The 113896-nt window shown below is 71.1% G+C and carries 98 protein-coding genes and 3 pseudogenes (1 of these 101 cut by a window edge); 39 read left to right on the top strand and 62 right to left on the bottom strand.

All coding sequences use genetic code 11. The features are described from left to right. The 3 genes in view from BFN33_RS14155 to BFN33_RS14145 are tightly spaced (at most 6 nt apart) and all read left to right on the top strand, a layout consistent with a single transcriptional unit that may run on beyond the window. Positions 1-507 carry the 3' portion of a diguanylate cyclase gene (locus BFN33_RS14155; protein WP_069760374.1) on the top strand. Its footprint begins 123 nt before the window's first position, so only the last 507 of its 630 coding nucleotides appear in the window; its start codon lies beyond the left edge, outside the window; its stop codon occupies positions 505-507. Between the two features lie 6 nt (positions 508-513). Next, on the top strand, positions 514-1053 hold the full coding sequence (locus BFN33_RS14150; protein ID WP_069760373.1) for a type 1 glutamine amidotransferase domain-containing protein: 540 nt from the start codon (positions 514-516) through the stop codon (positions 1051-1053). Continuing rightward, positions 1053-3152: a catalase gene (locus BFN33_RS14145; protein WP_069760372.1), complete on the top strand. Its 2100-nt coding sequence runs from the start codon at positions 1053-1055 to the stop codon at positions 3150-3152. The genes BFN33_RS14150 and BFN33_RS14145 overlap by 1 nt, the downstream gene beginning before the upstream one ends. 108 nt (positions 3153-3260) lie before the next feature. Here the strand turns inward: BFN33_RS14145 and BFN33_RS14140 are convergent, their stop codons facing one another. Continuing rightward, positions 3261-3542 carry a DUF6158 family protein gene (locus BFN33_RS14140; protein ID WP_069760371.1) on the bottom strand — a complete coding sequence of 94 codons (282 nt, stop codon included), beginning with the start codon at positions 3540-3542 and terminating at the stop codon, positions 3261-3263. Positions 3543-3608: 66 nt separating this feature from the next. Here BFN33_RS14140 and BFN33_RS14135 point away from each other — a divergent pair, with 66 nt between their 5' ends. Further along, entirely contained in the window at positions 3609-4712 is a 1104-nt protein-coding gene (locus tag BFN33_RS14135; RefSeq protein WP_069760370.1) for a Vms1/Ankzf1 family peptidyl-tRNA hydrolase, read from the top strand. Between the two features lie 30 nt (positions 4713-4742). Here BFN33_RS14135 and BFN33_RS14130 read toward each other — a convergent pair whose 3' ends face one another. Then, positions 4743-6365, bottom strand: coding sequence for an ABC-F family ATP-binding cassette domain-containing protein (locus tag BFN33_RS14130; protein ID WP_069760369.1), 1623 nt, complete (start codon positions 6363-6365; stop codon positions 4743-4745). 170 nt (positions 6366-6535) lie between these two features. Between BFN33_RS14130 and BFN33_RS51305 the strand changes: the two are divergent. From BFN33_RS51305 to BFN33_RS14110, 4 genes and pseudogenes are all read left to right on the top strand, one after another. Then, positions 6536-6946 (top strand): annotated as a pseudogene (locus BFN33_RS51305) (diacylglycerol kinase family protein); the annotation flags it as partial. A 176-nt stretch (positions 6947-7122) separates the two neighbouring features. After that, a pseudogene (locus tag BFN33_RS14120) lies at positions 7123-7524 on the top strand (phosphoesterase); the annotation flags it as partial. Positions 7525-7629: 105 nt separating this feature from the next. Then, positions 7630-8475: a class I SAM-dependent methyltransferase gene (locus BFN33_RS14115; protein ID WP_069760367.1), complete on the top strand. Its 846-nt coding sequence runs from the start codon at positions 7630-7632 to the stop codon at positions 8473-8475. Positions 8476-8515: 40 nt separating this feature from the next. After that, the gene (locus BFN33_RS14110; RefSeq protein ID WP_069760366.1) at positions 8516-8686 is read left to right on the top strand and encodes a hydrophobic protein; all 171 of its coding nucleotides are present in this window, start codon (positions 8516-8518) and stop codon (positions 8684-8686) included. Positions 8687-8699: 13 nt separating this feature from the next. Here the strand turns inward: BFN33_RS14110 and BFN33_RS14105 are convergent, their stop codons facing one another. Genes BFN33_RS14105 through BFN33_RS54270 form a run of 13 tightly spaced genes read right to left on the bottom strand, consistent with a single transcriptional unit; the run spans position 8700 to position 19197 of the window. Beyond that, positions 8700-8984: a gas vesicle protein K gene (locus BFN33_RS14105; RefSeq protein ID WP_057608230.1), complete on the bottom strand. Its 285-nt coding sequence runs from the start codon at positions 8982-8984 to the stop codon at positions 8700-8702. Then, positions 8981-9169, bottom strand: coding sequence for a gas vesicle protein (locus BFN33_RS14100; protein WP_057608231.1), 189 nt, complete (start codon positions 9167-9169; stop codon positions 8981-8983). The genes BFN33_RS14105 and BFN33_RS14100 overlap by 4 nt, the downstream gene beginning before the upstream one ends. Continuing rightward, positions 9166-9936 (bottom strand): GvpL/GvpF family gas vesicle protein, encoded by a 771-nt coding sequence (locus BFN33_RS14095; protein ID WP_069760365.1) that lies wholly within the window; start codon positions 9934-9936, stop codon positions 9166-9168. The genes BFN33_RS14100 and BFN33_RS14095 overlap by 4 nt, the downstream gene beginning before the upstream one ends. Then, positions 9933-10271 carry a gas vesicle protein gene (locus tag BFN33_RS14090; RefSeq protein WP_069760364.1) on the bottom strand — a complete coding sequence of 113 codons (339 nt, stop codon included), beginning with the start codon at positions 10269-10271 and terminating at the stop codon, positions 9933-9935. Before BFN33_RS14090 ends, BFN33_RS14095 begins: the two co-directional genes overlap by 4 nt. After that, positions 10268-11416, bottom strand: coding sequence for an SRPBCC family protein (locus BFN33_RS14085; RefSeq protein ID WP_069760363.1), 1149 nt, complete (start codon positions 11414-11416; stop codon positions 10268-10270). Before BFN33_RS14085 ends, BFN33_RS14090 begins: the two co-directional genes overlap by 4 nt. After that, the gene (locus tag BFN33_RS14080; RefSeq protein WP_069760362.1) at positions 11416-12144 is read right to left on the bottom strand and encodes a DNA primase; all 729 of its coding nucleotides are present in this window, start codon (positions 12142-12144) and stop codon (positions 11416-11418) included. Before BFN33_RS14080 ends, BFN33_RS14085 begins: the two co-directional genes overlap by 1 nt. Further along, the gene (locus tag BFN33_RS14075; RefSeq protein WP_069760361.1) at positions 12141-12404 is read right to left on the bottom strand and encodes a gas vesicle protein GvpG; all 264 of its coding nucleotides are present in this window, start codon (positions 12402-12404) and stop codon (positions 12141-12143) included. Before BFN33_RS14075 ends, BFN33_RS14080 begins: the two co-directional genes overlap by 4 nt. Before the next feature lie 7 nt (positions 12405-12411). After that, positions 12412-13182: a GvpL/GvpF family gas vesicle protein gene (locus tag BFN33_RS14070; RefSeq protein ID WP_069760360.1), complete on the bottom strand. Its 771-nt coding sequence runs from the start codon at positions 13180-13182 to the stop codon at positions 12412-12414. Then, a complete protein-coding gene (locus tag BFN33_RS14065) occupies positions 13179-13604 on the bottom strand; it encodes a gas vesicle structural protein GvpA (protein WP_069760359.1) in 426 nt (141 codons plus the stop codon). Before BFN33_RS14065 ends, BFN33_RS14070 begins: the two co-directional genes overlap by 4 nt. 58 nt (positions 13605-13662) lie before the next feature. Next, a complete protein-coding gene (locus BFN33_RS14060) occupies positions 13663-14031 on the bottom strand; it encodes a gas vesicle protein (RefSeq protein WP_079140824.1) in 369 nt (122 codons plus the stop codon). A gap of 44 nt (positions 14032-14075) precedes the next feature. Beyond that, on the bottom strand, positions 14076-15008 hold the full coding sequence (gene ligD / locus BFN33_RS14055) for a non-homologous end-joining DNA ligase (RefSeq protein WP_069760357.1): 933 nt from the start codon (positions 15006-15008) through the stop codon (positions 14076-14078). After that, positions 15005-16852 (bottom strand): transketolase, encoded by a 1848-nt coding sequence (locus tag BFN33_RS14050; protein WP_069760356.1) that lies wholly within the window; start codon positions 16850-16852, stop codon positions 15005-15007. The genes ligD and BFN33_RS14050 overlap by 4 nt, the downstream gene beginning before the upstream one ends. Further along, a complete protein-coding gene (locus BFN33_RS54270; protein ID WP_370743285.1) occupies positions 16849-19197 on the bottom strand; it encodes an FAD-dependent oxidoreductase in 2349 nt (782 codons plus the stop codon). The genes BFN33_RS14050 and BFN33_RS54270 overlap by 4 nt, the downstream gene beginning before the upstream one ends. Before the next feature lie 152 nt (positions 19198-19349). Between BFN33_RS54270 and BFN33_RS14040 the strand changes: the two genes are divergently transcribed. Together BFN33_RS14040 and BFN33_RS14035 are read left to right on the top strand one after the other, a co-directional pair. Further along, positions 19350-20309, top strand: a complete 960-nt coding sequence (locus BFN33_RS14040) for an LLM class F420-dependent oxidoreductase (protein ID WP_069760355.1) — start codon at positions 19350-19352, stop codon at positions 20307-20309. Positions 20310-20312: 3 nt separating this feature from the next. Further along, a complete protein-coding gene (locus tag BFN33_RS14035) occupies positions 20313-21404 on the top strand; it encodes an enolase C-terminal domain-like protein (RefSeq protein WP_069760354.1) in 1092 nt (363 codons plus the stop codon). A 42-nt stretch (positions 21405-21446) separates the two neighbouring features. Here the strand turns inward: BFN33_RS14035 and BFN33_RS14030 are convergent, their stop codons facing one another. Continuing rightward, positions 21447-22454 (bottom strand): SDR family oxidoreductase, encoded by a 1008-nt coding sequence (locus tag BFN33_RS14030; protein WP_069760353.1) that lies wholly within the window; start codon positions 22452-22454, stop codon positions 21447-21449. A 32-nt stretch (positions 22455-22486) separates the two neighbouring features. Then, positions 22487-22990, bottom strand: a complete 504-nt coding sequence (locus BFN33_RS14025; RefSeq protein ID WP_069760352.1) for a phage holin family protein — start codon at positions 22988-22990, stop codon at positions 22487-22489. 126 nt (positions 22991-23116) lie between these two features. Here BFN33_RS14025 and BFN33_RS14020 point away from each other — a divergent pair, with 126 nt between their 5' ends. Then, positions 23117-23467 (top strand): VOC family protein, encoded by a 351-nt coding sequence (locus BFN33_RS14020; protein ID WP_069760351.1) that lies wholly within the window; start codon positions 23117-23119, stop codon positions 23465-23467. 278 nt (positions 23468-23745) lie between these two features. On the opposite strand, the gene BFN33_RS14015 is transcribed toward BFN33_RS14020, so the two are convergent. After that, entirely contained in the window at positions 23746-24645 is a 900-nt protein-coding gene (locus BFN33_RS14015; protein WP_069760350.1) for an arginase family protein, read from the bottom strand. Between the two features lie 59 nt (positions 24646-24704). On the opposite strand from BFN33_RS14015, the gene BFN33_RS14010 reads away from it, so the two are divergent. Next, a complete protein-coding gene (locus tag BFN33_RS14010) occupies positions 24705-25052 on the top strand; it encodes a DUF6204 family protein (protein WP_059209561.1) in 348 nt (115 codons plus the stop codon). Here BFN33_RS14010 and BFN33_RS14005 read toward each other — a convergent pair. The 7 genes from BFN33_RS14005 to BFN33_RS13975 all read right to left on the bottom strand — a co-directional run bounded on the left by BFN33_RS14005 (position 25024) and on the right by BFN33_RS13975 (position 32829). After that, positions 25024-25587 carry a GNAT family N-acetyltransferase gene (locus BFN33_RS14005; RefSeq protein WP_069760349.1) on the bottom strand — a complete coding sequence of 188 codons (564 nt, stop codon included), beginning with the start codon at positions 25585-25587 and terminating at the stop codon, positions 25024-25026. The genes BFN33_RS14010 and BFN33_RS14005 overlap by 29 nt on opposite strands. 20 nt (positions 25588-25607) lie before the next feature. Further along, positions 25608-25847 carry a LapA family protein gene (locus tag BFN33_RS14000; protein WP_069760348.1) on the bottom strand — a complete coding sequence of 80 codons (240 nt, stop codon included), beginning with the start codon at positions 25845-25847 and terminating at the stop codon, positions 25608-25610. Between the two features lie 59 nt (positions 25848-25906). Then, entirely contained in the window at positions 25907-27661 is a 1755-nt protein-coding gene (locus BFN33_RS13995; RefSeq protein ID WP_069760347.1) for a CocE/NonD family hydrolase, read from the bottom strand. A gap of 109 nt (positions 27662-27770) precedes the next feature. Continuing rightward, positions 27771-28694 carry an LD-carboxypeptidase gene (locus tag BFN33_RS13990; RefSeq protein ID WP_069760346.1) on the bottom strand — a complete coding sequence of 308 codons (924 nt, stop codon included), beginning with the start codon at positions 28692-28694 and terminating at the stop codon, positions 27771-27773. Beyond that, positions 28691-30682: an LpqB family beta-propeller domain-containing protein gene (locus BFN33_RS13985; protein ID WP_176742383.1), complete on the bottom strand. Its 1992-nt coding sequence runs from the start codon at positions 30680-30682 to the stop codon at positions 28691-28693. The genes BFN33_RS13990 and BFN33_RS13985 overlap by 4 nt, the downstream gene beginning before the upstream one ends. A gap of 16 nt (positions 30683-30698) precedes the next feature. After that, complete coding sequence (locus BFN33_RS13980; protein WP_069760344.1) at positions 30699-32003, bottom strand: M20/M25/M40 family metallo-hydrolase; 1305 nt, start codon at positions 32001-32003, stop codon at positions 30699-30701. Beyond that, positions 31996-32829, bottom strand: coding sequence for a M55 family metallopeptidase (locus tag BFN33_RS13975; RefSeq protein ID WP_069760343.1), 834 nt, complete (start codon positions 32827-32829; stop codon positions 31996-31998). Before BFN33_RS13975 ends, BFN33_RS13980 begins: the two co-directional genes overlap by 8 nt. A 147-nt stretch (positions 32830-32976) precedes the next feature. Here BFN33_RS13975 and BFN33_RS13970 point away from each other — a divergent pair, with 147 nt between their 5' ends. Continuing rightward, a complete protein-coding gene (locus BFN33_RS13970; protein WP_069760342.1) occupies positions 32977-34092 on the top strand; it encodes an acyltransferase family protein in 1116 nt (371 codons plus the stop codon). A gap of 33 nt (positions 34093-34125) precedes the next feature. On the opposite strand, the gene BFN33_RS13965 is transcribed toward BFN33_RS13970, so the two are convergent. The 4 genes from BFN33_RS13965 to BFN33_RS13950 all read right to left on the bottom strand — a co-directional run bounded on the left by BFN33_RS13965 (position 34126) and on the right by BFN33_RS13950 (position 40551). Beyond that, positions 34126-34851: a class I SAM-dependent methyltransferase gene (locus BFN33_RS13965; RefSeq protein ID WP_069760341.1), complete on the bottom strand. Its 726-nt coding sequence runs from the start codon at positions 34849-34851 to the stop codon at positions 34126-34128. Between the two features lie 137 nt (positions 34852-34988). Then, complete coding sequence (locus BFN33_RS13960; RefSeq protein WP_069760340.1) at positions 34989-37454, bottom strand: SpoIIE family protein phosphatase; 2466 nt, start codon at positions 37452-37454, stop codon at positions 34989-34991. Positions 37455-37588: 134 nt separating this feature from the next. Beyond that, positions 37589-39961, bottom strand: coding sequence for an MFS transporter (locus BFN33_RS13955; RefSeq protein ID WP_069760339.1), 2373 nt, complete (start codon positions 39959-39961; stop codon positions 37589-37591). A gap of 146 nt (positions 39962-40107) precedes the next feature. Then, the gene (locus BFN33_RS13950; protein WP_069760338.1) at positions 40108-40551 is read right to left on the bottom strand and encodes an SRPBCC family protein; all 444 of its coding nucleotides are present in this window, start codon (positions 40549-40551) and stop codon (positions 40108-40110) included. A 136-nt stretch (positions 40552-40687) separates the two neighbouring features. Between BFN33_RS13950 and BFN33_RS13945 the strand changes: the two genes are divergently transcribed. The 4 genes from BFN33_RS13945 (at position 40688) to BFN33_RS13930 (ending at position 44466) form a co-directional block, all read left to right on the top strand. Next, positions 40688-41725, top strand: a complete 1038-nt coding sequence (locus BFN33_RS13945) for an Rv2578c family radical SAM protein (RefSeq protein WP_069760337.1) — start codon at positions 40688-40690, stop codon at positions 41723-41725. A 135-nt stretch (positions 41726-41860) separates the two neighbouring features. Then, a complete protein-coding gene (locus BFN33_RS13940; protein ID WP_069760336.1) occupies positions 41861-43438 on the top strand; it encodes an alpha/beta hydrolase in 1578 nt (525 codons plus the stop codon). A 57-nt stretch (positions 43439-43495) separates the two neighbouring features. After that, positions 43496-43894 carry a RidA family protein gene (locus tag BFN33_RS13935; protein ID WP_069760335.1) on the top strand — a complete coding sequence of 133 codons (399 nt, stop codon included), beginning with the start codon at positions 43496-43498 and terminating at the stop codon, positions 43892-43894. 41 nt (positions 43895-43935) lie between these two features. Beyond that, entirely contained in the window at positions 43936-44466 is a 531-nt protein-coding gene (locus tag BFN33_RS13930) for a GNAT family N-acetyltransferase (RefSeq protein WP_069760334.1), read from the top strand. 370 nt (positions 44467-44836) lie between these two features. Here BFN33_RS13930 and BFN33_RS13925 read toward each other — a convergent pair whose 3' ends face one another. Further along, positions 44837-45412 (bottom strand): adenylosuccinate lyase, encoded by a 576-nt coding sequence (locus BFN33_RS13925; RefSeq protein WP_069760333.1) that lies wholly within the window; start codon positions 45410-45412, stop codon positions 44837-44839. Between the two features lie 406 nt (positions 45413-45818). On the opposite strand from BFN33_RS13925, the gene BFN33_RS13920 reads away from it, so the two are divergent. The 9 genes from BFN33_RS13920 (at position 45819) to pssA (ending at position 56877) form a co-directional block, all read left to right on the top strand. After that, entirely contained in the window at positions 45819-47624 is a 1806-nt protein-coding gene (locus tag BFN33_RS13920; protein WP_069760332.1) for a 3-hydroxyacyl-CoA dehydrogenase family protein, read from the top strand. A gap of 142 nt (positions 47625-47766) precedes the next feature. Next, positions 47767-48600 carry a TetR family transcriptional regulator gene (locus BFN33_RS13915; protein ID WP_256122753.1) on the top strand — a complete coding sequence of 278 codons (834 nt, stop codon included), beginning with the start codon at positions 47767-47769 and terminating at the stop codon, positions 48598-48600. Positions 48601-49006: 406 nt separating this feature from the next. Further along, positions 49007-50344 (top strand): crotonyl-CoA carboxylase/reductase, encoded by a 1338-nt coding sequence (ccrA, locus tag BFN33_RS13910; protein ID WP_176742398.1) that lies wholly within the window; start codon positions 49007-49009, stop codon positions 50342-50344. A gap of 161 nt (positions 50345-50505) precedes the next feature. After that, positions 50506-52533 (top strand): protein meaA, encoded by a 2028-nt coding sequence (locus BFN33_RS13905; protein ID WP_079140838.1) that lies wholly within the window; start codon positions 50506-50508, stop codon positions 52531-52533. Beyond that, the gene (locus BFN33_RS13900) at positions 52530-53489 is read left to right on the top strand and encodes a CoA ester lyase (RefSeq protein ID WP_069760329.1); all 960 of its coding nucleotides are present in this window, start codon (positions 52530-52532) and stop codon (positions 53487-53489) included. The genes BFN33_RS13905 and BFN33_RS13900 overlap by 4 nt, the downstream gene beginning before the upstream one ends. A gap of 2 nt (positions 53490-53491) precedes the next feature. After that, the gene (locus BFN33_RS13895) at positions 53492-53998 is read left to right on the top strand and encodes a MaoC family dehydratase (RefSeq protein ID WP_059209577.1); all 507 of its coding nucleotides are present in this window, start codon (positions 53492-53494) and stop codon (positions 53996-53998) included. Positions 53999-54003: 5 nt separating this feature from the next. Further along, positions 54004-55209, top strand: a complete 1206-nt coding sequence (locus tag BFN33_RS13890; protein WP_069760328.1) for an acyl-CoA dehydrogenase family protein — start codon at positions 54004-54006, stop codon at positions 55207-55209. 170 nt (positions 55210-55379) lie between these two features. Further along, positions 55380-56036, top strand: coding sequence for a phosphatidylserine decarboxylase (locus tag BFN33_RS13885; RefSeq protein WP_069760327.1), 657 nt, complete (start codon positions 55380-55382; stop codon positions 56034-56036). Positions 56037-56058: 22 nt separating this feature from the next. After that, a complete protein-coding gene (gene pssA / locus BFN33_RS13880; RefSeq protein WP_057608271.1) occupies positions 56059-56877 on the top strand; it encodes a CDP-diacylglycerol--serine O-phosphatidyltransferase in 819 nt (272 codons plus the stop codon). Positions 56878-57126: 249 nt separating this feature from the next. Here pssA and BFN33_RS13875 read toward each other — a convergent pair. The 3 genes and pseudogenes from BFN33_RS13875 to BFN33_RS13865 form a co-directional block, all read right to left on the bottom strand. Then, positions 57127-57504 (bottom strand): annotated as a pseudogene (locus BFN33_RS13875) (ABC transporter substrate-binding protein); the annotation flags it as partial. 101 nt (positions 57505-57605) lie between these two features. Then, positions 57606-58724, bottom strand: a complete 1119-nt coding sequence (locus BFN33_RS13870) for a glycerate kinase (protein WP_069760325.1) — start codon at positions 58722-58724, stop codon at positions 57606-57608. A gap of 143 nt (positions 58725-58867) precedes the next feature. Beyond that, positions 58868-59776, bottom strand: coding sequence for an NAD(P)-dependent oxidoreductase (locus BFN33_RS13865; RefSeq protein WP_069760324.1), 909 nt, complete (start codon positions 59774-59776; stop codon positions 58868-58870). A gap of 84 nt (positions 59777-59860) precedes the next feature. Between BFN33_RS13865 and BFN33_RS13860 the strand changes: the two genes are divergently transcribed. From BFN33_RS13860 to BFN33_RS13840, 5 genes are all read left to right on the top strand, one after another. Next, positions 59861-60238 (top strand): helix-turn-helix domain-containing protein, encoded by a 378-nt coding sequence (locus BFN33_RS13860; protein ID WP_069760323.1) that lies wholly within the window; start codon positions 59861-59863, stop codon positions 60236-60238. 81 nt (positions 60239-60319) lie between these two features. Beyond that, positions 60320-61393 (top strand): ADP-ribosylglycohydrolase family protein, encoded by a 1074-nt coding sequence (locus BFN33_RS13855; RefSeq protein WP_069760322.1) that lies wholly within the window; start codon positions 60320-60322, stop codon positions 61391-61393. 40 nt (positions 61394-61433) lie between these two features. Beyond that, on the top strand, positions 61434-61928 hold the full coding sequence (locus BFN33_RS13850; protein WP_069760321.1) for an NUDIX hydrolase: 495 nt from the start codon (positions 61434-61436) through the stop codon (positions 61926-61928). A gap of 86 nt (positions 61929-62014) precedes the next feature. Next, positions 62015-62743 (top strand): Sir2 family NAD-dependent protein deacetylase, encoded by a 729-nt coding sequence (locus BFN33_RS13845; protein WP_069760320.1) that lies wholly within the window; start codon positions 62015-62017, stop codon positions 62741-62743. A gap of 7 nt (positions 62744-62750) precedes the next feature. Continuing rightward, on the top strand, positions 62751-63245 hold the full coding sequence (locus BFN33_RS13840; RefSeq protein ID WP_069760319.1) for a GNAT family N-acetyltransferase: 495 nt from the start codon (positions 62751-62753) through the stop codon (positions 63243-63245). Positions 63246-63290: 45 nt separating this feature from the next. On the opposite strand, the gene BFN33_RS13835 is transcribed toward BFN33_RS13840, so the two are convergent. The 3 genes from BFN33_RS13835 to BFN33_RS13825 all read right to left on the bottom strand — a co-directional run bounded on the left by BFN33_RS13835 (position 63291) and on the right by BFN33_RS13825 (position 67449). Then, positions 63291-63773: a methylated-DNA--[protein]-cysteine S-methyltransferase gene (locus BFN33_RS13835; protein WP_069760318.1), complete on the bottom strand. Its 483-nt coding sequence runs from the start codon at positions 63771-63773 to the stop codon at positions 63291-63293. A gap of 9 nt (positions 63774-63782) precedes the next feature. Next, the gene (locus BFN33_RS13830; protein ID WP_069760726.1) at positions 63783-65252 is read right to left on the bottom strand and encodes an AlkA N-terminal domain-containing protein; all 1470 of its coding nucleotides are present in this window, start codon (positions 65250-65252) and stop codon (positions 63783-63785) included. A 61-nt stretch (positions 65253-65313) separates the two neighbouring features. Then, a complete protein-coding gene (locus BFN33_RS13825; protein ID WP_176742382.1) occupies positions 65314-67449 on the bottom strand; it encodes a heavy metal translocating P-type ATPase in 2136 nt (711 codons plus the stop codon). 35 nt (positions 67450-67484) lie between these two features. Here BFN33_RS13825 and BFN33_RS13820 point away from each other — a divergent pair, with 35 nt between their 5' ends. Together BFN33_RS13820 and BFN33_RS13815 are read left to right on the top strand one after the other, a co-directional pair. Next, positions 67485-67847 carry a metalloregulator ArsR/SmtB family transcription factor gene (locus BFN33_RS13820; RefSeq protein ID WP_069760725.1) on the top strand — a complete coding sequence of 121 codons (363 nt, stop codon included), beginning with the start codon at positions 67485-67487 and terminating at the stop codon, positions 67845-67847. A gap of 16 nt (positions 67848-67863) precedes the next feature. Then, the gene (locus BFN33_RS13815) at positions 67864-68997 is read left to right on the top strand and encodes an MFS transporter (RefSeq protein WP_069760316.1); all 1134 of its coding nucleotides are present in this window, start codon (positions 67864-67866) and stop codon (positions 68995-68997) included. A 100-nt stretch (positions 68998-69097) separates the two neighbouring features. Here the strand turns inward: BFN33_RS13815 and BFN33_RS13810 are convergent, their stop codons facing one another. The 9 genes from BFN33_RS13810 to BFN33_RS13770 all read right to left on the bottom strand — a co-directional run bounded on the left by BFN33_RS13810 (position 69098) and on the right by BFN33_RS13770 (position 82145). Beyond that, positions 69098-72955, bottom strand: coding sequence for a glycoside hydrolase family 2 TIM barrel-domain containing protein (locus BFN33_RS13810; protein WP_069760315.1), 3858 nt, complete (start codon positions 72953-72955; stop codon positions 69098-69100). A gap of 219 nt (positions 72956-73174) precedes the next feature. After that, on the bottom strand, positions 73175-73735 hold the full coding sequence (locus BFN33_RS13805) for a hypothetical protein (protein ID WP_069760314.1): 561 nt from the start codon (positions 73733-73735) through the stop codon (positions 73175-73177). Positions 73736-73922: 187 nt separating this feature from the next. Next, the gene (locus BFN33_RS13800) at positions 73923-74432 is read right to left on the bottom strand and encodes an O-acetyl-ADP-ribose deacetylase (protein WP_069760724.1); all 510 of its coding nucleotides are present in this window, start codon (positions 74430-74432) and stop codon (positions 73923-73925) included. 191 nt (positions 74433-74623) lie between these two features. Continuing rightward, the gene (locus tag BFN33_RS13795) at positions 74624-76036 is read right to left on the bottom strand and encodes an NAD(P)/FAD-dependent oxidoreductase (RefSeq protein WP_069760313.1); all 1413 of its coding nucleotides are present in this window, start codon (positions 76034-76036) and stop codon (positions 74624-74626) included. A 198-nt stretch (positions 76037-76234) separates the two neighbouring features. Beyond that, positions 76235-77080, bottom strand: a complete 846-nt coding sequence (locus BFN33_RS13790) for an inositol monophosphatase family protein (RefSeq protein WP_069760312.1) — start codon at positions 77078-77080, stop codon at positions 76235-76237. A 166-nt stretch (positions 77081-77246) separates the two neighbouring features. Beyond that, positions 77247-79073 carry a gamma-glutamyltransferase family protein gene (locus BFN33_RS13785; protein ID WP_069760311.1) on the bottom strand — a complete coding sequence of 609 codons (1827 nt, stop codon included), beginning with the start codon at positions 79071-79073 and terminating at the stop codon, positions 77247-77249. Between the two features lie 178 nt (positions 79074-79251). Continuing rightward, positions 79252-80073: a bifunctional 2-polyprenyl-6-hydroxyphenol methylase/3-demethylubiquinol 3-O-methyltransferase UbiG gene (locus tag BFN33_RS13780; protein WP_069760310.1), complete on the bottom strand. Its 822-nt coding sequence runs from the start codon at positions 80071-80073 to the stop codon at positions 79252-79254. A 43-nt stretch (positions 80074-80116) separates the two neighbouring features. Continuing rightward, a complete protein-coding gene (locus tag BFN33_RS13775; protein ID WP_069760309.1) occupies positions 80117-80779 on the bottom strand; it encodes a response regulator transcription factor in 663 nt (220 codons plus the stop codon). A gap of 247 nt (positions 80780-81026) precedes the next feature. Next, positions 81027-82145, bottom strand: coding sequence for a sensor histidine kinase (locus BFN33_RS13770; RefSeq protein WP_069760308.1), 1119 nt, complete (start codon positions 82143-82145; stop codon positions 81027-81029). A 167-nt stretch (positions 82146-82312) separates the two neighbouring features. Between BFN33_RS13770 and BFN33_RS13765 the strand changes: the two genes are divergently transcribed. Further along, positions 82313-83317, top strand: a complete 1005-nt coding sequence (locus BFN33_RS13765; RefSeq protein ID WP_069760307.1) for a carboxymuconolactone decarboxylase family protein — start codon at positions 82313-82315, stop codon at positions 83315-83317. Between the two features lie 151 nt (positions 83318-83468). Beyond that, positions 83469-84134: a hypothetical protein gene (locus BFN33_RS13760; RefSeq protein WP_069760306.1), complete on the top strand. Its 666-nt coding sequence runs from the start codon at positions 83469-83471 to the stop codon at positions 84132-84134. Positions 84135-84188: 54 nt separating this feature from the next. On the opposite strand, the gene BFN33_RS13755 is transcribed toward BFN33_RS13760, so the two are convergent. The 9 genes from BFN33_RS13755 to BFN33_RS13715 all read right to left on the bottom strand — a co-directional run bounded on the left by BFN33_RS13755 (position 84189) and on the right by BFN33_RS13715 (position 95940). Further along, positions 84189-85739 carry an NCS1 family nucleobase:cation symporter-1 gene (locus BFN33_RS13755; protein ID WP_069760305.1) on the bottom strand — a complete coding sequence of 517 codons (1551 nt, stop codon included), beginning with the start codon at positions 85737-85739 and terminating at the stop codon, positions 84189-84191. 128 nt (positions 85740-85867) lie between these two features. Then, the gene (locus BFN33_RS13750; RefSeq protein WP_069760304.1) at positions 85868-86887 is read right to left on the bottom strand and encodes a TIGR03842 family LLM class F420-dependent oxidoreductase; all 1020 of its coding nucleotides are present in this window, start codon (positions 86885-86887) and stop codon (positions 85868-85870) included. 11 nt (positions 86888-86898) lie between these two features. After that, positions 86899-88302 (bottom strand): dihydropyrimidinase, encoded by a 1404-nt coding sequence (gene hydA / locus BFN33_RS13745; protein ID WP_069760303.1) that lies wholly within the window; start codon positions 88300-88302, stop codon positions 86899-86901. A 31-nt stretch (positions 88303-88333) separates the two neighbouring features. Further along, on the bottom strand, positions 88334-89176 hold the full coding sequence (locus tag BFN33_RS13740) for a nitrilase-related carbon-nitrogen hydrolase (RefSeq protein WP_069760302.1): 843 nt from the start codon (positions 89174-89176) through the stop codon (positions 88334-88336). 155 nt (positions 89177-89331) lie between these two features. Further along, complete coding sequence (locus tag BFN33_RS13735; RefSeq protein WP_069760301.1) at positions 89332-90882, bottom strand: PucR family transcriptional regulator; 1551 nt, start codon at positions 90880-90882, stop codon at positions 89332-89334. 23 nt (positions 90883-90905) lie between these two features. Further along, positions 90906-92195, bottom strand: coding sequence for an aspartate aminotransferase family protein (locus tag BFN33_RS13730; protein WP_069760300.1), 1290 nt, complete (start codon positions 92193-92195; stop codon positions 90906-90908). Next, positions 92192-93034 carry a nitrilase-related carbon-nitrogen hydrolase gene (locus BFN33_RS13725; protein ID WP_069760299.1) on the bottom strand — a complete coding sequence of 281 codons (843 nt, stop codon included), beginning with the start codon at positions 93032-93034 and terminating at the stop codon, positions 92192-92194. The genes BFN33_RS13730 and BFN33_RS13725 overlap by 4 nt, the downstream gene beginning before the upstream one ends. A 179-nt stretch (positions 93035-93213) precedes the next feature. Continuing rightward, positions 93214-95553, bottom strand: a complete 2340-nt coding sequence (locus BFN33_RS13720; RefSeq protein ID WP_069760298.1) for a hypothetical protein — start codon at positions 95551-95553, stop codon at positions 93214-93216. 135 nt (positions 95554-95688) lie between these two features. Next, the gene (locus BFN33_RS13715) at positions 95689-95940 is read right to left on the bottom strand and encodes a helix-turn-helix domain-containing protein (RefSeq protein WP_069760723.1); all 252 of its coding nucleotides are present in this window, start codon (positions 95938-95940) and stop codon (positions 95689-95691) included. 33 nt (positions 95941-95973) lie between these two features. Here BFN33_RS13715 and map point away from each other — a divergent pair, with 33 nt between their 5' ends. After that, positions 95974-96741, top strand: coding sequence for a type I methionyl aminopeptidase (gene map, locus BFN33_RS13710; protein ID WP_069760297.1), 768 nt, complete (start codon positions 95974-95976; stop codon positions 96739-96741). A 489-nt stretch (positions 96742-97230) separates the two neighbouring features. Then, complete coding sequence (locus BFN33_RS13700) at positions 97231-99753, top strand: ATP-dependent Clp protease ATP-binding subunit (protein WP_069760295.1); 2523 nt, start codon at positions 97231-97233, stop codon at positions 99751-99753. A 3-nt stretch (positions 99754-99756) separates the two neighbouring features. Here BFN33_RS13700 and ggt read toward each other — a convergent pair whose 3' ends face one another. Further along, entirely contained in the window at positions 99757-101553 is a 1797-nt protein-coding gene (ggt, locus tag BFN33_RS13695) for a gamma-glutamyltransferase (protein ID WP_176742381.1), read from the bottom strand. 144 nt (positions 101554-101697) lie between these two features. Here ggt and BFN33_RS13690 point away from each other — a divergent pair, with 144 nt between their 5' ends. After that, positions 101698-102456: a hypothetical protein gene (locus BFN33_RS13690; protein WP_176742380.1), complete on the top strand. Its 759-nt coding sequence runs from the start codon at positions 101698-101700 to the stop codon at positions 102454-102456. A 116-nt stretch (positions 102457-102572) separates the two neighbouring features. Next, positions 102573-104138 carry a CocE/NonD family hydrolase gene (locus BFN33_RS13685; protein ID WP_069760293.1) on the top strand — a complete coding sequence of 522 codons (1566 nt, stop codon included), beginning with the start codon at positions 102573-102575 and terminating at the stop codon, positions 104136-104138. A 170-nt stretch (positions 104139-104308) separates the two neighbouring features. Here BFN33_RS13685 and BFN33_RS13680 read toward each other — a convergent pair whose 3' ends face one another. The 7 genes from BFN33_RS13680 to BFN33_RS13650 all read right to left on the bottom strand — a co-directional run. Next, positions 104309-105055, bottom strand: coding sequence for an amino acid ABC transporter ATP-binding protein (locus BFN33_RS13680; RefSeq protein ID WP_069760292.1), 747 nt, complete (start codon positions 105053-105055; stop codon positions 104309-104311). Between the two features lie 126 nt (positions 105056-105181). Further along, positions 105182-105589, bottom strand: coding sequence for a DUF6278 family protein (locus tag BFN33_RS13675; protein WP_069760291.1), 408 nt, complete (start codon positions 105587-105589; stop codon positions 105182-105184). A gap of 220 nt (positions 105590-105809) precedes the next feature. Further along, positions 105810-106589, bottom strand: a complete 780-nt coding sequence (locus BFN33_RS13670) for an exodeoxyribonuclease III (protein WP_069760290.1) — start codon at positions 106587-106589, stop codon at positions 105810-105812. Positions 106590-106619: 30 nt separating this feature from the next. After that, a complete protein-coding gene (locus tag BFN33_RS13665; protein ID WP_069760289.1) occupies positions 106620-107255 on the bottom strand; it encodes an MBL fold metallo-hydrolase in 636 nt (211 codons plus the stop codon). Positions 107256-107288: 33 nt separating this feature from the next. Then, a complete protein-coding gene (gene pcaC, locus BFN33_RS13660) occupies positions 107289-108587 on the bottom strand; it encodes a 4-carboxymuconolactone decarboxylase (RefSeq protein ID WP_069760288.1) in 1299 nt (432 codons plus the stop codon). A 274-nt stretch (positions 108588-108861) separates the two neighbouring features. Further along, complete coding sequence (locus tag BFN33_RS13655) at positions 108862-110367, bottom strand: SWIM zinc finger family protein (RefSeq protein WP_370743283.1); 1506 nt, start codon at positions 110365-110367, stop codon at positions 108862-108864. Between the two features lie 1013 nt (positions 110368-111380). Then, positions 111381-113896, bottom strand: a 2516-nt coding sequence (locus BFN33_RS13650; protein ID WP_069760286.1) for a DEAD/DEAH box helicase, incomplete at its 5' end; no start/stop codon positions are given.

Here is a 113896-nt window from a genome sequence, read left to right as displayed (position 1 = left end):
TGGGCGATGCACCGGCGCACCCGCATCGAGGACACCGCGGGGACCAAGGAGTCCCTGATCCACTCCCTGATGATGGCCGAGGTCGGGCTGCCCATCGCGCTCACCCTGCGCTACGAGGTCAACCCCTTGCTCCTCACCGTGCAGTTGGGCGGTGCCGCGGTGCACGAGGCGACCGCGCTGTGGGACGTGAAGACGGCCGTCGACAGCGACCGCGAGGTCAGGCCGGTCGAGCAGCACATCCACAGTTTCCTGGAGTCGCTGCCGTTCGCCGCGCTCGCGTCGCTGATGTGCCTGCACTCCGACCAGGTGAGGTCGCTGCTGCGCGGCGGGCGCGGAGATCCGGACGCCTGGCGGCTGGTGCCGCGCAGGCGGCCGCTGTCACCGGGCTATCTCGCCGGCATCGGCGCCGCGATCACCGCCTGTGTGCTGCTGCCGTACGGCGAGGAGCTGCTGCGCTGTGCGCGCGCTTCCCGAGCAAGGAAAAAGCTGTCCAGGAAAGGACGTTGAACCATCATGCGTATCGCGTTTCTGACCGCACCCGAGGGCGTCGAGCAGGTCGAGCTCACCGATCCGTGGCAGGCGGCGGTGAACGCGGGGCACGAACCCGTGCTCGTGTCGACCGAGCCCGGCAAGATCCAGGCGTTCAACCATCTCGACAAGGGGGACACCTTCCCCGTGCAGGAGGTCGTGGGCGAGACGTCCGCGGACTCCTTCGGCGCGCTGGTGCTGCCCGGCGGGGTGGCCAACCCGGACTTCCTGCGGACGGACGAGAAGGCCGTGGCGTTCGTACGGGACTTCTTCACCCAGGCGCGCCCGGTGGCCGCGATCTGCCATGCGCCGTGGACGCTCGTCGAAGCGGACGTCGTACGGGGCCGGGTGCTCACCTCCTGGCCGAGTCTTCAGACGGACATCCGCAACGCGGGCGCCACCTGGGTGGACGAGCAGGTGAAGGTCTGCGACCACGGGAACAACAAGCTGGTCACCAGCCGTAAGCCGGACGACCTCAAGGCGTTCTGCGAGACGTTCCTCGACGTGTTCCAGGAGGCCGCCTGATGGACCCCGCCGACCGGAAGCAGCGCCAGCGCGAGAGCTTCCACGCCGACGACCCGACCGCCGGGCCGCTCACCACCGACCAGGGAGTCGAGGTCGACCACACCGACGACTCGCTCGCCGCCGGTGAGCGCGGTCCGACGCTCATGGAGGACTTCCACTTCCGGGAGAAGCTCACCCACTTCGACCACGAGCGGATCCCGGAGCGGGTGGTGCACGCGCGGGGCGCGGGCGCGTACGGCTACTTCGAACCGTACGAGTCCTGCGCGGAGTTCACCCGTGCCGCCTTCCTCCAGGACCCGGCGGTCCGCACCCCCGTCTTCGTGCGGTTCTCGACCGTGCAGGGACCCAAGGGCTCCGCGGACACCGTGCGGGACGTGCGGGGCTTCGCCACCAAGTTCTACACGTCGGAAGGGAACTACGACCTCGTCGGGAACAACTTCCCGGTCTTCTTCATCCAGGACGGCATCAAGTTCCCCGACTTCGTGCACGCGGTGAAGCCGGAGCCGCACAACGACATCCCCACCGGCGCCTCGGCGCACGACACCCTGTGGGACTTCGTGTCGCTCCAGCCGGAGACCCTGCACACGATCATGTGGCTGATGTCGGACCGGGCGATCCCGCGCAGCTACCGCATGATGCAGGGCTTCGGTGTGCACACCTTCCGGTTCGTGAACGCGGAGGGCAAGGGCACCTTCGTGAAGTTCCACTGGAAGCCGAGGCTGGGCGCGCACTCGCTGGTGTGGGACGAGGCGCAGGAGTGCCAGGGCCGGGACCCGGACTTCAACCGGCGCGACCTGTGGGACGCCATCGAGGCCGGCGAGTACCCGGAATGGGAACTCGGTGTGCAACTGGTGCCGGAGGAGGACGAGTTCGCGTTCGACTTCGATCTGCTCGACGCCACGAAGCTCATCCCGGAGGAGCAGGTGCCGGTGCGGCCGATCGGCCGGATGGTGCTCGACCGCAACCCGGAGAACTTCTTCGCCGAGACCGAGCAGGTGGCCTTCCACACCGCCAACGTCGTGCCCGGTATCGACTTCACCAACGACCCGCTGCTCCAGGCCCGCAACTTCTCCTACCTGGACACCCAGCTGATCCGGCTGGGCGGGCCGAACTTCTCGCAGCTGCCGGTGAACCGGCCGGTGGCGCCGGTGCGCAACAACCAGCGCGACGGCTACCACCAGAGCGCGATCCACCGGGGCACGAACTACTTCCCGAACTCGCTCGGCGGCGGCTGCCCGGCCCACGCCGGGGTCGACGGGCAGGCGTTCACGCACCTCGCGGAACGCGTGGACGGACACAAGATCCGGCGGCGCAGCCCGAGTTTCCAGGACCACTACAGCCAGCCCGCGCTGTTCTGGAACAGCATGGCCGACTGGGAGAAGCAGCACATCGTCGAGGCGTTCCGCTTCGAGCTGGGCAAGGTGGGCGCGCGGACGGTGCGGGCCCGGACGGTCGAGCACCTCGCGAAGGTGGACGGTGAACTGGCGACGCGGGTGGCGCGCGGTATCGGGGTACCGGAGCCCACCGCGGGCGAGACGGCGTACAAGCTCTCCTCCCCCGCTCTCAGCCTGGAGGCGCTGCGCGGCGACGGCTCCATCCGCACCCGGCAGATCGCGGTCCTGGTCAGCGACGGGATCGACGCCGAGCAGGTGACCTCGGTGCGGGAGCGGCTGGCCGCCGAGGGTGCCGTGGTGGAGGCGCTGGCACCGACGGACGGCGAGCTGCGGGGTGCCGACGGCGAGCTGTACACCGTGGACCGCGCGCTGCCGACCGTCGCGTCCGTGCTGTACGACGCCGTCCTGCTGCCCGGCGGGCCCGTGGGCACCCCGCCGACGGCCGCCGACCAGGACGTCATGCGTTTCGTGCGGGACGCCTACCGGCACGGCAAGCCGATCGGCGCGCTCGGATCGGGCGTCGGGATCCTGTCGTCGCTGGAGCCGGAGGGACTGCGGCTGTCGACGGAGTTCCACCGTGTGGAGTCCGACCAGGGCGTGGTGACGGAGACGTCCCCGGGTCCGGCGGGCGAGGAGTTCCTGGACGCGTTCGTGGCCGCGATCGCGGCACACCGGCACCCGGACCGGCTGCCGACGCGCCACTGAGCCTCAGGGCACGTCATTCGGTGGCCTGCTGATCACGTGATCGGCAGGTCACCGTCGGCTGTCCGGCATCGGCCGTCCGCGCAGGTCCCGTCCGGGCAGGTTGCCCGGTCAGTCCAGCGCCGGTGTGGCCGACTCCCCCGCCCCGCGCTCCCGCGCGCCCTCACGGGTGCGGCCCGCGGACACGGTCCGGCGCGGGTTGCGGCGCAGATACTCGCCCTCGAGCCGGGCCATGCGCTGGTTGTGGGTGCTGAGCGCGTCGTTCGAGCCGTGGAGCAGCGTTTCGTGCCGGGTGCGATGGATCGTCTCCAGCTCTTTCATGAGCTGCTGGTCGTCCAACCTGCTGGGGTCGACTCCGGTCATGGTGATGTCCCGCTCGTCGTGTTCGTTCATGGGCTTCGGGTACCCGCCCGGCAAGCATTACCGCACTGCCCCCGAGCGGCATCCGGGAGGGAACCCATGGATCTCGCCTTTCTGCATCCACTCTACGAACATCCGGGCCCCTGGGCCTCCGTGTACGTCGACGCCCCCCGCCCCACGGAGGACACACTCCACGAACGGCATCTCGCGGCGGTCGCGGTCGCCCGCGAGCTTTCCCAGCAGGGGGCCGACGAGGAGACCTGCGTGGCCGTGCGGGAGGCGATGGAGGAACTGCGGCACTCGTCCGAACCGCACGGCAGGGCCCTCTTCGCGCGGGCCGGCGAGGTCGTCCTGGACCCGGCGCTGACCAGGTCCCCCGACGGCAGCCTGGTCCGCTGGGCCCCGCTGCCGCACACCGCGCCGCTGCTGGAGCTGGCCGGCGAGGACCCGGTGTGCGTGGTGGCGTACGTCGACCGCAAGGGCGCCGACTTCGAGCTGCGCGGACCGCTCGGCCGGCAGGGCGCCGGTTCGGTCACCGGCGAGCAGTGGCCCATCCACAAGGCGAGCAGCTCCGACTGGTCGGAGCGGCACTTCCAGCTGAGGGTGGAGAACACCTGGGAGCACAACGCGGCCGAGATCGCCGACGCGCTCGCCGTCTGCCAGGAGGAGACCGGCGCCGACCTGCTGATCCTGGTCGGTGACGAGCGGGAGAAGCGGTCCGTGCACGAGCGGCTGCCGAAGCGGTTGCAGGGCCGGGTCATCGAGGCGGAGCACGGCGCCGGCAGCCGGCTGCTCGACGAGGACGTGGAGCAGGCCCGTGCCGAGCATGTACGGCAGCGCGCGGAGCGGGAGCTGGAACGGTTCCTCGCGGCCCGTACCCCGGGCGACGACGGGCAGCCCGGAGCCGTGGAGGGCGTGCCCGCGCTGGTCGAGGCAGCGCGCGAGCACCGTATCGACGAACTCCTGGTCCGCCCGGACGGGCCCGACGCGCACCGCGAGGTGTGGGTCGGGGAGGACCCGGACCAGCTGGCGGTCCGCCGCACGGATCTGAAGATCCTCGGCGAACAGAACTCCTGGTCGGCCCGGGCGGACGACGCGCTGATCAGGTCGGCGGTGGCGACGGGGGCTCCGGCGCTCTCGGTGACACCGGCGAGCGACGAGGCCCCGGTGGGCGGCCTGGGTGCACTGCTGCGCTGGGTCTGAGAAGCCTCGGACGGGCCCGGTGACCTGCGGTTACCGGGCCCGTTCCACGCGTCGTTCGTCCCACACCGGCTCCGCCGTCTCGCGCACCCGGCCGTCCGAGCCGAAGACCAGGTACCGGTCGAAGGAGCGCGCGAACCAGCGGTCGTGGGTGACCGCGAGGACTGTGCCCTCGAAGGCCTCCAGGCCCTCCTGGAGGGCCTCCGCGGACTCCAGGTCAAGGTTGTCCGTGGGCTCGTCCAAAAGGAGCGCGGTGACGCCCTGGAGCTCCAGGAGGAGGATCTGGAAGCGGGCCTGCTGGCCGCCGGAGAGCCGGTCGAAGCCCTGCTCGGCCTGGCCGGTCAGCTCGTAGCGGCGCAGCCGGGACATCGCGGCGCCCCGGTCCTGGGCGTGCTCCTTCCACAGGATGTCGAGAAGGGTGCGGCCGAAGAGCTCGGGGTGGGCATGCGTCTGCGCGAAGTGCCCGGGCACGACCCGCGCCCCGAGCTTCCACTGCCCCGTGTGGGCCACGGTGGAGTCGCCCGCGAGCAGCCGCAGGAAGTGCGACTTGCCGGAGCCGTTGGAGCCGAGGACGGCGACGCGCTCGCCGTAGAAGACCTCCAGATCGAAGGGCTTCATCAGTCCGGTCAGTTCAAGTCCCGTGCAGGTGACGGCCCTTATGCCGGTACGGCCGCCCTTGAGCCGCATCTTGATGTCCTGCTCACGCGGCGGCTCGGGCGGCGGGCCGGCCTCCTCGAACTTGCGCAGCCGGGTCTGGGCCGCCTGGTAGCGGGAAGCCAACTCGTGGCTGATGCTGGCCGCCTGACGGAGATTCAGCACCAGCTTCTTGAGCTGCGCGTGCTTCTCGTCCCAGCGTCGACGCAACTCCTCGAAACGGGCGAAGCGTTCGCGCCGCGCCTCGTGATACGTGGCGAAACCGCCGCCGTGCACCCAGGCGTCCGCCCCGGCGGGCGAGGGCTCCACCGACACGATCTTCTCGGCGGCCCGGGAGAGCAGCTCCCGGTCGTGGGAGACGAAGAGAACCGTCTTGCGGGTCTCCTTCAGCCGCTCCTCCAGCCAGCGCTTGCCGGGCACGTCGAGATAGTTGTCCGGCTCGTCCAGCAGCAGCACCTGGTCCGGGCCGCGCAGCAGCGCCTCCAGCACCAGCCGCTTCTGCTCACCGCCGGACAGGGTCCGCACCTGCCGGAACTGCGCCTTGTCGTACGGCACCCCGAGCGCGGCCATGGTGCACATGTCCCAGAGCGTCTCGGACTCGTACCCGCGCACCTCGGCCCAGTCGGAGAGGGCCTGCGCGTACTTCAGCTGGGCCGCCTCGTCGTCGACGGTCATGATCAGGTGCTCGGCGCGGTCCACGGCCTGCGCGGCCTCCCTGATCCGCGGCGGCGCGACCGACACGAGCAGGTCACGTACGGTCGTCTCGTCCCGTACGGACCCCACGAACTGGCGCATCACCCCGAGGCCGCCGCTCACGCCGACCGTCCCGCCGTGCGGTTTCAGTTCGCCGGAGATCAGCCGCAGCAGGGTGGTCTTGCCGGCCCCGTTGGGCCCGACGAGGGCCACGACGGCCCCTTCTCCCACCCGGAAGGACACATCGCCGAGCAGCGCCCTCCCGTCGGGGAGGTAGTACTCGAGGTGCGCGGCTTCCAGATGTCCCATGGGGCGCATTGTCGACGCGAGGACGGGACCAGGGCAAACCCATATTGCTCAGTGCCGGGCAAGGGCTTCAGGGGCGCGGGGCTGTATCAATGTGCGGCTCCGCCGCGTGGGCGCGACAAGCCACGACGAACCCGCACCCGGCACCGAACAAGCACCCCTACGGCGGGTACCTGCGCGCCCTGCACGACGGGCTGCCGCTGGCCGGGATCGTCGAGTGCGAACCGACGGATGTGCGCGACGAGTTGGAGAAGGCGGCGGCCCGGGCCACGGTGCTCGGCGTGTGCGGCGGCGACGGCACGGTCAAGGCGGCCGCCGAGATCGCCCTGCGCCACGGCATGCCGCTCGCGGTCCTGCCCGGCGGCACCCTGAACCACTTCGCCTACGACCTCGGCGTGGAGGGAGCGCGGGATCTGACCCGGGCCGTCCAGCAGGGCGAGGCCGTGCGCGTGGACGCGGGCCGGTACAGCAGCGACGGCCGCGAGGGCGTCTTCGTCAACGCGTGCAGCCTGGGCGTGTATCCGGAGCTGGTGCGCGAGCGGGAGCGCTGGTCGCGCCGGGTCAGCGGCTGGCCTGCCGGGGTGCTAGGCCCTGTCGTCAAATTCCCGTCGTCCGCCCGGAGGGCGGGCCGCGCGGCGTCTGGGACGTGCGATCGCAAGGCGCCGGGGCGCCGTCGTGGCGGAGCCACGTCGGCGGTTCGGCCACGCGGCGAGCGCGCGTGCCAGGCGCCGCGCGGCAGGCGGGAATTTGACGACAGGGCCTAGGGGCGCTGCGGGTGCTGCGGGCCGACCGGCATCCGCTGGAGGCCGAGTTCGGGGGCCGGGCCAGGCCGTTGTGGCTGCTGTTCGTCGGCAACGGCACCTACCACCGGATGGGGCTCACGCCCGGCCGCCGCACCGACCTCGCCGACGGACGGTTGGACGTGCGGGTCGTGCACGGCGGACGCCGGCCCGCGCTGCGCCTGCTCGCCGCCGCCGTCGCGGGTCCCCTGACCCGCTCGCCCGCCCATGCGGCGGTCCAGGTGGGGCGCCTGCGTCTGACGGGCGTCGCGCCGGGCACGCTCCTCGCCTACGACGGTGAGGTGACCGACGTGGCCGGCGAGGTGACGCTGGAGAAGCTGCCCGAGGCCCTCACCGTGTACCGCCCGCTCCCCGGGAACTGAACTGATCATCCGTCAGTCCATATAGCAATACTCGGGTCTCACCATTCGACATCCGGGCGTACGGTTCTGAGTACCGACGGACAGGTCGAGAAGGGGAGCTCAGTCATGCCGGAATCGCAGGACAAGACGCAGGACAGGCCGCGGGAGACCGCCGTCTACACGCACGGCCACCACGAGTCCGTGCTGCGCTCGCACACCTGGCGCACCGCCGCCAACTCGGCTGCCTATCTGCTCGGTTCACTGAAGCCCCACATGAGGATCCTGGACATCGGCTGCGGGCCCGGCACGATCACCGCGGACCTGGCGGCCCTGGTGCCGGACGGGCATGTCACGGGCGTCGACCACGCGCCCGGCATCCTGGAGCAGGCCCGCGCCACGGCCGCCGAGCGGCAGCTGACGAACGTCGACTTCGCGGTCGCGGACGTGCACGCCCTGGACTTCGAGGACGACACCTTCTGCGTGGTCCACGCCCACCAGGTGCTGCAGCACGTCGGGGACCCGGTGCGGGCGCTGCGCGAGATGAAGCGGGTCACCAGGCCCGGCGGATTCATCGCGGTACGCGACTCGGACTACGCGGCCATGACCTGGTATCCGGCCTCCGAGGGGCTGGACGACTGGCTGGACCTGTACCGCCGGGTGGCCCGGGCCAACGGCGGTGAGCCGGACGCCGGGCGGCGGCTGAAGTCATGGGCGCTGCGGGCGGGTCTGACCGACATCACGGCGAGCTCCGGCACCTGGACCTACTCCACCGCCGAGGAGCGGGAGTGGTGGAGCGGGCTGTGGGCGGACCGCACGGTGGCCTCGGCGTACGCCCAGCGGGCTATCGAGGGCGGCCACGCCACTGCGGAACGGCTGCGGGCCGTCTCGGACGCCTGGCGGGACTGGGGCAAGAGGGACGACGGGTGGTTCTGTGTACTGCACGGAGAAATTCTGTGCAGAAAGGAAGTCTGAAACACGGATACCGGGAAACCCGGAATGCAGGAGGTTCATTATGATTGCCATCCTGCTCGTGCTGCTCCTGGTGCTGATTCTTTTCGGTGCCGGATTCGCGGTGAAGATTCTCTGGTGGATCGCACTGGCCGTGCTCGTGCTGTGGTTGCTGGGGTTCCTGATGCGTGGGACGACGTCGGGCGGAAGCAGGGGTCGTTGGTACAGGTGGTGACCTTCCCGGGAATTCATTCCCGGGGAAGCAGCGGTCCCAGCGGCCCGAGGTCCAGGTTCAGGTCCTCGGGCCGCAGTCCGTACCGCTCACGCAGTTCGGTCATGCGGTCGTCGAGGAGCATGAGGGTGAGCCCGATCCGCTCCTCCTGCTCCTCGTTCAGGTCGCCCTCGTCGAACCGGCGCAGCGCCTGGCGCTCCATGAGCTGCCGGAGCAACTCCACGACGGTCAGCACGAGCTTGACCAGGTCGCGCTCGACCGTGTCGGGCTCCAGGTCCAGCCGGTTGCGTCGGGCCGTCACGACAACTCCTCGAACGGTGAGGGAACTTGCGCGTTGACCGAGCTGATCAGCGCGTTCAGGTCGATGCGGACGAGGTCGACGTCCGCGATGCGCAGGGTGATGTCCCCCGTGATGACGACCCCGCCGGCCAGCAGCCGGTCGAGCAGGTCGACGAGGGCCACCTCACGGCGTTCGATGACGGTCACGACTGCTGTTCCTCCCCCGCGAAGGAATAGGCCGCCCAGGGGCCTGTGAGTTCCACACGCATTCCCGGGACGTCATCTTTGGTGCGGTCCACCATTTCCACGAATTCCTCGGACTCACCGCGCGGCACAAGATAGGCGGCATTGAGAACATTCTGCCCTGACGCCCCGGAAAGCGTGGGGTTCTGCGGGGCGTGCAGCCGCGCGTCCTCGGCGTGGGCGGAAAGCTTTTCGTGCAGCCGGGTCGCGAAGGCCTCCGCCTGCTGCCACCTGTCCTCGTTCGAACGCACCCGCTGGCGCCGCTGCCGCAGATAGTCCCGGCCGGAGGCCGGCTTCTCCGGCGCCTCGGTGGCCTCCGCGCCGGCCGGGGCCGCCGTCTCGACGTACACCTTGACGCCCCACTCCACCCGGCCCTGAAGCCGGTCGAGGGTGCGCCGGAAGCCTTCTTCGCGTTCCTCGATCATCACCCGGACACCGCTGTCGTCACGGAAGACGGTGCCGAGCCGGAGCGGCAGCGGGGTGGTGACGACGGTGAGCGCGTCGATCACGCTCTGGTGCGCGCGCACCGTCCCGGTCAGCCACTCCAGGTCCTCCAGATGCCTGCGGAGCGGCTCCTCGGCGAAGTCCCGCTCCGGTACATGACTGACGACGGCCACCAGGTCGTGGTGGTGCAGCAGTCTGGGCGGGTCACCGGCCACCCCGGCCAGCTGGGCCTGCAACGGGGTGCCGAAGGGCCGGCAGACGGCGTACACGTACCGCAGTCCGGTCATGAGCTCTCCTCCTCGGCACGGCGGCTGGGCTCCAGCTCTTCCAGGCGGGCGAGCCGCTCACGCAACTCGCTGTTCTCCCGGGCGAGTTCGTCACGGCGGGCGCGGGAGGACAACGCCGGGTCGTCCTCCCACCAGTCGATACCCATCTCCTTGGCCTTGTCGACCGAGGCGACGATGAGCCGCAGTTTGATGGTGAGCAGCTCGATGTCGAGAAGGTTGATGCGGATGTCTCCCGCGATGACGATGCCTTTGTCCAGCACACGCTCCAGGATGTCGGCCAGGTTGGCTCCGCTCCCCTGACCGTAGGGATCCGGGAGCTGGCTGGGCATGCTCATCGTCGGCTCCCGCCCTCGGCGTGCTCGTACTCCTCTTCCTCTTCCTCGGGCACGTCTTCCTCGGCGGCAGGTGCCTCGCCCTCGGCCTCCTCCTCGGGCTCCTCCTCCTCGTCGTACTCCTCGTACTCGTCCTCGGGCTCGCCCTCTTCCTCGGGCTCCTCCTCGGTCTCGTCCTCGGCGTACGGGCCGTCCTGCTCTTCTTCCTCTTCCTCGGTGTCCTCGGTGTCCGCGCTGTCCTCGGCCCCTTCGGCGCCCTCGGACTCCTCCTCTTCTGCGACGGCGTCCTCGTGGCTCTTGACGACCTCGCCGTCCTCGATCTCGCCGCGCCAGCCGTCCTCCGCCTCTCCCTTGAGGGTGATGAAGCGGGCGAAGTTCTTGAGGTCCAGCCGGGCCCGGCGGCCCTGGGCGCGCCAGATGTTGCCCGTCTTCTCGAACAGGCCCTGGGGGTAGTACTCGATCACCAGCAGGACGCGGGTGAGGTTGTCGGCGAGTTTGTGGAAGGAGACGACGCCCTTGGTCGTGCCCTTGGCCCCCTCCGACGTCCACTGGATCCGGTCGTCGGGGATCTGCTCGGTGGTGGTGGCCTTCCAGTTGCGGTTGGACCAGAAGATCTTCATCTGCCAGTCGCTGTGGGTGTCGTCGGCGCGGTTCGCGCTCTTGACGCCCTTCGCGAAGGTGGAGAAGTCCTGGTACTGCGTCCACTGGTCGTAGGCCGTGCGCAGATCGACGCCGACGTCGATGAACTCGATGATCACCGTGGGCTTCTGACCGGACCCGCGCTTGCGCTTGCCCTTGCCACCGCCGCCGAGGTTCTTGAAGGCGCCGACCACGCTGTCCTTGGCACGGCCCGCTCCGACCTCCAGCGCGCTGCGCAGCGGTCCCTTGCCCTCGGCGAGCTTGCGGCCGCCGTCGAGTGCGAGCTTGCCGAAACCGGGACTGTTGCCCTCGGCGATGTCGTTCAGCTTGCCGGTGGTCTCGCCCAGCTTGCGGCCGACGCCGACCAGCATGCGCTGGGCCTGCGCGGAGACGTACTCCTGCAGCTCGCTCTTGAGCCGGTCGGCGGCCTCGCTGTGGGCCACGTCGGTGAGCGGGTTGTTCTTCGCCTTGTCAGTCGCCTTGCCGGCGGATCCGAGCGTCTCGGTCATCACTCACCGCCTCCCTTCGGCAGCCGGGCCCGGGCGCCTCGGCCGGCCCCGCCGCCCGCGGTCGCCTTCTTGGCGGCCGTCCTCTTCGCCGTGGTCTTCTTGGCCGCGGTCTTCTTGCCGGCCGTACGGCCCTGGCTCTGCGCCGACTTCTTAGCGGCCGGCTTCCCGCCCGGGGCCTTCTTCGCGGCCGTCTTCTTGGCGGGGGCCTTCTTGGCGGTCCTCTTCGCCGCGGCCGGAGCGTCGTCCTGCTCGTCCTCGGCGTCGTCCGCCTCGTCGTCCTCGTGCTCGTCCGAGGGCTCCTCGTCGGCCTCGGCCTCCGAACTCCCAGTCTCCTCCTCCTCGGGCTCCTCGTCCCCTTCGGACCGCTCGTCCTCGTCCTCGTCCTCGGAGAGGCCCGGCGCCTCCGGCACCACGCCCGAGAGCTGGTCGCGGACCTCGGCGGTACGGCCGTGCAGCCGGTCGGCGATCGCGTCGATCTGCCGCTCCACCATGGCACCAGAGGCCGCCTTGCCGACGCCTCGCAGGTCCTCGCGGAGCGTGTCGCCTATCTCCTTGAACTGCGGGTTCTTCAGCAGTTGCTGGGAGACCAGGTCGGCCACCGCCTTGGGGCTCAGATGCATCCGCTTGCCGGCCACGAGCGTGCCGACGGCGAACGCCATTTTCAGTTTCTTCGTACGTCCGAGGAGGTATCCGGCCCCTACGGCGAGGCCCAGTCCCGTTCGGTTCATCGCATCGTCCCGTCGCCAGTCCCCGCGCCGCCGCGCAGGCCGATCTCCAGTCGTTCGAGCAGTTCGTCCTCCTGTCGGTCGAACTCCTCCTCGTCGATCTCGCCCGCGTCGAGTCGTTCCTCGAGCTGGGCCAGTTCGGCCCGGACCGTGGCCGGGTCGTAGTAGAGGCGCTCCGCTTCGTTCAGCACCTGTCTGATCACCCAGCCGCTGCCGCGTACCGGGGCGAACGGCAGCAGCAGCACCTCTCCGATGAGTCCCACCGCCGCCTCACTCCTCCGCGTGGTCGATGCCGACCGTGGTGCCCGCGGGTTCGGCCGGGCCCGGGTCGACGAAGCTGTACGGCGGCAGCGGGCCGTTGACCCGCAGGTCGAGGTGCGGATGGTCCTTGCGCAGCTGGTCCACCGTCTCCAGGAAGGACGCCGCCGCGTCGCGCTCCACGAGGAAGGACACGTTGGCGAGCCAGCCCGAGGACTCCGGGCCCACGCTGATCGCGTCGGCGACCGGTTCCAGGGTGCGCTGCACCTCGCCGGCGTCCTCGGCCTCACGGGCCTTGACCGCGGCCACGACCATCTCGCCGAGCCTGAGGCGATCGTCGTAACTGCCGCCGCCGGCCTTACGGTTGGCCTCGGTCACGGCGCGGATCTCCGGGTTGTCGGACATCACGCGGTGCAGTACGGCCTCTTCGTCGTGCGTGGCCTTGACGTTGTACTCGACCTTGCCTTCGAGGGTCCGCAGGCGCTCCTTGTAGTGCTCGGAGCGGTCCGCGAGCACCCCGGTGACGGTGTCGTCGTCGGGCGCCACGCTGCCGAACCGCATGGGCAGGATGCAGCCGCCCGCGCCCGCCTCGCTCAGGACGTTCTGGTGGGCGAGGAGGTCACGGCGCTTGGGCCGCAGCCCTTCGGGGGCGTCACTGACGATGGCCGCCAGTTCGCCCTCCTGCAGCACCCGCACCGGAAGCGCGGGGTCGCCGACCCCTCCCAGCCCCTCGGGCAGTGCGGGGTGGGAGGCGGCGGTGATGCCGTACACGTACGTGCTCACTCCTCTTCCTCCTTCCGGCGCGAGGACGTCGTCTTACGGGCGCGCGGCCTGGACTCCGGCTGGCCCTCCTCGCGGGCCTGCTTGAAAGCACCGGAGATGGTCTCGGCGGCACCGGAGAGCGCTCCCTTGGACTTGCCGCGGGCGCCGGACTCGGTCATCTCGCCGACCAGGTCGGGCAGGCCGGGGTCCTTGCGCGGCCCGGCCTCCAGGTCCAGCCGGTTGCACGCCTCGGCGAAGCGCAGATAGGTGTCGACGCTGGCCACGACGACTCGGACGTCGATCTTCAGGATTTCGATGCCGACCAGGGAGACCCGTACGAACGCGTCGATGACGAGACCCCTGTCGAGGACCAGTTCCAGAACGTCGTAGAGGCCGCTGGAGCCACCTCCGCCACCGCCCTGTTGTGCCGGGACAACGGTCATATCGGCCGCGCCTCCTCTTCTGTGTGCTGGTGAACGGATGTCTGTGCGGTGCGGCGGCCTAACGGCCGCCCTGCCTGTGTGCGTCCGCGCGTCCGCGTTCGTAACGGCGAACGCGCCGATAGCCGGTGAGCTGTCCTTCCGGGTCGAGTTCGACCTGGTAGCTCGCCATCAGGCTCATCGTGTCGGGCACGCGGGACAGCTCCAGGACCTCGATCTCGAGCGACCAGCCGTCCTCGGTCTGTTCGAAGGACGACACGTTCTCGGCGTCCATTCCGGTCAGCTCGGCCAGCTGGGTGCGCGCGTTGCGCAGCACCTCCATGGGCTTCGGCCGCCGGTTTTCCGCCACGCTCTCTTCGGTGTCCTCTTCTGCCCGCTCAGGGGCATTTCGTGAATTCTGTGATTCCGATGAGTTTTTTGTGTTCGACATGGCACCTCTCACCTCGGGTGGCCGCTCGTTCCTTCGCCAAACCTTCAAGTGGACATGAAGGCGTTCAGCCTGCGCCGGGCGGGGCCGAGGGCGCGTCCCTTGGCCATGACCCCGGCCCAGGGATTGGTGCGGGCCTGTTCGACCGCGTCGGCGATGGTCCAGCGGCGGGCGTCCAGGTCCGGGTCGTCCAGCTGGTCCCAGGCCATCGGGGTGGCCACGGGTGCCCCGGGTTTCGCACGTACGGTGAAGGGGGCGACAGCGGTCTGCGCGTAGGCGTTGCGCTGTATGTCGAGGTAGAGGCGGTCGCCGCGGTCCTTCTTGCGGGCGGCGGTGGTGAGCCGGTCCGGGTGTCCGGCGACCAACGTGTCGGCGACGTCCTTGGCGAACTGACGGACCTCGTCGAAGTCGTGCCGGCCGTTGAGCGGCACGATCACATGCAGCCCGCGCGAGCCGGTGGTCATCAGCGCCGAGGGCAGTTGCAGCTCGTCGAGCAGTTCCCCGAGCAGCCGGGCCGCCTCGTGGACCGGGGTGAAGTCGTCGTCCCCGGCCGGGTCGAGGTCGAAGACCATCCGGTCGGGGCGCTCGACGCTGCCGACCCGGGACAGCCAGCGGTGCAGGGTGAGGGAGGCCTGGTCGGCGAGGTACAGGAGGGTGGCGGTGTCGTCACAGACGGTGTGACAGACGGTGCCGCCCTCCTTCGGCACCTCGACACGGCCGATCCACTCCGGGTAGGAGTCCGGGGTGTTCTTCTGCATGAACCGGGGGCCGGTGACACCGTCCGGATGCCGCTCCAGCATCAGCGGACGGCCCCGCAGGTGCGGCAGGATGAAGGGAGCGACGGACCGGTAGTAGTCGACGAGATCGCCCTTGGTGTACTCCTTGGCGCCGTCGCCGCCGGGGAAGAGCACCTTGTCCGGCCGGTGCACCTCCACAGTGTGCTTCCCCGCCCGTACGGTCCGTACGTCGTCCCCGGTCATGGCACGATCGCCTGCTCCACCAGCAGCCGTCCGGCGGCCGCGATCGACTCGGCGTCGATGCCCGCGGCGTGCAGCTGCTCCTCTGGCGAGGCCGAGCCCGGCATCGTACGGACGGCCAGGCGCACCAGGCGCGGTACCGGCCGGCCGTCGGCGAAGGCGTCGAGGACGGCGTCGCCGAGACCGCCCTCCTCGCGGTGGTCCTCCACGGTCAGCAGACAGCCGGTGTCCTCGGCGGCCTGCCGCAGGGTCTCCCGGTCGACGGGCTTGACCGAATACAGGTCGACGACCCGGACGCGGATGCCCTCCTGGTCCAGCGCCTCGGCGGCCTTCAGGGCCTCGTGGACGGTGACGCCCGCGGCGACGATCGTCAGCCGGTCGCTCTGGGAGAAGCGCAGCACCTTGCTGCCGCCGATCGGGAACTCCTCCTCGGGGCCGTAGATCACCGGGCTCTCACCGCGGCCCGTGCGCAGATAGCGGATGCCGTCCAGGTCGGCCATCGCGGCGACCAGGTGGGCGGTCTGGTTGGCGTCGCACGGGCACAGCACGGTCGAGCCGTGGATCGCCCGCATCATCGCGAGGTCCTCCAGGCCCATCTGGCTGGGCCCGTCCTGTCCGATGGCGACGCCCGCGTGCGAGCCGACCAGGTTGATGCCGGCCCCGCTGATGGAGGCCATGCGCACGAAATCGTAGGCGCGCGTGAGGAAGGCCGCGAAGGTGCCGGCGTACGGCACCCAGCCGCGCGCGGCCAGTCCCACGGCGGCCGCGACCATCTGCTGCTCGGCGATGTAGCACTCGAAGTAGCGGTCGGCGTGTTCCTTGGCGAAGTACTCGGTACGGGTCGAGTCGCCGACCTCGCCGTCCAGGGCGACGACGTCACCGCGTCCGGTGCCGAGCGCGGTGAGGGCCTGTCCGTAGGCGTCGCGGGTGGCCACTTCCTCGCCGGTGTCCCACCGGGGCAGCTCGAGGTGCCCGGCGGGGACGGCGTGCAGCATGCGGGCGGCCGGCGGCTCCTGCACCCGGACCCGGAGGTCGCGTACGCCGCCGAGCTCCTCGATGGCGTCGTCGGCGTTCTTCAGCGGCTTCCCGTGCAGTCCCTCGCGGTCCTCGATGTCGGCGACGCCCTTGCCCTTGAGGGTGCGGGCGAGGATCGCGGTGGGCTGGCCCTTGGTGGACTCGGCCTCGCCGTACGCGCGGTCGATGGCGTCCACGTCGTGTCCGTCGATCTCGACGGTGTGCCAGCCGAAGGCCTGGAAGCGGCGGGCGTAGGCGTCGAGGTCGTGGCCGTGCCGGGTGGGGCCGCGCTGGCCGAGCCGGTTGACGTCGACGATCGCGGTGAGGTTGTCGAGGTGCTCGTGCCCGGCGTGTTCGGCGGCCTCCCACACCGAACCCTCGGCCATCTCACTGTCGCCGCACAGCACCCACACGCGGTAGCCGGTGCGGTCCAGCCGCTTCCCGGACAGCGCGATGCCGACGCCCACGGGGAGCCCCTGGCCGAGGGAACCGGTGGCCGTCTCCACCCACTTGAGCTTGCGCGGGGTGGGGTGTCCTTCGAGCCGGCTGCCGAGCTTGCGGAAGGTCAGCAGCTCCTCGTCGTCGATCGCACCGGCCGCCTTGTAGGCGGAGTACAGCAGCGGCGAGGCGTGTCCCTTGGACAGCACGAAGCGGTCGTTGCCGGGGTGGTCGGGGCGGTCGAAGTCGTAGCGGAAGTGGTTCGCGAGGAGTACGGCCATCAGGTCCGCGGCGGACATCGAGGAGGTCGGGTGCCCGGAGCCGGCGGCACCTGCGGAGCGCACGCTGTCCACGCGCAGCTGCTGGCCGAGTTCGACGAGTTCACCGGTGTTCATGAGTCTCCTTCTGCGGGGTCCGCGTCGGTACGCTTGACGGGGCCGGGCGCTTGACTCGGCTCACCGCCCGGTTGGTTCTTGGCGGGTTCGGGGCCGGGTCGACTCTCCGCGGGCCCAGTAACCGGCTGCTTCTTCGCCGGTTCACCGCCAGGCTGGTTCTTCGCCGACTCGGAAGCCTGCTGGTTCTTGGCAGGCTCGGAGCCGTGTCGACTCTCGGCGGGTTCGGAAGCCGGCTGCTTCTTCGCCGGTTCACCGCCAGGCTGGTTCTTCGCCGACTCGGAAGCCTGCTGGTTCTTGGCAGGCTCGGAGCCGGGTGGACTCTCGGCGGGCCCGGGAACCGGCTGCTTCTTCGCCGGTTCACCGCCAGGCTGGTTCTTCGCCGACTCGGAAGCCTGCTGGTTCTTGGCAGGCTCGGAGCCGGGTGGACTCTCGGCGGGCCCGGGAGCCGGCTGCTTCTTCGCCGGTTCACCGCCAGGCTGGTTCTTCGCCGGCTCGGGCGCCTGCAGCTCAGCGGCCAGCCGCTCGGGCGACCTCCGCCCAGGCGACTCCTGCCCTGACGTGTTCCGCCCGAGCAACTCCTGGCCGGCGGCCCGTCGCTCAGGTGACTCCTGCCCAGAAGCGTTCCGCCCAAGCGACTCCTGGCCGACCGCCCGCCGCCCAGGCGACTCCTCCTCGGCCGCCTCCCGCGCCTTCGCCTCCGCGATGACCGCCTCGCCCGCGCTCGCCATCACAGCCGGCTCCCGCGCGATGGCCTGTTCAGCGACCGTCTCGGCGTCCCCGGCCGCAGGCTTCCCCGACTCTCCCAGCTCGACCTGCTCGACCGCGGGCTCCCCCAACTCGGCCTGCCCGACTGCAGCCTCCCCCGACTCGCCCTGCCCGCCCGCGGGTTTCCCCGGCTCTCCCTTTCCGGCCTGCCCGACCTGCCCAAGCGCAGACTCCCGCGACTCGCCCCGCTGCCCTGCTCGCCACCCCGGCCTCGTCTCCTGCTCCGTCGCGGCGCCGGGGCCGGAGCGTGCGTCGGCCTGCTGGCGGGACTGGGGTCGCCCCGGGACCCGTGCCAGCTCCGGCGAGGCCGTGTCCAGCGGTACCGACCAGGACCGTACGAGGCCCAACTGGACCGCCTGGCGCGGGAGTACCGCGTCCAGCAGCCAGTCCGCGGCGACCCGGACGCGGTTGCCCGGCATCGCGGCGAGATGGTAGCCGCGGGTGACCGCACCGGCCGCGAGGCCGGACAGCGGAACGCCCAGCGGATTGGCGGCGGCCTTCACTCCGCCGAGGTCCACGACGAAGCCGAGGTCCCGGTGCTCGTAGGGGCGACGCACACCGGCCCCCAGGGAGGCGGCGACATTGAGGGCCGCCGTACGTCCCTGCCGCCAGGCGTGCTGCGCCGTCATCGGCGTGAACTGCCCCGGATTCTCCAGATCGGGCACCGCGGCCGCGTCACCGCACGCGAACACCTCGGGCCGCCCCGGCACTTGCAGGTTCGGATCGACGAGCAGCCGGCCGCGCTCCATGGGCAGTCCGAGCGACTCTGCGAGGGGATCGGGCCGTACGCCCACGCACCACACCAGCGACCGTGTCGCGACGAACTCACCGTCGGTCAGCAGCACCCCCTCCGACGTGGCCTCCTTCACGGAGGTGCCCATCCGCACCTCCACACCCCGTTCCCTGAGCGTGCGGTCGGCGGTGCGGGACAGATGCTCGTCGAGCTCGGGCAGGACCCGTTCCGCGACGTCCAGGAGGATCCAGCGCGGCCGCATGCCCTTGCGCAGCGGATGCCTGCGCACCTGCGCGTCGGTGAACAGCTGTCCCTGCGCGGCGACCTCGGTGCCGGTGTAGCCCGCGCCGACCACGACGAAGGTGCACCGGGCGGCGCAGGTCTCGGGATCGTCGGCGGCCGCGGCGAGTTCCACCTGCCGGGTCACGTGGTCACGCAGATACAGCGCCTCGGGCAGACCTCGGAAGCCGTGCGCGTGCTCGGCGACCCCGGGGATGGGCAGCAGCTTGTTGACGCTTCCGGCGGCCAGCACCAGCCGGTCGTAGCCGAGCGTGCCGCCCGCGCCCTCGGGGTCGGTGTAGTGGACGGTGCGTGCGTCCAGGTCGATGCGGTCGGCCTCGCCGAGCACCAGCCGCACCTGGGGCAGGGTGTCGGAGAGGGAGACGGTCACCCGCCGGGGTTCCAGGATCCCGGCGGCGACCTGGGGCAGCAGGGGCAGATACAGGAAGTAGTCGGTCGGGTTGAGCAGGGTGATGTCGGCCTTGCCGCGGGCTTTTCGGGACAGTTCCTTGGCCGTCCGGTACCCGGCGAAGCCGGCACCGACGATCACGATGCGGGGTCGACTCACGGTTCGCCTCCGGGGCTGTCGCGTACCTCGGGAGCCTTCCGCGTCCCCCTGGCCGGAGCGCCCAAACGCCGGTTTCCGTACGGGCCGCCGGGTACTCGGACGAAGCCCGCTGTACGAAGCCCCCTATACACGGAGCCGACGGAGGTACCCCCATGCCCGAATACGGCTATTTCCTGTCGTGCGAGGAGTTCGGTCCTGCGGAACTGGTCGAACAGGCTCGGATGGCGGAACAGGCGGGCTTCCGCTCGCTGTGGATCTCCGACCACTACCACCCGTGGAACGACGCGCAGGGCCAGAGCCCCTTCGTGTGGTCGGTGATCGGCGCGCTCTCGGAGGCGGTGTCCCTTCCGATCGAGACGGCCGTGACCTGCCCGACCGTGCGGATCCACCCGGCGGTCGTGGCGCAGGCCGCGGCGACCTCGGCCGTGATGACGAACGGCCGCTTCCGCCTGGGCGTCGGCTCCGGGGAGGCCCTCAACGAGCACATCCTCGGCCATGTCTGGCCGCCCGCGCACATCCGGCTCGAGATGCTGGAGGAGTCGATCCAGGTGATGCGGCGCCTCTTCACGGGCGAGGAGGTCAACCACCACGGCACGCACTACACCGTCGAGAACGCCCGCCTCTACACGGTCCCCGAGGAGCCCGTCCCCATCGACATCTCCGGCTTCGGCCCGGCGGCCACGGCACTCGCGTCCCGGGTCGGCGACGGCTACATCACGATGATGCCCGAGGAGTCGATGGTGGAGCAGTTCCGCAAGGGCGGCGGGGCAGGGAAGCCGGTCATCGGCGGTACGAAGGTCTGCTACGGCGTCGACCGGGACGAGTGCGTCCGAACGGTCCGCAAGCTCTGGTTCAACGAGTTCCTGCCCGGCGAGATGGCCCAGATCCTGCCCTCCCCGAGCCACTTCGAACAGCTGGAGCCGCTGGTCACCGAGGAGATGGTGCGCGAGAAGTCGGTGTGCGGAGACGACGTGGACGAGCACATCGGCGCGCTGAGCGCGTTCGCCGACGCGGGCTTCGACCGTGTCTACGTCAACCAGATCGGACCGGACCAGCGCGGCTTCTTCGACTTCTACCGTACGAAGGTGCTGCCCCAGCTCCAGCAGGGGTGAACGATGAAACTCCTCAGGCCGGTCGTCTCGGTGTACACGGTGCCGACCGACGCCCCCGAGGCCGACGGCACGCTGTCCTGGGACACCACGACCATGGTGATCGTCGAGGTGACGACGGGTGACGAGACCGGTACGGGCTGGACCTACGGCCCGGCCGCGGTCGGCGACTTCCTCACCGAGCACCTCGCCCCGCTGGTCGAGGGCCGCAGCGCGCTGGACATCCCGGCGCTGCACGAGGCGATGTGCCGTTCGGTCCGCAACGCGGGCCGCTCCGGCATCGCGGGCTGCGCGATCTCGGCCCTCGACATCGCCCTGTGGGACCTGAAGGCCCGCCTTCTGGAGCTCCCGCTGGCGCACCTGCTGGGCGTCGCCCGTGAACGCGTTCCCGTCTACGGCAGCGGCGGCTTCACGACGTACCACGACACGCATCTGGCCGCGCAGCTCAACGGCTGGGTGCACGGTCAGGGCATTCCCCGCGTGAAGGTGAAGATCGGCGAGAGCTGGGGGCGCGCGGTCCCCCGCGATCTGTCCCGGGTCCGGACGGCCCGCGAAGTCATCGGCTCGGCCGCGGAGTTGTACGTCGACGCGAACGGCGCGTACACCCGCAAGCAGGCCATCCGGGTGGGCAACGCTCTGGTGGAGCACGGCGTCGGCTGGTTCGAGGAGCCGGTGTCCTCGGACGACCTGACGGGTCTGCGCCTGGTCCGCGACGCGCTGGTCTGCGATGTCACGGCCGGTGAGTACGGCTACGACCTCCCGTACTTCGCCCGCATGATCGGGGCGGGCGCGGTGGACTGTCTCCAGGTGGACGTGACCCGCTGCGGCGGCATCACGGAGTTCCTCCGCGCGGCGGCCCTGGCCCAGTCCCACGGCCTGGAGATCTCCACGCACTGCGCCCCGCACGCGCATGCCGCGGCTGCCGCCTCGATCCCCAACATTCGGCACATGGAGTGGTTCCACGACCACGTCCGCATCGAGGACATGTTCTTCGACGGGGCACTGGACCCGACGGGCGGCACGGTCCGCCCGGTGGCCGGAGTGGGGCATGGCCTGACACTGCGCACGGAGGAGGTGGAGGAGTACCGGGTGGCCTGATCCCCGCTGTTCCCCTACCCCACGGCCGGCCGGCGTCGGGGCTCAGCCCCGGCGCCGCAGCCCGGCGGTCACCGCGGCGCCCAGCCCACCTGCCGCGGCGGCCACGAGCATGCGTCCCCGGTTCCGTGACAGCCAGTCCTGCGGGCTCCTGGCCACGGCCTCCTCGTCGAACCGCCCGTGCGCCCCGAAGTCCCGCCCGTGCGGGCCGTCCGCGGGCACCCACAGGTTCCCGGGACCGCCGTGCTCCCCCTCCTCCTGCTGTGCCTCGAAGTTGGTGCGGGCGAGGTAACGGTCCAAGAACCCCGGCGCGACCGCGTTGGCGATGAGCGTGGCCACCGTGGACCCGCCGACCCAGTACTCCCGCCGCCGCGCGTGGGAGGCCGCGTGCACGATCGCGCGAGCGGCGACCTCTGGCTGGTACACCGGCGCCACGGGGCGCGCCCGCCCCGGCATCCGATTCAACACCCAGTCGAACTGGGGGGTGTTGACGCCCGGCAGCTGCACCATCGTGGTACGGACACCGCTGCCCGTGTGGAGCAGCTCGCACCGCAGGGACTCGTTGAAGCCCTGGATGGCGTGCTTGGCCCCGCAGTACGCCGACTGCAGCGGAATGCCCCGGTAGGCCAGCGCGGATCCCACCTGCACGACCGTTCCGCGGTCCCTCGGCAGCATGTGGCGGAGGGCGGCCCGGGTGCCGAACACATAGCCCAGGTAGGTCACTTCGGTCACCCGCCGGAACTCGTCCGGTGTGATGTCCGTGAACCGCGCGAAGACTCCGGTGAAAGCGTTGTTGACCCAGACGTCGATGTGCCCGAAGGCGTCCACGACCTTCTGGGCCGCGTCGTCGACCGCCTTGGAGTCGGCCATGTCGACGCTCACGACGAGCGCCTCACCGCCCGCCTGCTGCACCTCGTCGGCGGCGGCCGCGAGGCCCTCGCGGCCCCGGGCCAGCAGGGCGACCCGGGCCCCGCGTTCGGCGAAAGCCCGGGCCGTGGCCCGTCCCACACCGCCGCTGGCCCCGGTCACCACGACGACCTTGCCGTGCTTCACGCCCGTTCCTTCCCTGCGTCGGGCCCCACGTGTCACGCCCGGTGGTGCGGCTGGTCGGGGTCGACGTCGTCCTGCCGAGGTGCCGCGCCGGGTTCCGGTGTGCCGACCGCCCCGGGGGCGACCGGCGGCATGGGCGGATACGGCGTCCCGAGCCCGCTCGGCGGCGCGGCCACCGGTGCCGTCCCGCCGGCGGCCATGTCGTGCCCGGCCACCGTCTCCGCCTGTCCGGCGGTGGGCCGGGACGCGGCGGGCCTGGCGGCACCGCGCAGCACATAGGCCACGGCCCCCAGGATCGCGGCGGTGATCAACGCGGCGGCCCAGTCGGGCAGTCCGAGGGCGAGGGCGAGGCCCACGGCCAGTGCCAGGGCGGCTCCCGCGTACAGCGCGACGGCACCGGACGCGGCGTACAGCATGGCCGTACGGCGCTGCTTGCGCGTCTGCTCGCGCAGCTCGTCCCGTACGGTCTCGCGCGCCACCTGCGCCAGCTCGTCGACCAGATGCTTGTCCAGATGCTCCAGGTGATCCAAGCGCTCCATGGCCGCCGGGTACCCGCACAGGCGTGCGCATAACGCCGGGGTCATCTGTGCGGTGCGGGCGGTCGGGTCGGGAGGATCGCGTGAAACGATCTCCGCCGCCCGGCCGCCCCAATTAGGCTCGTCCGCATGGACATTCTGGGAACCACGCTGCGTGTCTGTGTCGACGACCTGGAGGCCGCGGTCGTCTTCTACGAACGGCTGGCGGGCGCCAAGGCTCTCCGCTTCGAGCGCGGCGGCGTCCAGGTGGCCGCGGTGGGCTGCTTCCTGCTGATGAGCGGCCCCGAGGCCGAGCTGGAGGTACTGCGCAAGGTCGCGGCGACCATCGCGGTGAAGGACGTCGACGAGGCCAACCAACTGCTCAGCGAGCTGGGCGCCCGCGTCATCGCCGGCCCCGTGCCGACACCGGTGGGCCGCAATCTGATCGCGATGCATCCGGACGGCGTGGTGTACGAGTACGTGGACCGCAACGCCGGCTAGCGGTCCCGGGCCGCATCCGGAGGTCGTGGAACGTCGGCAGCGGTTCGTCGCTGGTCGCCTCGGCGCCCTCCCGCAGATCGGCGACCTCGAAGACGGCCCGCGCCACCTCGGGCCGCCCCTCGGGGAACAGCAGTCCTCCCTCGACCAGCCGGAACCGGCGCGCGCCCGGATCCCTCCGGCTGCCACAGGCGGAGCATCTCGCCGTCGCCAGGGACCGGCGCGCGGGCGGCGGGCCAGGATGCGTGTCGCCGCCCCAGGGTTGAGTGCGCCGGGGACAGTCAGGATTGCGCGAAGGCGTCCACGACGATGTCGGTGAGCAGCGCGCCGGCCGTGAACTCGGGGTCCAGATCGGGGTCGTAGATGGTGATGTTGAGGCCGGCGCAGGAGGGGGAGGCGAGCAACAGCCGTAGCAGGGAAGTGAGTTCGCCGGGCATGAGTCCCTCCGGGTCGGGGCTGTCGACGGCGGGCATGACGGACGGGTCGAGGACGTCGGCGTCCAGGTGTACCCAGAAGCCGTCGATCTCGGGGATCTCGAAGGCCTGGGCGGTGGCCCGGGCGAGGGCGTCCGCGCCCCACTCCCGGAGGTCACCGACGGTCACGACCGGGATCTTCAGGGCGGCGAGTTCGGCCCGGTCCTCCTCGAACTCGTCCCGGATCCCGAAGAACCGCACGTCCTCGTCCCGCAGATAGGGCCGCAGGCCTTCCAGGTCCGTCAGGTCCTCCTGGCCGCGCCCGGTGCCCAGCGCGACTTCCTCGCCGCCCGCCGCGCCGATCCGGTCGGAGTTGCCGGTGTGCCGGAAGTCCGGCGAGGCGTCGATCGCGGCCAGCCCATAGCGCCCGACGCGGCGCAGGGCGAGCGAGGCGCCGAGCTGGATGGAGCAGTCGCCGCCGAGGACGACGGGGAGATCCCCGGCGCGTACATGGCTTTCGATGCGGTCGGCGAGCCTGACGGTGTACGAGGCGATCGCAGCGGCGTTGAAGACGCCGTCACCCTCCCGCCAGTCCCCTCGGTCGTAGCGCGGCGGCACCACCACCCCGCCTTCCAGGGCGTGCAACCGCTGTACGATCCGCTGCTCTCGGAGAGCGCCGGCGAGCTTGTAGCAGCCGGGCACGGTGCCGGGTGCGGGCGGACGCAGGCCGAGGTTGGAGGGGGCGTCCAGCACGACGATATTCCGCATGCGGATCATCCTCGCCGACGTACAGTCGGCCGTCCATGAGGATTGACGAGGGAGCGACAGTGAGTGAGCAGCACACCTACCGGGTGATCGTGCGCGGAACCTGGGACGGGCTCACCGACGAGGCCCGCGCCCGGCTGCTCGCCGAGGCTGCGGACCACGGCATGGCGAGCATGCGGTTCACCGAGGAGGGCTCGCTGTCGTACGAGCCGGCGCCGCTGAAGCACTTCTCGATGCGGTACGTGGTGGTCTCGGACGCGGCGGACGGTGAGGAGATGGCGGGGGCGATCGCGGAGGACCGCGCCGAGGGCACACTGCGGGATCTCGGTTACGGCTTCCGGGACCTGAAGTCGACGGTCACGGACCTCGACACGATGAAGATCAACCGGAAGCCCGCATCTCGGCGGTGATGGCCCAGCGCTCGTGGTCCCGCCAGTCCCCGTCGATGTAGATCATCTTCGGTGAGAACCCTTCGAGCCGGAAGCCGCAGCTGCGGGCCAGGGCGAGGGAGCCGGTGTTCCGGGGCTGCGCGTTGATCTCGAGGCGGTGCAGCCGCATCGGACCGAAGGCGTGGTCGACCACGAGGTTCAGCCCCTCGCGCATCAGCCCGCGCCCGGCGGCGTGCGCGAAGGCGCCGTAGCCCAGGGCCCCGCACTGGAAGCCGCCCTCGACGATGTTGTTGATGTTGATGTACCCGGCGATGGCCCCGTCGCCCAGCTCGCCGTCCTTCTCGCAGACCAGGAACCCCGCTTTGGTCCGGTCCTCGATCAGCCGGCCGGCGTAGGCGAGATAGGCGCTCTCGCTGTCGGGCGGGAACAGCCACGGCTGGTGGAGCTGCTTGCTCTCCCGGGCCCGGGCGGTGAACTCGGCGCCGTCCTCGTAGGTGAAGTGGCGTATGCCCACGCGGGGGCCTTCTGCGAGATAGCGGGAAGCGGTGTGCGGCATCCCGCCAGCCTACGGCGATCTCAACTGCGGCGTTTGACGAAATACGCCCCACACAGGGCGCCAATGAGGCCGGTGGCGAGCAGGGCCGTCCACAGGGGCATCGTCACCTCGGGGACCAGCAGCCGGATCCTCGTCGCCCTGGTGTTCTCGAAGATGAAGCTCAGGGCGAGGACGGCCAGCAGCAGGACGACCACCCTGGCGGGCGTCATCGCCCCGCTCCTGCCCTTGGTGGTGCCGCCTGCGGAGGTCTTCGGGCTCATGCGACCAGGGTGAGCCCGAAGTCCTGGTCACGCACGGTGAGAGCTGCCCTCCGGGTGACTCACCGTCCCGCGACCGGCAGCTCCAGGACCCCGGCCCGCCCGGGCGCGCTCACCACGGTCACCGGCTTGATCCCCCGGTTCCCGAAGTACGCGTCGTCGCTCGCCGCGATCACGAACTGGAGCCGGTGCCCCTTCTCGTAGCGGTGGACGACTCCGGGCAGGGTCACCGTGAACGGCTTCGTCACGTCGGGCACCCGGACCGGGGCGACCAGCCGGTGGGCGAGCGTCTTCGTACCGTCCGGAGCGAGGTCGTAGATCTTGGCGAACAGCACCAGCTTGTCGGCGGCGTCGCCCGAGTGCTGCGTCCGCTCGGCGGTCGGGGAACTCACCTCGAGGGTGACCTTCGGGGCGCCGACGACGTCGAGGGTCCGGGGCAGCGGCGCACTGGTCCAGTCGGCGTAGGTGCCCGCGGTGTCGTACGGCGCCGGGTCCGGGAGGCCGAGGGCGCCGTACAGCGAACTCTCCGAATGGCTCGTGGGGACAAGACGGTTGCTGTACGACCGACTGCCCCGGGCCACCTTCCTGCTGTTGTCGACGAGCTTGCCGTCCCCGGAGAGGTAGAGCCTCTGGCTGGGCGCGGGCAGGTGGTCGGCGGTGGCGTAGGTGCCGTTCGGGTCGGTGATCCAGTCGCGGTAGTAGGCGAAGGCCGGGCCCGTGTCGACGTTCCGCCGCCCGTGCAGATACCGGTCGAACCAGGCGAGGACCCGCCTGCCGACATAGCTGGTCTCCAAGTTGCCCTGCACGAGGTTGAGTTCACCGGCCGCCGGATCGGTGATCCCGCCGCTGTGCCCCCCGGACTGCCAGATCATCCTGGCGGTCGTGCCCTGCGCCTTGAGCTTCTTGTACGTCGCCGTCGCCTCGTTGAGATTGAAGAGACTGTCGGCCTGCCCCTGGACGAGCAGGGTGGGGGCCTTGACGCGGCTCAGGTACGACACCGGCGAGACACTGTGCGAGTAGTCGAGCAACTCGGCCGTGCGGGCCGCCGGAAAGCTCCCGGAGTTGAGCGAACGGATGGTCTCGCAGGCCTCGGTCACGAAGTGCAGACAGCCGAGGGAGTTGATCCGGGACGGGTCGAGGTTCACCTCGGTCAGCGGCTGGCTCTCGCCGACGAGGTAGAAGCCGTTGGCCCACTGCCACTTGAAGGCACCGGGGACGCTCCCGCCGCGCGTCGCGTTGTTGGGGGCCAGCGCGTACGCCAGGTCGTTCCAGGTGATCATCGGCACGAGCGCGTCCACCCGGTGGTCCACGGCGGCGGTCGCCAGCTGGATCGCGCCTCCGTAGGAGCCGCCGATCATGCCGACCCGCGGGTCGCCCGGGCCGTCGAGGGTGACGAAGTCGGCCATGGTCCCGTCGTCGGCCGCACGCTTCCCGCCCAGGAAGTCGATCAGCGCCGAGGCGGCCGTCCCGTCGATGCCGGGATCGTCGAGGGAGATCAGACAGCCGGACTTGCCGAAGCCGAGCCCCGACCAGGCGAGCGAGACATACCCGCGCTGGGCGAAGGCCCTTGCGGTGGCGTCCGTGGAACCGTCGGACTTGCTGCCGCCGAAGCCGTTGGTGGTGAGCACGGCGGGCGCCCGCCCCGCGCCCGAAGGGCGGTACAGGTCGGCGTCGATCGTGCAGGTGCGACTGCCGGCGTGGACCGTGAACTTCAGTGCGCTGACGGTGTATTGGCCGGTCGCATGGGCGGGGGCGGTGAGCGTGGCGCCGAGCAGGAGAGCGAGCGGGACGGAATGTCCGAGCACACGACGGGACACGGAGATACCTCCACACTGAGGGCACAACCCGAAACTTACCGACCGGTAGTCATGGTGTGACACGTGTCAGAGGAGGTCAATCGCCCGACCGGGTGTTTCTGACGGAGAATCAGCGAAGGGCGGGTTCCTCCAGCGTGAGCGTGCCCGCGTCGGCGTCGAGCTCGGCGGCCACTCCGAACGGGATCGTCAACGCCCCTTCGCCGTGACCGAATCCGAACTCCTCGACGACGGGCACACCGAGTCCCCCGAGCCGGTCGAGGAGCAGCGCGCGCACCCTCTCGTACGGTCCGCACCGCTCCCACGACCCGAGGAGCACCCCGCGCACCCCGTCGAGCCAGTCGGCGCGCAGGAGCTGGGTCAGGTAGCGGTCGAGGCGGTACGTCTCCTCACCGACGTCCTCCAGGCACAGCAGGCCCCCGCGCGCGCCGGGCCGGGCGTGAGCGGAGCCCAGTTCGGAGGCGAGCAGGCACAGACAGCCGCCCAGGGTGACACCGCGGGCCCGGCCGGGGACGAGGGCCCTGCCGCCGGAGGCGATCGTGCGGACCGTCTCCGGCGCGAACAACGTGGACTTCAGGTGCTCCTGGGCCCGTGCGTTCTTGATGAAGTCGATGCCGCCGGCCATCGGACCGTGCAGCGTGACCAGGCCGAGCCGGGCGGCGAACGCCTCGTGCAGCGTGGTCACGTCACTGAACCCGACCAGCACCTTCGGACCGGCCGCGCGCATGGCGCTCCAGTCGAGCAGGTCGACCATGCGCATCGCGCCGTATCCGCCGCGGGCGCACAGCACGGCGTCCACGGACGGGTCGCACCAGGCGTTCTGGAGATCCGCCGCCCGGTCGGCGTCCGTGCCCGCGAGGTAGCCGAACTCATCGTGCCGGCCGAGGACATGGGACCCCACCACGGGGTCGAGATCCCAGCCGCGCAGGATGTCCAGGCCCGCCTGGAGCCGTTCGTCCGGCACCGGCCCGCTGGTCGCGACGATGGCCACGCGCGCGGCCGGGGCGAGTCTGGACGGTCTGACGAGTTCCTTCACTTGATGAGCTCCAATGTCGGAACGCCGGGCGGGTTCAGCCCGAACACCTGGGCGTACAGGGAGAGTTCGGCCTCCAGCGCGCGGACCATCGTCTCGGCCCGACGGAAACCGTGTCCCTCCCCCTCGAAGGCGAGGTACGCGTGCGGCACCTGCCGGCCGGCGATCCGGGACAGGAACCGCTCGCACTGCGCGGGTGGGCAGATGACGTCGTCCAGGCCCTGGAGCAGCAGGAAGGGCACGGTGACCCGGTCGGCGTGCTCGACGGGCGAGCGTTCCGCGTACCGTCCGGGGACCTCGGCGAGCGGTCCGACCAGGCTCTCCAGGTACTGGGACTCGAAGTCGTGGGTCTCCCCGGTGCCCCAGCCGGCCAGGTCGAGGATCGGGTAGACGATCGTGCCGCAGGCGTAGACGTCGGTCGCGGTGAGCGAGGCGGCCGCGGTCCAGCCGCCCGCGCTGCCGCCTCGCACGGCGAGCCGGTCGCGGTCGGCGGTGCCCTCGTCGGCGAGGGCGAGCGCGACGGCGGCGCAGTCCTCGACGTCGACCACGCCCCACTGTTCGCGCAGCCGGTTGCGGTACTCCCGCCCGTACCCGGTCGAGCCGCCGTAGTTGACCTCGGCGACGCCGATGCCGCGCGAGGTGAAGTAGGCGATCGAGAGGTCGAGCACGAGGGGCGCGTGTCCGGTGGGCCCGCCGTGCGCCCAGACGACGTACGGCGGCAGCTCACCGCCGGGCGCCCGGTGTCCGGGGTGGTGGGGCGGATAGACGTGGGCGTGGATGTCGCGGCCGTCCGGTCCGGTGAAGGTGCGGATCAGGGGCTCGGGGTAGTACGCGGGGTCGACGGGGTCGTCGTGCGGGGCGCCGATGACCCGGGCCCGGCCCGTGCGGGTGTCCAACTCCACGACCTCGTAGGCGGTGCGGGGGCTGGCGCCGACGGCGACGACCCTCCCCCACCCTTCGGGCGGGGGGACCCCCATCTCGCTTCGCTCGCCCTGCACCGCGAGGGTGGGCGCGAACTCGGTCCAGGGCCCTGCCGCGTCGACGAGTTCGCCGGTCTCGGGGTCCAGGATCCCGAGGGCGGTGGAGCCGCTGCCGTGCACGACGGCGATCAGTCCGCTGTCCAGGGGCGCGAACCAGCGGTGGCCGAGCTTCCACAGGGCGCCGCCGAACTCCTCCTCGCGAGGGCAGAGTGGTTCGCCGTCGCGGTAGAGGTTCCACCAGCCGGTGCGGTCGCTCGCGTACAGGAGACGGCCGTCGGGCGACCAGTCGGCCTGGGCGATCGACTCCTGCGGACCGCCGGCCACGGTGCGGGGCTCGACGAACGTGCCGTGCGCGCCGATGTCCGCGACGACCAGTTCCGTGCCGTCCCAGGGCATGCGCGGGTGGTCCCAGGCCAGCCAGGCCGCGCGCGAGCCGTCGGGAGAGACGCGGGGGCCGGTGACGAACCGGTGGCGGTCGTCGGTGAGTTCACGCACCGCGTCCCGGTCCCGCACGGCCGAGCCGTCGAGCGGTACGGCGGCGAGGACCCGACGGACGTCGGTGGGTCCGTCGCCGGTGAACTCCTCGAGGACGCACCACACTTCACCCAGGTCGAGTCTCAACTGCGGTTCCGCCCAGCGCAGTCCGCCGCCCACCGGGGACAGGGGTGTCAGGGGCCGCGGCTCGCTCCCGGGCTCGTACCGGTACAGCCGCTGGTCGGCGAAGTGCACGAACACGACGAGCGGTTCGCCGGCCACCACCGCGCCGGCCCAGGGGTGACCGCCGTACTCGATGACCCGGCTGCGCACGTTCCACGGCGCGGGCAGCACCGACTCCTCCTGCCCGTCGGCGCGTCGGCGCACGAGGGTGCGGCGGCCGCCCTCGGTGGGCCGGGGTTCGGTCCACCACACCTCGTCCCCGACGAAGCCCAGCCATTCGGGGTGCCCGTCGTGCGCGGCCGCGAGCGCCGCGTCGATGGGCGAGGGCCAGGAACCGTATGCCGACGTCTGCACGTTCTCCCCCACTCGCTCAGGCCGTTCGCAGGAAGCGGTCGAGTACCCGCACGCCGAAGTGCAGTGCCTCGACGGGAACGCGCTCGTCGACCCCGTGGAACAGGGCCTGGTAGTCGAACCCCTCCGGGAGCTTCAGGGGCGCGAACCCGTACCCGGTGATGCCGAGGCGGGAGAACTGCTTGGCGTCCGTGCCGCCGGACATGCAGTACGGCACCACGTGCCCCTCGGGCGCGAACTCCTCGACGGCGGCGCGCATGTTGGCGTACGTCGGTGAGTCGACCGGTGCCTGGAGGGCGACCTCGCGGTGGCTGAACTCCCAGTCCACGTCGGGCCCGGTGAGCAGGTCGAGGGTCGTCCGGAACTCGTCCTCGCCGCCGGGCAGATAGCGGCCGTCGACGTAGGCCACGGCCTCGCCCGGGATCACGTTGAGCTTGTAACCGGCGGCCAGCATGGTCGGGTTGGCGCTGTTGCGGACGGTCGCCTCGACCAGCTTGGCGGCGGGGCCCAGCTTCTCCAGCAGCCGGTCCACGTCGGTGAGGTCCGGCTCGATGCCGTAGAGCGCGGCGAGTTCGGCGAAGGCCGCGCGGACGGTGGGGGTGAGCCGCAGCGGCCACTCGTGCTCGCCGATGCGGGTGACGGCGGCGGCGAGCCGGGTGACCGCGTTCTCCTTGTTGACCTTGGAGCCGTGTCCGGCCCGGCCGCGCGCGGTGAGCTTCAGCCAGCCCGTGCCGCGCTCCCCCGCGGCGATGGGGTAGATCTGCCGGCCTGCGCCGTCGTGGAAGGTGAAAGCCCCCGACTCGCTGATCCCCTCCGTGCACCCCTCGAAGAGCTCCGGGTGCTCGTCGGCGAGGAACCCGGAGCCGTCCACGGCACTGGCCTCCTCGTCGGCGGTGAACGCGATCACGAGGTCCCGCCGGGGCCGTACGCCCTGCCGGGCCCAGCCCCGCACCACGGCCAGGATCATCGCGTCCATGTTCTTCATGTCGACCGCGCCGCGCCCCCAGACGACTCCGTCGCGGATCTCCCCCGAGAAGGGGTGAACGCTCCAGTCGGCGGCCTCGGCGGGCACGACGTCCAGATGACCGTGGACGAGCAGCGCGTCCGCCGACGGGTCGGTGCCCTCGATGCGGGCGACGACGTTCGTACGGCCCTTGGTGCGCTCCAGCATCATGGGCTGAAGGCCCGCCCCGGCCAACTGCTCGGCCGCGTACTCGGCGGCGGGGCGCTCCTGGCAGTCGCCGCCGCCCCGATTGGTGGTGTCGATGCGGATGAGGTCGGAGGTGAACTCGACGACCTCGTCCAGTGCCTGCTGGTCAGCCATACTGCTCCTCCACGGCGGCCGAGACGATGGTGGTGACCGCCTTGAAGGTACGGATTCCCGCGTACATGGTCTCGCTGGTGTACGCCACCTTCCGCTCCCCGATCCGGTCGACGCCCGGCACGACGGTGGCGGCCATCGCGAGGTGCTCGGCGTCGAACTCGACCGCGATCGTGAACGGACCTGTCCGCACGGGTTCCTGACGGGTCGCCAGCCGGGTCGCCTCCTTGGCGGCGGCCCGGATGTCGGCGGCCGTGCGGGTGGGCGTACGGCACACGGCCGCATACCGCGAGACGTGGTCCTTGACCGCGACCTTCAGCGCCTCCGGCGCGTAGCCGAGGGCGTCCTCGCAGGCCACGTCGTCCCCGGTGACGAGGACGACGGGGACGCCGTACTCGGCGACCACATGCGCGTTGAGATGTCCCTCGCTCGCGGGCACGTCGTTCAGCCACACCCCGGTGATGGAGTTGGCGAGGTAGGTGTGGGCGAGAACGCCCTCCTGGCCCGCGCCCGCGTGGTAGCCGAGGAACGCGATGCCGTCGACGTCACCGTGCTGGACGCCCTCGACCATGGACAGCGACTTGTGCCGGCCCGTGAGCATCTGCGCGCGCTCGTCGAGCCGCTCCAGGAGCAGGTTGCGCATGGTCCAGTGGGCCTCGTTGACGAGTACCTCGTCGGCGCCCCCGTCGAAGAAGCCCAGCACTGCGGCGTTCACGTCCGAGGTGAACATCGCCCGGCACCGCTCCCACTGCGGTGTGCCCGGCAGCACGTCGGCCGGCCAGGTCACTCCGGTCGCGCCCTCCATGTCGGCGCTGATCAGGATCTTCATGGTGCGCCACGTTACGCGTCGCGGAGGTTTGCGTCGCCCGCAGGTGGTGAGGCGAGCCCTTATGTCGCCCGCCCCTGCCGTACCGGCACCTTCTGGAAGACGCGTATCCTCCCTCGCGGGTTCCACAGGAGACGGACAGGGAGAAGCGTGAGCGACACCGCACAGGCCGTACAGCCGGCACGACGGACGACGGCGGACACCGCGCCGGGGAACCCGCCCGGACGCCCGAAGCAGCGCGACGCGTTCTTCGACAACGCCAAGTACCTCGCGATCGTGCTGGTGGCCATGGGACACGCCTGGGAGCCGCTGCGCTCCGACAGCCGTGCCGTCACCGCGCTCTACACCATCGTCTACGCCTTCCACATGCCGGCGTTCATCATCATCTCGGGCTACTTCTCCCGTTCCTTCGACGCGAGCCCGGCGAAGATCAGGCGACTGGTCACCGGTGTCGTCGTCCCCTATGTCGTGTTCGAGACGGCGTACACCTATTTCACCCGCTGGTCCGACGGTGTCCCGGACCGTGCGGTCAGCCTCCTGGATCCGCTGTATCTGACGTGGTTCCTGGCCGCCCTGTTCATCTGGCGGCTGACCACCCCGATCTGGCGGAGCGTGCGGTGGCCGCTGCCGATCGCCCTCGCCGTCGCCGCGCTCGCCACCCTGAGCCCGTCCATCGGCGACGACCTGGACCTCCAGCGCACCCTGCAGTTCCTGCCGTACTTCGTGCTCGGCCTGTGTCTGCGCCCCGCGCACTTCTCGCTGGTACGACAGTGGCGGGTGCGCATCCTCGCGGTCCCGGTCTTCGCGGCCGCGGTGGTGTTCTCGTACTGGGCGGTCCCGCGCATGGACTACGCCTGGTTCTTCCACCGCGCCGCCGCCCAGGACTTCGGGGTCCCCGCCTGGTACGGGCCGCTGATGACACTGGCCCTCTTCGGCTGCTCGCTCGTCCTGGTCGCCTGCTTCCTGTCCTGGGTGCCCGGGCGCCGGATGTGGTTCACGGCACTGGGCGCGGGCACCCTCTACGGCTATCTGCTGCACGGTTTCGTCGTGCAGGCCGGCAACCACTTCGACTGGGCCGGCCACCACTGGGCGCACACGCCGCTCGGCGCGATCGCCGTCACCGTCGTCGCCGCCGTGGTGGTGACCGCGCTGTGCACCGCGCCCGTGCGACGGGTCTTCCGGTGTGTGATGGAGCCACGGATGGAGTGGGCGTTCCGGAAGACCCCGACCGTCACGGGCGGGGTGCCGGCCCAGGTGCGCCGATAAGGCCTGTCTCCGGGGAAGAGGTCGACCCGGTCGTCAGGCGGTGCGTCCCACCATCCACCACTTCGACGGCAGCTCGATCCGGGTGCCGTCGGACCGGTACTCGGTGGTGACGAGCGGCAGCTCACCGCTCGCCACGACGGTCAGCCCGGCCGCCCCGAGGTACACGGGCACCGCCTCGTCGGCCACCTCACCGGGGGCGATGCCGTGCGCGAAGACGGGCGCCAGCTTGGCGGGCGGCCCGTCGGGGCTCTGCGCGAGGCCCACGAGGACAGCCTTGGCGGCTTCGGAGAGTTCGACGAGGAAGGCCCGGCCGCGTTCCCCGACGAGCGTGGCGATCCCGTCGACCATCTGCTGCCGGTCCTCGGGCGCGGCCTGGTGCAGCACGCCCCGCATATAGACGTTGGCGTCCCCGAGTTCGGCGTGCAGGTTCTCCGGCTCGCCCTTGTCGGAGGCGTCCAGCAGCCGGTACGTCACCTGCTCGTCGGGGTCGGCGTCGCGGGCGCGATCGAGGGCGGCGGCGGACAGGTCGACGCCGATCACCTGGGTGAAGTGAGCGGCGAGAAAACGGCTCTGGGTGCCGTTCCCGCAGCCCAGGTCCACCAGGGGCAGCCCCGGATCTGCCAGGAGCGGCTCGAAGTGGGCAAGGTGGACCCCGGCGGTCAACACCGGCTCCGCATCCCAGAACACGGCCCCCTGCCGTCCCGGGGCCTCCCGCCAGAACCCCTCCCAGGACTCCCGGTACCGACCGCTCACGCTCATGCCCAACTCCCCAGGATGCCAACACAACCCGCCAAAGCTGACAGGCCAGTACGGTGTATCGCGCCGAGATCACGCGGACAAGCGCATGGCGCATTCCTTCACTGCCAGTTCGAGAGACCGCGCCCGTAGGGGGCCGCTCAGCGACGCGGCAGGGTCAGTTCGAACCAGACGGTCTTCCCGGCGTTCGTACGACTCGCCCCCCACTCCCCGGCGAGCGTGCTGACCACCCTGAGTCCGCGCCCGTGCTCATCGGTGGGCCCGGCACTCAACAGGTTCGGCAGATCATGGTCGTCGTCGTCCACCTCGCACAGCAAGGAGTCGCCCCGCACGAGCCGCAGCTCGACGGGACGGCGGTGGGAGTGCCGCACCGCGTTGGTCACCAGCTCGCTCACCATGAGCTCGGCGCCGTCGGCCAGCCTCCCCAGCCCCCAGTCGTGAAGCTGCTCCCGCACCACCGCGCGGGCCCGCCCCACCTCGACCGGATCCAGGGAGATCCGCCACTCGGCCACATTGTCCGGCTCGATGCCGTTGAGCCGGGCCATGAGCAGCGCCACGTCGTCCTTGCGGCCGCCGCGGGTGTTGAGCGCGCGGATGATGGCGTCGCAGGCGTCGTCCATGGACGCGGCCGGATGCGCCGCGGACTCGGTGAGCGTCGCGAGACCCACCCCGATGTCCTCGCCCCGCACCTCCACCAGCCCGTCGGTGCACATCAGCAGCCGGTCACCGGGCGCCACGCGCACGCGTACCGCCTCGAACGGCACCCCGCCGACACCGATGGGCGCACCGGTCGGCAGGTCGAGCAGCTCACTGCGCCCGTCCCCGGCCCGCACGATCACCGGCGGGATGTGGCCCGCGTTGGCAAGGTGGAGTTCGCTCGCGATCGGGTCGTAGACGGCGTAGAGGCAGGTCGCGAGGTAGGTGTCGCCGAGTCGCTGAGCGAGGTCGTCGAGGTTGCGCAGCAGCTGGGCCGGCGGCAGGTCGAGCGCCGCCATGGTCTGTACGGCCGTACGCAACTGGCCCATCATGGCGGCCGAGTTGAGCCCGTGCCCCATCACGTCGCCGACCACGAGAGCCGTACGCGCGCCGGGCAGTTTGACGGAGTCGAACCAGTCGCCGCCGACGCGCCCCAGGAGCGTGCCCGGCAGATAGCGGGTGGCGATGTCGCAGCCCGCCATGCGGGGCGGGATGTGCGGCAGCATGCTGTCCTGGAGGGTCTCGGCGAGGGACTCCTGGAAGGTGTACATGCGCGCGTTGTCCAGCACGAGGCCCGCGCGGGCGGCGAGTTCGGCGCCGGTGACCCGGTCCATGTCGTTGAACTCGACGCGCTCGGGGTGGCGCAGCAGGATCATGAAGCCCAGGACCACATTGCGGGCCTTCAGCGGTACGACCAGCATGGAGCGGCCGGTGATCAGCGGCCTGATGTCCCGCTTCTCGAACTGCGAGGCGATCGCGTGCCCCATCTGCTCGCTGATCCGCGGCACGAGGACGGGTTCACCGGTGGTCATGCACTGGAAGAACGGGGTGTGCGCGGGGAACGGCATGGCCTCGCCGACCGGCACGACGTCGTCCCAGCGGCCGGGTTCGTCGGTGTGTTCCAGGGCCACCCGGTGCCACATGGTGGTGGTGTCGGGCACACCGTCGGGGAACCCCTCACCGGCGACGACCTGTTCGCGCAGATAGGTGCCGGCGACATCGGTGAAGCGGGGCACGACGGCCCTGCTGACCTCGACGATGGTCCGGGACAGGTCGAGGGAGGTGCCGATCTTCCCGCTGACCTCGTTGAGGAACTCCAGACGCTCACGTACGGCGACGTACTCGAGGTCCTCGCCCTCGTTCGGGTCCTCCTGCGGCAACGGCAGGCCCTCCGCGGCCGCCCGGGCCGCCCGCTCGCGGCGGGCCCTGCGCTCGGCACGCCGGGGCACACCCCAGTCGGGGGTGACGGGCACCCGGTCGTTCTGGCTGAACTCCATGACGGGATAGCCCAGTTCGAGGACCTGCGCGACGATGCGGGCGCTCTCGCCGACGCTCATGCTGGGCAGGATCTCGGGAAGCCGGCGGGCGAGTTCGTCGGCGCCGGGGAAGTCGGTGTGCAGGGCGAAGGCGGGCGCGATCCGCTCGACGGCCACGGTGCCCTCGTCCAGGTCCAGGTCCTGGCGGAGCAGGCCCGCGTCGGCGGCCAGCACCAGCAGGCGCTCCCGGCCGGGGCCCACCAGCGGGTAGGCCCACCACAGGACGTCCACGCGGTCCGCGCCGGGCACGGTGAGACGGGCGCGGCCGGCGGCCGGGTAGGAGAGGCCGCCGTCGAGGGAGGACTCGAGATCGGGTCCGAGACCGTCGTAGGCCGCGTACCCGCCGTAGGGCGGAGTGTCCTCCTCGGCGAGCGCTCCGGAGACGGGCAGCAGGTCGGCCGCCGAGCAGCCGATGGCCTCCTCCTTGGTGGCGCCGAACAGACGGCTCGCGCCGCGGCTCCAGTGGGAGACCAGGCCGTCGCGGTCCACCACGACCACGGCCAGCGGGACACGTCCGACCGCGACGGGTCCGTCCGCCGCGCCGCTCCCAGCTCCGCGGCTGGGAGGTGCGTCCCTCTCGGTGCCACGGTCCATGGCCCAGGCCCTCTCTCCGCAAGATCTGTGCCCGCCTGCTCCACCGTACGGCGCCGGGCCGTCACGGCGTGCGGCAATACGGGAATTGGCCCGGACCGCATCGCACCGGCGCGCGCCCCCGTTCTGACGCTCCGTCAATCTCCGTGTCCCAGCTGGAGATCCCGCTCCGTCCGGCCACCTCCGGCCACCTGGAGGACGGTGGCGACCGGCGGGTAGCCGGCGGCGATGACGGTGTACTCGCCGCAGGACAGGTCGACGAAGCGGAAGGTGCCGTCGGGGCCGGTCGTGAGGCTGTCCACGACGTTGCCGGCCATGTCCAGGAGCGTCACGCGCGCATCCTCGACGGACCGGCCGCCACCGGCCCGCACGGTGCCGCGCAGTACGGCACCGCCCGCGAGTTCGACGTCCTGACGGGTCTCCCGGGAGGCCCGGACGGTGACGGGGAGCGCTGCGGGGCGGAACGCGGGCGCGCTGGCGGCGAGGGTGTACTCCCCGGCGACCAGTTCGGTGACGGCGTAGCCGCCCTCGACTCCGCTGCGGGTGGTGGCCACGACCTCGCCGTGCACATCGGTGAGGGTGACGGCGGCGTTCCGCACGGGCATGCCGTCGGCGGTCCGCACCCGTCCCGTGAGCCGTCCGGCGCCGCCGAGGACGATGTCCAGCTCGACCGGACGCTCGCCGACCGTCACCGAGACGGCCTGCGGCTGGTGACCGCCCGCGGCGGCGATGAGCACGTACGCCCCCGGTCCGGGCGTCGACAGCGCGTACCGCCCGTCCTCGCCGCTGGCACCGCGCCCGATCTGAGCTCCGGCCACGTCGATGAGCGTGAGCGCCGCCCGCGTCAGGACGGTGCCGTCGCAGTGCTGCACCGTGCCGCGGACGAGGGGCCCGGCGATGCCGCTGTAAGTCGGACGCGACTGCGGGACCGAGGTGTGCACCGGCGCGGTCGCCGTCTCGGGGGCCTCGTGGGTCACCAGCGGTTTCTCCTTGAGGAAGAAGGCGATGAACAGGCCGAGGACGAGCACGGGTACGAGGTACAGAAAGATCCTCGGCATGGCGTCGGCGTAGGCCTGGATGTAGCCGTCGCGGAGCTCCGGGGGCAGGGTGTGGACGAGCTGCGGGGTGATGGACTCGGGGTCGGGCAGTCCGGCACCGGCCGGCAGTCGCTCGGCGAGCGCGTCGGCGAGCCGGTCGGCGAAGAGCGTGCCGAAGATCGCCGCTCCGACGCTTCCGCCGATCTGCCGGAAGTAGTTGTTGGCGCTGGTGGCGGTGCCGAGGTCGGCGGGGCGGACGGAGTTCTGCACGGCGAGGATCAGCACCGGCATCACCATGCCGATCCCGGCGCCGAGGACGGCCATCCAGACGCTGTAGTGCAGCCGGGGTGTGTCGACCTCGAGCCGGGACAGCAGCCACATGCCCACGACGGAGAGGGCGCTGCCGAGGATCGGCCAGATCCGGTAGCGGCCGGTGTGGCTGATGAGCTGCCCGGAGACGATGGAGGCGCCGACGATCCCGGCCATCATGGGCAGCATCAGCAGTCCGGACTCGGTGGCGCTCGCCCCGTCGACCATCTGGAGGAAGGTCGGCAGATAGCTCGCCGCCCCGAAGAGCGCGACGCCGATCACCAGGCCCACCAGAGCGGTGACGTTGAAGATGGAGTCCCTGAACAGCCGCAGCGGCATGAGGGGTTCGGCGGCGAAGCGCTCGGCGACGAGGAAGAGCACCGCGGAGGCCACGGCACCGGCGCCGAGTCCGAGGACGACCCGCGAGTCCCAGGCGTACTCGGTCCCGCCCCAACTGGTCAGCAGCACCAGGCAGGTGGAGGCGGCGGCGAGCAGGAGGGTGCCGAGGACGTCGAGCCCGGGCCTGACCGGGCGCTTCGGAAGTTTCAGTACGGCGGTGACGACGGCCAGGGTCAGCAGACCGAAGGGCACGTTGATGTAGAAGCACCACCGCCAGGAGAGGTGGTCCGTGAAGTAGCCGCCGAGCAGCGGGCCAGCGACGGAGGCCAGCCCGAAGGCGGCGCCGATCAGGCCCATGAAGCGGCCGCGTCGGCGGGGCGGCACGATGTCGGCGATGATCGCCTGCACACCGATCATGAGCCCGCCCGCGCCGACACCCTGGACCGCGCGGAAGGCGATCAACTGGTCCATGGTCGCGGCCCGTCCGGCGAGCGCGGAGCCGGCGACGAACACGACGATGGCGAACTGGAAGACGCCCTTGCGGCCGAGCAGGTCGCCGAGCTTGCCGTAGACCGGCAGTCCGATCGTGGCGGTGAGCAGGTAGGCGGTGATCGCCCAGGACATCCGGTCAAGGCCGTGCAGCTCACCGACGATCTTCGGGAGCGCGGTGGCGACGATCATCTGCTCCAGCGCCGCGAGGAGCAGCGCGAGCATCAGCCCGAAGAAGACCAACCGCACCCGGCGCGGGCCGAGTTCGGCGGGCGGGGCGGGGACCTCGGGGGGCGCTTCGACCCGTTCCTCGTGCACCGGAGTCGTCACGCCCACGTCCCGCTCCCCTCGTCGCGCCTGCCACAATTCCCGCTTTAGGCGACAACTACGAACAAGCGCGACGAGTTACGGCACATCGGGCGAACCTACGGAGATCCACTCGATCCGGTGACCGAGATCAACATCCGCCGGGCGCCGGGGACTTACTTCTCGACCTCGGTGGCGAGCCGGCCGAGGAGGGAGTCGTAGATCCGGCCGAGGCCCTTGGGTGCGAAGGTCTTCTCGAAGAAGCCGCCGATGCCGCCGGCACCGCCCCAGGTGGTGGTCACGACGACCCGGGACCTGCCCTCGCCGGCCGGGGTGACACGCCAGGTGGTGACCATGGAGGAGTTGCGGTCCTTCTCGACGAGTTCGCCGTCGGTGGGCTCGGTGACCTCCAGGAGGCAGTCGCGCACACGCTTGCTGGTGGCCTGGAGCTTCCAGTGGACGAGGGTGCCCTCGCCGTCACCGCCTTCGCGCACCTCGTACTCGCTGAACTGCTCGGGCAGCACCTTCCCGCGCGTGCCGCTGTAGTCGGCGACGGCGTCGAACACCTTCTCCGCGTCCGCCGCGACGATCCGCTCCGTAGTGGCCTCGACCTGCGCCATCGACTTTCCTCCAGGACTTCAAGTTCTCGGGGTCGGGGCAAGCCAACCACCCGCGCCCACGCGCGCCCAAATCGGGGGTTGCACTGGAATTCGAACAAGTGTTTCACTCAAGGGGCAGTGCTACCGAGGAGGCCTCATGCGCTGGGAGAACCTCACCGAGTCCGCCGAACACGGACGGGCCGACGCCGCCCTCTTCGGCGCCGACGCGGTGGTCAGCCGTACCTTCGACACGCCCGAGTTCGCCGGGATCACGTTCCACGAGATCCGGGCCCGCTCGATCATCAACCGGGTGCCGGGCGCCTCCCGCATGCCCTTCGAGTGGACGGTCAACCCCTACCGGGGCTGCACGCACGCGTGTGTGTACTGCTTCGCCCGCAAGACCCACAGCTATCTCGACCTGGACACCGGTCTCGGCTTCGACTCGCAGATCGTGGTCAAGGTGAACGCCCCCGAGCTGCTGCGCCGCCAGCTGGGCTCGCGCCGCTGGGCGGGCGACCACATAGCGATGGGCACCAACGTCGACTGCTACCAGCGCGCCGAGGGCCGCTACCGCCTGATGCCGGGCATCCTCGCCGCCCTGCGCGACCAGGCGAACCCCTTCTCGATCCTGACGAAGGGCACGCTGATCCTGCGGGACCTCGACCTCCTCACGCAGGCCGCCGAGGTGACGGACGTCGGGATCTCCGTGTCGGTCGGCTTCACCGACCCCGAGCTGTGGCGCACCGTCGAGCCGGGCACACCGGCTCCGGAGCGGCGTCTGGACGTCGTACGGACGCTGGGCGAGCACGGGATCGGGTGCGGGGTGCTGATGGCGCCGGTGATCCCGTTCCTGAGCGACCAGCCGGCCCAGCTGCGGGCCACCGTGCGCGCGATCGCCGCCGCGGGGGCCACCTCGGTCACCCCGCTGGTGCTGCATCTGCGGCCGGGCGCCAGGGAGTGGTTCATGGCCTGGCTGAACCGGGAGCACCCGTATCTGGTACGCCGTTACGAGCGGCTCTACGCGGACGGCGCCTACGCCCCGAAGTGGTACCAGCGCCGGATCACCCGTCAGGTGCACGAGCTGGCCCAGGAGTACGGCATCGGTCCCGCGGGCGCGGGGATGCCGCGACGGATCCGGGAGCCGGAGCCCGAGGTCGAGCCGATGTCCGACCCTGTCCAACTCACGTTGATCTGAGAGCGTTCGAGCGCATCGGACGGACCAATCGGGTCAACTATTGTCAGAACACGTTCTTCCGGGCGGACTTTCCGGGACGATGCGGCGTGGACCGTGACCCTCGCGGCCCGAAACCCTCCGTCCTGGGAGGACTTCATGAGAAAACGCGCAGCCGTGCTGTGCGGTGCCGCGGTCGTCGTGGCCGGGACCTTCACCGCCGTCCCCGCCGACGCCGGCACCCCGCAGTCCGCACCATCCGCATCCGCCGCCCGACTCACCTGGAAGAAGTGCGGCACCGCCGACTACCCGACCCTTCAGTGCGCGTCCCTCAAGGTGCCGCTCGACCACGCGAACCCGCGCGGGCGGCAGATCACCCTCGCGCTGTCCCGGATCCCCCACACCGCGAAGAAGTACCAGGGCCCGCTGCTGGTCAACCCCGGCGGCCCGGGCGGCAGCGGTCTGACCTTCGCCGGGTTCATCGCGACCGGCCTGCCCAAGGCCGTCGCGGCCCAGTACGACGTGATCGGCTTCGACCCGCGCGGGGTGGGCGCGAGCAAGCCCGCCCTGAACTGCGGGCCGGGCTACTTCAACCCGGTGCGCCCGGACTCCGTGCCGAGCACACCCGCGATCGAGAAGGCCAACCTCGAGCGGGCGAAGTCCTTCGCCGCGGCCTGCGGCCGGAAGTACGCGAGCGTGCTGCCGTACATCAACACCATCAGCGCAGCGCAGGACATGGACTCCATCCGCCGGGCCCTCGGCGCCGGGAGGATCAACTACTTCGGCTACTCGTACGGCACCTACCTGGGCGCGGTCTACGCCAAGCTCTTCCCGCACCAGGTGCGCCGCCTGGTCCTGGACTCGATCGTCGACCCGACCGGCGTCTGGTACGACGACAACCTCTCCCAGGACTACGCGTTCAACGACCGGCACCGCGCCCTGATGGCCTGGATCGCCAAGTACGACGCGACGTACAAGCTCGGCACCGACCCCGAGCAGATCGAGACCAAGTGGTACGCGATGCGGGCGGCCCTCGCCAAGAAGCCCGCGGGCGGCAAGGTGGGCGCCTCGGAGCTGGAGGACACCTTCGTCCCGGGTGGCTACTACAACGGCTACTGGCCCTACCTGGCCGAGGCGTTCGCGGCGTACGTGAACGGCAAGAACGCCGAACCTCTGGTCGAGACGTACGAGAACTTCGGCGCCGTGGACGCCTCCGGGGACAACGGCTACAGCATCTACACGTCCGTCCAGTGCCGTGACGCCTCCTGGCCGCGTGACTGGCGGCAGTGGCAGAAGGACAACTGGGCCGTGTACGAGAAGGCCCCGTTCATGACCTGGAGCAACGCCTGGTACAACGCGCCGTGCGCGTTCTGGCCGACCGGCTCGCTGAAGCCGGTGAACATCGCCAACGGCAAGCTGCCGCCGGCGCTGCTCTTCCAGGCGACGAACGACGCGGCCACCCCGTACGAAGGCGGCGTCACGGTCCACCGTCTGCTGGACGGCTCCAGCCTCGTCGTCGAGGAGGGCGGCGGCAACCACGGCATCACGCTGAGCGGGAACACCTGCCTGGACAAGTACCTCGCGGCGTATCTGACCGACGGCAGGGTGCCGCGTGGCGGCGGCGAGGCCGACGCGGTCTGCAAGGCGCTGCCGGATCCGAAGCCGCTGACCGCCAAGGCGGCGTCGACGTCCTCGCGCGGCGCGGCGCTGCATCGGCTGCTCGGCGCCCGCAGCTGAGTTCCTGACGCTCCGTCGGGGAGGGGCGTTGTCAGTGCCGTGGTCCACCATGGACGCATGAGTGAGCTGACCAGGATTCCCGCCCCCGCCGGGGTCGCCCCCGCGGCCCAGTACTCCCACGTGGTGCTGGGCCGTGGCCGTTTCGTCGCGCTCTCGGGCCAGGTGGCCCTCGACGAGGACGGCAAGCTCGTCGGTGAGGGCGACGCCGCGGCCCAGGCCCGTCAGGTCTTCGAGAACCTCCGCCGCTGCCTTACCGCCGCCGGAGCGACCTTCGACGACGTCGTCAAGCTCACCTACTTCGTCACGGACATGGCCCACCTGCCGGCACTCCGCGCGGCCCGCGCCGAGCACATACCCGACGACCGGCTGCCGGCGGTCTCGGCCGTGCAGGTGGCGGCGCTGGTGCGGCCGGAGTTCCTGATGGAGGTGGAGGCGTTCGCGGTGGTGGGCGAATAAATCCGAGGCCGGAGCGGGTGGGTGGTGCCTAGGGTGCCGCCATGGACGACGACCGCCTCCTCATCCGCCCGATGGCCCTCACCGACTGCGACCGCGTGGCCGAGATCCGCGTGCGCGGCTGGCAGAGCGCGTACCGGGGCCTGATCCCGCAGTCGTACCTCGACGCCATGAGCGTGGCGCGGGACGCCGAGCGGCACCGCACCCGCTTCGGGCAGGGGGACGGCAGCGTCGTGAACCTCGTGGCCGAACGGGACGGCGAGGTCATGGGCTGGGCCTGTCACGGCCCGTACCGGGACGGCGAAGTCCGCACCGCCGACGCCGAGTTGTACGCCGTCTACGTGGACCCGCGGAGATACGGCAGCGGCATCGGACACGCCCTGCTGCTGGAGTCCCTGAGGAACCGCACGGCCGTGGGCCACGAGCGCATGCACCTGTGGGTCCTCAAGGACAACATCGGCGCGCGCCGCTTCTACGAACGGGCGGGCTTCGAGCCCGACGGCACCGAGGAGCCCTTCGAGGTGGACGGCGTCCCGGTACCGGAGGTGCGGTACACCCGACCACTCAACACCTGACCGCCCGCGGCCTGTGCGGCGGAGCGCCGCGGGCCGGCCGAACGGAGGCGCGGACTACCTCACCCGCGTCCGCACCTACGCCGCATGTACGCCCCCCGCACCGCCGCGCACAGAGCACCCACACCGACCCATCATCCTCACCCGCGTCCAGTTACCCCCGCCGCACGGCGAGGCCCCCGGCACGCACACACTGCCGGGCACAGCGCTCACCCGCGCCGATCCGGCATCCTCGCCCACGTCCACACCTCACCGCCCAGGCGCCCGCGGCCGCAACCGACGCCGGCGCCCGTGCCCGCCGCAGATGCCCGCCAACTCGCCGTCCACCACCCGGCCCCCGCGCCCGGCGCCTCCCCGCACGCCGCCGGCCGGATCACCGCTGTTTCGGGATCCGTGCCAGCGCTCGCACCGCCGCCTCCGCGAGCGCGGGATGCGCGAGGGCCTCGTTCAGTACGGGTCTGGCGCGGGTGTCCTCCAGGGTGCCCAGGCCCTCCACGCAGGCGAGCGCCACGCGGCGGTAGGGGTCGTGCGGGCGCAGCCGGCGTTCCAGCGTGGTGATCAGCGCGGGCACGGACTCGGGGGCGCGCAGCTCGGCCAGGAGCCGGACCGGGTGCAGGGCGTAGGCGACCCGCAGTTCGTTGGTGGCGAGGGCGGCGGCCGCGCGGGCCGTGCGCGGGTCGTCGAGACGGGCGAGGGCGTACGCGGCGGCGGCGCAGCGCGGCGGCTCCCGGTGGTTGAGCAGCAGGACGAGGGACTCGAAGGCCCGGCGGTCCCCGGCAAGGCCGAGCCGGAACGCGGCGAGCTCCCGGGCCCACAGCGGCTGGCCGGGCTCGGTGAGCACCCCGGCCAGCTCGTCGAGGTCCTCGGTCGCCATCAGACGGTCGTAGGCGGCCGACGCTCCCGACTCCTGCCGTAAACGCTCCGTGAGTGATCGCAACTCTTCGTCCATGAACCCGAGGTTAGGCGGCCCGCCAGGAGCGCGGGACGTACATCACAAATCCGGGGGCTGGCGCGCTCGTTACCCACCGGTTAAGCTCAGACGAGCGAGTTACCCACTCGTGGAACTCCTTGCGGTGGCCTGGTGACGCAGCCGCCGCCTGGGGGCACATCCCACGCCCTTAAGGCAGTGGGGGAAGTCGGTTCGGTACCTCGAGTACCACCAGCACGACCCGGCCTGGGACAGGGCCGGTCGGTTCCACCGTTCTCCGGGCATGTGCAATGCCCGCGACGACGGTCCGGGCGTGTGCGCTCGCAGCCCGGCAACACCCGCATTCAGCAGTTCCTCACGCACCCGGTGCGCCTTCGGCGTACCGGGTAGCGCTCCCAGTCGTCACCCTCATTTCTGGAGTTCCGCGATGGCCACTCCCCTGTCCGACCCCTCCCTGTCCCCACTCAAGACGATCGCCGTCGTCGGCCTCGGCACCATGGGCACCGGCATCGCCGAGGTCCTCGCCCGGGCCGGCCGCGAGGTCGTCGGCATCGACATCAGCGAGGCCGCGGCCGCCAAGGCCGCCGCCACCCTGGAGACCGCGACCGCCCGTGCCGTGCGGCGCGGCCGGCTGACCGAGCAGGAGCGGGCGGACCTCCTCGCCCGTGTCCGCACCTCCACCGACCTCACGGCCGCCGCCGACGCCGACCTCGTCATCGAGGTGGCTCCGGAGTCGTACGAGATCAAGCACCAGATCTTCCGCGAGCTCGACGGGATCGTGCGCCCCGACACGATCCTCGCGACCGGCACCAACGCCCTGTCCGTGACCCGCCTGGCCGCCGACTCGGCCCGCCCGGAGCGCGTGCTGGGCCTGCACTTCTTCAACCCGGCGCCCGCGATGAAGCTGGTCGAGGTCGTCTCCTCGGTGCTCACCGCGCCGACAGCGGTCACCGCGGTCACCAACCTCGCCCTGGACCTCGGCAAGGAGCCCGTCGCGGTCGGCGACCGGCCCGGCTTCGTCGCCGACGGGCTGCTGTTCGGCTACCTCAACCAGGCGGCCGCGATGTACGAGGCGAAGTACGCCTCCCGCGAGGACATCGACGCGGCGATGCGGCTCGGCTGCGGTCTGCCGATGGGCCCGCTGGCGCTGCTGGACCTGATCGGCATCGACACCGCGCGGACGGTCCTGGAGGCCATGTACGCCGAGTCCCACGACCGGCTGCACGCCCCCGCCCCGGTTCTCAAGCAGCTCAGCGAGGCGGGCCTGACCGGACGCAAGTCGGGGCGCGGGTTCTACACCTACGAGGCTCCGGGCAGCGCGACGGTCGTGCGGGACGCGCTGACGCCCCTGGAGAGCTCCGAGCGGAACCAGGGCCGCGAGGTCCGCTCCGTCGGTGTCGCCGGCTCCGGCACCATGGCGTCCGGTATCGCGGAGGTCTTCGCCAAGGCCGGTTACGAGGTGGTGCTCGCCGCCCGCAGCGAGGAGAAGGCGCAGACGGCGAAGGCCCGTATCGGCAAGTCGCTTTCCCGTTCCGTCGACAAGGGCCGGATGACCGCCGAGGCGGCCGCGCGGACCCTGGACCTGATCACCGCGGCGGGCTCGTACGAGGCGTTCGCGGACGTCGACCTGGCCGTCGAGGCCGTCGCCGAGGACCTGGAGATCAAGCAGCAGCTGTTCCAGGCGCTGGACAAGGTCTGCAAGCCGGGCGCGGTCCTGGCCACCACGACCTCCTCGCTGCCCGTGGTCGCCTGCGCCCGCGCCACCTCGCGGCCGCAGGACGTGATCGGCATGCACTTCTTCAACCCGGCGCCCGCGATGAAGCTGGTCGAGGTCGTCCGTACCGTCCTGACGGCCGAGGACGTCCACGCGACGGTCCGCGAGGTCTGCGTCAAGATCAAGAAGCATGCCGTCGACTGCGGTGACCGTGCGGGCTTCATCGTGAACGCCCTGCTCTTCCCGTACCTCAACAACGCGATCAAGATGGTGCAGGAGCACTACGCGTCCCTCGACGACATCGACGCGGCGATGAAGCTCGGCGGCGGCTACCCGATGGGCCCCTTCGAACTCCTGGACGTCGTCGGTCTGGACGTCTCGCTTGCGATCGAAAAGGTCCTGCACCGCGAGTTCCGCGACCCGGGTCTGGCCCCGGCTCCGCTCCTGGAGCATCTGGTGGCAGCAGGCTGCCTCGGCCGCAAGACCGGCCGTGGCTTCCGCGAATATGCCCGGCGCTGAGCGTCCCGGCGACTGGTTCACAGACGGTGAGGACTGGGGTGGACTGCTCGACCCGGGCAGCCATCCCCCGCTGACGGGGTCCGGCATCTGCCCGCCGGCCCCGGGTGGGACAACCCCGGGACACGCGCACCAACCTGCGCACATGCAGTACGTTCGGGTCATGTCCCAGCCCGCCAAGTCCTCCCGTACACCAGCCACGTCCGACGCGCCGGAAAGCGCCGCAGGCAGTCGTGCGGCCGCCCAGCGGCTCAAGATGCGCCGAGAACTGGCGGCCGCCGCGATGGAGCTGTTCTCCACCAAGGGGTACGAGGCAACCACGGTCGACGAGATCGCGGCCGCGGCCGGAGTCGCCCGTCGCACCTTCTTCCGTCACTTCCGCTCCAAGGAAGAGGCGATCTTCCCCGATCACGACGACACGCTGATCCGGGCGGAAGCCGTGCTGAACGCGGCCCCCGCGCACGAGCACCCGCTCGACACGGTGTGCCGCGGCATCAAGGAAGTCATGAAGATGTACGCGGCCCGGCCGGAGATCTCGGTCGCCCGCTACAAGCTGACGCGTGAGGTGCCGACGCTGCGCGAGGCGGAGATCGCGTCGGTGGCCCGCTATGAGCGGCTGTTCACGCGGTATCTGCTCGGACACTTCGACGAGCACGCGCACGACGACGACGCGAACGACGATCCGCTGCTGGCGGAGGTCGCCGCGTCCGCCGTGGTCACCGCGCACAACCACGTACTGCGGCGGTGGCTCCGGGCCGGCGGGCAGGGGGACGTGGAGGCACAGCTGGACCACGCCTTCGCGATCGTGCGGAAGACCTTCGGGACGGGGATCGGGGCGGGCCGCACCACGACCGCCCAGCCGCCGACCGCCGCGACGGTCTCCACCCAGGGTGAGGTCCTGGTCGCGGTCGCCCGCACCGACGCCCCGCTGGACGAGGTCATGCGCACCATCGAGCAGGCGCTCAAGGAGCATTCCTGACCTACGCGATCAAGGGCCGGTACCGGGAAAGCGCCGGTACCGGCCCTTTTTCGCGTCTTTCACGTGTCGCTTTGATCGATCATCGCTCATTTGTTACGTAAAGATTTCATCTGAGAGCAATCTCTGGCACTCAGTGCCTTGCACGGTGGCACGCGGTGTCTTACGTTGAAGGTGTCCGGGCGGCCGGCGTGCAGAGACCATTCGTACGCCGGCTGTCCCAGCAAATCTCCCCCAGTGCCTGAACGGCCTGGGGGGACCCCCACTTGCCCGCCCGGACGCCTGCGTCACAGGCAACCTCCCGCGCCACAAAGCGCTGCCGAACAGCATGACCGCCGAACCGACGGCACCGACGTAACCCTCAGCGTCTTCCCTCAAGACGCCATTCGCCGGAGGCAACACCGTGACCGTGAAGGAAATCCTGGACGCGATCCAGTCGCCGGACTCGACTCCGGCCGACTTCGCCGCTCTGCCGCTCCCCGAGTCGTACCGCGCCATCACCGTCCACAAGGACGAGACGGAGATGTTCGCGGGCCTGGAGACCCGCGACAAGGACCCGCGCAAGTCGATCCACCTCGACGACGTGCCGGTGCCCGAGCTGGGCCCGGGTGAGGCCCTGGTCGCCGTCATGGCATCGAGTGTCAACTACAACTCGGTGTGGACCTCGATCTTCGAACCGCTGTCGACCTTCGGGTTCCTGGAGCGCTACGGCCGCACCAACGACCTGGCCAAGCGGCACGACCTGCCGTACCACATCATCGGCTCCGACCTCGCGGGCGTCGTCCTGCGCACCGGCCCGGGCGTCAATGCCTGGAAGCCCGGCGACGAGGTCGTCGCACACTGTCTCTCGGTCGAGATGGAGTCCTCGGACGGCCACAACGACACGATGCTCGACCCCGAGCAGCGCATCTGGGGTTTCGAGACCAACTTCGGCGGCCTCGCGGAGATCGCGCTGGTCAAGTCCAACCAGCTGATGCCGAAGCCGGGCCACCTCAGCTGGGAGGAGGCCGCCGCCCCGGGGCTCGTGAACTCCACCGCCTACCGGCAGCTCGTCTCCCGCAACGGCGCCGGCATGAAGCAGGGCGACAACGTCCTGATCTGGGGCGCGAGCGGCGGGCTCGGCTCGTACGCCACGCAGTTCGCGCTGGCCGGTGGCGCCAACCCGATCTGTGTCGTGTCCTCGCCGCAGAAGGCGGAGATCTGCCGGGCGATGGGCGCCGAGGCGATCATCGACCGCAACGCCGAGGACTACAAGTTCTGGAAGGACGAGCACACCCAGGACCCGAAGGAGTGGAAGCGCTTCGGCAAGCGGATCCGCGAACTCACCGGCGGCGAGGACATCGACATCGTCTTCGAGCACCCCGGCCGCGAGACCTTCGGCGCGAGCGTCTTCGTCACCCGCAAGGGCGGCACCATCACCACCTGCGCGTCGACCTCGGGCTACATGCACGAGTACGACAACCGCTACCTGTGGATGTCCCTGAAGCGGATCATCGGCTCGCACTTCGCCAACTACCGCGAGGCCTGGGAGGCCAACCGGCTCATCGCGAAGGGCAAGATCCACCCGACGCTGTCGAAGGTCTACTCCCTGGAGGAGACCGGCCAGGCGGCCTACGACGTGCACCGCAACCTCCACCAGGGCAAGGTCGGCGTGCTGTGCCTGGCCCCCGAGGCAGGTCTCGGCGTGCGCGACGAGGAGATGCGCGCCCAGCACATCGACGCCATCAACCGCTTCCGCAACATCTGAGACACCCGGGGTCATAGATGACTGAGCGTCAGTTCGCCGAAGGCAAGCGGGAGCCCACGCCGGAGGCGCAGTGCGCGCCGGTGTCGAAAGAGACGAAGCCGAGGGAGCGAAGCGACCGCGGGCTGAGGAACGTCGACACCGGCACAGAGCGCACTGCGCCTCTGGCGCAAAGGGAAAGGGACCGGCCGTGGCTCATGCGCACGTACGCCGGCCACTCCACGGCCGAGGCGTCAAACGAGCTGTACCGGCGCAACCTCGCCAAGGGGCAGACCGGCCTGTCGGTCGCGTTCGACCTGCCGACGCAGACCGGCTACGACTCCGACCACATCCTCGCCCGCGGCGAGGTCGGCCGGGTCGGCGTGCCGATCGCGCACCTCGGTGACATGCGCCGGCTGTTCCAGGACATCCCCCTGGAGCAGATGAACACCTCGATGACGATCAACGCCACCGCCATGTGGCTGCTGGCGCTCTACCAGGTCGTCGCCGAGGAGCAGGGCGCGGACATCACCCAGCTCCAGGGCACGACCCAGAACGACATCGTCAAGGAGTACCTGTCCCGCGGAACGCATGTCTTCCCGCCGGGGCCGAGCCTCCGTCTGACGACCGACATGATCGCGTACACGGTCTCCCACATCCCGAAGTGGAACCCGATCAACATCTGCAGCTACCACCTGCAGGAGGCGGGCGCCACGCCGGTCCAGGAGATCGCGTACGCGATGTCGACGGCGATCGCGGTCCTGGACGCCGTCCGGGACTCCGGCCAGGTGCCGCAGGAGCGCATGGGCGATGTCGTCGGCCGTATCTCCTTCTTCGTGAACGCGGGTGTCCGGTTCATCGAGGAGATGTGCAAGATGCGCGCCTTCGGCCGTATCTGGGACAAGGTCACGCGTGAGCGCTACGGCATCGAGAACCCCAAGCACCGGCGCTTCCGGTACGGCGTCCAGGTCAACTCCCTCGGGCTGACCGAGGCGCAGCCGGAGAACAACGTCCAGCGGATCGTCCTCGAGATGCTGGCCGTGACCCTCTCGAAGGACGCACGCGCGCGTGCCGTCCAGCTGCCGGCCTGGAACGAGGCCCTCGGTCTGCCCCGGCCCTGGGACCAGCAGTGGTCGCTGCGGATGCAGCAGGTGCTGGCGTACGAGAGCGACCTGCTGGAGTACGCGGACATCTTCGAGGGCTCCCACGTCGTCGAGGCGAAGGTGAGCACGCTGGTCGAGGAGTCACTCGCGGAGATCGAGCGGATCCAGGAGATGGGCGGCGCGATGGCCGCCGTCGAGTCGGGCTATCTGAAGTCGCAGCTCGTCTCCTCGCACGCCGAGCGCCGGGCCCGTATCGAGTCCGGGCAGGAGAAGATCATCGGCGTCAACATCTTCGAGACGACCGAGCCGAACCCGCTGACGGCCGACCTGGACACCGCGATCCAGACGGTGGACCCGGCCGTCGAGGCCCGGGTGATCTCGGGGCTCCAGCACTGGCGCGACACCCGCTACCAGCCGCCCTTCAACCACCCGCGTCCCTGCAAGGCGCTGGAAAGGCTGAAGGAGGCCGCCAAGGGCACCGCCAACCTCATGGAGGCCACCCTGGAGTGCGCCCGCGCCGGGGTCACGACCGGCGAGTGGGCGGGGGCGCTGCGCGAGGTGTTCGGCGAGTTCCGCGCCCCGACCGGCGTGTCGTCGGCGCCGGTGGCGGTCCCGGCGGAGGAGGGCTCGGCCATGGCCGACGTCCGCCGCAGGGTCGACCTGACCGCGAAGGACATGGGCGTCGGAAAGCTGCGCTTCCTGGTCGGCAAGCCGGGCCTGGACGGGCACTCCAACGGCGCCGAGCAGATAGCCGTACGCGCGCGGGACGCCGGCTTCGAGGTGGTGTACCAGGGCATCCGGCTCACCCCCGAGCAGATCGTGGACGCGGCCCTGGCCGAGGACGTGCACGCGGTCGGCCTGTCCATCCTGTCCGGCTCGCACGCGCAGCTGGTACCGGACGTGCTCGAACGGCTGCATGTGGCAGGCGCCACAGATGTACCTGTCATCGCCGGTGGGATCATCCCCAATGGAGACGCCGAGCAATTGCGGGCAGCCGGAGTGGCCGCTGTCTTCACCCCGAAGGACTTCGACATCACCGGAATCATCGGCCGCATCGTCGACGAGATCCGGAAAGCGAACAAGCTCGACCCCCTGGAGGTCCCCGCATGACCGTCAACCGTCTGCGTCCCCGCCGCTCGTGTCTCGCGGTGCCGGGAAGCAATCCCCGCTTCCTGGAGAAGGCGCAGGGCCTCCCGGCGGACCAGGTCTTCCTCGACCTGGAGGACGCGTGCGCTCCGCTCGCCAAGCCCGAGGCGCGGCACACCATCGTCAAGTTCCTCAACGAGGGCGACTGGACCGGTAAGACGAGGGTCGTGCGCGTCAACGACTGGACGACCGAGTGGACGTACCGCGATGTCGTCACGGTCGTCGAGGGTGCCGGCCAGAACCTCGACTGCATCATGCTGCCGAAGGTGCAGACCGCCGAGCAGGTCGTCGCGCTCGACCTCCTGCTGACCCAGATCGAGAAGACGATGGGCTTCGAGGTCGGCAAGATCGGCATCGAGGCGCAGATCGAGAACGCGCAGGGCCTCAACAACGTCAACGAGATCGCGACGGCGTCCCAGCGCGTCGAGACCATCATCTTCGGCCCGGCCGACTTCATGGCGTCGATCAACATGAAGTCGCTGGTCGTGGGCGAGCAGCCGCCCGGCTACCCGGCGGACGCCTACCACTACATCCTGATGAAGATCCTGATGGCCGCCCGCGCCAACAACCTCCAGGCGATCGACGGCCCCTACCTGCAGATCCGCAACGTCGACGGCTACCGCGAGGTCGCCCAGCGCGCCGCGGCCCTCGGCTTCGACGGCAAGTGGGTGCTGCACCCGGGCCAGGTGGAGGCCTCCAACGAGATCTTCTCGCCCTCGCAGGAGGACTACGACCACGCCGAGCTGATCCTGGACGCGTACGAGTACTTCACGTCCGAGGCCGGCGGCAAGAAGGGCTCGGCGATGATCGGCGACGAGATGATCGACGAGGCCAGCCGCAAGATGGCGCTGGTCATCTCCGGCAAGGGCCGTGCGGCCGGCATGCAGCGCACCAGCAAGTTCGAGATCCCGGAGGCGTAGGCATGCAGTTCGGACGCACCTACGAGGAGTTCGAGGTCGGGGCGGTCTACAAGCACTGGCCCGGAAAGACGGTCACGGAGTACGACGACCATCTCTTCTGTCTCCTGACCATGAATCACCACCCGCTCCACATGGACAGCAATTACGCGGAGAAGACGACCGACTTCGGCAAGAACGTCGTGGTCGGGAACTACATCTACTCCTTGCTGCTCGGCATGTCCGTGCCGGACGTCTCCGGCAAGGCGATCGCCAACCTGGAGATCGAGTCGCTCAGGCACGTGGCGCCGACCTTCCACGGCGACACGATCTACGGCGAGACGACCGTGCTCGACAAGTGGCCGTCCAAGTCGAAGAACGACCGCGGGATCGTCTACGTCGAGACCAAGGGCTACAAGCAGGACGGCACGCTGGTCTGCGTGTTCCGCCGCAAGGTCATGGTGCCGACGGAGACGTACATCAAGGAGCGCGGCGGCGAACAGCCCGGCCGCCCGGAACTTCAGGAGGGCTGACCCCCATGGCACGCCTCGCCCAGACCGCCGGACTGACCGACATCCAGCAGGAGATCCTCTCCACCGTCCGCGACTTCGTGGACAAGGAGATCATCCCGGTCGCGACCGGACTGGAGCACCGCGACGAGTACCCGCAGCAGATCGTCGACGGCCTCAAGGAGTTGGGCCTGTTCGGGCTGATGATCCCCGAGGAGTACGGCGGTCTGGGCGAGTCCCTCCTGACGTACGCGCTGTGTGTGGAGGAGATCGCCCGCGGCTGGATGTCGGTCTCCGGCATCATCAACACCCACTTCATCGTGGCGTACATGCTCAAGCAGCACGGCACGCAGGAGCAGAAGGACCACTTCCTGCCGCGCATGGCGGCCGGTGACATCCGGGGTGCCTTCTCGATGTCGGAGCCTGCGCTCGGCTCGGACGTGTCGGCCATCACCTCCAAGGCGGTCAAGGACGGCGACGAGTACGTCCTGAACGGCCAGAAGATGTGGCTGACGAACGGCGGAACGTCAAGTCTGGTCGCCGTTCTCGTCCGAAGTGACGAAGGACACCCCGAGGGCACGGCGCCCCACAAGTCGATGACGACCTTCCTGATCGAGAAGGAGCCCGGCTTCGGAGAGGTCCGTCCCGGCCTCACCATCCCCGGGAAGATCGACAAGATGGGCTACAAGGGTGTCGACACCACCGAGCTGATCATGGATGGCCTGCGACTTCCGGCCGATCGGGTGCTCGGCGGGGCCACCGGCCGAGGTTTTTACCAAATGATGGACGGAGTCGAGGTGGGCCGCGTCAATGTGGCGGCACGTGGCTGCGGCGTCGCTCAGCGTGCCTTCGAGCTGGGCGTCTCGTACGCCCAGCAGCGGCACACTTTCGGCAAGCCGATCGCTCAGCACCAGGCGATTCAGTTCAAGCTGGCCGAGATGGCTACCAAGGTCGAGGCCGCGCATGCGATGATGGTCAACGCGGCACGCAAAAAGGACTCCGGTGAGCGAAACGACCTTGAGGCAGGGATGGCGAAGTACCTCGCCTCCGAATACTGCAAGGAGGTCGTGGAGGATGCATTCCGGATCCACGGCGGCTACGGCTTCTCCAAGGAGTACGAGATCGAGCGCCTCTACCGTGAGGCTCCGATGCTGCTGATCGGTGAAGGTACCGCCGAGATCCAGAAAATGATCATCGGTCGCAGGCTGCTCGAGGAGTATCGGTTCCAGGGCTAGATGTCCGGATACGGGGTGTTTTCTTGGAGAAGAAGATCACACCCCGTCAAGTCGGTTCAGCCGCCGACTCGGCTTCCTGGCTTGCCCAGTTGTGGCCCGCGACCGGTACGATCCCGGAAAGCCGCCGTCCCCCGTCTAGTGCGCGGCATCATCCGCTACGAAGGTCATCCATGCCCCACAGCCAAACCTCTGCACCTCGCGACAGCCTGGCAGGCGTACGCCTCGCGCGCGGAGCATCGCCGTGGCTCCTGCCGACCGTCGCCACCGCAGCACTGAGCCTGGTACGCGCGCGCAAGTCCGGCGCCGCCAAGGCCGTCGCCGTGCCCGCCACCGCGCTGGCGGCGGGCATGCTGTGGTTCTTCCGCGACCCCGAGCGCGAGATCACCCCGGGCCGGGTCATCTCGCCCGCCGACGGTGTGGTGCAGAGCATCATGCCGTGGAAGGACGGTCGCACCCGGGTCGCGATCTTCATGAGCCCGCTCAACGTCCACGTCAACCGCGCGCCGCTCTCCGGCTCGGTGACCTCGGTCGAGCACATCCCCGGTGGGTTCGTTCCAGCTTTCAACAAGGAGAGCGAGAACAACGAGCGCGTCGTCTGGCACTTCGACACCGAGCTCGGTGACATCGAGATGATCCAGATCGCCGGCGCGGTGGCCCGTCGCATCGTCCCCTACATCCCGCAGGGCACGAAGGTCGAGCAGGGTGACCGGATCGGTCTGATCCGCTTCGGCTCGCGCGTCGACATCTACCTGCCGGAGGGCGTGGAGGTCGCGGTCGAGGTCGGCGAGAAGACGGTGGCTGGGGTGACTCGCATTGACCGTGATTGATCCTGAGACCCAGGCGGGCTGGGTGCCCGAGGCCGACGAGGTCGACGACGAGGAGGAGATGCCTCTTTCTCTCCGCCTCTCAATAGCGGACACCCTCACCCTCGGCAACGCCACCTGCGGCTTCATGGCGGTGTACTTCACCACCACCGGCATCCTGATCCCGCACCTGACCGACAGCCAGGAGACCGGCATGGCGCGCAACAGCGCGGCCACCGCGGTCATCCTGATGCTGTGCGCTGCGGTCTTCGACCTGTTCGACGGCCTGGTGGCGCGCAAGTTGCGTTCGTCGCCGATGGGCGCCGAGCTGGACAACCTCTCGGACCTGATCAGCTTCGGTCTCGCACCGGCGTACTTCGTCCTCGTCTACGGCATGGTGGCCGACGACGCGTCCCAGCGGGTGGCGGCGGTGGGTGCCGTCGTGGTGCTGCTGGCGGTGGTGCTGAGGCTCGCGAGATTCTCCTGTGTGACGGTGAAGGACGGCACCTTCCAGGGCATGCCCTCGCCGTTCGGCGCGCTGACAGTGGTCTCGATCGTCCTGCTGGAGCTCCCCTTCGTGGCGACGCTCCTGGCGATCCTGGGCACCGCCTGGCTGATGGTGAGCCGGGTCGAGTACCCGAAGCCGCGGGGCCGCCTCGCGGTCGCGATGCTCTCGTGGATCGTCCTGGGGATGGGTCTCCTCGCGGCCTGGGCGTTCGGCGCCCCGGGCGGCCAGCTCCTCCTCCAGACGGGCTGCGCCCTCCAGCTGGTCATGGGTGCGGTGATCCCCCTGTTCGCCACGGCCCGCCGGGTGAACAACTTCCGCGGCAACCGGCGCGAGGCCCGCGCGGCCCAGCTGCCGTAGGCTCCGCCGCAGCGCTTCCGAGGGGCCCGAACCGTTGACGGTTCGGGCCCCTCACCGTTACGGCCACCGGACCGCCGACTGCGTGTGCCCACGAGCCACACCCATCCCGCCCCGCGGTCCGCAGACGGCGGAGTCGGCGACCAGGAGCCGCCGCGCCGCGAGGAGTGGGGTCGAACGCTCGCCGGTGCCGGCCCACCCGGGCCGACCGCGACCTGTACGGGGCTGGGCCCGGGCTTTCCGGCCCGCTCCTCACGCCCCCGGCGTGTACGCCTGCGCCGCCTCGGACGCCCCCGCCTCCCGTACGACCTTCATGCCGCCCGTCACGCTCTTGTCCGGCTGGAGGATCACGCTCTCGCGGGAGGACGGGGCCATGGGGTCGGTGAAGTTCTGGGCGACGCCGAAGCCGACGTCGTAGGAGTCGATCGACAACAGGGCCTTGTCGACGCCCTCCCTGGTGAGGTCCTTGTACGCGCAGGCCTTCTTCAGCGCCTCGCCGAAGGCCGACACGGCGGTCCAGCCGGCGACGATGCCGTTGTCCAGGGCGTCGTCCGGATAGGCGGCCCGGTAGTCGGCCACGAGCTTCTTCGCCTCCGGGGTGTCCGCGCCGATGGGGAGCGAGGGCGAGGCCGACGCAGGCCGTTCGGCGGACATGAGCCTCGCCCCAGGAGGTCTGCGGCCCGGCCGGAGCACCCGGTCGGCCCATACGGCGGCCCGGCTCAGGGAGCCGCTCAGACCAGGAAGTCGCGGCCGATCCGTTCCGCCACGTCCTCCAGGATCGGGCCCGCCTCGGTGATGCACCGCTGGATGTCGGGCTCGGCGTCGGTGAGCGGATAGACACGGCGGATGCCCGCCCGGCCGAGGGCCTCCGGGGGCAGCGCGAGGCGGCCGCACACGGCGACGACCTCCTTGCCCTTGGCGCGGGCCGCCGCGGCGACGCCCGCCGGGGCCTTGCCGTGCAGGGTCTGCTCGTCGAGGGAGCCCTCGCCGGTGATCACCAGGTCCGCCCACTCCAGCGCGGGCGCGAAGCCCAGGACGTCCAGCATGACCTCGATGCCGGGGCGGAACCGGGCACCGAGGAGGAGGGCGCCGTAGCCGATGCCGCCGGCCGCGCCCGCACCCGGCGAGGCGGCGTACCCGGCGGCCTTCGCGCCGACGGCCTCCTCCAGCAGCTTCGCGTAGTGGGCGAGGGCGCTGTCGAGTGCCTCGACGTCGTCCGGGGAGGCGCCCTTCTGCGGGCCGTAGACCGCGGGGGCACCCTTGGGGCCGGTCAGCGGGTTGTCGACGTCGCTGGCCAGGATGAACTCGACGGACGCGAACCGCGGATCCAGGCCCGACAGGTCGGCCGAGGCGATGTCGGCGAGGCCTCCGCCGCCGGGGGCCACGGGCTCGCCGTCGGCGTCCAGGAAGCGGGCGCCCAGCGCGGAGAGCATGCCGGCACCGCCGTCGGTGGTGGCGCTGCCGCCGACCCCGAACACGATCGTGCGGGCGCCGGCGTCCAGCGCGGCGCGCAGGAGCTCTCCGGAGCCGTACGTCGACGCGGTGAGCGGGGCGAAGACGCCTGCCGGCAGCCGCTGCAGGCCGCTGGCCTCGGCCATCTCCACGACGGCGGTGTCCCCGCGGACCGCGAAGGCGGCGGTGATCTCCTGCCCGAGGGGTCCGGCGACCGGCACTTCCCGGCGCTCGAAACCGGCCGCGACGGCCGCGGCGACGGTCCCGTCACCGCCGTCGGCGACGGGCAGCGCCTCGATCTCCAGGCTCGGCACGACCCGGCGCAGCCCGGCCGTCACCCGCTCGGCGACCTGCACGGCCGTGAGCGAGCCCTTGAACTTGTCCGCGGCGATGAGCACGCGCTGTGTCACGTTTTCCCCTTGCTCTCCGGGCCTCGCGCATGTCAAGGCCAGTCGCGCCGCTGCGACCTTAACCGGAGACGCCCCCCGACGTCATGCACCGCCCGGTCCCTGAGAAGGGGGCTCGTCGGTGCCGCGTCCGGTCAGCGCGACTCGCGGATGCTGTCGATGACGCGGGTCCAGTTGTCGCTGCCGTGTCCGTTCTCGATCGCGCGTCGGTAATGGGCCTGCACGGCCAGCGGGAGCGCGAGGTCGAGGCCGAGTGCCCTGCTGGTCTCCACGATGTGGTCGGACGTCGCGCCCATCATGGTGACCGTGCTGAGGTCACCGGGATGCTCACCGGCGTCCAGCGCGGCACCGGGGGTCTCCTCCCCGGCCCTCAGGATGGCGCCGATCGTGTCGGTGAAGGTGAGCAGCTCCGGCAGGGCTTCCGTGGCCTTCATTCCCGCGGTGCCCAGCATCGCGGTGGCGTGCATCAGCGCGGACAGGGTGGTGAGGAAGACCGCCAGCTGCGCTTGGTACATCATCTGGGCCAGGCCCGGATCCTCGCCCAGATACCTGGGCGTGCCGAGCGTTTCCAGCCTCGCCCGATGGTGCTCCATCACCTCGCCGGGGCCGCTGTAGTAGACATGGGCCGCCTCCGTGCCGACCATCGGCGCCGGGACCATGACACCACCGGTGAGGAAGGCGGCGCCGTGGCCCGCCGCCCAGGTCGCCGCCTCGCGTGTGCGGTCGGGCGTGTCCGAGCTCAGGTTGACCAGCGTCCGGCCGGCGAGTGACGCGGTGGAGCCGTCGAGGATGTCGTACATCGCCCGGTAGTCGGTGAGGCTGAGGATCACGAGGTCACTGGCTTCGACGGCCTCGCCGGGTGTCGCCGCGCGCGTCGCTCCCTCGGCGACGACGCCGTCGGCCCGGCCGGCGGTGCGGTTCCAGACGGTGACCGGGCGGCCGGCGGTGAGGAGAGTGCGGGTCATCGCCCGGCCCATCGGGCCGAGCCCGATCACGGTGACCGCGCTGCCCTGCGTGCTGGTGGGGATCTGGTGTCCGTTCACTCCTCCATGCTGGAAGCACGCCCCGCAGCACGGAAGTACCCACTATTTTCTGCGGTACTTACCTTTTAGTAAGGGGGGTCAGTGATGGCCAAGGGACCGAGGCGCGGGCCGTACATCTGCGGCATCGACGCCGCGCTGGACGTGGTGAGCGGGAAGTGGAAGGGGCTCATCCTCTGGGAACTCGACACTCATGGCATACGCCGCTTCGCCGAACTCCGCCGCGGTCTGCCCGGAGTGAGCGAGAAGATGCTGACCCAGCATCTGCGGGAGATGGAGGCGGACGGACTCGTCCACCGGGAGGTCTACGCGGAGGTGCCACCGCGGGTGGAGTACTCCCTGACCGAGGACGGGCACACGCTCCATCAGGCGCTCGGGCCACTCAGCGTCTGGGGGACCGAACGGACGTGCCGCGAAGGCCTCGAGAAGGTCGCCGTGCCCGAGACCTCGCCCAGCAGGGCATGAACCGGTCCCGCGGCCGGAGCGACGACACCACCACCTCGGCGGGGGACTGTGCGGCTCTCCGGAATCGGGTACACCGGAGCTATGACCCCTGTGGGCACCGAACCAGAGCTGGCCGACCGCATCCTCGGGGGCTGGCTCGGCCGGATCGCGGGCAACATGCTCGGCAAGCCGGTCGAGCAGGGCGACCTGTGGACGCGGGACCGGATCGACCGCTATCTCCGGCAGGCCGCCGCCCTGCCCCTGACCGACTACCTTCCCGAACCCGTCGGCGAGAGCGACGGTTTCGAACTGCGGCCCGAGTGGCGTGAGTGTGTGCGCGGCCGCATCCATGGCAGCTGCCGTGACGACGACGTCGACTACGCCATCCTCGGCCTCGACCTCCTGGAGACCCACGGCTTCGGCTTCAGCACCGAACAGGTGGGCGACCTGTGGCTGCTGAGGCTGCCGTATCTGCAGACGTTCACCGCGGAGCGGGCCGCCTATCGCAACCTCGCCAACGGGCTGAAACCGCCGCTGACGGCGACGTACGACAACCCCTGCCAGGAGTGGATCGGCGCCCTCATTCGTGCCGACATCTACGGCTGGACCTGCCCCGGCGACCCACGTCGGGCAGCGTCCCTGGCCCGCCGGGACGCGGTGCTCTCGCACACCGGCAACGGCGTGTACGGGGCGATGTGGGCGGCGGCGCTGATCTCGGCGGCGTTCACGGTCGACACCGTGCGGCAGGCCGTGGACCAGGCGCTCGCGGTGATCCCCGCGAGCAGCCGCCTCGCGCGCACGGTACGCCGGGTGGCGTCCCTGCACGACACCCGGATGACCTGGGAGGACACCCTGACGACGGTCTCGGAGGAGACCGCCGGGCTCGGCTGGATCCACACCATCCCGAACGCGGCCGTCCTGACCGCCGGACTGCTCTACGGCGACGGCGACTTCACCCGCACCATCACGCTCACCGTCCGGGGCGGTCTGGACACCGACTCGAACGGAGCCACGGCCGGTTCGGTGGCCGGGGTGCTCACGGGCGCGGACGCGATCCCGGACCAGTGGAAGGAGCCGCTGGAGGACCGGGTGCGCAGCGCGGTGTTCGGGTTCGACGGGGTGCACATCAGCGAACTGGCGGAGCGGACCCTGCGGTTGGCGGGGGCCACCGGCTGAGCCGGCGAAGGCGGCCGCGGATGCTGGTTACCCTTCGAGAATGACGACCACCCCTGACTTCGCCACGTACATCGCCGGCCTCCCCCGGATCCTCGCCGGTGCCGCCGCCCTCTTCCGTGACGCCTCGGGCCGGGTCCTGCTCGTCGAGCCCAACTACCGTGAGGGCTGGGCGCTCCCTGGCGGCACGATCGAGTCCGACGAGGGTGAGACCCCGCGCCAGGGCGCGCGTCGCGAGACACTCGAGGAGATCGGGCTCGACCGCGAGCTCGGCCGGCTGCTCGCCGTGGACTGGGTGTACCGGCAGCCCTGGCCGCCGCTGGTGGCGTACCTCTACGACGGCGGTGTCCTCGGCGAGGACGACCTCAAGGCGATCCGCCTCCAGGAGGAGGAGCTGCTGTCATGGCGGCTCGTGCCGCACGAGGAGCTGGCCGAGTACCTGCCCGACGCACTCGGCCGCCGGGTCCTGACCGCGCTGGACGTCCTGGCGGAAGGGTCGGGGACGGCGGAGCTGGAGAACGGGCACCGGGTGGGCTGATCCAGCACCCTGTCGGCGTTCACGGTTGCTCGCGCCGGTGGATATCCACTCGCCGCACCAGGATCACCCGCCCTACCCTCGGCACCATGACCAAGCCCCTCGTCGCCCTCCTCAGCGGCGCCGGTATCTCGACCGACTCAGGGATCCCCGACTACCGCGGGCCGAACGGGCTGTGGAGGAAGGATCCCGAGGCCGAGAAGCTCGTCACGTACGACTACTACATGGGCGATCCGGAGATCCGCCGGCGCTCGTGGCAGATGCGGCGGGCGAACCGGACCCTGAAGGCCGAGCCGAACGCCGCACACGTGGCGGTGGCCGAGCTGGAGAAGTCCGGGGTGCCGGTGCGGGTGATCACGCAGAACGTGGACGGGCTGCACCAGCTCGCCGGGATGCCCGCCCGCAAGGTCCTCGAACTGCACGGCACCGCACGGCAGGTGGTGTGCACGAAGTGCCACGCCCGCGGTCCGATGGAGGACGCGCTCGCCCGGGTCGAGGCCGGCGAGGCGGATCCGCCCTGCCTGGAGTGCGGCGGCATCCTGAAGTCGGCGACCGTGATGTTCGGCGAGCGCCTGGACCCGGTGGTGCTGGGCGAGGCGGTCGCGATCACCAAGGCCTGCCAGGTCTTCGTCGCCGTCGGCAGCAGCCTCCAGGTCCAGCCGGCCGCGGACCTCGCGGGCATCGCCGCCGACCACGGCGCCCGTCTCGTCATCGTCAACGCCGAGCCGACACCGTACGACGACCGTGCCGACGAGGTGATCCGCGAACCGATCGGGACGGCGCTGCCCGAACTGCTCCGCGGCCTGAGCGCGGGCTGAGGCCCCGGTGCCCGAGCTGCAGCGGCTGCGCGCTGATCACGCCCCGGCGGTCCTGGCTTTCGAGCTGGCCAACCGCGCCTATTTCGCCGCGTCCGTCACCGACCGCGGTGATGCCTTCTTCGACCGGTTCGCCGAGCGGTTCGAGGCCCTGCTGGCCGAGCAGGAGACCGGCCTCTGCGCCTTTCACGTGCTGCTCGCCGAGGACAGCTCGGTACTCGGCAGGTTCAACCTGGTCGACCTCGTGGACGGCAGCGCGGACCTGGGGTACCGGGTCGCGCAGCGCGCCACCGGCCGCGGGGTGGCGACGGCGACCGTCCGTGAGCTGTGCCGGCTCGCGGCGACCCGGTACGGGCTGGACGCGCTGTGCGCGGCCACCAGCCACGAGAACATCGCGTCCCAGAGGGTGCTGGCCAAGGCGGGCTTCACCCCGGTCGGCCCGGCGGGCCCGGCCGACCTCGGCGGCAGGACCGGCATCCGGTACCGACGGGACCTGCGCGGCTGAAGGTCGCGCGGCACCCCCGGTCCCGGGGGAATCACCGGCCACCGGTCAGAACAGTGCAGCCCCTCGCTCGAAGTCCAGCAACCGCTGCTTGCGTTCCAGCCCGCCGCCGTAGCCCGTGAGGCTGCCGTCCGCGCCGACCACACGGTGGCAGGGGACGATGATGCCGATCGGGTTCCTGCCGTTGGCGAGGCCGACCGCGCGGGAGGCCTTGGGGGTGCCGAGGGCGTCGGCGAGTTCGCCGTAGGTGCGGGTCTCGCCGTGCGGGATCCGGCGGAGCTGTTCCCAGACCGTGCGCTGGAAAGCCGTTCCGTGCAGGCGCACTTCCAGGGTGAACTCCTTCAACTCGCCCTCGAAGTAGGCCTTCAGCTGGTCCTCGGCTTCCTTGGACCAGCCGTCGTCCGGCACGCCGAAGGTCTCCTCGGGTGGGCGGTGGCGTTGGTCGGTCATGTAGAGGCCGCACAGGACGCCGTCGTCGGCGACGAGGGTCAGCGGGCCGTAGGGGCTGTCGATCACGGTGTGCTGTTTCACTGGACGTCCTTATACGGGCAGGTAGTTGATCGGGTGACTGTCGGTCGCCCACAGGTACTGGACCGCGTAGGCCCGCCACGGCCGCCAGGCCGCCGCCCGGGCCGTCAGCGCGGCCGGGGTGGAGGGCAGGCCCAACTCCTGGGCCGCGCGGCGGATTCCGAGGTCGGTGGGGAGGAAGGCGTCCGGGTCACCGAGGGCGCGCATGGCGATGACGTCGACCGTCCAGGGACCGAAGCCGGGGAGGTCGAGAAGGCGGGTACGGGTCTCCGTCCAGTCGGTCTCCACGCCCAACTGGAGGGTTCCGTCGGCCAGTTCGCCGACCAGGGTGGCAAAGGTCGTGCGGCGGGTACGGGGCATCGCGAGTGCGGCGGGGTCCACCGCGGCCAGTGCCTCGGGGGACGGGAAGAGGTGTGTCAGGCCGCCCTCGGGGTCGTCGACCGGTTCGCCGTGGGCCGTGACCAGGCGGGCGGCGTGGGTGCGGGCCGCCGCCGTGGATACCTGCTGGCCCAGCACGGCCCGGACGGCGAACTCCGCCTCGTCGACCGTGCGCGGGACGCGTCGGCCGGGAGCCTTGTCCACCAGGGGCGCCAGGAGCGGGTCCGTACGCAGCTGGTCGTCGATCGCGACGGGATCGGCGTCCAGGTCGAGCATGCGGCGGCAGCGGCTGATGGCGACGGTCAGGTCCCGCAGGTCGCTCAGCGTCAGCCGGCAGGCGATGTGGTCGGGCTGGGGTGTGAGGGCCACGATGCCGTGTCCGTACGGCAGCCGCAGCGTGCGGCGGTACGCGCCGTCCCGCCACTCCTCCACCCCCGGGACGGCGGTGGCCGCGAGGTGCCCGAAGAGGTTGTCGGGGTTGAGGGGGACACGGAACGGCAGGCGCAGGGACAGGAAGCCGGGGGTGTCCGGCGTGGACTTCTTCGCGGCGCGCGTGCGCAGGTCGCTCGGTGAGAGCGCGAAGACCTCGCGCACGGTGTCGTTGAACGTGCGGATCGCGGAGAAGCCGGCCGCGAAGGCGATGTCCGCCATCGGGAGCGCGGTCGTCTCGATGAGGATCCTCGCCGTCTGGGCGCGCTGGGCCCGGGCGAGGGCGAGCGGGCCCGCGCCGAGTTCGGCGAGCAGCTGGCGTTCGATCTGCCGGGCGCTGTAGCCGAGCCGGGCGGCGAGGCCGGGCACGCCCTCGCGGTCGACCACGCCGTCGGCGATCAGCCGCATCGCGCGAGCGACCAGGTCGGCGCGCTGGTTCCACTCCGGGGAGCCCGGGCTGGTGTCGGGCCGGCACCGCTTGCAGGCCCGGAAACCCGCCTGCTGACAGGCCGCCGCGCTCGGGTAGAAGGTCATGTTCTGGGGCTTGGGCGGTACGACCGGACAGCTCGGCCGGCAGTAGATGCGCGTCGTCAGGACCGCCGTGAAGAACCATCCGTCGAACCGTGCGTCCTTGGACCGCACGGCGCGCACACAGCGCTCGGTCTCGGTGTACATCCCCGTCTGCATACGTCCAGCATCGGCCACCGGCCGGGCCCGGGCTGGCGAGAATCCGACATCAACCTCGCGTGCCCTGGAACGGCACCTGGCCCGCTCGCCACGCGGACTCGCGCAGCAGCCGCAGTCCGTTGAGGCCGACGAGGACCGTGGAGCCCTCGTGCCCGGCGACACCGAGCGGGAGCGGGAGGTGGCCGAGGAGGTCCCACAGGACGAGTCCGCTGATGAAGGTACCCGCGATCACGAGGTTCTGGACGACCAGCCGGCGGGCGGCCCGGGACAACCGTACGACCGAGGGGACGGTCGCGAGCTCGTCCCGTACGACGACCGCGTCCGCCGTCTCCAGCGCGAGGTCGGAGCCCGCACGGCCCATCGCGACGCCGGAGTGGGCGGCGGCGAGGGCGGGTGCGTCGTTGACCCCGTCCCCGACGAAGAGCACCTTGCGCCCGGCGTCCTGAAGCTCTCGTACGGCGTCCACCTTGCCCTCGGGCAGCAGGTCCGCGCGGACGTCCACCAGACCGGTGGCCTCGGCGACCCGTGCAGCGGCCCGGGCGTTGTCACCGGTGAGCAGGACGGGAGCCGTGCCGGTCAGGGCGGTGAGCGCGGCGGTGGTGGCGGAGGCGTGGGGGCGCAGGCGGTCGGTCAGGGCGATGGTGCCGAGGGGGACGCCGTCGCCGGTCACGAGGACGACGGTGTCGCCATTCGCTGTGCCGGGGGCGGGCGCGGGGGCATGAGGCGGGTCTGCACGCAGCCCATCGACGACCCCGGCCGCATCCGCGTCGGGACCGGGATCCGCGCTCTCGGTCACCGGGTTCCCCGCGCGATCGACAACCCCGCTCGCCTCGGCAACGACATCCGGACCGGAATCCACGCTTTCGATCACCGGGCCCCCCGCGCGCCCGACCCCGATCACTCGCCCCCCGACGACCGCCGTCACCCCGCGCCCGGGCACGGCGACGAAGTCCCGCGCGTCCGTGATCCGCAGGCCCCGCTCCCGCGCCGCCCGCACCACCGCCCGCCCCAGCGGATGCTCGCTGGGGTGCTCGGCCGCGGCGGCCAGTGCGAGAAGAGCGTCCGGAGTCAGACCGGAGCCCGGCAGCGGCCGTACGGCCGAGACCTCCGGCGTCCCCTCCGTCAGCGTCCCCGTCTTGTCGAGGGCTACGGCGTTCACCTCGCCCAGCCGCTCCATCGCGACCGCCGACTTGACCAGGACGCCGTGCCGCCCGGCGTTGGCGATGGCGGACAGCAGGGGCGGCATGGTCGCGAGGACGACCGCGCACGGCGAGGCGACGATCATGAAGGTCATCGCGCGCAGCAACGCGTCGGTGAGGTCGGCGCCGAGGATCAGCGGCACGCCGAACACGGTGAGCGTGGCGATCACGATCCCCAGCGCGTACCGCTGCTCGACCTTCTCGATGAACAGCTGTGTCGGCGCCTTGGTGCGGGAGGCCTCCTCGACCAGGGTCACGATGCGGGCGATCACGGAGTCGGCGGGGTCGCGCTCGACGCGGACGCGCAGCACACCGGTGCCGTTGAGGGTGCCGGCGAAGACCTCGTCGCCGGGGCCCTTGGTGACGGGGAGGGGTTCGCCGGTGATGGTGGCCTGGTCGGCCTCGCTCGCCCCTTCCAGGACCCGTCCGTCGGCGCCGATGCGCTCGCCCGGCCGGATCAACAGGACGTCGCCCACGGCGAGTTCACTTGTCGGGACCGGTTCCTCGTCGTTCTCCGTCACCCGGGTCGCCATCGAGGGCGCGAGGTCGAGCAGGCCGCGTACCGAGTCGGCGGTGCGGGCGGTGGCCAGTGCCTCCAGCGCGCCGGACGTGGCGAAGATGACGATCAGCAGGGCGCCGTCCCGGACCTGTCCGATCGCGGCCGCGCCCAGCGCGGCGACGATCATCAGCAGGTCGACGTCCAGGGTTCTGCCGCGCAGTGCCCTGAGCCCCTCGACGGCCGGTTCCCAGCCGCCGGTGACATAGGCGACCGCGTACAGCGGGCCGTACGCCCACCACGACAGGCCGCCGAGGTCCAGGGCGAGGGCCGCCAGGAAGGCGACGGCAGACGCCAGTGCCCAGCGGGCCTCGGGGAGCGCCAGGACGCGGGTGCGGCGGCGGGGTGCCGAGCGGGCGGGCGAGGGGGCACGAACGGGGGTGAGAGTCGTGGACACCGGGCAACCATACAGGAACGCATGAAGACTCATTCATCTGTTCATGTGCCGTGGGTATGATGCCGCCCATGGGTCATGGAGCCGTCACCACCGCGCAGGAAACCGCCGAGCGCGTACGTCTGGACGCGGCCAACGTGGCCAAGGTGGCCACCACCCTCCAGGCCCTGTCCACCCCCTCCCGGCTGCTGATCCTCGCGAGGCTGCGCGAGGGACCGCTGCCGGCCACGGAGCTGGCCGCCGAGGTGGGGATGGAGCAGTCGGCGTGCTCGCACCAGCTGCGGCTGCTGCGCAATCTGGGCCTGGTCGTGGGCGAGCGCCGGGGCCGGTCGGTGGTGTACGCGCTGCACGACCACCATGTCGCCGAGCTGCTCGACCAGGCCGTCTACCACGTCGAACATCTGCGGCTGGGGCTCAGTGACACCGCCGAGTGAGCCGCCTCGGCGTGTGATGTGGCCGCTGTACGCGGCCGGTTTCACCACTGCCTTCGGCGCGCACGGCATCGCCGCGAACCTCGGCGCGGACTCGGCGGACGCGGTCACCTCGCTGCTGGTGCTGGGCGGTCTGCTCGCCCTGTACGACGGCGCGGAGGTCCTGCTCAAGCCGCTGTTCGGCACGATCGCCGACCGGATCGGGGCGCGTCCTGTGCTGCTCGGCGGACTGGTGGCCTTCGCCGTCGCGTCCGCGCTCTACGCCCTCGCCGACAGCCCCGGGTGGCTGTGGGCCGCGCGGCTGGGGCAGGGCGCTGCGGCCTCCGCCTTCTCCCCGGCCGCGTCCGCGCTGGTGGCCCGGCTGAATCCGGCCGCCAAACGCGGGCGGGCCTTCGGGAGTTACGGCTTCTACAAGTCCGTCGGCTACACCCTGGGCCCGCTCCTCGGCGGGGTGCTGGTGTGGGCGGGCGGGCTGCGGCTGCTGTTCACGGTGCTGGCGGTGCTGGGTGCGGCCGTGGCGGTGTGGGCGCTGGTCGCCGTACCCGTCGTTCCGCCCCTCCCCCGGGCCCGGCAGACGGTCCTCGATCTGGCCCGGCGGCTGGCCGATCCGGCGTTCCTGGTCCCGACGGCCGCGCTCGCCGGGGCGACCGCCGCGCTCTCGGTGGGTGTGGGCTTCCTGCCCGTGTCGGGCGCGGTCGCGGGGCTCGGAACGGTGGCGACGGGTGCCGCGGTGTCGGTGCTCGCGGCCTGCGCGGCGGTCGTACAGCCGCGCGCCGGGCGGGCGTTGGACGCGGGGCGGCTGACGGTACGGCGTGGGCTGACCGCCGGGTTGCTGCTGGCGGCGGCCGGTCTGGGCTGCGCGATGCTGCCGGGGCTCGCGGGTGTGCTGCTGGGGGCCGCGCTGATCGGCGTCGGGACGGGACTGATCACCCCGCTGGGCTTCGCGGCGCTCGCGGCCTCGACTCCTCCGGAACGGCTGGGGCAGACGATGGGCGCGGCCGAGCTGGGACGCGAACTGGGAGACGCCGGAGGACCGTTGCTGGTCGCCGGGGTGGCCACGGCGGCGACTCTGACGTATGGCTACGGGGTACTGGCGGTGCTGCTGGCGTGCGGGCCGGTGCTGGCCGTAGCGCTGCTTCGTAGGCGCGGGTGAGACGATCCCCGCGCCCGAAGGGGCGCGGGGAACTGCGCGACCGGCCACGACGAGGCCGTCAGGTGCCCGACGGCCTGGCCCGGCACATCCGGCGCACTGGTCAAGCCGTGCCCGTCGGCCGCCGCGAAGCCGCCGTCGCCTCGCCCACGTCCGTCAGCGGGCGCAGGCGATACGTGTACGAGTAGTCCCGGTTGGCGAACAGCTTGTACTCGTCGTGGGTGTGCGCGCCCCAGCTGTTGTCGCCGCCGACGCCCATCTGCCGGTGGTTCACCCGCAGGACGACCGCGTCGCGCGGGGTGAGCTGGTAGTCGTGGCGCACCCCGACGGACAGGTCCTCCGGGGTGAAGTGCGAGGCGTTGACCTCCAGGAGGGGCTCACCGGAGACCAACAGTCCCACGCCGTCACGTCCGGTCAGCGCGGCCCAGCGGACGTCGGTCTTGTTGCCGTTCTCCTGCGGGCGGATGTAGGGGGTCCACTGCTCGGCGACGGTCCCGGAGTAGAGGCCCACGTCCGTACCATCGTTGCGGTCCCAGTGGTTCTCCTCGGGTCCGCGGCCGTAGTAGTGCAGCCGCTCCAGACCGCGCGGCAGGAACAGGATCGTGCCGACCTCCGGGATGTACGGCAGTGAACTCGCGCCCGGGTGCAGGGTGTTGTCGACCTTGATCTCACCGTTGCCGAAGACCGTGTAGGTCGTGGTGTACGTCGACTCGGTCGTCGTCGGCAGGGTGCCGCTGACCTTGATCTCGACGGCCCGGTCCCGCAGCGCCCGCACGCTCACGTCGGTCACCTTGCGGTTCGTGCCGGCGTCGCGCCAGGTCTGGTTGCGGGTGTGCTGCCCGTTTCCGTGGTCGTTGTCGGTGGGCGCCCGCCAGAAGTTGGGCACGGGTCCGGAGGTGATCAGGCGGGTGCCGTGGGCCTTGTACGACGTGATCGTCCCGCTGCCCTTGTCGACCGTGACGGAGAAGTCCTTGCCCCTGACAGTGACTTGAGCGGAGGCCTCCTCATACTGCAGGGCCGGGATCTTCGCCAGCGGCACCGGGGTCACCGCCGGACTGTCCACGTCGACGGTGAGCTGCTGCTTGGCCACCTCGTAGCCGGCCCTCGCCCAGGGGGTGGACTCCTTGGTGGTGAAGGAGAGTTGAAGGAAGTACTCGGTGCCGGGCGCGGGAGTGCTGGGGAGCTTGTACGGGACGGTGACGTTCTTGCTCGACAGCGGGGCCAGGTTCAGCTGGTCCCGTGTGAGCTTCCCGCGCTGCACCACCCTCCCATCCGCGAGCAGCGTCCAACTTCCGTCGAACTCAAGGAGGTTGGTGAAGAGGTACTCGTTGGTCAGGGTCACCGACCCGTTCGCGGCCCAGGACGCGTTGACCGCCTGGTAGATCTGCTTGACCTCGGCGGCCTTGCCGGTGTGGCCGCGGTCGGCGGTGACGATGCCGTCGGCGACGAAGGCGCCGTCGTTGGGGTTGTCGCCCCAGTCGCCGCCGAACGCGAAGAAGGTCTTCTGCGCGGACCGCTTCCCGGTGAGCCCCACGGTCGCCGCGTCGAACCAGAACCGCACCCCCTCGTCGCCGGGCCCCCGGCTGTCGGAGGCCAGTTCGGCGGCGGTCAGGGCGCGGCCGTACACGCGCGCCTTCCGGATCGTGCCGCTGAACTCCCTTGTGGGGTTGTCGACGTCGACGGCCAGCGCGAGGGGGGCGGTGTTGCTGCTGGGCCGCTGTGTGGTGGTTCTCGTTGCCCTGACCTGGCCGTCCACATGGAGGGTCAGTGTGCCCGCGGCCGCGTCGAGGACACCGGCGACGTGGTGTTCCCGACCCGTCCAGTCGTCGGGGAGCGCCCAACTGGTCGTGATCCACTGACCGCCGCCGTAGATGAAGAACTCCAGTGTCCTTCCGGACTGTTTGAGGGCGTACTGGGTGTCGCCCTTGGCGATGATCGGCTGGTGATAGCCCGTCACCTTCGGGGTGATCCAGGCCTCCAGGGTCAGCGAGCCGGTGAGGTCGAGGCGGGTGTCGCGGGCGAAGACCGTGCCACCCGAGACGCCCTTGTCACGGTCGAACCTGGCTCTCGCGGGCAGCACTTCACCCTTCAGCGCGCCGGGCCCGCTCTCGGTCAGCACCTGGCGCAGCGGGACGGGCTCACTGAGGGACTGGTCGACGAAGTCCCAGATCCAGCCGCCCTGGAGGACGGGGTAGCGACGGACGATGTCCCAGTACTTCTTGAAGTTGCCGTTGGAGTTCCCCATCGCGTGGCAGTACTCGATCATCACGTACGGCCGGGTGTCGCTGGTGTTCTTCGCGCGGGACTCGACGGTGGCGGGGCTGTCGTACATCTCCGAGCGGATGTCGCTGATGGTGGGCCGGTCGTCGCCCTCGTACTGGACGACGCGGGTGGTGTCGTACGACTTGATCCAGTCGCGCATGTTCACGAAGGTGCTGCCGCCGCCCGCCTCGTTGCCGAGGGACCAGATCACCACCGAGGCGTGGTTCTTGTCGCGGTGGACCATGTTCTGGGCGCGGGCCACACAGGCCGCGCTCCAGTCGGCGTGGTTGCCGGGGTACTCGTCGCGGATGCCGTGGGTCTCCAGGTTGGTCTCGTCGACGAGGTAGAGGCCGTACTCGTCGGCGAGTTCGAGCCACAGCGGGTTGTTGGGGTAGTGCGAGGTGCGGACCGAGTTGATGTTCATCCGCTTGATGATCGTGATGTCCTTCACGAGGTCCGCGCGAGTGAGCGCGGTGCCGCGGTCGGGGTGCATCTCGTGACGGTTGGTGCCGCGGACGGAGACGGGTTTGCCGTTGATGCGCATCAGCCCGTCCTTCAGGGCGAATTCGCGCAGGCCGACGCGGTGCGAGAGCGTCTCGATCACCTTGCCGGCGGGGTCGCGCAGTCGCAGGACGGCGGTGTAGAGGTTCGGGTGTTCGGCCGACCACAGCTTCGGGGCGGGCACGGCCTTGGCCGCCTGCACGGTCGTCTCGTCGCCGGCGTCGAGCGCGACGGCCTGCTGGAGGGGTCGGGACCAGACCGCGTGGCCGCCCGCGTCGTACAGCTGCGTCTCGACCGTGTAGCGGCCCTGGTTGCCGCCGCCGTAGTCGCGCACGCTCGCGGTGACCGAGAGTTCGGCGGAGGTGTAGTCGTCGCCGAGCGGGGTGTCCAGCTTGAAGTCGCGCAGGTGGACGGCCGGGGTGGAGTAGAGATAGACCGAGCGGAAGATGCCGCTCAGCCGGATCATGTCCTGGTCCTCCAGCCAGTCGCCGTCGGAGAAGCGGTAGACCTCGACCGCGATCTGGTTCGTGCCCGGCCTGAGGTGCGGCGTGATGTCGTACTCGGCGGGCGTGAAGGAGTCCTCGTGGTAGCCGACGAGTTCACCGTTGATCCACACGTAGTGGGCGGACTTGACGCCCTCGAAGTGCAGGAAGGTCCGCCGCCCCGACCAGTCCTTCGGGACGGTGAACGTACGTCGGTACTGGCCGACGGGGTTGTAGCGGGTCGGCGCGGCGGGTGGCTGTGCCTCCTCGCCGAGGCCGTTGGGACCCCACCACGGGTAGGTGATGTTGACGTAGATCGGGAAGTCGTAGCCATGCACCTGCCATACCGAGGGGACGGGAATGGTGTCCCAGTCCGTGTCGTCCACATCGGTGCGGTAGAAGTCGGTGTCGCGGTCGGCGGGGCGGTCGGCGTAGGCGAACCTCCACTTGCCGTCGAGGCTCAGCCGGTACGGCGAGCGGGTGCGGTCGGCGGCGAGCGCCTGGCCGGTATTGGCGTACGGCATGAGGGTGGTGTGCGGGGGCTGGGTGCCCACCCGGAAGAGATCGATGGCGCCGTTCCACTCCGGGGCGCCCTCCGCCGCGTGGCCGCGACCGGCCAGGGGACCGGAGGAGAGGGCGAGGGCGCCGAGGACGGCGGCCCCCGACTCCAGCAGACGCCGGCGGCTGATGGGAGCAGGCAGATACGGGTGGGGCATCGGTGGAACCTTCCTCGGGACGACAGTGCGGTGTACGTACTGAGGGAGCGTCAATTCCTGTGGACTATTGGTGACTTTGAGGCACAGGATGCGACTCAACCTAGATCCCTGAGGCTTCCGAGGCAATGACTCTGTCGGACCTTGTGGGGTCCTGGGGACATGACGACATGCGGCACCCCCGCGTGTGCTCACGCGGGGGTGCCGTGGGACGCCGTGGCGTCAGCTGGTGGCCGGCAGGGAGGGCAGTCCGCCGCCGAGGAGCCCGGTGACGGCTCCGACCACGGACCCCAGCAGGCCGGTGACCGAGCCCACCACACCGCCCAGGTCCAGCGAGGTCAGTGACGTGAGCAGGTCGTCGACCGCTGACTGGAGCGCGGCCAGGAGGTCGGAGACCGGGTCGGCCGCCGCCACGGACCGGTCGGTGGCGCGCAGCTTCCGCAGTTGTTCCTGGACATCGGCGTTCGCCGCTTTCACGGCCTTCGCGTGGGCGGCCGCCTTGCTCGCGTCGAGCTGGGTACCGTCCAGGGCGGTGATGTCGGTGACGGCGTCCAGGAGGGGCTGCAGGACGCTGCCGTGCGCGGAGCGGTCGAGTGCGTCGAGGCGGTCCGTCAGGGTGTCCGTGTCGTCGGTGCCGTACCAGGTGGCCGCCTGAGCCACACCGTGGTCCGACGCGCCGCGGCCTGCGTCGACGACGGCGGCCGCGGTGCCGACCGGGCCGAGGATCAGCGCGGTGCAGACCAGCGTCGGCAGGAGGAGGCCGCGGGAGACGAGGGGGCGCATGCAGGGGTCCTTTCGAAGTGTTTCTTTGGGCCCACCGTGAGAACCGCACCCGCTCCCCGCAACCGGTCACGGAGCCCGTACTGGGACGAGCCTCGCGTCGAGGCGTCTCTGACCAGCCACTTTCCCCACGTGCACCCCCGCGTTCGGCGCCCGTGGGCATTCGGCCGTCAGTAGGAGCCCGGCGAGGTCAGCCGACCTGCCGTGCGAACGCCTGGTACGCCTTCTCGTCGAACAGTACGAACCGGACCTCCTCCACCGCGGTCTCCGTCTCCCGTACGGTCTCCACGGCGATCCGGGCGGCGTCGTCGATCGGCCAGCCGTAGATGCCGGCGGAGACGGCCGGGAAGGCGACGGTCCGGGCGCCCAGTTCGTCGGCGACGCGCAGGGACTCGCGGTAGCAGGAGACCAGCAGCTCCGAACGGTCCTCCTCGTGGCTGTGGCGGGGGCCGACGGTGTGGATCACCCAGCGCGCGTCCAGGTCGCCCGCGGTGGTGGCGACCGCTTGTCCGGTCGGGAGCCCCTTGCCGTAATGACCGGCGCGCAGCTTGCGGCAGTCCGCCAGGATCGCGGGGCCGCCGCGGCGGTGGATGGCGCCGTCGACTCCTCCCCCGCCGAGCAGGGAGGAGTTCGCGGCGTTGACGATCGCGTCGGCGCTCTCTCGGGTGATGTCGCCCTGGACGAGCCTGATGGTGGTCATGACCACGACTATTCCAGAGCGTCCCGCCGGGGGCGGCCCGTGCCGGGGGCCGGCCGGCTGATCAGCCGGAGGCTGTCGTCACCCCCAGTGTGCCGAGTCCGGCGAGGCCCAGCAGCAGGGACTTGACCTCCGTCGCCGCGTACGCCTCGCTGACTCGCTCCGGCTGCGGACTCAGCACCGTCTGTGGGCCGTCAGGTCTGCTGCCGCAGCCTCCGCCATACGGCCTTCGCGGCGTTGTGGCCCGACATGCCGTGCACGCCCGGTCCCGGCGGGGTCGCCGACGAGCAGATGAAGACGGCCGGGTGCGGGGTGCCGTACGGGAACAGGGAGAGCTTGGGGCGCAGGATGGCCTGGAGGCCGCTGACCGCGCCGGAGCCGATGTCGCCGCCGACGTAGTTGGCGTTGCGGGCGGCCAGTTCGGGCGGGCCTGCGGTGGCGCGGGCGAGGACGCGGTCGCGGAATCCCGGCGCGAAACGCTCCAGTTGGCGCTCCATGGCGTCGGTGAGGTCGCCGGTCCAGCCGCTGGGCACGTGGCCGTAGGCCCAGAACACATGCTTTCCGGCGGGGGCCCGGCCGGGGTCGACGACGCTGGGCTGCACCGTGATCATGAACGGCCTGTCGGGTGCGCGGCCCTCCCGGGACGCGGCGCGCAGGGCGGTGCCGATCTCCGCGCTGTCGGCGCCGATCTGCACGGTGCCCGCGCCGCGCGCCTCCTTCGCGGTCCACGGCACGGGGCCGTCGAGGGCGTAGTCGACCTTGAAGACGCCCGGGCCGTAGCGGTAGCCCTCGTAGTAGTTGCCGAAGCCGGCGATGCGGGCCAGCGCGGTGGGCGAGGTGTCGAAGACGTACGCGCGCGCGGGCGGCAGGTCGTCGAGCCGCTTGACCTCGTAGTCGGTGTGGACGGTGCCGCCGAGGTCGGTGAGGTAGGCGGCGAGCGCGTCGGAGATGGACTGGGAGCCGCCGCGGGCCACGGGCCAGCCGCGGGCGTGCGCGGCGAGGGCGAAGACCAGGCCGATGGCGCCGGTGGCGAACCCGCCGAGCGGGGCCATGACATGCGCGACGAGTCCGGCGAACAGGGTCTTCGCGCGCTCGTCGCGGAACCGGCGCATCAGCCACGTCGACGGGGGCAGGCCGACGAGACCGAAGCGGGCGAGGGTGACCGGGTCTCGGGGCAGCGCGGTCGCGGGCAGGGACATGAAGTCGCGGGCAAGGGTGTCCCACTTCGGCAGGAACGGCTCGACGAGGCGTCGGTAGGTCCCCGCGTCGCGCGGTCCGAACGAGGCGGCCGTCTCGGCGACCGACCTCGACAGCACGGCGGCGGTGCCGTCGGTGAAGGGGTGCGCCATGGGCAGCTCGGGATGCAGCCATTCCAGGCCGTAGCGCTCCAGGGGCAGGGCGCGGAACGCGGGGGAATTGATGCCGAGGGGGTGGGCCGCGGAGCACGGGTCGTGCAGGAAGCCGGGGAGGGTCAGCTCCTCGGTGCGGGCTCCCCCGCCCACGGTGCCGCGCGCCTCGAAGACGGCCACGGAGAAGCCGCGGCGGGCCAGCTCCACGGCAGCCGTCAGTCCGTTCGGCCCCGCACCCACCACGACCGCATCGAGCATCGACGGCACCTTCGGACCCCTTCGTCAGCCGATGGCCAGAGGATCAGGATATGCCGGGGGACCGACAGTCTCGGGGTTCGGGGGTAGGTCGGCTCCGGTACGGGTTCCGGGGCGGCTCCGGCACCCGGTCCGGCTCCGACACGGGCTCGCTCCGACCCTGGCCCCCCGGCGTGGGCACGGGCCGTCCCTGCGGTCGCGTCAGGCCTCGGCAGCCAGCAGTGCCCGCACCCTGCGGGCCGTCGCCGCGTCGCGGGCCGCGGTGAAGGGGAGGGTGTTGCCGCCCCTGATGCGGAACGGTTCGCCGGTGAGGGTCAGATGGGTGCCGCCCGCCTCCTCGACCAGCAGCAGGCCCGCCGCGTGGTCCCAGGCCGCCTCCCAGGAGAAGGCGACGGCGTCCGACTCCCCGCGCGCGACGCCGAGATACTCCAGGCCGGCCGAGCCGCACGCCCGCGGTGCGACGCCGTCCGTCCACAGTCCCAGCAGGCCGCGCTTCTGCTCGTCCGTCGTGTAGTCCGGGTGGGAGGTGGCCACTCGCAGGTCGCGGCCCGGATCGGGGACGCCCGCGTACAGCCGCTCGCCGTCGAGGAACGCGCCCCGGCCGCGTATCGCCGTGGCCAGTTGGTCCCGGGCCGGGGCGTAGGTCCAGGAAGCGAGCAGAACGCCGCTCCTGGCCAGGGCGACCAGCATGCAGAAGCCGGGGTCGCCGTGCACGAACTGCCGGGTGCCGTCGACCGGGTCGACGATCCAGACCGGGGTGTCGCCCTGAAGCGCTTCGTACGACGCCGGGTTGGCGTGGACCGCCTCCTCGCCGACCACGACCGAGCCGGGCAGCAGGGCGCCGAGCGTCTCGGTGAGATACCGCTCGGCCAGCCGGTCGGCGTCCGTCACCAGGTCGTGCGGGCCGGCCTTCTGGTCGACCTCGTGCGCGGCGAGCCGCCGGAAACGCGGCATGACCTCGGCCGCGGCGGCCTTGCGCACCGCGTCTTCCACGTCGTCCGCGTGTCGGTCGAGAAACTCGTCGATGGTTTCCGTGTCTTCGATCATGACTCCATGAGAGCACGCGGGACTGACAATCCCCACCCGCCCGATGGAGGGTGAATGGAATCGCCATGAACACCGGGATCCGGAAGCAACGACGCACATATGGCGGCAAATTGCGCAATCGGGATCCGAGACGCAGACCTCGTCCACACCGGCACTCCCCGCTCCGTCACCGCCCCACCGCATACCCCTGCATCCCCCGCGGATTGGCCCCCGCGGACAGCACCCCCGTCTCCGGGTCCCGCGCCACCGCGCACAACCGTCCCTCCGACCACGGCTCCCCCACCGTCACGTCGTGCCCCCGCCGCCGTAGCCCCTCGACCACGCCGGGATCCGTCCGCGCCTCCACGGTGACGCTTCCCGGCCGCATCCCCCGCGGATAGAACGACCCCGGGAAGCTGTCGTTGTGCCAGTTCGGGGCGTCGATCGCGCCTTGGAGGTCGAGGCCGCCGCGGACCGGGGAGCGCAGGGCGAGGGCCAGGAAGAAGTGGAGCTGCCACTGGTCCTGCTGGTCTCCGCCGGGCGTACCGAAGGCCAGAACCGGCACCCCGTCGCGCAGGGCGATCGAGGGCGTGAGGGTGGTGCGGGGGCGGCGGCCGGGAGTGAGGGAGTTGGGCAGGCCCTCCTCCAGCCAGGTCATCTGGAGCCGGGTGCCCAGGGGGAAGCCCAGTTCGGGTACGACCGGGTTGGACTGGAGCCATCCGCCGCTGGGCGTGGCGGCCACCATGTTGCCCCAGCGGTCGACGACGTCGAGATGGCAGGTGTCGCCCCGGGTCGTGCCGTCGGGGCCGACCTCGGGCTCGCCCGGCACGGGCGACGTGGGGTTCTTCGCGACCGTCGGCTCCCCCACGCCCATCGGGCTGAAGCCGGGTTCGTCGGTGACGACCACGCGCGCGTGCTCGCTCAGCCGGGGATCATGCCCACCGGGACAGCCCGGCCGGAGCTCGTGGGACGCCTTGTCGCCGATGAGCTCACGCCGCTGGGCGTTGTACCGCGCCGACAGCAGCTCAGCGAGCGGCACTTCGGCCGCGTCGCCGTACCAGGCCTCCCGGTCGGCCATCGCCAGTTTGCAACCCTCGATCAGCAGATGGACGTACTCGACGGACCCATACCGCGGCAACTCGGGCGGCAGCAGCGCGAGTTGCTGGAGGAGGACGGGGCCCTGGCTCCAGGGGCCGGCCTTGCACAGGGTCCAGCCGTTCCAGTCGTACGTCGCCGGCGCCTCGTAGGTCGCGGACCACACGGCCAGATCAGCGGCCGTGAGGGTGCCGGTGTGCCGCGAGCCGCTGGTGTCCATGGTGGGGCGCCGCGCCTGCCGTACGAGCGCCTCGGCGATGAATCCGGTACGCCAGACCTCTCGCGCCGCGTCGATCTGCGCGGCCCGGTCGCCGGTCCCCGCCACCTCGTCGATGAGCCGCTTCCAGGTGGCGGCCAGGGCCGGGTTGCGGAACAGCTCACCGGGCCGCGGGGCCTTGCCGCCCGGCAGGTACACCTCCGCCGACGAGGTCCACTCCGTCTCGAACAGCTCCCGCACACTCTCGACGGTCGCGCCGACGTTCTCCACGGGTGGGTGCCCGTCCTCGGCGTAGCCGATGGCGTACTTGAGGACGTCGGCGAGGGACTTGGTGCCGTGGTCGCGCAGGAGCAGCATCCAGGCGTCGAAGGCGCCCGGGACGGCGGCGGCGAGGGGGCCGGTGCCGGGGACGAGATCCAGGCCCAGCCCCTTGTAGTGGGCCACGGTCGCTCCGGTGGGCGCGACGCCCTGTCCGCACAGCACCCGCACCTCCCCGCCGGCGGGTGCGAGCAGGATCGGCACTTCGCCGGCGGGTCCGTTGAGGTGCGGCTCGACGACGTGCAGCACGAAGGCTCCGGCCACCGCCGCGTCGTACGCGTTGCCGCCGTCCTCCAGCACCGCCATCGCCGACTGCGAGGCGAGCCAGTGGGCGGAGGACACCATGCCGAAGGTGCCTTGAAGAGTGGGACGGGTGGTGAACACGCCTTACACCTCGCAGTTTCCGCGCGTCGGCCGGACCGATCGGCGCTCGGGGTCAGCCCTGGGGAGCAGGCGGGAAGCCCGAGCCGGAGCACTCCTCCACGCACTCCCCCGACAGGCTATCGATACGCCCCGCGCCCGAATCGACGTCGTCTCTCCGCTGGGGCGGACGGCCGCGCTGTCACGCCGACGGCCGTCTGCCCACCGTGAGCAGATGCCCGCTCGCCCCCAGCAGCGTCGGCTCCGACTCGATGTGCCGGCACGCTGCCAGCACGGTCTCGCACCGGGCCGGGTCGTCCAGCCAGTCCTCGACACCGCCCATCAGCCAGGCCACGCCCTCGACGCCGTACTGCCCCTCGACGGCCAGTCGCGCGTCGCTGAACTCCGCAGTCACCTCGTCCGGTTGGGCGAAGTGGGCGACGGTGAAGAAGCCCTCGTCATGGTAGGGATGCCGACCGTCCGTGAGGACGGCGTCGGTGCGTTCGCGGTGCTCCGGGGTGAAGTAGCGCTCCTCGCGCAGCAGGTCGTGCAGTTGCGCGTACCGGTTGATGGTGGCCGCGATGACCGGCCCGCCCGGCCGGACCACCCGGCCCGCCTCCGCCAACGCCCGTACGCGATCGGACTGTTCGGGCAGGTGGTACAACGGGCCGAGCAGGAGCACCACGTCGTACGAGGAGTCGGACGCGGCCAGTTCACGCGCGTCCCCGAGTCGGGCGGCCACCCCGGGCAGCCGCGAGGCCTGTTCGACGTGGAGCGGTACGGGGTCGACAAGTTCGACCGCGTATCCGTCCCGCGCGAGCCACTCCGCGTGCACCCCGCTGCCGCCGCCGACGTCCAGCACGCGCGCGGGCGCGGGCGGCAGCAGCCGTCGCAGTACGTCCTGTGTGCGCCAGAACTCCAGCCGTCCGGACGGGGCGCCGCCCGGTCTGAGGCGGGCGTCCTCCGTGCCCCGGGCGTAGTAGGCGAGGATCTCTTCGCGCATCCGCGGCGGTGTCTCGGTCATCACCTCAGAGTGCTGATCGCGGGCCGTGGCGGGCAACGGAATATCAGGAGCCGCGTGCCGTCACCAGCCCCGACTCATAGGCGAACACGACCAGTTGGGCGCGGTCCCGGGCGCCCAGCTTCGTCATCGCCCGGCTGATGTGCGTCTTGGCCGTGAGGGGGCTGATCACCATGTGCTCGGCGATCTCCTCGTTGGTCAGGCCGCGGGCGGCCAGGGCGGTCACCTCGCGTTCGCGGCGGGTGAGGCACTCCAGGCCGGGGGCGGTGGACCGGTCGGGTGGGCGGGAGACGAACTCGCCGATCAGGGTGCGGGTGACGGCGGGGGACAGCAGGGCCTCGCCCCGGGCCACCACCTCGATGGCCTGGAGCAGGTCGGCCGGTTCGGTGTCCTTCAGCAGAAAGCCGCTCGCGCCCGCCCGCAGTGCCTCGAAGACGTACTCGTCGAGACCGTAGTTGGTGAGGATCACCACGCGGACCCCCGCCAGCTGTGGATCGGCGGCGATCCGCCGGGTCGCTTCGATGCCCGTCATCACCGGCATCTGTACGTCGATCAGCGCGATGTCGGGCACCTGCGCGCGCACCAGCTCCACGCCACGCTCCCCGTCCGCCGCCTCCCCGACCACCTCGATCCCGTCCTCCGCGTCGAGCAGGGCCCGGAAACCGGCCCGCATCAACGCCTGATCGTCGACGAGCGCCACCCTGATCACCCGGACATCTCCCCGCACACACCGAGGCCGCCCCTCGCCTCACTCACGCCGCCTCCTGCGAGGCAGGTACAGGCCCCACCGGGAAGCAGTCCCCCACGCTCGCACCGAACCCCCCGCGCCCCCATCACACCGCCTCCCCCGCCCTCAAAGGCAGCTCCGCCCGCACCGTGAACCCGCCCTCCGCGCGCGGGCCGGTGTGCAGGGTGCCGCCCAGGGCCGTGCTCGCACCGAACGCCCCGCGCCCCCGTCACACCGCCTCCCCCGCCCTCAAAGGCAGCTCCGCCCGCACCGTGAACCCGCCCTCCGCGCGCGGGCCGGTGTGCAGGGTGCCGCCCAGGGCCGTGACCCGTTCGCGCATGCCCGTGAGGCCGTGGCCGGGCTGCGGTGGTCGGTCCGGGTCCGCGGCGCCGTCGTCGTCCACTCGGATCGTCAAGTCGTCCTTGCCGTAGGCCAGTTCCACCCGCACCTTGGCCGGTCCCGCGTGCCGGGCCGCGTTCGTCAGGGACTCCTGGACGATCCGGTACACGGCCCGGTCGAGCGGAGCGGGCAGGGCGCACTCCTCGCCCGTCACCCTCAGTTCGGCGGCGAGGCCCGTCGCCCGCGCCCGCTCCACGAGCAGCGCCGGGGTGCCGGTCGGCTCGTCGGTGCGCAGGACCTCCAGGGTGGCGCGCAGCTCGCGCATGGCCTCACCGCCCGCCTCCTGGATGGCGAGCAGGGCGGGCGGCACCTCCTCGCCCCGCTTGCGGGCCAGATGGACGGCCACGCCCGCCTGGAGCTTGACGATGGAGATGCTGTGGGTGAGGGAGTCGTGCAACTCCCTGGCTATCCGCAGCCGTTCCTCCCCTGCGCGACGCAGAGCGGCCTCCTCGCGGGTGCGCTCGGCTTCCAGCGCGCGCTGTTCGGTCTGGCGCAGATACGCCTGCCAGTTGCGACCGGCGAGGCCCGTCACCACCGCGCACACGAACCAGCCCGCGAGCAGCCCGGTCTTCTCGACCGCCTCCTGGACCGTCGGGGCGGTGATCGCGTACGCCCCGAGGAAGACCCCGCTCGCCGCGGCCGCCCGGCCCCGGTGCCCCAGCTGGGACGCCAGGTGCACGGCGGCGAAGACGGACAGCGCGCCGAGGGATCCCGGGTGGGCGTGCAGGACGTAGGCCGCCCCGCTCACCGTGGCCACCGCCAGCACCACCAGCGGCACCGCCCGGTAGAACGCGAGAGCGGCCGAACTCACCACGAGCAGCGCGTAGTCGAGGGCGGTCGTGTCCGCGTCCAACGCCGCCGCGACCACGACGAGTGCGCCGACCACGACCACGAGGGCCAGATCGGCGAGTCGCCTGGAGGTGGCCGAGTCGACCGAGTGCCCGCTCATGCCCACACGCTAGACCGCCGCACCCGCACCGGCGTCAGCCCTGTGGACAACTCCCCCGCTACTCCCCCCGTAGTAGTCCCCGACCCGGCCCGCGCTCCCGGACGCAGCGCCAACTCCCTTCGGCCGTACGACGACCAGGGCCGCGGTCGGGGCGCACGCTGCTGTCCATGTCCACACCCTTCCGCTACACCCGGCCCCTGCCGCCCAAGGCCGCCACCGGCCATGTCGCCGAGGTCTACGAGCAGCTGTCCCGCGACTTCGGCATCGACGAACCCGTCACCTTCGTGGTCCTCTCCTCCGCGCCGGAGCTCCTCGCCCCCACGTGGGCGCTGATGCGCGAGTCGCTGATCGCGGGCCCCGGCAGCCGCACCGGCAAGGAGCTGGCGGCGCTCGGCGTCTCGCTGGCCAACCGGTGCCCGTTCTGCGTGGACGCGCACACCATGCTGCTGCACGCCACCGGCGACCACGCACTCGCCGAACGCGTCGCCCGAGGAGAGCGGCCGGCGAACGAGGAGCACGCGCGCGTGCTGGACTGGGGCAGGCACACGCGCGTGCCGGGCGGCGTCGGCGCCGAACCGTACCCGTTCCCGCGCGAGCACGCGCCGGGCTACCTCGGCACGGCGTTCGCCTTCCACTTCATCAACCGGATCGTGTCCGCCCTGCTCACCGAGAACCTGCTGCCGGGCAACGCCCAGCGTTTCCGGGCCGTCCGCAGCCTCGCGGGCCGCACGCTCGCCCGGACCGTGCGCCGACCCGCCCGGCCCTGCGCCTCCCTCGCGCTGCTCGACCTGCCCGATCCCGGTGAGGCCCCCGCGTGGGCGGACGGTAGGCCCGTCGGGCTCGCGTACGCGGCGCTGCTCCGGGCGGCCATGGCGGGCGCCGGTCTCCTCGACACCGAGGACCAGGACCTCGTGGAGGAGACCCTGCTGGACTGGGACGGGTCGCATCCACCGCTCGACCTGAGCGGCTTCCCGGACCGGCGGGAGCGTCCCGGCGCGCGTCTGGTGCTGCTGGCCGCGCTCGCGCCGTACCGGATCACGGACGAGGACGTGGCGGCCTGGCGGCGGCCGGAGCACACCGACCAGCTTCTGGTGCACCTCGTGGCCTACGGGGCCTTCCTGGCCGTGGACCGCGTCGAATCGGCCCTCTATCGGCCCATCACCCGGACATAAACGGACACATGGCGCATCGGCGGCAGGTCACTGTGACGGCACCGGTACGGAGCGAGTTCACACTTCCACCCCACAGGGAGACGTGTGAAACTGGCGTCCCGTCCGCAGTGCGGACCCGTCCGCGCCGTCCGTCCCCCACGAAAAGTGCGCCGTGCGAACTCTTTCCCTGCCGCTTGCCCTCACCGCGCGCATCTCGCCCGTCGTCGTGCTCGCCGCGGCGGGCTGGGCGCTGACGTCAAGCCCGGCCACGACGCCGGCCGCCGAGAAGGAGTCGGCACCGCAGTCCGCCGGCGAGACCCCCTCGGGCGCGTCCACGGCAGCGGCCTCGAAGCAGTACGCCGCCGCCCCAGCACCCTGCGGCAGCATCGACACGGCCACCCTCAAGTCGCTCGTGCCCGGTGCCAAGACTGCCGGCAAGGAGATCCCCTCCACGGACACGGCCCTGCGTCGCACCTGCTCCTGGAACGCGCTCAAGGGGTACGACTACCGCTGGCTCGACGTCTCCTTCGAGATCACGGAGTCCGACGCGGCGGCCGCCAAGTCGTACAAGGAGAACACCGCCGAGAAGAGCGGCGGCGGGAGCGTGCCCGGTGTCGGCGACGCCGGCTACTCGGTGGTGAACCTCACCACCGAGGACAAGCAGCAGACCCGTGAGGGCGTGGTCATCATCCAGGCGTCCAACGCGCTGGTGACGGTGACGTACAACGGCAGCGACTTCGAGTCGAAGAAGGCGCCCAGCACGGACGAAATAAACAAGGGCGCCATCAAGGCCGCCAAGGAGGCGGTGGCGGCACTGGAGGGCGGCCAGAAGGCCTGAGCCGGCAGGCCCGGACCGGGCCCGACCGCCCTCCACACGCGCGTGACGCGAACGTCAGGCCGCGATGCCCTCCTGCTCCCTGCCCTTCGGCAGCATCAGCGCGATGTACAGCAGCAGGGACGCGCTCAGGCCCACCGCCCAGCCGTAGTCGGCCAGTGGCTTGAGGAACGGGATCAGACCGTCGGTCGGGAACGGCCCGGTCTTCTTGCCGTCCGCGCCCACCGCCGAGTACGAGCCGCCGACCGCGAGCAGACCGCCCACCACGAAGGCGACGATCGCCCGCCAGTTCCAGCCGTTGGTGTACCAGTAGCGGCCGCCTGGCGTGTAGAGGTCCACGAGGTGCAGGACCGTACGCCGGACGATCCAGTAGTCGGCGATGAGGATGCCCGCGACCGTGCCCAGCAGACCGCCGACCACACCGAGCCAGGTGAAGATGTAGAACTCCGGCGTGGAGATCAGCTTCCACGGGAAGATCAGGATGCCGACGACGCCCGTGATCAGCGCGCCGGTGCGGAAGTTGATGAACTTCGGGGCCAGGTTGGACAGGTCGTACGCCGGTGAGACCACGTTCGCCGCGATGTTCACGGAGACGGTGGCGACCAGCACGATGACGAGCGCGAAGAGCAGACCGAAGGCGTTGTCCGTCTTGGCCGCAAGCGCGACCGGGTCCCAGATGGCCTCGCCGTAGATGGCCTCGGAGCCGGAGGTGACCAGCACCGCGAGGACCGCGAACAGGGTCATCGTGGTGGGCAGGCCCAGGGCCTGGCCCCAGGTCTGCGCCTTCTGACTGGCGCCGAAGCGAGTGAAGTCAGGAATGTTCAGGGACAAAGTCGCCCAGAAGCCGATCATTCCCATCAGGGACGGGAAGAAGACCGGCCAGAAGTCGGCGCCCCAGCCGAGCTTCGACGGCTGGTCGAGCAGCGCACCGAAGCCGTCCGCCTTGACCGCGATCCAGATGAGCAGCACGAGGGCGCCGGCGATCACGAAGGGCGCGGCCCAGTTCTCGAAGTGGCGCAGGAAGTCCATGCCGCGGTAGATGATCGCGATCTGGAGCGCCCAGAACAGCAGGAAGCAGAGCCACAGGGGCCAGGGGTTGCCCGCGATCTCGCCCGCGTTCTCCCAGTGGCCGCCGGTGAGCTTGGAGCCCAGCGCGAAGATGCCGCTGCCGCCGATCCAGGTCTGGATGCCGAACCAGCCGCAGGCCACGGCCGCCCGGATCAGCGCCGGGATGTTGGCGCCGCGCAGCCCGAAGGAGGCGCGGGCCAGGACCGGGAAGGGGATGCCGTACTTGGGTCCGGCGTGCCCGGTGGCCAGCATCGGCAGCAGCACGATGATGTTGGCCAGGGCGATGGTGAAGACGGCCTGCTTCCAGTCCATGCCGAGCGCGACCAGGCCGGAGGCCAGGGTCCAGCTGGGGATGCAGTGCGCCATGGAGATCCACAGGGCCGCGAAGTTGTACGTCGTCCACTTGCGCTCGGAGACCGGTACGGGACGCAGGTCCTCGTTGGCGAAGGGGCTCTCGGCGGGGAAGGCCTCGGGGGCGAGCTCCACGCGGCCACCGGCGGACTGCGATATCGGGGACCCCGTGGGGACTGTTTCGGTCATGGGCAGGCCAATCGATCAGAGCGGGACGGGAGAGGCCGTGCGGGGGCCTTGGGCCCCTCTCCGCCCCGGGACGACGGGGAGGAGAGGGGAGAACAAGGTGTGGGGGGTCGGTGAGCGGGGGTCGGGAGTCAGGCGTTGAGGGCGGGGATGACCTTCGAGCCGTACGCGTCGATGGTGGCTTCCTGGGCGTCGTGCATGTCGTAGACGGCGAACTGGTCGACGCCCAGCTCGCGCAGCGCGTTCAGCTTCTCGATGTGCTTCTCGACCGGTCCGATCAGGCAGAACCGGTCGACGATCTCGTCGGGCACGAACGCGGTGTCCGGGTTGTCGGCCCGCCCGTGGTGCGAGTAGTCGTACCCCTCACGCGCCTTGATGTAGTCCGTCAGCTCGTCGGGGACGGCGGCGGAGTGCTCGCCGTACTTCGACACCAGGTCGGCCACGTGGTTGCCGACCATCCCGCCGAACCAGCGGCACTGCTCGCGCGCGTGGGCGAGTGCCTCCGGGGAGTCGTTCTCGGTGACGTAGGCCGGGGCGGCCACGCAGATCTTGACCTCTGAGGGATCCCTGCCCGCGGCTACGGCCGCGTCCTTGACCGCCTTCACCATGTACTCGGTCAGGTACAGGTCGGCCAGCTGGAGGATGAACCCGTCGGCCTCCTCACCGGTCATCTTCAGCGCCTTGGGGCCGTACGCGGCCATCCATACGGGGAGTTCGGCTCCCGGCTTGACCCACGGGAACCTGATCACCGTACCGCCGAGGTCGGCCTCGTCACCGCGGCCGAGCGCCCGGATGACCTTCATGGCCCCGCTGATGCGGGCCAGCGTGTTGGGCTTGCGGCCCGCGACGCGCATCGCGGAGTCGCCGCGGCCGATGCCGCAGACCGTGCGGTTGCCGAACATGTCGTTGAGGGTGGCGAAGGTGGAGGCGGTGACCTCCCAGGTGCGGGTGCCCGGGTTGGTGACCATCGGGCCGACCTTCAACTTCGAGGTGTTCGAAAGGATCTGACTGTAGATCACGAACGGCTCCTGCCAGAGCACGGCGGAGTCGAAGGTCCACCCGTAGGTGAAGCCGTTGCGTTCGGCCCGCTTCATCAGGCTGATGACCTTCGAGGCCGGCGGGTCGGTCTGCAGGACGAGTCCGAAGTCCATCTGCGCCACTCCTAGTTGAGGTACTGACAGGTGGACCGAGGGGTGTACGTGCCGTGTCCGGCGTGCCCGGTGTACTCCCGTTCGGTGATGACGAGTTCGCCGCGTGAGAGGACCGTCTCGACGCGGCCCGTGAGGCGCTTTCCTTCGTACGCCGAGTAGTCGACGTTCATGTGGTGGGTCTCGGCGGAGACGATCTGCTCGGCGTGCGGGTCGTAGATGACGACGTCGGCGTCGGCGCCCGGGGCGATGGTCCCCTTCTTCGGGTACATGCCGAACATCCGGGCCGGGGTGGCGCAGGCGATCTCGATCCAGCGGCGGCGCGTGATGTGTCCGTCGACGACACCCTGGTGGAGCAGGTCCATGCGGTTCTCGACGCCGGGGAGACCGTTGGGGATCTTCGAGAAGTCGCCGCGGCCGAGCTCCTTCTGGCCCACGAAGCAGAAGGGGCAGTGGTCGGTGGAGACGACCTGGAGGTCGTTGGTGCGCAGCCCCTGCCAGAGCTTGGCCTGGTGTTCCTTCGGCCTCAGCGGAGTCGAGCACACGTACTTCGAGCCCTCGAAGTCCGGCTCCGCGAGGTTGTCCGTCGACAGGAACAGATACTGCGGGCAGGTCTCGCCGAAGACGTTGAGCCCCTCGTCACGCGCGCGTGCCAGCTCGGCCACCGCCTCCATGGCCGAGACGTGCACGACGTAGAGGGGCGCGCCGGCGACCTGCGCGAGCTTGATGGCGCGATGGGTGGCCTCGGCCTCGAGGAGGGCCTTGCGCACCTCGCCGTGGTAGCGGGGGTCGGTCTCGCCGCGCGCCAGCGCCTGCTCGACCAGCACGTCGATCGCGATGCCGTTCTCGGCGTGCATCATGATCAGGCCGCCGTTCTCGGCGGAGCGCTGCATGGCGCGCAGGATCTGGCCGTCGTCGGAGTAGAAGACGCCGGGGTAGGCCATGAACTGCTTGAAGGAGGTGACCCCTTCCTCCACCAGCAGGTCCATCTCCTTGAGCGTCTCCTGGTTCACATCGGAGACGATCATGTGGAAGCCGTAGTCGATGGCGCAGTTGCCCTCGGCCTTGGCGTGCCAGGCGTCCAGGCCCTCGCGCAGCGAGTGGCCGACACTCTGCACCGCGAAGTCGACGATCGTCGTCGTACCGCCCCAGGCGGCGGCCCGGGTGCCGGTCTCGAAGGTGTCGGAGGCGAAGGTGCCGCCGAACGGCAGCTCCATGTGGGTGTGGGCGTCGACGCCACCGGGGATGACGTACTTCCCGGTGGCGTCGATGGTCCGGTCGGCCGTGAATGACTCGGCTGCCGAGGTGCCCGAGGCGGCGAGGGCGGCGATGCGGCCGTCCTCGATCAGCACGTCGGCGTGGATCTCGTCGGACGCGGTGATGACGAGGCCACCGCGGATGACGGTACGGCTGCTCATGTTCCCTCTCCTGCCAGAGTGGACGGTTCGGTCAGGGTGCGGTCAGCGGGGGGTAGGCGTCCGGACGGCGGTCGCGGTAGAACTGCCAGCGGTCGCGGACCTCCCGCAGCTTGGCCATGTCCAGGTCCCGGACGACCAGTTCGGTCTCCTTGTCGCTCGCCACCTCGCCGACGAACTGGGCCTCCGGGTCGACGAAGTACGTCGTCCCGTAGAAGTCGTTGTCGCCCAGCTCCTCGACGCCCACCCGGTTGATGGCGCCGATGAAGTACTCGTTGGCGACGGCCGCGGCGGGCTGCTCCAGCTGCCACAGGTAGGCGGACAGACCGCGCGAGGTGGCCGACGGGTTGAAGACGATCTCGGCACCGGCCAGGCCCAACGCCCGCCAGCCCTCCGGGAAGTGGCGGTCGTAGCAGATGTACACACCGATCCGCCCGACCTTGGTGTCGAAGACCGGCCAGCCGAGGTTGCCGGGTCGGAAGTAGAACTTCTCCCAGAACCCCGGTACTTGGGGGATGTGGTGCTTGCGGTACTTGCCGAGGTACGAGCCGTCCGCGTCGAGCACGGCGGCGGTGTTGTAGAGGACGCCGGGCTGCTCCTCCTCGTACATCGGCAGGATGAGGACGATGCCCAGTTCCTTGGCCAGCGCCTGGAATCGCTTGACGATGGGGCCGTCCGGAATCTGTTCGGCGTACTCGTAGAACGCCTTGTCCTGGACCTGGCAGAAGTACGGCCCGTAGAACAGCTCCTGGAAGCACAGGACCTGAGCACCCTGCGCGGCCGCGTCCCGGGCCGCCTGCTCGTGTACCTGGATCATCGACTCCTTGTCGCCCGTCCACGCGGTCTGGAAGAGGGCGGCACGAATCACTCTGCTCATCGGGACCTCCGGTCGCTCGGTGTGCGAGAAGACTAGGAAGTCCGAAAACTTGCTTTGAGTTGCACGGTGTCACGTCTGCGGGCCTTGGGCGTGCCACGGTGTCACCCTGTCGTGAGCCCATGTTTCACCGCCGTTTTCCCATGTCGTGGCATGTTTCAGCTCTGTTGCGCGTCGTGCGCGAGGAGCGCGATGTGCACCGAGGCGGCCTGCTCGAAATCGTCCAGGTCGACGCCCAGCCGGCCCTGTATCGCTTCCAGCCGCCGATAGAGCGCGGGGCGGGAGACATGGTGGAGCTGGGCCGTGCGCGACTTGTTGCGGCCGGTGCCGAGGTAGGTGCGCAGCACCGCCAGCAGATCTTCTCCCGCCCCGCACAGCAGCCCGTCCAGCTCGCGTTCGGCGAAGGACTGGACGTGCGGGTCGTCGCGCAACAGCCTGACCAGACCACGCAGATGGACGTCCTTGAGGCGGACGACGGCCGGGAGGTCGAGTGCTCCCGAGGCGACGGCGTCCGCGACATGCCGGGCCTCTCGCATACCGGCGGGCACGTCGTCCCAGGCGGTCCTGGGATCCGCCGCCGACACGACCGTCCCCGACAGCCGGGCCGCGAAGTTCGCCGTGAGCACCGTGGCGTCCTGGTCCCGGGCCAGGCTCAGCAGTACGGCGGTGGCCCCGTCGGCGAGCTCGGCGACGATGCCGGGCAGGCCCAACAGTCTTAGCACCCGGTCGAGTTCGGCCGGATCGCCGTCCCGCACGACGAGCGGGACGAAGGTGCGCCGGTTGACGGGCAGTCCGGCCGCCCGCGCACGGGGCAGCAGCTGCCTCGCCGGTACGACCCCGCTGACCAGGTCGGTCAGCAGGCTCTGCGCGGACTGCTCCTCCCAGGTGTGGGCGGAGGTGCCGCCGAGCATGCGGTGCAGGACGAGGGATTCGGCGGCCCGGTCGGCCAGGAGGCGTCCGGTGGCGGTGTCACCCCGGTAGCCGCACAGCATGATCTGCCCCCAGCGCTCCCCGCGTCCGCCGAGTTCGGCTCGGATCCAGCCGTCGCCCTCGCTGCCGCCGGCCTGGCGGGCGATGCGTTCCCAGTCGCGCAGCACGTCGTCCACCGCGGAGCGCTCCCCCGCGGTGGCGAGGACGCGGTGGGCGAGGTTGGTGACGACGACGGGGCAGCCGCTGTGGTGGGCGATCTCGTCCAGCATCCGCTGGAGCGGGGCACCCGCGGTGATGAGTCCGGTGAGGGATGTGCGCACGGCCTCGGACATGCTGACGGCGGCGAACTTCCGCCGTACCAAACGGGCTTGGACCTCCTCCGTGAGCTCCGCGAAGGGGAAGGGCCGGTGGAGGACGACCATGGGCAGCCCGCACCGCTCGGCGGCCCTGCGCATCACGTCCGGCGGGGTCGGGAAGGCGCGGCCGAGTCCGAGGACCACGGCCGAGGCCTCCGCGCGGTGCAGGGACCGGATGTACTCGGCCTGCTTGTCGTCGTCACCGGCGAGCAGCACTCCGGTGGTGAGCACCATCTCGCCGCCGCTGAGCATCACGCCGACATCTGCGGCCTCCGCCACGTGCACCCAGCGCACCGCCCGGTCGAGCTGACCGGCGCCGGCCACCACCTCGGGCTCCCCGGCGAGGACCCTTTCCAGCATGAGGACCTGACGGACCGACAGGGTCGGCGCCAAGGACTCCAGGGGCTCCAAGGTGGTGCTCATGACGGTGTTCCCTTGCTGTGGGCCTACTGGATGGTGCTCCTCAGAGCGTGTTCGAGGATCGCGGCGCCTTCTTCGGCCTCCGCGACGGTCAGGGACAGCGGCGGGGCGATCCGCAGGGCGCTGGTGTTGTGCCCGCCACCCTTGCCGAGCAGCAGCCCCTCGGCGCGGGCCGCCTCAAGGACGGCGGACGCGGCCTGCGGGTCGGCCTCGTCCGTGCCGGGTTTCACCAGCTCGACGCCGAGCATGAGCCCACGCCCACGCACCTCCCGTACGCCCGGAATCTCCGCCCCGACGGCCCGCAGCCGCTCGATGAGCAGCCCGCCGACGCGCCGGGCGTTGCCCTGCAGATCGTGTTCCAGGAGGTACGTCAGGTTCGCGAGGCCGGCCGCCATGGTGATCTGGGTGCCGCCGAACGTCGAAATGCTGTTGGAGTCCAGGCAGTTCATGATCTCGGCGCGGGCCACCACCCCGCCGATGGACATGCCGTTGCCGATGCCCTTGGCGAAGGTGAGGATGTCCGGAGGACCCGACCGGTCGTGCGCCTGCCAGCCCCAGAAGTGGTCGCCGGTGCGGCCCCAGCCGGTCTGCACCTCGTCGGCGATCCACAGGATGCCGCGCTCGTTCAGCACCTCGCGGAAGGCGGCGTAGAGGCCGTCGGGCGGGGAGGTGAAGCCGCCGACACCCTGGATCGGCTCGGCGATCAGGGCGGCGGGCGGGCGGGTGTGGCCGAGCAGGTCCTTGAGGTCGTCGACGCAGGCCGCGATGAAGTCGTCGTCGCCGAGGGAGGCGTACGGACCGCGGGTGCGCACGCCTCCGTGGACGTACAGCGTCTGGAGCGGGGACAGTGAGGTGGGTGACCAGCCGCGGTTGCCGGTGATGCCGACCGCGCTGAAGGAGCGGCCGTGGTAGCTGTTGCGCATCGCCAGGATCGTGTTGCTGCGCCGGTAGGTGGTGGCGAGCAGCAGGGCGGTGTCGTTGGCCTCGGTGCCGGAAGTGGTGAAGAAGACCCGGGCGTCCGGAATGCCGGACAACTGGGCGATGCGCTCGGCCAGTTCGACCATCGGCCGGTTCAGGTACAGGGTCGAGGAGTGGATGATCCGCCCGGCCTGTTCGCTCACCGCCTTGGTGATCTCGGGCAGGGCGTGCGCGGTCATCGTGGTCAGGATGCCGCCGAAGAAGTCGAGGTACTTGTTGCCCTCGGCGTCCCACACGTGACGGCCCTCGCCGTGTGTGATCTCCAGCGGGTCCTCGTAGTAGAGGGCGAGCCAGTCGGGCAGGACGGCACGGTGACGTCCGAGCAGGTCCTCGGTCACGGCTGCACCAGCCCTTCGTAGGCGTCGGGGCGGCGGTCGCGGTAGAACGCCCACTGCTGCCGCACCTCTTCGACGAGGTCGAAGTCCAGGTCGCGGACGACCAGTTCCTCCTCCTTGTCGCTCGCCGCGTCCCCGACGAACTGGCCACGCGGGTCGACGAAGTACGACGTCCCGTAGAAGTCGTTGTCGCCGTACTCCTCGACGCCGACCCGGTTGATGGCGGCGACGAAGTACTCGTTGGCGACCGCGGCCGCGGGCTGTTCCAGGCGCCACAGGTGGGAGGAGAGTCCCCGGTGCGTGGCGGACGGGTTGTAGACGAGCTGGGCGCCGTTCAGGCCCAGCTGACGCCAGCCCTCCGGGAAGTGGCGGTCGTAGCAGATGTAGACGCCGACCTTGCCGACGGCGGTGTCGAAGACCGGCCAGCCGAGGTTGCCGGGCTTGAAGTAGTACTTCTCCCAGAAGCCCTTGACCTGCGGGATGTGGTGCTTGCGGTACTTGCCGAGGACGGTGCCGTCGGCGTCGATCACGACCGCGGTGTTGTAGTAGAAGCCGGACTGCTCGACCTCGAACACCGGCACGACGATCACCATGCCGGTCTCGCGGGCGAGTGCCTGCATACGACTGGTGGTGGGGCCGTCGGGCACCGGCTCGGCCCAGCGGTAGTGCTCCGGTTCCTGGACCTGGCAGAAGTAGGGGGCGTTGAACACTTCCTGGAACCCGATGATCTTCGCGCCCTGTCGGGCCGCCTCGCGGGCGTGCTCCTCGTGTTTCGCCACCATGGACTCGGTGTCGCCGGTCCAGGTGGCCTGGACCAGAGCGGCACGTACGACGTTGGCCATGAGCTGCTCCTTCGGCGGGACGTCAGAGCCTCTACGCCCGTAGATGTAGCCGTAGAGGGACGAACGTAAGCCTCCTGGAGAGGCTTGCCAAGACCATCGTCGTTAACCCGCGAAGTCGATCACGTTTCACACTCCAGTGGAGGAGCGACGTGGCCGGTCAGTGGGTTGTGGGGGACCTGTCAGGCGGAGAATCCGGCGACCCGCAGGGCGTGGATCAGATCCCAGTGCCGCTCGTCCGAGACGCCTCGCGCGGCGGCCAGCAGGAGCGGTACGAGCGTCTGCGGGCCGGGCTCGGCGCTGCGGGCGGCCTCCTCGGGGGTGCGGACCCGGACGTAGGCGTCGAGAAGCGCGGAGACCTCACGACGACGGCCCTCGGCGACCAGCCCGAGCACGGCGGTGCCGATCTCACCCGCGGGCCGTGCGACGCCCTGCCGGAGCACCTGTTCCCCGTCCGCGCTGCGCCCGGCCGCGACCAGCGCGTCGGCCGCTGCCACCAGCCGGTCGGCGGGCAGCGAGGCGGCCTCCCACAGCAGGGTCGCCCAGTCGGCGCGGAGCCCGGCGCGCTGAAGCTCGGCGGCGAGCAGCGGGAAACGGTCGGCGGGCCAGTGCGCGATCTCGGCGAGCAGCGCGTGCGCCTCCCCGGTGCGTCCCTCCGCGCGCAGCCGCGTCAGCGTCGCGATGGTGTCGGCGGTCTCCCTCCGAGCGGCCGCGTCCAACGCCTCGGCCCGCTGGTCCGACCGCTCCTCCGACGCCTCCGCGGCCCCGGCGAAACGGGCCCCGCGCGGGGTCCGCCCCTTCGGCACGGGCCCGGTGGGCAGCTCGGACACGGCTGCCGGGGGTACGGCGACGGGGGCGCCGCCCTCCTCGGCCATACCGGCGAAACGGGCACTGCCACGGCGGCGCTTGCGCTTGGCCGTGGGCGCGGGGGCCTCCGGCGGTTGGGCGGCGGGGGCCGGCTGTCGTGAGGCCTCGGCGTCGGGCTGGGGTGTGCGGCCGGGGCGGGTGACCGCGGGCGAGGCCTGCTCATACGGGGCGTACGTCGAGGGGGGTGCGTCGGCCTGGCTGTGCTGGTGCGGGCCGGGGCGGGTCGCGTCGGCGGCACCGGCGGGGTGGGGGCTGTACCCCCGAGCGGCCGCATCGGCGGGGCCGGACCACTGCGGGGCGCGCCCCGGACGTGCCGCATCGGCAGAGCCCGACCACTGCGGGGCACCTCCCGGTCGCGCCGCATCGGGGGAGCCCGAGCCCTGCGGGGTGCGCCCGGGTCGCGCCACATCGGCAGAATCCGACCACTGCGGGGCACCTCCCGGTCGCGCGGCATCGGCAGAGCCCGAGCCCTGCGGGGCGCGCCCCGGACGGGCCGCATCGACAGAGGCCGACCACTCCGGGGTACCTCCCGGTCGCACCGCATCGGCAGAGCCCGACCACTGCGGGGTACCTCCGGGTCGCGCCGCATCGACAGAGCCCGAGCCCTGCGGGGTGCGTCCCGGACGGGTCGCACCAGCGGGAGTCGACCATTGCGGGGCGTGCCCTGCGCGGGCCGCTTCGGAGGAGCCCGGCGACTGGTCGGCGTGTCCGCCGTGGGTCGCTCCAGTACCTGTGGTCGACGTGGCATCTCGTTGCTGGGGCATGTTCGGGAACTCGGCGCCTCGGCCGTCGGCCGCGCGGACGCCCGACTCGTGGTCGCCGAATCCGCTCGCCGCATCCCCGTAGTGGCCGGCCTCACGGCTCCTGGCTCCGGAGTCACCGGCTACGCGCCCGCCGCCCCCGGCACCGCCCAGCCCACGCCCGCCATCCTCAGCGACCTCACCGCCGTAACCGCCGACGCCCACCCCGCCCCCGGCGACATCGCCGCCGTAGCCCCCGTAGCCGTCGGCAAGCCCGCCGCTCCCACCGCGCCCGGGCACAGGCCCGCTGTCCCCGGGCGCGTCATCCACGTCCTCGAACGTCCCCCGGAACACTCCACCGTCCGCGATCTGCCCCCGCCGGATCGCCCGGCCCCGGCCGCCCATCGAGCGGCCGTCCAACTCGGCCATCCGGGACTGGAGTTCGGCGCAGCGTCGGACCGCGCGTTCGTGGTCGTCGCGGGCCCAGGCGAGGTCCAGGCGGATGGCGTCGGCCTCCTCCTGGGTGGTGGCCCTGGCGAGCAGGCGGCCCAACTCGGCCTGCCGTTCCGCGGCGTAGCGCTGTTCGCGGAGCATGACGTCGAAACGGTCACCGAGGGCGTCCCGGCCGCCGGGGCGGGCGTCGTGGGCGGCCTGGGCGGCGGCGTGCAGGGGGCGGGCCCGCTCCGCCTCGACGTGGGCCCTATCGGGGCCGTACGCCGCGGCGAGGTCCTGCAGGAGCGACTCGACCACGTCCCAGGGCGGCACTTCGCGGCCGTCGAGGCAGGCTTGCATACCGTCCGGATCGCGCTGCCAGAACACCGCGCACCAGCCGCCGCCCTGATCCAGACGCGCGAGCAAGCCGTCCAGGTAGGCCACGAACTCCCGCAGCCGCCCCGGGAGTTGATCCACTGCCATCGCTCAACTCCCGTTAGACCGGAGCACTCCGGTCCGTAAGGCAACACCAGCAGTGTTACGAACGGGCTACAGGCAGTTTGCGAAGCAGCAGCAGGAGTCTCCTGACACGCTCCCGGCCCGGTGAGCGAACTCCCGTCACACGCCCGCCAACTCGCACAGTCCGGCCAGCTCGTCCATGGAGAGCCCGAGGGCCCGGGCAATCGCCGCCACCGTGAAGAAGGCCGGGGTGGGAGCCCGCCCGGTCTCGATCTTCCGGAGGGTCTCCGGGGAGATTCCGGCGCTCATCGCGACCTCCGCCATGCTGCGGCCGCCACGGGCTTCGCGCAGCAGCCGGCCGAGCCGCTCGCCGCGTGCGTGTTCTTCGGGAGTGAGAGGGGTGCGCACCATGCCCACCATTCTAATACCGGTATAGTAATTGGCATGGTGGAGCTGAAGACAGACACATCGATCGAGTCCATGTACGAGGCGGGACAGGTGGTCGGGCGCGCCCTGACCGCCGTACAAAAGGCCGCTGACGTGGGTGTTTCCCTGTTGGAGCTGGACGAGGTGGCACGTGAGGTGCTGCGGGAGGCCGGGGCGACCTCGCCCTTCCTCGGCTATCGGCCGACCTTCGCCAATACCCCCTTCCCCGCCGTCATCTGCGCCTCCGTGAACGACGCGATCGTGCACGGCATCCCCACCGGCTACCGGCTCCGCGACGGCGACCTCGTCTCGATCGACTGCGGTGCCCAACTCGGCGGCTGGGCCGGTGATTCGGCGATCAGCTTCACGGTCGGCAGGCCGCGCCCCGCCGACGTCCGGCTGATCGAGGCCGCGGAACAGGCGCTGGCGGCCGGGATCGCGGCGGCCGTCGTGGGCAACCGCATCGGGGACATCGCGCACGCGATCGGCACGGTGTGCCGGGGCGGCGGCTACGGCATCATGGACGACTTCGGCGGACACGGCATCGGCCACCGTATGCACGAGGACCCTCCGGTGCCGAACGAAGGGCGCCCGGGGCGGGGCCTCGCGCTCCGGCACGGCATGGTGCTCGCGATCGAGCCGATGCTCATCGCCGGCGGCACGGACGAGTACCACGCCGCGCCGGACGGCTGGACGCTGAAGACCAACGACGGTTCGCGGGCGGCACACACCGAGCACACCGTGGCGATCACGGACGCCGGCCCACGCGTCCTGACGGCACGCTGAGTCGGCCCGCGTCCCAGGGCGAGGTCCTCTTCAGGGGCGGCCGGAGGACGTACGAGACCGGCACGCACTCGGCGGAGCCGGGTCAACTCACGCTGGGCGAGGCGCGGCGGCTGACGTTCTCGCACCGTGCCGAACCGGATCACGCGCGGCTGCGGTGATGACGGCACCGACGTCGACGACGACCTGCCACACGTCTCGGCACCGCCTCCGGCCGTGCTCCCGCCGGTCCGGGAGCACGGCCGGAGGGCCTCGTGTGGCGCGGCCGCACCCGACGAGCGGTACCGGGACGAGAAGCCGCCCTGCCCGCCGATTCCCCACCGCGGAGCGCTGAAAGTGCCCCACTCCCCCATCCGTGCGAAGGTGTAACCGGCTGACACCCGGGTTACCCGGCCCCGCACGTCGATCAGCGAGGGCATCCCCGGCCCTCTTCCAGTCCTCGAACGGGCTCGGCCCGGGGGGACGCCCATGGGGATGCCGGATGGGAACGCCATGACCAGCGGATTCAGCGGACCGGAAGGCTACGACGCCTTCGGAGAGTTTCTCGCCCGTTTCTTCGGCGGACCGCGTCCCGGCCCCCGGCAGATCAACATCGGCCAGCTGCTGAGCCAGCCGGCCCGGGAGCTGGTGCGGGGCGCCGCCCAGTACGCCGCCGAGCACGGCAGCCGGGATCTGGACACCCAGCACCTGCTGCGCGCCGCGCTCACCGCCGAGCCGACCCGCACCCTGCTGAGCCGGGCCGGCGCCGATCCCGACTCGCTCGCCTCGGAGATCGACGAACGTTCCGGCCCCGTCCAGCACCAGCCGGAAGAGGCCCCTCCGCCCACCTCGCTGTCCCTCACCCCGGCCGCCAAGCGGGCCCTGCTGGACGCCCACGACCTGGCCCGGGCCCGGGGCGCCGGTTACATCGGCCCGGAGCACGTCCTGAGCGCCCTGGCCGCGAACCCCGACTCGGCCGCCGGGCACATCCTGAACTCGGCCCGGTTCGCCTCCACCGGTCTGCCTCCCGAGACGGCCCCGGATTCCGGACAGCCCCGCGGCGAGGCACCGCGCAGCACGGGCACGCCCACGCTCGACAAGTACGGCCGCGATCTCACCGACCTGGCCCGCGAGGGCCGTATCGACCCGGTGATCGGACGGGACGAGGAGATCGAGCAGACCATCGAAGTGCTGTCCCGGCGCGGCAAGAACAACCCGGTGCTCATCGGTGACGCGGGCGTCGGCAAGACCGCCATCGTGGAGGGCCTGGCCCAGCGGATCGTCGACGGGGACGTGCCCGACGTGCTGACCGGGCGCCGGGTCTTCGCCCTCGACCTGACCGGGGTGGTGGCCGGCACCCGATACCGGGGTGACTTCGAGGAGCGCCTGACGAACATCGTGGGCGAGATCCGCGACAACTCCGACCGGCTGATCGTCTTCATCGACGAGCTGCACACGGTCGTCGGCGCGGGCGGGGGCGGCGAGGGCGGCTCGCTGGACGCCGGCAACATCCTCAAGCCCGCCCTGGCCCGCGGTGAGCTGCACATCGTGGGCGCGACCACGCTGGAGGAGTTCCGCAGGATCGAGAAGGACGCGGCCCTGGCCCGCCGCTTCCAGCCGATCCTGGTGCCGGAGCCCACCGCGGCGGACGCGATCGAGATCCTGCGCGGGCTGCGCGACCGCTACGAGGCCCACCACCAGGTCCGCTACACCGACGAGGCACTGGTGGCCGCCGTGGAGCTGTCGGACCGCTATCTCCCCGACCGCCGTCTGCCGGACAAGGCGATCGACCTCATCGACCAGGCGGGGGCGCGGGTACGCCTTCGCGCGCGGACCAAGGGCACGGACGTACGGGCCCTGGAGCGCGAGGTCGAGCAGCTGACCCGGGACAAGGACCAGGCGGTCGCCGACGAGCAGTACGAGCAGGCCACCCAACTGCGCGACCGCATCGTGGAGCTGAAGCAGCGGATCGGCGAGGCCACCGGGCACGACGAGGCCGACGAGGGCCAGCACCTGGAGGTCACCGCGGAGGCCATCGCCGAGGTGGTGTCCCGGCTGACGGGCATCCCGGTCAGCAGCCTCACCGAGGAGGAGAAGGACCGGCTGCTCGGCCTGGAGCAGCACCTGCACGAGCGGGTGGTCGGCCAGGACGAGGCCGTACGGGTCGTCTCGGACGCCGTGCTGCGCTCCCGCGCGGGCCTCGCGAGCCCGGACCGCCCGATCGGCAGCTTCCTCTTCCTCGGCCCGACGGGCGTCGGCAAGACCGAACTGGCCCGCGCCCTCGCCGAGTCCCTGTTCGGCAGCGAGGAGCGCATGGTTCGGCTGGACATGAGTGAGTACCAGGAACGGCACACGGTCAGCCGTCTGGTGGGTGCCCCGCCCGGATACGTCGGCCACGAGGAGGCGGGCCAGCTCACCGAGGTGGTCCGCAGGCACCCCTATTCGCTGCTGCTCCTGGACGAGGTGGAAAAGGCCCACCCGGACGTGTTCAACATCCTCCTCCAGGTCCTGGACGACGGACGGCTGACCGACTCCCAGGGGCGCACGGTCGACTTCACCAACACCGTCATCGTGATGACGAGCAACCTGGGCTCGGAGGCGATCACCCGCAGGGGCGCGGGCATCGGCTTCGGGCCGGGTGGAGCGGACTCGGACGAGGAGGCCCGCCGAGAGCGGATCCTGCGCCCTCTTCGCGAGCACTTCCGCCCCGAGTTCCTGAACCGCATCGACGAGATCGTCGTCTTCCGCCAGCTGACGACCGATCAACTACGGGAGATCACCAAGCTGTTGCTGGAGCGGACCCGCCGCCTGCTGCACGCCCAGGGCGTCACCGTCGAGTTCACCGACCGGGCGGTGGACTGGCTGGCGGAACGCGGCTACCAGCCGGAGTACGGTGCCCGGCCGCTGCGCCGCACGATCCAGCGGGAGGTGGACAACCAACTGTCGCGCCTCCTCCTGGACGGCAGGATCACGGACGGCGGCCGGGTGACGGTGGAAGCGGAAGCAGGCGGCTTGACGTTCAAGGTGACCGCGTAGGTACTACGGCGCGGGGTGCACCACTTGCGCGGACCCCCCACCCCGGCGAACGGTCTCAGCGGCCGCCAGCCACTTCCCGCCCGGCAGCCGCTGTACCCCTGTCGCCGCCCCGATCTCCGGATTCAGCTTGAACGAGTGCCCGATCGCCTCCAACTGGGACCGCACCCCGCTGCTGTACAGCGCCGGTTCCAGCTCGGTCTGCGCGGCATTGCGCTGACTCGCCCGAGGCGCGGCGATCGCGTCCACGAGCGGCAGTCCACGGTCCACGAACTCGGTCAGCACCTGCAGCACGGTGGTGATGATGGTCGCCCCACCGGGCGAACCCAGCGCCACGACGGGCCTGTTGTGCCGGTCGAGCACGATCGTCGGTGAGATCGAGGACCGCGGCCGCTTGCCGGGGCCGGGCAGGTTCGGGTCGTGAACAGCCGGGTTGGCGGGAGCGAAGGAGAAGTCCGTCAGCTCGTTGTTGAGGATGAACCCACGCCCGGGCACGGTGATCGCGCTGCCACCGGTCTGCTCGATGGTCAGCGTGTAGGCGACGACGTTCCCCCACCTGTCGGCCACCGTCAGATGCGTGGTGTTCTCGCCCTCGTACGTCGTCGGAGCCGCCGTACCCCCGCCCGAGCAGGCCGCGGGATCGCGCGGGTCCCCCGGGGCCAGAGGACTCGTGAGCACCGCGTCGTCCTTGATCAGACAGGCCCGCGAGTCGGCGAACCGCTGCGACAGCAGCCCCTGCGTCGGTACGTCCTCGAAGGCGGGGTCGCCGACCCAGCGTCCCCGGTCGGCGAAGGCGATCCGGCTGGCCTCGATGTAGTGGTGCAGGTACTGGACCTCACTGGCCTTCGAGAGGTCGGTGTTCTCCAGGATGTTGAGGGCCTCACCGACCGTCGTGCCGCCGGAGGAGGAGGGCGCGATGGAGTAGACGCCGAGCCCCCGGTACGAGGTGCTGGTCGGCTTCTGGAGCTTGGCCCGGTAGGCCGCGAGGTCCTTCTCGGACAGGTCCCCCGGCCGCGCGTTCCACCCTGAGGCCGGGTCCACGGGCGGGTTGTTCACGGTGTCGACGATGTCGTCACCGAGGTCGCCGTGGTAGATCGCGCCGACACCCTTGCGGCCCAACTCGGCGTAGGTGCGCGCGAGATCGGGGTTCTTGAAGGTGGAGCCCACGGCCGGCAGCTGTCCGCCCGGAAGGAACAGCTGCGCCGTGTCCGGGAAGTAGCGGAACCGTGTCTCGTTGGACGCGGTCTGCGAGCGGAAGGTGTCGTCGACGACGAAGCCCTGACGGGCGATCCGCTCGGCGGGCTTGAGGACGTTGCCGAGCGATCTGCTGCCCCACTGGTCCAACGCGGTGGCCCAGGTGGCAGGCGTGCCCGGGGTGCCGACGCTCAGTCCGCTGCTGACGGCGTCGGCGAAGGCGAGGGGCTTGCCGTTCTCGACGAAGAGGTCGGAGTCGGCGCTCAGCGGTGCCGTCTCGCGGCCGTCGATCGTGTGGACCTTGCGGGACTTGGCGTCGTAGTAGACGAAGTAGCCGCCCCCGCCGATGCCGGAGGAGTACGGCTCGGTGACGCCGAGCGCGGCGGCGGTGGCGACGGCCGCGTCGACCGCGTTGCCGCCGTTCCTCAGGACCTCGATGCCCGCGGCGGACGCGTCCGCGTCGACGCTGGAGACGGCGCCGCCGTAGCCGACGGCGACGGGTACTTTCTCGGGTGTCGAGGTGGCTTGCGGGGGCGCCGCCGCCCCCACCGACACCACAGCGGCCGAGACCGCCAGGACCGACAGTTTCCGTGCGACAGGGCGACGCATCCGTACCTCCAGGCCAGGACCGTCCGCGCAGCGTAACCACATCACGGGGGCCCCGACAGCCCTCTTCGGGTCAGGTGTCATGCGAATGCCACACTTCGAACACCGGTACGTACCAACCGTGTAGGCCCGCTACCATGCGCGCACATGACTGACGACGTGCGCAATATCGTCCTGGGAGTGCTGGCGGCCGGCATCAGTGCCGCGCTCGGCTGGCTCGCCCGGACGTATCTGTGGAAGCGGAAGCTCCGCCGCAAGCAGGCCTTCTTCGGGCTGCCGGACAACTCCGAGTCGCTCCTGGTCGTGAACCGCGGCGCGAGCGGCCCGGACCTCGCGGTGATGCGCTACGACGTGTTCGCCCTCCTGGAGCTCGCCGCGCTCATCAAGGACTGCAACGCACACGCCCAGGTCCTCCCGCACGACGCGGCACGGCAGGGCTTCGGCGAGCGCACCGAGTTCTGTGTGGGCGGACCGGCCTCGAACCGCCGTATGGCCGCGCACCTTTCGTCCCTGCTGCCCGGTGTCCGGGTGAACGTGGACGCCGAGCCGACGCCAGACCGCGGCGCCTTCCAGATCGGCACCGAGCGCTACCGGGTGGAGGTCGGCACGTCCGAGTACGCGCTTCTCGCCCGGCTCACCGTCGACCAGAGCAACGGCGCCCGGCCGGTCTTCCTCTTCTGCGGCCAGACCGCGATCACCAACCAGGCGGCGACCCGCTATCTGGCCCGCAACCAGGAGCGGTTGACCCGCAAGTACGGCGACAGCACCTTCGCGCTGCTGCTGAAGGTGGTCAACTCCGGGGCCTACGGGCCGGATGTCGTGGAGCTGGTCGCGGACGTGACACGGGAGGCCAAGACCCCCCTTCCGGCGGCCGCCGCTCCACGCAACTCCCACCGCGCCTCCTGAATTGATTCACACCACAACAATCGTTACTCCCACGTAACTTACCGACGGGTTACCTCCGGTAAAGCGGCGAGGTTACCGTCGGGTCACTTTGCAGTGACACGAGTAGGGAGTGACCCGTGGGACACCCTCGCAAGGCCCTGCGTACGACCACCGTGGGCGCCGTCTCCGCGACTCTGATCGCCGGTAGCGCCCTCGGACTCGCCCCCACCGCCCAGGCGGCGGACGCCGTCCGCTTCGTGGACATCACCGGCGACGGCGGCACGGTCCTCAAGGCGAACGTCATCACACCCGCCGGAGCCGACGGCACCCGGCGCTACCCGCTGCTCGTCCTGCCCACGAGCTGGGGTCTGCCGCAGGTCGAGTACCTCGCACAGGCCCAGAAGCTCGCGAACTCCGGCTATGTCGTCGTCAGTTACAACGTCCGCGGCTTCTGGCAGTCCGGCGGGGAGATAGAAGTGGCGGGCCCTCCCGACACCGCCGACGCGTCCAAGGTCATCGACTGGGCGCTCGCCAACACCCCCGCGGACGAGGGGCACATCGGCATGGCGGGCGTCTCCTACGGCGCCGGCATCAGCCTGCTCGCCGCCGCAAAGGACAAGCGCATCAAGGCGGTTGCGTCTCTCAGTGGCTGGGCCGACCTGATCGACTCGATCTACTCGGGCCGTACTCAGCACGTCCAGGCCGCGGCCCTGCTGGACGGCGCGAGCCTCGTCACCGGCCGCCAGAGCGCCGAAATCCGGCAGATCTTCGACAACCTCTACGCGTCGAACCTGTCGAAGGAACAGGAGATGATCGATTGGGGGAAGAAACGTTCGGCCGCCACATATGTGGACCAGCTCAACCAGAACGGCGCGGCGGTCATGCTGGCCAACGCGTGGGGCGACACGGTCTTCGCGCCCAACCAGTACGCGGACTTCTACGAGAAGCTGACCGGCCCGAAGAGACTGGAGTTCCGCCCCGGCGACCACGCCACCGCCGAGCTGACCGGGCTGTTCGGCCTGCCCAACGACGTGTGGACCGACACCGAGCGCTGGTTCGACCACTACCTCAAGGGCGCGGACAACGGGATCAACCGCGAGGAGCCGGTCCGGCTCAAGTCCCGTTCCGCGGGCGGCTACGAGGGCTACCCGGACTGGAAGTCGGTCGGCGCGACCCGCAAGAAGATCGCCCTCTCGGGCACGACCACGATCCACACCAACGTCGACTCGGGCGCCGACGGCGGGATCGTCTTCCTCTCCAGCATCCTCGACCAGATCGCCCAGGTTCCCCCGGTCGCCTCGATCCCCCTACTCCCCCGCCGCTGGGCCGCCGTATGGCAGTCGGAGAAGTACACGACCGCCCAACAGGTGCGCGGCACCGCCAAGTTGCACACCACGGTGACGCCCACCAAGGAGAGCGGCACCCTCGTCGCCTACCTCTACGACGTGGGGCCGCTCGGCCTCGGCAAGCTGGTCTCCAACGCGCCCTACACCTTCCATGGGCAGACACCCGGGAAGCCGTTCGGCGTCGACCTGGAGCTGTTCTCCACGGCCTACGACGTCCCGGCAGGGCACCGGCTGGCCCTGGTGGTCGACACGGTCGACCCGCTCTACATCGAGCACAACCCGTCCGGCGCCCAGCTGACCTTCTCCTCGCCGTCGAACGACCCGTCGTACGTGTCGATTCCGCTGCGCGAGCAGTGATCTCCGGCCGGCGCCGGGCGGGTATGGCTCTGTGACTGCCGCCCCCTGCGGTTCAAGAGCCGTGGGGGGACCCTCGACCCGGCAGCAGCGGCCCTGGGGGCTCGGTCGCCATCACCGTGGGGATGAACGGACCATGGTAGTCGAGGTTCAGGGACATGGCCGCGCTCCTCTCAGTGTTTGAGGATCTTGGAGAGGAAGTCCCTGGCGCGCTCGCTGTCGGGGTTGGTGAAGAAGTCGTCGGGGGCCCGGTCCTCGACGATACGGCCGTCGGCCATGAACACCACGCGGTTGGCGGCCGAGCGTGCGAAGCCCATCTCGTGGGTGACGACGACCATGGTCATGCCCTCCTGGGCCAGTTGGCGCATGACCTCCAGCACCTCGTTGATCATCTCCGGGTCGAGGGCCGAGGTGGGCTCGTCGAAGAGCAGGGCCTTGGGCTCCATGGCGAGGGCACGGGCGATGGCCACGCGCTGTTGCTGGCCGCCGGAGAGCTGGGCCGGGTACTTGTCGGCCTGGTCGGCGAGACCCACCCGGTCGAGGAGTTCGCGGGAGCGACGGTCGGCCTGCTCCTTCTTGCGCCTCCGGACCTTGACCTGGGCCAGCGAGACGTTCTGCAGGACCGTCTTGTGGGCGAACAGATTGAAGGCCTGGAAGACCATGCCGACCTCGGCACGGAGGTTCGCGAGGGCCTTGCCCTCCTCGGGCAGCGGCTGCCCGTCGAGCGTGATGGAACCGGACTTGATGGTCTCCAGGCGGTTGATCGTCCTGCAGAGCGTGGACTTGCCCGACCCCGAAGGGCCGATGACCACGACCACCTCCCCCTTGCCGACGGTGAGGTTGATGTCCTGCAGGACATGCAGCTCCCCGTAGTACTTGTTGACGTCACGCAGTTCGATCAGCGGATCGACGACGGCCATACCCAGCCCTACCCACTCTCAGCTGTGTCGTGGTTGCCGCAACTTATCGAGGCAAGATCGCACTTGAGGAACGACACGCACTTTTCGGTCATAAGCCGTATTTACGCCGTACTTACGGCCATGGTTTCACTCCTCGGCGACCTCCGCGTAGAGCTGGGACAGCTCGGGCACCCCGCTCGCGGCCCACTCGTGCCCGGAGGCCACGACGTCGAACTCCCGGCCTGATTCCAGCCGGATCACGGGCTGGCCGTCCGAGCGCAGATCCCAGGTCGCTCCGGGGACGGTCCGCACGATGACCGTGCCCAGGTAGAGCCCGGCGTCGTTACCGAGCCAGAGCAGGATCTCCTCGTCGTCGCGCCAACCCGGCACCAGCTGATCGAGCGCCTCCAACGAGGCCGCCGTGTCGTCCAGTCGGACACCTGAACGGGCCGCGTGGGAGCGCAGGAGCTCGCACTCGGAGAGAAGTTCGGCGATGCCCTCGGGGTCGCGGGTCCCGGGCTTCTCACTCCGGCCGCCCAGAAAAGGGATCTTCATACGCCCAGCGTGTCACTCACCCGGCCGCATGCACCACAGGCGCGCGGGCCCTCGTTCCCGGCCGACTTCGCACCAACTCCGCGCAGGGTGCGTCGACGTGCCACCGATGTCCCGTTGGCATCACCATGCGCCTTTCGTCCCTCTGTACTCGAGAAACGAGGGCTTCGCCGCGCTCGCGGGGTCGGTGGACCCGGCCCCGCTGTGAGCTCTGTCGTGACGTCTAGACGTCCAGGTCCACTACCACCGGCGCGTGATCGGACGCGCCCTTGCCCTTGCGCTCCTCACGGTCGACGTACGCGTCGGTGACGGCCTTCGCGAAGGGCTCGTTGCCGTACACCAGGTCGATGCGCATGCCGCGGTTCTTGGGGAAGCAGAGCTGGCGGTAGTCCCAGTACGTGAACGGGTGGTCGTACTTGAGGGGCCGCGGGACCACGTCCGACAGGCCCGCCTCGCGCAGGGAGGCGAGGGCCGCGCGCTCGGCCGGGGTGACGTGGGTGAGGCCCTCGAAGGCGGCCACGTCGTAGACGTCGTCGTCCGTCGGCGCCACGTTGTAGTCGCCCAGGACCGCGAAGGGGCGGCTGCCCGCGGCGTCACCCGCCACGGCGGCCCTGAGGGCCTCGAACCACTGGAGCTTGTAGGCGTAGTGCGGGTGGTCGACCTCGCGGCCGTTCGGCACGTAGACCGACCAGACGCGGACGGGGCCGCAGGTCGCGGAGATGGCACGGGGCTCCGGGGCGCCGTCGTAGCCCGGGTCGCCCGCCAGGCCCTTGACGACGTCCTCGATGCCCACTCGGGAGATCACCGCCACGCCGTTCCACCGGCCGGTCGCGTGTACCGCCGCCTCGTAGCCCGCCTCGCGAAGCTGGTCGAACGGGAACTGCTCCTCGGCGATCTTGGCTTCCTGGAGGCACAGCACGTCGGTGCCGGTGCTCTCCAGCCAGGCCAGCAGCCTCGGGAGACGGGCGGTGATCGAGTTGACGTTCCAGGTCGCGATGCGCATGTCCCACAACCTACCGGGCGGCACTGACACTCAGAGTGCGGTGCTCTCCCTCGGCTGCAGCCGCAGGTGCTCCGCGCCGCCGAGTGCGCCGATCTGGTTGTCGTAGACCGGGCGGGCGAGGTCCGTGAGAAGGGCGTCGTGGATGTCGTAGGCGCGCTGGGGCTTGACCTCACGGACGTAGTCGATGACCTCGGAGATCTTGCTCCAGGGGGCCATGACGGGAAGCATCAGCGTCTCGACGGCGTGGTCGGGGACGGTGAGGGCGTCGCCCGGGTGGAAGATCCGGCCGCCGTCGACGAGGTAGCCGACGTTGGTGATGCGCGGGATGTCCGGGTGGATCACTGCGTGCAGTTCGCCGTGGACCTGTACGTCGAAACCGGCGGCGGTGAAGGTGTCACCGTGGCCGACGGTGTGCACGCGGCCCGGGAAAGCGGTCGAGAGCTTCTCGGCGACCGACTTCAGCGTCCAGATCTCCGCGGCCGGGTTGGCGTCCAGGGCCGTCCGCAGCCGCTCCTCGCTGAAGTGGTCGAGGTGTTCGTGCGTGACGAGGATCGCGTCCGCGCCGAGGGCGGCGTCCTCCTCGCTGAAGGCCCCGGGGTCGAGGACGAGAGTCTGTCCGTCCTTCTCCAGACGGACACAGGAGTGCGACATCTTCGTGAGCTTCATGGGTCCATCCTGCCCCCAGGCGAAGCGCCCGGCTCACTCGGTGGGGGTGGTCTCCTCGCGGATCACCTGCTGGGCCACCTTGAACGCGCTGTTGGCCGCCGGAACACCGCAGTACACGGCCGCCTGGAGGAGCACCTCCTTGATCTCGGACGGGGTGAGGCCGTTGCGCAGGGCGGCGCGGGTGTGGAAAGCGAGCTCGTCCAGATGTCCGCCCGCGACCAGCGCGGTGAGGGTGACGCAGCTCCGCGAGCGGCGGTCGAGGCCCGGCCGGTCCCAGATCTCGCCCCAGGCATAGCGGGTGATGAACTCCTGGAAGTCACCGGAGAACTCGTCGGCCTGCGCGAGCGCCCGGTCGACGTGCGCGTCGCCGAGCACCTCACGGCGCACCTTGATGCCGGCGTCGTACGGGTCGGGACGGGTCCCCGACTGCGGGACGGGGGCGGCCGGGGCGATCTCGGCGATCGCCACCGGTTGCAACGGCGGGGTCGTCAGGACCGGTTTGAGCGGGGACGCGGGGATCGCGGTCTGGCCGGTCGCCGAGTCGAAGGCGGGCTGCCAGGCGGTGGAGAAGTGTCTGACCAGCAGGTCGGTGACGGCCGCGGGTTGCTCGACCGGCACCAGGTGGGAGGCGCCGGGCACGACGGCGAGCCGGGCGTCCGGAATGCCCGCGACCAGGGTGCGGGCCTCGGCGGGGCCGGTGACCTGGTCGTCGGAGCCGACTAGGACGAGGGTCGGCACCCCGACCCGCGCGAGATCGGCCCGCACGTCGAACGCGGCGAGCGCCTCGCAGGCCGCGATGTAGCAGCCCGGGTCGGTGGTGCGCACCATCTGCACGGCCCACTCGGTGATCGCGGGCTGAGCGGCGGCGAACCCGGAGGTGAACCAGCGCTCGGGCGAGGTGCGGGCGATGGGATCGAGCCCGTTCGTCCGTACGATCACCCCGCGCTGGCGGAACTCGTCGGCCGAGCCGAAGCGGGGCGAGGCGGCGATCAGCGCGAGCGAAGCGAGCCGCTCCGGGTGGCGCAGGGCCAGCTCCATGCCGACCGCGCCGCCCAGGGCGCAGCCCGCGTAGCCGAAGCGCTGCACACCGAACTGGTCGAGCGTGGCGAGCAGCCGGTCGGTGAGATCGCGGACCGAGCCCGCCGGGTAGGCGGGCGCGCCGCCGTGCCCCGGCAGGTCGAACCGGAAGATGCGCCACTGCTTGACCAGGTCGGGCACCTGGCGGTCCCACATGTGCCAGGTGGTCCCCAGCGACGGCCCCAGGATGAGGACCGGGGCGTCTTCCGGGCCGTCGAAGCGGTACTGGAGGGCGGGGGTCTTCGTCTCACTCACGGCCCCCACGCTAACCGCCTTTTCTTACGTTTCGGACCCTGGGCCCCTGCACCCCACACCTGGCTCCCGAACATCACCGCCGCACTCTCACACGGCCTTCACCGGGTGCGGGACGGCGGGAGCGGAGAGACGGCACCGGGCCCGGATGCGGTCGGGTGGGACGGTGAGGGCACCGACCGACGGGCGGGAAGGGGCGAAGGCGGTACGGGTGAGGCGGTACGGGCATGAGGCTGACCGGTCGGCGCGGGCGGCCTGGGACAAGGGGGCGGGCGGGTCAGAGGTCGGTCGGGGTGCCCAGGCCCGTGAGGGCGCCGACCGGGTCCAGGTCGGGGGTGCCGCGGGGCCACCAGTCGTCGTGCCCCGGTTCGGACTCGTAGGCGTACCACAGGCCGTCGCGGCCGAGGCGGAGTTGGATGTGGCCGCGGGGATGGGTGAGGTGGTTGTGCCAGGGTCGGAAGGCGGGGAGATCGGCGGCGAGGAGGAGGGGGCGGGCGCGGTCGAAGCGACCGGCCGGGGGGTCCCAGGGTTCTTCGAGGACCGCGAGTCCTTCGATCCCGCCCTGTCTCCAGGCGGCGACCGCGCGGGCCAGGTCGGCCGGGGTGCGGTCGGTGGCGGCGGCGAGGGAGGCGTAGAGGGCCCGGGTGCCGGCGGTGAGGCCGGAACCGGGGCGGGCGGCGGCGAGGCGTACCGCGTCCTGCCACAGGGTGAGTTCGCCCACCGGGTCGCGACCGGTGCCGAGCAGAGCGTGGGCGCGGGCGGCGGCGTCGGTGGCCAGCTGGTCCAGGGCGAAGGGGTCGGGGCCGCCCGGCGACGCGGGGTAGGCCGGGGGCTGCTCGGGGTGCGCGGGGGCCGGCAACGGGGCCGGAAGCGGCGGGAGTCGGCGGGGCGCGAGGACTTCAGCGGCCCGTACGCCGGGCAGTGGCACCGGTTCCTGTGCCTGGGCGGCACGGGCCGCGCGGGCGGCGCTGAGGCGGGACAGGGCGTCGAGCAGTTCCCGTTCGCCCCGGCCGCGCAGCAAAAGCAGGACGAAGGGATCGGCGTCGAGCAGGCGTGCCGTCTGGTAGCAGAGGGCGGCGGCGTGCTTGCAGGGGTGACCTCGGTCGGGGCAGCTGCACTGCGGTTCGAGATCGCCCGGACCGGGGAGCAACGGCACTCCGCACTCGGCCAGCGCCTGAGGCATCTCCCTGTCGAGGAGTGCGGCGATGTGTCCGGTCCGATCGGCGGCGAGGTCCAGGAACCGGTCCCAGTCGGCATCACCGAGCGTCCGCAACCGCACCTGCACGCGGTACGGACGGGGACGGCTCCCCTGCACATAGGCGAGCACCAGGCCCGGCGTCACGGTGATCGCGTCCACATTCCCCTGCTCGGCATAACTCCGGCCCCGCGCCAGCCGTTTGGCGTCCAGCGCACCCTCCTCCAGCGCGGAGACCCAGGCGTTGCCCCACCAGGTGGCGGCGAAGCGGGCGTCATCGGACGTGCGGGGAGGGAAGGCGGGGAAGGTGCGACGCAGGTCGCTGTCCCGGTTGGGGGCGGCCATGGAGTGGGGGCGGTGCGGGGAGGCCGGGGTGGGCGCGGCTGCGGGTTGCGGGAGGAGCCGGCTCTGGTCACCGCCGGTGTCCGTGGGGGTGTCGCCAAGCGGCTCCGACGGGGTCGTGCCGATTCGGTCGTCGGTGCTCGGAGAGCTGTCGTCGGCTGCGGGTGGCAGCGGAACGGAACTCCCCTGCCGCACACCGTCGTTGTCCTCGGGGTCCTCCCCCGGCAGGTCCACGTCGTCGGGCATCCGGAACGCGTCGGCCAGCAACTCCCGTACGTCACGCGCCCGGGCACCGGCGGCTGGAAGCGGTGCCTTGCTCCGGTCCCGGGATGCGGCGGGGGCGGTACGACGCGGCCGACCCGCGAGTGCGGCCTCGGCGGTCGCTGCGGCTTCCCGCCTCTTGCGTGCCGCACGCAGCGCTTCGCGGGCGGCATCCGCAGGGCGCGCCTCGGGAGGCCCGGATGCGGCGTCGTGGACAGCCGGGACAGGCGGGGCCGGCTCGGCGACTTGATGCGTCTCCCCATCCGGGGAGCCGGCGGTAGCCGCGGAGGAGGCACCTGCGTCAAGCCGGTCTGAGTCGGCGTCCGTACCCGCACTCGGGGCACGCCGCGCCGCGACGGCTCCTCGTAGGGCCGCGCGGGCCGCGTCACCTGGCCGGGACTCGGGCTCGGGCGGGGCCGAGTCGGGCACGCCGCTCTCGGGCGCGGCGCCCTCCGTATCCTGTCCGCCAGATGTACCCGGCTCCTCGGCATCCGCGTTCGCCCGGTGAGCCGCGCTCTCGTCCGCCGAGCGGTCCGCCCCTGCGGTCACGAGGCCTCCGGCGTCCTTCGCCGCAGGACCGTCGGTCCCTTCGCCCCCAGGGCCTCCGGCGCCCCGCACCGCGGAGCCACCGACCCCCTCGACAGCACGGCCCCCCGTGCCCCGCGCCGCAGGACCGTCGACCCCTTCGCCCCCAGGGCCACCCGCGCCCCGCACCGCGGAACCACCGACCCCCTCGACAGCACGGCCCCCCGTGCCCCGCGCCGCAGGACCGTCGACCCCTTCGCCCCCAGGGCCACCCGCGCCCCGCACCGCGGAACCACCGACCCCCTCGACAGCGAGACCCCCCGTGCCCTGCGCCGCAGACCCGCCGGCCTCCTGCGCTTCCCCGTCGTCCGTCCCGGTGACCGGCTGCCCGCTCGCATCCCCCGTCGCCTCCCGGCTCGCCTGCTCCCTCGCCGCCCGCAGGGCACGGCGGGCCTCGTCGGCGGGGCCGGGACTCATGACGGCCTCCGGAGGGAGACCAGGTCGGACAGGTCGCGGTCGGTGAGTTCCGTGAGGGCCGACTCGCCGGAGCCGAGGATCGCGTCGGCGAGGGCGCGCTTGGACTCCAGCATCTCGGCGATGCGGTCCTCCACGGTGCCCTCGGTGATGAGGCGGTGGACCTGGACGGGCTGGGTCTGGCCGATGCGATAGGCGCGGTCGGTGGCCTGTTCCTCGACGGCCGGGTTCCACCAGCGGTCGAAGTGGACGACATGGCCCGCGCGAGTCAGGTTGAGGCCGGTGCCCGCCGCCCGCAACGACAGGACGAGGACCGGAATCGCGCCGCTCTGGAAGCGGTCCACCATGCGCTCGCGCTCCGGCACCGGCGTACCGCCGTGCAACAGGTCCACCGGGACCGCGCGGGCGGCGAGGTGGGCGGTGATCAGACGGGCCATCCCCACGTACTGCGTGAAGACGAGCGCGGAGCCGTCCTCGGCCAGCAGGGTGTCCAACAGCTCGTCCAGCAGCGCCAGTTTGCCCGAGCGGGCGACCAGCCGCTCGCCGGCCGTCGGCGGGACCTCCTCCTTCAGATACAGCGCGGGGTGGTCGCAGATCTGCTTCAGCGCCCCCAGCAACTTCAGCACCAGGCCCCTGCGCGCGATGCCCTGCGCCGTCTCGATCGCCAGCATCGACTCGCGCACCACCGCCTCGTACAGCGAGGCCTGTTCGCGCGTGAGGGGGACCGGATGGTCCGTCTCCGTCTTGGGCGGCAGCTCGGGGACGATGCCGGGGTCGGACTTCTTGCGGCGCAGGAGGAAGGGCCGCACCAGCCTCGCCAGCCTGGTCACCGCCTCCTCGTCCTCGCCGTTCTCCACCGCGCGCGCGTGCCGGGCGCGGAAGGACTTCAGGGGACCGAGGAGTCCGGGGGTCGTCCAGTCGAGCAGTGCCCACAGTTCGGACAGGTTGTTTTCGACCGGGGTGCCGGTCAGGGCCACGCGCGCGGGCGAGGGGATGGTGCGCAGGGCCTTCGCTGTCGCCGAGTACGGGTTCTTCACGTGCTGGGCTTCGTCCGCCACGACCATGCCCCAGCGCTGCTCGGCCAGCCTCGTCGCCGCCGCCCGCATGGTGCCGTACGTGGTGAGGACGAAGCCGCCGTCGAGGTCGTCCAGGCTGCGGTCCGTGCCGTGGAAGCGGCGGACCGGGACGCCGGGCGCGAACCGGGTGATCTCCCGCTGCCAGTTGCCCAGGAGCGAGGCCGGGCAGACGACGAGGGTCGGCTCGCGGTGCGCCCGGCGCAGGTGCAGGGCGATGACGGTGATCGTCTTGCCGAGGCCCATGTCGTCGGCGAGGCAGCCGCCGAGGCCCAGGGAGGTCATGAGGTCCAGCCAGGCCAGGCCGCGGAGTTGGTAGTCGCGGAGCGTGGCGTGCAGGCCCGCGGGTGGTTCGGCGGGGTGGACTCCGGTCGTCAGGCGGTCGCGCAGGGCGGCGAGCGCGCCGACCGGGACCGCCTGCACGGTCTCGCCGTCGACCTCGGCGCTGCCGCTGAGGGCGACGGACAGCGCGTCGACCGGGTCGAGCAGGCCCAGTTCACGCTTGCGGGCCTTGCGGACGAGGGCGGGGTCGACCAGCACCCACTGGTCCCTGAGGCGAACGACGGGGCGGTGGGCCTCGGCCAGCGCGTCCATCTCGGCCTCGCTGAGCGGGTCGCCGCCGAGCGCCAACTGCCAGCGGAACTGGAGGAGTTCCTCGCTCTCGAAGAAGCCGGTGCCGTCGGTCGCCGAGCCCGGCGCGGGTCGTACCACCGCGGCCGCGGTGAGGTCCTGCGCCAGGTCCCGCGGCCAGTGCACCGCGACCCCGGCTGCCGCGAGCCGGGGCGCCGCCACACCGAGAAGGTCGCCCAACTCCTCGTCGGACAGGGCCAGTACATCGGGTACGTCCTGCTCGGAGAGCCGGTCCAGGGGCGGCCACACCCGGGCGGCGCGCCGCACCGCGAGGGCCGCGTCGACGCGTGCGCGTGGTCCGAAGACGGCGTCGGCGTCCCCCGCCCACAGGGCCGCAGCGTCGGCCACGAGGGTCGGGTCGGCGAGGCTGTGCACCTGGACGATCGCGGCGCCCGCACTGCGCGCACCGTCGGCGTCGGCGTTGAACAGGTTGTACGCCGACAGGTCCAGGCGGAGCGAGATCCGCACGCCCGCGTCCATGCCGGCGGCGACCTCCGCGGCCCAGTCGTGGGCATGGGGCAGCCGCTGCGGTGCGCGGGCCGCGAAGGGCTTGCCGGAGGCGAACGGTGCGGCGGGGGTGCGGGGCAGGGTGTCGGCGACCGCGTCCAGGAAGGAGCGCATCAGGGCTTCCGGTTCGGGCAGCCGGAGCGGGCCGGGGCCGGGCAGCGGGACCGCGTGACCCTCGTGGGGCAGGGCGGCCGCGACGGCGCGGAGGTGGGCGATGTCGTCCGGGTCCAGCGGTCCGGCCCGCCAGGCGTCGTGGCCGGTGGCGGTGAGCCCGGGCAGCAGGCGGCCGCGGGCGGACCGCTGGA

Source organism: Streptomyces sp. LUP47B, assembly GCF_001746295.1.
Taxonomy (GTDB): Bacteria; Actinomycetota; Actinomycetes; order Streptomycetales; family Streptomycetaceae; genus Streptomyces.
Note: the sequence above shows the minus strand (reverse complement) of the source record. Positions and strands in the feature narration are given on the sequence as shown.

Bases quoted from the DNA above. Each gene is read 5' to 3' on its own strand.
- BFN33_RS14150 (WP_069760373.1), top strand. From the start codon at position 514: ATGCGTATCGCGTTTCTGACCGCACCCGAGGGCGTCGAGCAGGTCGAG.
- BFN33_RS14145 (WP_069760372.1), top strand. From the start codon at position 1,053: ATGGACCCCGCCGACCGGAAGCAGCGCCAGCGCGAGAGCTTCCACGCC.
- BFN33_RS14140 (WP_069760371.1), bottom strand. From the start codon at position 3,542: ATGAACGAACACGACGAGCGGGACATCACCATGACCGGAGTCGACCCC.
- BFN33_RS14135 (WP_069760370.1), top strand. From the start codon at position 3,609: ATGGATCTCGCCTTTCTGCATCCACTCTACGAACATCCGGGCCCCTGG.
- BFN33_RS14130 (WP_069760369.1), bottom strand. From the start codon at position 6,365: ATGGGACATCTGGAAGCCGCGCACCTCGAGTACTACCTCCCCGACGGG.
- BFN33_RS14115 (WP_069760367.1), top strand. From the start codon at position 7,630: ATGCCGGAATCGCAGGACAAGACGCAGGACAGGCCGCGGGAGACCGCC.
- BFN33_RS14110 (WP_069760366.1), top strand. From the start codon at position 8,516: ATGATTGCCATCCTGCTCGTGCTGCTCCTGGTGCTGATTCTTTTCGGT.
- BFN33_RS14095 (WP_069760365.1), bottom strand. From the start codon at position 9,936: ATGACCGGACTGCGGTACGTGTACGCCGTCTGCCGGCCCTTCGGCACC.
- BFN33_RS14090 (WP_069760364.1), bottom strand. From the start codon at position 10,271: ATGAGCATGCCCAGCCAGCTCCCGGATCCCTACGGTCAGGGGAGCGGA.
- BFN33_RS14085 (WP_069760363.1), bottom strand. From the start codon at position 11,416: ATGACCGAGACGCTCGGATCCGCCGGCAAGGCGACTGACAAGGCGAAG.
- BFN33_RS14080 (WP_069760362.1), bottom strand. From the start codon at position 12,144: ATGAACCGAACGGGACTGGGCCTCGCCGTAGGGGCCGGATACCTCCTC.
- BFN33_RS14065 (WP_069760359.1), bottom strand. From the start codon at position 13,604: ATGACCGTTGTCCCGGCACAACAGGGCGGTGGCGGAGGTGGCTCCAGC.
- BFN33_RS14060 (WP_079140824.1), bottom strand. From the start codon at position 14,031: ATGTCGAACACAAAAAACTCATCGGAATCACAGAATTCACGAAATGCC.
- ligD (WP_069760357.1), bottom strand. From the start codon at position 15,008: ATGACCGGGGACGACGTACGGACCGTACGGGCGGGGAAGCACACTGTG.
- BFN33_RS14050 (WP_069760356.1), bottom strand. From the start codon at position 16,852: ATGAACACCGGTGAACTCGTCGAACTCGGCCAGCAGCTGCGCGTGGAC.
- BFN33_RS14040 (WP_069760355.1), top strand. From the start codon at position 19,350: ATGCCCGAATACGGCTATTTCCTGTCGTGCGAGGAGTTCGGTCCTGCG.
- BFN33_RS14035 (WP_069760354.1), top strand. From the start codon at position 20,313: ATGAAACTCCTCAGGCCGGTCGTCTCGGTGTACACGGTGCCGACCGAC.
- BFN33_RS14025 (WP_069760352.1), bottom strand. From the start codon at position 22,990: ATGGAGCGCTTGGATCACCTGGAGCATCTGGACAAGCATCTGGTCGAC.
- BFN33_RS14020 (WP_069760351.1), top strand. From the start codon at position 23,117: ATGGACATTCTGGGAACCACGCTGCGTGTCTGTGTCGACGACCTGGAG.
- BFN33_RS14015 (WP_069760350.1), bottom strand. From the start codon at position 24,645: ATGCGGAATATCGTCGTGCTGGACGCCCCCTCCAACCTCGGCCTGCGT.
- BFN33_RS14005 (WP_069760349.1), bottom strand. From the start codon at position 25,587: ATGCCGCACACCGCTTCCCGCTATCTCGCAGAAGGCCCCCGCGTGGGC.
- BFN33_RS14000 (WP_069760348.1), bottom strand. From the start codon at position 25,847: ATGAGCCCGAAGACCTCCGCAGGCGGCACCACCAAGGGCAGGAGCGGG.
- BFN33_RS13980 (WP_069760344.1), bottom strand. From the start codon at position 32,003: ATGGCTGACCAGCAGGCACTGGACGAGGTCGTCGAGTTCACCTCCGAC.
- BFN33_RS13975 (WP_069760343.1), bottom strand. From the start codon at position 32,829: ATGAAGATCCTGATCAGCGCCGACATGGAGGGCGCGACCGGAGTGACC.
- BFN33_RS13965 (WP_069760341.1), bottom strand. From the start codon at position 34,851: ATGAGCGTGAGCGGTCGGTACCGGGAGTCCTGGGAGGGGTTCTGGCGG.
- BFN33_RS13960 (WP_069760340.1), bottom strand. From the start codon at position 37,454: ATGGACCGTGGCACCGAGAGGGACGCACCTCCCAGCCGCGGAGCTGGG.
- BFN33_RS13950 (WP_069760338.1), bottom strand. From the start codon at position 40,551: ATGGCGCAGGTCGAGGCCACTACGGAGCGGATCGTCGCGGCGGACGCG.
- BFN33_RS13945 (WP_069760337.1), top strand. From the start codon at position 40,688: ATGCGCTGGGAGAACCTCACCGAGTCCGCCGAACACGGACGGGCCGAC.
- BFN33_RS13940 (WP_069760336.1), top strand. From the start codon at position 41,861: ATGAGAAAACGCGCAGCCGTGCTGTGCGGTGCCGCGGTCGTCGTGGCC.
- BFN33_RS13935 (WP_069760335.1), top strand. From the start codon at position 43,496: ATGAGTGAGCTGACCAGGATTCCCGCCCCCGCCGGGGTCGCCCCCGCG.
- BFN33_RS13930 (WP_069760334.1), top strand. From the start codon at position 43,936: ATGGACGACGACCGCCTCCTCATCCGCCCGATGGCCCTCACCGACTGC.
- BFN33_RS13925 (WP_069760333.1), bottom strand. From the start codon at position 45,412: ATGGACGAAGAGTTGCGATCACTCACGGAGCGTTTACGGCAGGAGTCG.
- BFN33_RS13920 (WP_069760332.1), top strand. From the start codon at position 45,819: ATGGCCACTCCCCTGTCCGACCCCTCCCTGTCCCCACTCAAGACGATC.
- BFN33_RS13915 (WP_256122753.1), top strand. From the start codon at position 47,767: ATGCAGTACGTTCGGGTCATGTCCCAGCCCGCCAAGTCCTCCCGTACA.
- BFN33_RS13900 (WP_069760329.1), top strand. From the start codon at position 52,530: ATGACCGTCAACCGTCTGCGTCCCCGCCGCTCGTGTCTCGCGGTGCCG.
- BFN33_RS13895 (WP_059209577.1), top strand. From the start codon at position 53,492: ATGCAGTTCGGACGCACCTACGAGGAGTTCGAGGTCGGGGCGGTCTAC.
- BFN33_RS13890 (WP_069760328.1), top strand. From the start codon at position 54,004: ATGGCACGCCTCGCCCAGACCGCCGGACTGACCGACATCCAGCAGGAG.
- BFN33_RS13885 (WP_069760327.1), top strand. From the start codon at position 55,380: ATGCCCCACAGCCAAACCTCTGCACCTCGCGACAGCCTGGCAGGCGTA.
- BFN33_RS13860 (WP_069760323.1), top strand. From the start codon at position 59,861: ATGGCCAAGGGACCGAGGCGCGGGCCGTACATCTGCGGCATCGACGCC.
- BFN33_RS13855 (WP_069760322.1), top strand. From the start codon at position 60,320: ATGACCCCTGTGGGCACCGAACCAGAGCTGGCCGACCGCATCCTCGGG.
- BFN33_RS13850 (WP_069760321.1), top strand. From the start codon at position 61,434: ATGACGACCACCCCTGACTTCGCCACGTACATCGCCGGCCTCCCCCGG.
- BFN33_RS13845 (WP_069760320.1), top strand. From the start codon at position 62,015: ATGACCAAGCCCCTCGTCGCCCTCCTCAGCGGCGCCGGTATCTCGACC.
- BFN33_RS13830 (WP_069760726.1), bottom strand. From the start codon at position 65,252: ATGTACACCGAGACCGAGCGCTGTGTGCGCGCCGTGCGGTCCAAGGAC.
- BFN33_RS13825 (WP_176742382.1), bottom strand. From the start codon at position 67,449: ATGAGTCTTCATGCGTTCCTGTATGGTTGCCCGGTGTCCACGACTCTC.
- BFN33_RS13820 (WP_069760725.1), top strand. From the start codon at position 67,485: ATGGGTCATGGAGCCGTCACCACCGCGCAGGAAACCGCCGAGCGCGTA.
- BFN33_RS13815 (WP_069760316.1), top strand. From the start codon at position 67,864: ATGTGGCCGCTGTACGCGGCCGGTTTCACCACTGCCTTCGGCGCGCAC.
- BFN33_RS13810 (WP_069760315.1), bottom strand. From the start codon at position 72,955: ATGCCCCACCCGTATCTGCCTGCTCCCATCAGCCGCCGGCGTCTGCTG.
- BFN33_RS13805 (WP_069760314.1), bottom strand. From the start codon at position 73,735: ATGCGCCCCCTCGTCTCCCGCGGCCTCCTCCTGCCGACGCTGGTCTGC.
- BFN33_RS13800 (WP_069760724.1), bottom strand. From the start codon at position 74,432: ATGACCACCATCAGGCTCGTCCAGGGCGACATCACCCGAGAGAGCGCC.
- BFN33_RS13795 (WP_069760313.1), bottom strand. From the start codon at position 76,036: ATGCTCGATGCGGTCGTGGTGGGTGCGGGGCCGAACGGACTGACGGCT.
- BFN33_RS13790 (WP_069760312.1), bottom strand. From the start codon at position 77,080: ATGATCGAAGACACGGAAACCATCGACGAGTTTCTCGACCGACACGCG.
- BFN33_RS13780 (WP_069760310.1), bottom strand. From the start codon at position 80,073: ATGACCGAGACACCGCCGCGGATGCGCGAAGAGATCCTCGCCTACTAC.
- BFN33_RS13770 (WP_069760308.1), bottom strand. From the start codon at position 82,145: ATGAGCGGGCACTCGGTCGACTCGGCCACCTCCAGGCGACTCGCCGAT.
- BFN33_RS13765 (WP_069760307.1), top strand. From the start codon at position 82,313: ATGTCCACACCCTTCCGCTACACCCGGCCCCTGCCGCCCAAGGCCGCC.
- BFN33_RS13755 (WP_069760305.1), bottom strand. From the start codon at position 85,739: ATGACCGAAACAGTCCCCACGGGGTCCCCGATATCGCAGTCCGCCGGT.
- BFN33_RS13750 (WP_069760304.1), bottom strand. From the start codon at position 86,887: ATGGACTTCGGACTCGTCCTGCAGACCGACCCGCCGGCCTCGAAGGTC.
- hydA (WP_069760303.1), bottom strand. From the start codon at position 88,302: ATGAGCAGCCGTACCGTCATCCGCGGTGGCCTCGTCATCACCGCGTCC.
- BFN33_RS13740 (WP_069760302.1), bottom strand. From the start codon at position 89,176: ATGAGCAGAGTGATTCGTGCCGCCCTCTTCCAGACCGCGTGGACGGGC.
- BFN33_RS13735 (WP_069760301.1), bottom strand. From the start codon at position 90,882: ATGAGCACCACCTTGGAGCCCCTGGAGTCCTTGGCGCCGACCCTGTCG.
- BFN33_RS13725 (WP_069760299.1), bottom strand. From the start codon at position 93,034: ATGGCCAACGTCGTACGTGCCGCTCTGGTCCAGGCCACCTGGACCGGC.
- BFN33_RS13720 (WP_069760298.1), bottom strand. From the start codon at position 95,553: ATGGCAGTGGATCAACTCCCGGGGCGGCTGCGGGAGTTCGTGGCCTAC.
- BFN33_RS13715 (WP_069760723.1), bottom strand. From the start codon at position 95,940: ATGGTGCGCACCCCTCTCACTCCCGAAGAACACGCACGCGGCGAGCGG.
- map (WP_069760297.1), top strand. From the start codon at position 95,974: ATGGTGGAGCTGAAGACAGACACATCGATCGAGTCCATGTACGAGGCG.
- BFN33_RS13700 (WP_069760295.1), top strand. From the start codon at position 97,231: ATGACCAGCGGATTCAGCGGACCGGAAGGCTACGACGCCTTCGGAGAG.
- ggt (WP_176742381.1), bottom strand. From the start codon at position 101,553: ATGCGTCGCCCTGTCGCACGGAAACTGTCGGTCCTGGCGGTCTCGGCC.
- BFN33_RS13690 (WP_176742380.1), top strand. From the start codon at position 101,698: ATGACTGACGACGTGCGCAATATCGTCCTGGGAGTGCTGGCGGCCGGC.
- BFN33_RS13680 (WP_069760292.1), bottom strand. From the start codon at position 105,055: ATGGCCGTCGTCGATCCGCTGATCGAACTGCGTGACGTCAACAAGTAC.
- BFN33_RS13675 (WP_069760291.1), bottom strand. From the start codon at position 105,589: ATGAAGATCCCTTTTCTGGGCGGCCGGAGTGAGAAGCCCGGGACCCGC.
- BFN33_RS13670 (WP_069760290.1), bottom strand. From the start codon at position 106,589: ATGCGCATCGCGACCTGGAACGTCAACTCGATCACCGCCCGTCTCCCG.
- BFN33_RS13665 (WP_069760289.1), bottom strand. From the start codon at position 107,255: ATGAAGCTCACGAAGATGTCGCACTCCTGTGTCCGTCTGGAGAAGGAC.
- BFN33_RS13655 (WP_370743283.1), bottom strand. From the start codon at position 110,367: ATGCCCGACGACGTGGACCTGCCGGGGGAGGACCCCGAGGACAACGAC.